Raw genomic sequence first — 110876 nt, forward strand, 5'->3', positions numbered from 1 at the left:
ATACGTCTCGGAACTTGATCATTCGCACACCTTGATTGGCTTCCGACCGGCGCATCCTGACCCCGTTTAAAAGGTCAAGACTTACTGGACAGATCGTGTGCTACCTAAACCGGACATATCGTGTGCTACCGACAGGCAGCCAACTCATACTGCCGGCTTTCAAGATGGTCGAGTATATTCACGTGTTCGCGCAGCGATTGCTGCAACCGGAAGACATCGACGATGTCACGGTTGATGTCGGTCGCTGCTGGTTCTCGGTGCGGCGCAGACGCCAGAACTCGCGGGCAATGATCACCTTCGCAGACTGGTTGAAGACGGCCGGACCGGGAAACCAGCCCAATCATGGCCGGGAAACAGCAATGCCGCCGGGCGAGGCCCGGCGGCATCTTTATTAACTGGCTACCGCCGTTTCGGCGACGATTCGCTACGGCGTCGTTTCCGCTTCAATCGCGGCCGCCGTCTGGTCGATCTTATCGGCAAGGACGCCCTGGGCCCAGGCCGTGACCTCGTCGTCGACCGGCTTGTTGGCCATGTCCGTCAGCGCCGCGTCGAGCGATACATCGTCGGTGCCGACCGCTGCCGCCGTCGCCTCGTCATTGGCGGCGGTGACCTCTGCCTCCTGGGCAGTGATTTCGGCTTGCAGATCCGTTATCTTCCCAGGCAAGGCCGCCTGGTCTTCGGTCGACAGCGCGGCAATCTGCTCGGGCTTCAGCGACGTCAGCGCAGTCAACTGCGCATTCAGCGCATCCAGCTTGGCTTGGGCCGCTTCAGCCGCGGCCTGGGCGACCTTGGCTTTGGCGGACTGCGTCACGAAAGCCTGGATGGCAGCGAACTTCTTGCTCTTGGAGTTCATGTAAGCATTGATGTTACGCTGCAGCGAATTCAGCCGGCCAAGCTTGGCATGGATGTTCTTCTCCTTGGGCACGGACGAGACCTTTGTGGTCGTGTCGAGCGTGGTGTCGTCCGCTTCGGCCTTGGCTACCTGTCCAGGAGCGGACGACTTGCCGTGCGAAGCGCCGCTGTTGCCATGGCCGTTGCCATTGCCGCCACCGTGGCCATTTCCACCCCCATTGCCGCCGCCGTTACCGTGCCCGTTGCCGCCGGCGCCGGCTAGCGCCGGAGACGCCAGGAGCGCCAACGCGGCAAGCGCCGCGAACAGAGTTTTTCGGTTTGTCATGATATCTCCTCGGGGAATCGCCACTCTTCGCCCAACCGCTAGCGACCGTCGTATGAGGAATTCCTAATTGTACAGAGTAAACTTTAGACAAATGCCGTCTCAATACGCGATCTGGAATCGCCGGCATGCGTAACCATCTGATATTTCAAAGGAATGTTCGACCATGGGCCGCCGTGGCACTGAAGTCCCATGCCGATCGGACCATAGTCTTGGCTACCGACCGGCAGCACGGAAAAGTCGTGGGGCAGTCTATCGCAAAGGCGCTGAAACAAAGAGGCTGGCGCCCAAATCATGGTCTCGGCCGATGCTCTCACCGCAAATCGCAGGCCGGCCTGTTCGCACGCTTCGTCGAGATCATCGACGCGCGTATCCGCTAAGTCCGCTATCCCTCGGCTTCCCAGGAACCGGTCTCGGCCATTCGCCTGAGCAACGGGGCCACGCGGAACACGTCCTTGCCAGTCCGCTGATGCCAGTACTCGAGCCGCTCGACGATCCTGGCCGCACCTTCGAGATCGGCCCAGAACATCGGGCCGCCCTTGCCGACGGGAAATCCATAGCCGTTGACCCAGACGACATCGATGTCGGACGCGCGGGCCGCGATCCCTTCCTCCAGGATCTTCGCGCCTTCGTTGATCAGGGGATAGAGCGTGCGCTCAGTGATTTCTTCCGCACTGATCGCGCGCGGAGCGATGCCCTTTTCGTCCGCCGTGGCGCGGATCAGCGCCTCGACTTTCGGGTCCGGAACCGGTGTGCGCGAACCGTTCTCGTAGAGATAGAACCCCTTGCCGGTCTTCTGGCCGAACCGTCCTTGCTCGCAGAGCGTATCGGCGATGACGGCTGTCAGGCCGCGCGCCTTGCGGTTGCGCCAGCCAATGTCGAGTCCGGCGAGATCGCTCATCTGGAAAGGCCCCATCGGCCAGCCGAAATCGGCAAATACCTGGTCGATCTGGCGTGGGGTAGCGCCTTCCAAAAGCAGCGCTTCCGATTCCAAGCCACGCGCCGCCATCATGCGGTTGCCGACGAAGCCATGGCAGACGCCAACGACGACAGCCACCTTGCCGATCCGCCGCGCCAGGTCGACGACGGTCGCCAGCGCATCGGGCGCGGTCCTCTGCGCCCGCACGATCTCCAGCAGCTTCATGACATTGGCCGGCGAGAAGAAGTGCAGGCCGACCACATCCTGCGGGCGCGAGGTCGAGGTGGCGATTTCGTTGATGTCGAGATAGGAGGTGTTGGTGGCGAGGATCGCACCGGGCTTCGCCACCGCTTCGAGCTTGCCGAAGACTTCCTTCTTGACCGCCATGTCTTCGAACACCGCCTCGACGATCAGGTCGCAATCGGCGAGATCGGCATAGTCGGTGGAACCCTTGAACTGGGCGAGCCGCTGCTGCTTGGCGTCGTCGCTTAGCGAACCGCGCGTGACGGACACCGAATAGTTCTTGTCGATGGTTGCCAGCCCGTGCTGCAGGGCTTCCTGGCTGGTTTCCAGGAGGGTGACGGGGTAGCCGCCATTGGCGAAGGCCATGGCGATGCCGCCGCCCATCGTGCCGGCGCCGATGACTCCGACGCGGGCGATCCTGCGCTTGACGATGTCCTTGGCCGAAATCTTTGCCGCCTCGCGTTCGGCGAAGAACAGATGGCGCTGCGCCCGCGACTGATCGCTGCCGACCAGTTTCACGAACAGCGCACGCTCCGCAGCCAGCGCCGCGTCGAAGGGCAGCGTAGCGGCATTGCGCACCGACAGCGCACAGGCGACCGGCGCCTCAAGGCCGCGCGCCTTCCTGGCGAGGTCCGCAGCCTCGGCGTCGAGAGCCGCGAGGTCGGTCTCTTTGAGCTCGTCATCGCGATCGCGCACCGGGGTGAAGGGACCACCCTTTCGGGCTATTTCCCTGGCGAAGTTCACGGCATGCGTGGTCAGATCGCCTTCGAAGACGGCATCGACCAGGCCGGCTTCATGCGCCTCGGCCGCGCCGATCGGCGCGCCGGAAACGATCATCTTCAACGCCTTCATCGCGCCTACCAGGCGCGGCAGCCGCACCGTGCCGCCGCCGCCCGGCAACAGGCCGAGCTTGACCTCGGGCAGGCCGAGCTTTGCGCCGGCGTCGGCAACGCGGAAATGGCAGCCGAGCGCCAATTCCAGTCCGCCGCCGAGCGCAGTGCCATGAATGGCGGCGACGGTCGGCTTGGCGATGGTTTCCAGCGTTTCCACGATGGCGCGCAGATCGGGTTGCTGCATCGGTTTGCCGAATTCGGTGATGTCGGCGCCGGCGACAAAGGTGCGGCCGGCGCATGCTATGACGATGGCGGCGACCGACGCATCATCCCGCAGCTCGACCAGCGCCTGCATCAGCGGTTCGCGGACATGAAAGCTCAGCGCGTTGACTGGCGGGTTGTCGATGGTGACGATAGCGACATCGCCGCCCCGGTTGACCCTGATGAAATCGGACACGCAAAACCTCCCGGCAGTGGTGAGCGGCTTGCGGCCGCGCAATCGGGATTTACAGCGCCACGACGCGGATGGGAACCGGTTGCCTGGCTGGCATAATGATTGCCGGTCGAGGTGCCTGGCCGCCATCATCTCCGAAGTAGCGATCCTTCACACCCCCCCTCTGCCCTGCCGGGCATCTCCCCCGCAAGGGGGGAGATTAGCAGCTTCTGCGTCTGGCTCACTTAGCAATGTTGGATATTGGCGAAAGCCGCGATAATGGCCGATCTCCCTCCTTGCGGGGGAGATGTCCGGCAGGACAGAGGGGGGTGCTGTCCTGCCAGCATCGACATTCTACATTACAAGCGGCGCAGTTACATGGTCAGTTCAGCGCAGCGCCTTCTGTCCGCCCGCCGCAGTGATGACGCCAACGATGATCAGCCCCGTCAGCAGCAATCGCACGCCGGCGCTGACGCCGAACGTGTTGAGCATGGTCAGCAAAAGCACCAGGAACAGCGCTGCGCCCCAGACGCCGGGGACATTGGCCTTACCGCCGGCCACCGACGTGCCGCCGATGACGACGACGGCGATCGAGGCCAGCAGGTATTCATTGCCGATGTCGACATTGGCGCCGCGGAAATAGCCGGCGAGCAGCGCGCCGTCTATGCCGCCAAGCGCGCCCGACAGCATGTAGGTGAGGAAGCGGATGCGGCCGACATTGACGCCGGCGAGCCAGGCGGCGCGGATGTTCTGGCCAATGGCCAGCACCGAGCGGCCATAGACCATACGCTGCAGCGCGATGGCAGCTCCGACGGTGAACAGCACGGTGAGGATCGCCAGCACCGGAATGCCCAGCACCTGCCAGTTGGCGAAATCGGCGAAGCCTGGCGGCGGCTTGATCTGCAGCCCGCGCCCGTAGCTGATGTCGATCGACTGGATGATGAAGCTGGCCGACAGCGTTGCGATGATCGGCGGAATGCGCAGTGCCCAGATCAGCAGATAGTTGGCGGCGCCGATCGCCGCCCCGCAGGCAAGCGCCGCCAGCAGCCCGACCGCGATCATCGAATCGTTGCCGTCCATCACCTTCATGGCGACGGCACTGGCGAGGCCGATATTGGCCGGCAGCGACAGGTCGACATTGCCCGGGCCAAGCGTGATGACGAACATCTGGCCGACACCGACGATGACCGTGAACACCGCCAGCGACAGAGCAGCGGTGACCATGCCGCCGGCGCCGTACCCGCCGGTGAAGACGATCGTCGCCAGCCAGACCAGCAAGGCACCGAGAAACGACCAGATCCATGGTTTGTTGAGCAGCGATTTCACCGATGCCATCGCTTACCTCTCCCTGCGGCTGATCAGCACCCGCGCCGCCAGCACGATGATCAGGATGGCGCCATTGGCGGCCACCTGCCAGTCGGGTGGGATGTGCATGAAGGTGAGCAGCGGCGAGGCAGCCAGCGCCAGCGTCAGCGCGCCGATCACCGCGCCGATCGGCGACACCCGGCCGCCGACGAATTCGCCGCCGCCGAGGATGACACCGGCGATTGCCAGCAGCGTATAGCCATTGCCGATATTGGCATCTGCCGAGGTGGTGATGCCGATCAGCGCCATGCCCGACAGCACGCCGAACAGGCCGGCCAGCGAAAACAGCACGATCTTGGTCTTGAGCAACGACCATCCAGCACGCCCGAGCGCCGCCGGATTGCCGCCAGAGCCGCGCAGGATCACGCCATAGGAGGTGCGCATCAGGCCGAAATGGACGATGAAACCGATCAGCAGCGCGGCAATGATCGGGAACGGCACCAAAGGCGGCTTGAACGCCATCAGCCCAAGCAGCCAGTCCGGCGCCTTGCCGCCTGGTTTGGGCAGAATGAGAATCGCCAGGCCCTGCCAGACGAAGCTCATCCCGAGCGTCACCACGATCGACGGCAGATTGCGCAGATGGATCAGCGCGCCGAGCAGAGAATAGACGCCGATCGATCCGAGCAGGATGACGACGCCGATGAGCGGCGCTTCCTTCAGCCATGTCGCGGTGACACAGCCGACAAAGCCGACGAAGGTGCCGATCGACAAGTCGAGCTCGTTGCCTGATATGACAAACATCTGCGCGATCGTCGCCAGCGCGATCGGGATCGCCAAATTGAGCATCAGGCTGAAGCCGAAATAGCTGATGGCGCGCGGGTTGAGCCAAGCGATGGCAAGCAGCACCAGTGCCAGCGACAGCGCCGGCAGCAGCCCGCGCAACAGGCGGGCGCGGGCCAGCGCGCCACGCTCGGCGGAAGTCCTGGCAGCGGTTTCGAGACTGGCGGCCGTCATCTCAGGCCGCATCGCCGAACGAGGATTGGATGATCTTCTCTTCCGTCAACTCGTCGCGGCGCAGATTGGCGACGATGCGGCTGTTCTTGAAAACATAGACGTGGTCGCAATTGTCGAGCTCTTCGGTTTCCGTGGTGTACCAGAGGAAGGTGCGGCCGCGGCCTGCTTCCTCGCGCACGAGGTCGTAGACCTCCAGCTTGGTGCCGATATCGACGCCGCGCATCGGATCGTCCATCAGCACGATCTCAGCATCGGACCCCAGGGCGCGGGCAAACAGCGCCTTCTGTTGGTTGCCGCCCGAAAGCGAGAAGATGTTGTTGTTCATATCCGGTGTGCGGATGCCGATCTTCTTCTGCCAGAACTGGGCGAGTTCGGCCTCGCGCTGCGGCGAGATGAGCAGCCTATTGCGCAGACGCGCCAGCGAGCGGATGCCTATATTCTGCGCGATCGACCATTGCGGAAAAATGCCATCCGCCTGGCGGTCGCCGGCCACCAGCGCCACCGGCGCCGTCACCTCGATACCAGCCCGGGCGCGCGATGCCGCGGCGAAGATCGCTAGCAACAGATCGGTCTGGCCATGGCCCGCCAGCCCGGCAAGGCCGATGATCTCGCCGGCGCAAGCGACAAGGTCGGTGCCGTCCTTCTGTGCGGCAGGACGCGCCCGGACCCGCAGCGGACTGGCCCCGGGCTTGGCGGCAGCGATTTCAGCGGCGATCTTCTGGCGCGCTTCCGCTCCGCCCATCGCCGTCACCAGGCGGTCGCGGTCGAAGGCGCTGGCGGCATCTGCGACAACCACTTTGCCGTCGCGCATCACCACGATGCGGTCGGCATTGCGCAGCACCTCGCCCAGTACGTGCGAAATCAGGATGCAGCTTTTGCCGCCGGCAACGAAGCGGCGCACGAAAGACAGCAACTGGCCGGCCGTATGGGAGTCGAGCGACGATGTCGGCTCGTCGAGGATGACGAGGTCGAGACGGTCCCGGGTGACCGTGAACGCACGTGCCACCTCCACCATCTGGCGCCGACCGATCGACAGGTCGCCGACAATGTCCGAGGGCGATATGCTGTGACCCGGAAAGATCTCGTCGAGCTTGGCGGCGATCAGATCGGCCGCCTTGCGTCGCCAGCCGAAGCCTCGCAGCGAAGCATGGTTGATGCGCGTATTCTCGGCGACGCTGAGATTGGGGCACAGCGACAGTTCCTGGAACACGCAGCGTATGCCGAGCTGCTGCGCCCGCGACACCGAGTAGTTCGCCTCGATGCCGCCATGCACGCCGATCTGCCCGCTGTCGGGCGTCAACGTGCCCGCCACCATATGCATCAGTGTCGACTTGCCGGCGCCATTGTGGCCGACGAGACCCACGCATTCACCGGGCCCGACATGAAAGTCGACGCCGCCCAGTGCGCGAACGGCGCCGAAATGCTTTTCGGCGCCGTTCAGTCTGATGATGTCAGCGTTCCCTTCAGGCATGCTCAACGATATCCGCTCGGCGATACGGACGGCAACGCTGCCGTGATGCTCACTTGATGTTGGCCTTGATGGCCGCGATCGCATCTTCCTGCGTGTATTCGTGGCTGGCAACGCCACCCTTGGGGATCTTCGGCAACTCGGCCTCGAAATCGTCTTGGGTGAACGCCAGATACGGCACCAGCAGATCGTGCGGAATATCCTTGCGGCCATCGAGCACCTGCTGCGCCACCCAGAAGGCGAGCGACGAGACGCCGGGCGCGATCGATGCCGACCAGGTCTTGTAGCCATCCTTGTCCTTCTGTTCCTTCCACCACTGCAGCTCGTCCTGGCGGTTGCCCATGATGATGGTCGGGCGCGGCTTGCCGGCGGCGGCGAATGCCTGGGCCGCGCCATAGCCGTCACCGCCCTGGTCGACGATGCCGACGATATCGGGCAGCGAAGGCAGGATGGTCGCCACCGCCTTCTGAGCCGTCGTCTGGTCCCAGTCGCCGGTCACCGAGCCGACGATCTTGAACTCGGGATGGGCGGCAACGCCTTCGAGGATGCCGGCATGGATGGCATCGTCGATCGAGGTGCCGGCAAGGCCACGGATTTCCAGCAGGTTGCCGCCCTTGGGCTGGAACTTGGCCATCTGCTCGACTTCCTGCTTGCCCATGTCCTTGAAGTCGACGACGACGCGGTAGGCGCAGGGCTCGGTCACGGTGCCGTCGAAGGAGACGACGACGATGCCGGCATCGCAAGCCTGCTTGATGGCGCCATTGAGCGCATCCGGCGAGGCGGCGTTGATGACGATCGCGTCATAACCCTGCAGGATAAGGTTCTGTACCTGCGCCGCCTGCGTCGGCACTTCCTTGTCGGCGGTGGTGAAGATGTCGGCCGCGCCGACGATCTTGTCGGCGACCGCCTTCTTGGTGACGATGCCATAGCTGTCGAGCATGGCCTGCCGCCAGGAATTGCCGGCATAGTTATTGGAAAAGGCGATCTTCTTGCCACTGGTGTCGGCCAGCGCCGTGCCCGAGGCAAGCATTGCCGCCAGAGCGCCCAGAACGAACAGTTTCTTCATGTCATACTCCTCCCAGATGTGTTGACTGATGCAATTCCCACCGGCTTTGGCCCGGCCTCACTCCCAACTCTGATTTGAGCACGGATTGTCGCGGACTCAAAACAGTCTCAATCCCGGCACGCGCACCCGGAGCCGGTACAATGACGTCGACGCGGTAATGTAGAGGCTTTGCAGGTCGTCGTCGCCGAACGTAAAATTCGCGCAATCCTCGGGCGTCCGGATAACGCCCAGAATGGCGCCCGACGCGTCAAAGACATGGATACCACCGGGGCCGGTGCAGTAAAGATTGCCGCGGCTGTCGATCTTCATGCCGTCGGGCGCTCCCAGGCCTTCGCCCTCGGTCACCGCCCAGACCGCGCCGCCGTTCAGATCGCCGTTCGCTTCGACGCCGAACACCCTGATATGTCCGCGTTCGGTGTCGTTGATGAACAGCCGCGACTCGTCCAGCGAAAAGCAAAGTCCGTTCGGCTGCACGAAATCGTCGGCCAGCAAGGTCAGTCGTGCGCCGTCGCCATCGATGCGGTAGACACCCTGGAACCGCAGCTCCTGAGGACGGGCAACGCCATAGAATTCCACCCTGCCGTAGCCAGGATCGGTGAAGTAGATCGATCCGCCGGTGGCAACAACGATGTCGTTCGGGCTATTGAGCTGCTTGCCCTGATGATGTGTCGCGAGCACGGTCACGCTGCCGTTGGCCTCGGCCCGGATCACGCGGCTCGTCGCGTGCTCACAGGTGATCAGTCGCCCCTGGCGGTCCAGCGTGTTGCCATTGGCCTTATAGCTCGGCTCGCGGAACAGCTCGATCTCGCCCGCCCTACCGCGGCGATACATCCGGCTTTCGGGAATATCCGAGAAGACCAGCCACTTCTCGTAGGGATGCCAGACCGGCCCTTCGAGGAAGCCGAAGCCGCTCGCCAGCGTTTCGATCGCTGCATCGCCAACGACATCGTCGAAGCCGGAATGGCGGGCGCGCGCCGAAACCGACATCACTGGCTCCCGGCGGCGCCGACAGTTGCGCGAACTCGCATGGTAACGAATGACATGAGCGCTCTCCCGATATGGTCTTTTTATGGGTCGAGCGTTGTTGCCGCGCCGGCATGGCGATACGGGTCAACGCGCAGGGCCGACTGTGCGTTTGCACAGTCGGCCGTAGGAGCGGCGATAATCTATAATATTGGCGAACACCCTGTCGCATCGCGGCGTCGGACTAGGGTCGGCGAACACTCAGCAAAAGCATGGTCAATGTCGCACTCGCGCACGCTACCGCTACGAGCGCTATCACGCCGGCAGAGTTGGACTTTTGCCCTGCGCGAAATGAACCGTGCCGCGCAGGCATAGGACTGCGAACCAAGGTCTCCAGATCGGGCCTGCTGCCGTGTCGAATTGAATAGGCGCGCGTGAACTCGGCACCGAGAAGGAAAATTTCCGACGAGTAGTAGACCCAGAGCAATATGACGAGCAGTCCACCGGCGGCGCCATACGAGGACGCAATCGCGCTGGTGCCGATATACCAGCCGATAAGCGATTTTCCCAACGTGAACAGGGCAGCCGTCACGACAGCACCGATCCCGACATCGCGCCATTCCAGGCTTCGGTCGGGCAAAACTTTGTAGATGGCGGCGAACATCAGGGAGATCAGGACAAACGAAACGACGCCGTTGATCACGCTGAGTATGATCGTTCCGAACGGCAGATGGGCGTTGATAAAATCGCCCAGTGCCGAAATCGCAGCGCTTGCAATCAGAGAGACCAGCAGCAGGAAACCGAGCGCGGCCACCAATCCCAGACTGGCGGCTCGTGCCCGCACCAGACGAGACAAGGAGTTGCCCTGCGGTTCGACCTTCCAAATCGTGTTCAACGACTGCTGCATTTCGCCGAAGACGCCAGAGGCGGCCACCAACAAGGTGACGAGCCCAATGATCGCGGCCCAGGTCCCGTACAGCTTGCTGGATACGCTTTCCAGCGCGGTCTGGAGGAGATCAGCACTTTCCGGCCCCATCAGCCCGGAGATCTGGGCAGACAAAGCCAATTGTGCTGCATCATGACCGAAGACGAGACCAGCAACAGCGACCACAATCAGCAAGATCGGCGCCAGCGAGGTGGCGGCATAAAAAGCCATCGCGGCACCATGACTAAGAGCATTATCGTCGATGAAGCCGGCTACGCTTTCACGCACCAAGTGCCATGAATCTGTGATTGAGGGTCGCACTTTGGGTCCGCAGGCAGCAAATTGGAACGCCGTTCATTAGCAATGCGCCAAGCGTTCCGATGTTCCGCCTGGCCGCGCCACTGGTTTCAGGAATTGGATCGGAATCTGCCCAGCCGTGAGGTGAGGCGTGTAGGGGAAGCCTACTCTTGCCCCGCCAGCCAGGCATCGAGCCGGTCCTGTTCGCGGCGCAGCGCATCGATGTTGATCAGGCCGCGCGCCATGGCGAGATTGATCGCCCGCGTCCGTGAGTTGAACACGGAAGCATCGCTGGCGCCGTCCTCCGCCGGCACGATGCCAAGCTTGTCGTAGACATGCTTGATGCGGCTCTGCGCGCCGCGGATCGACAGGCCCCGGCGTGCCGCGATCGCACGGTCGGTCAGGCCGAGCGCAATGTCGATCAGGCTTTCATATTCGCCGTCGGTGATGCCCTCGAATTTGTCTTGGACGCGGTGCTGGATGCCACGTATCTCGCGATCGATGATGCAGTGGCCTTCGCGGAAAACGCCGCGCAAGGCCGAGCGCATGCCTTCCTCCGTCGCCGATTTGAGCACATAGCCATAGACCGAGCCGGGCGGCACGATGCGCGCCACGCCGCGCACATAGGCCTCATCGGCGAAATTCGACCAGAACAGGATGTGCGTGCCGGCGTGGCGGTTCCAGATCGCCCTGGCAACCTCGATCCCTGTCGCCTTCGGCATCTGCAGGTCGAGCACGACATGCGGCGGCTCTCGCTCGGCCGCCAGATTGATGGCGTCCTCGCCATCGCTCGCCTCGATCACCTCGACATCGCCGGGCCATAATTGCTCCACCGTCCGCCGCGCGAAGGTGCGGTGCAGTCCATCGTTCTCGGCGATCATCACAAGCATCACATGGCCTCCGACACGGCGAACTCGCCGGGCGCTGCTGCAGCCGCCGCAATGGGCAATTCCCGAAATGGCTCCCGGTCGACCTCGACGACGACACGCGTGCCGCCGCTCTTGCGACCGGCTTGGCCGATGCGCAGCCGCGCCCCGATAAGGGCGGCCCGTGTGTGCATGTGACCAATGCCGCCATGCGCCGCCGGGTCGACGACGCCGCATCCCTGGCCGTCGTCGGTGATGATCACCCGCAGCACACTCGCCGTCGACGCCAGCAAGACATCGATGTGGTGCGGCGCGGCGTGGCGAACGGCATTGTTGATCGCTTCCTGCACGATCCGGTAGAGCGCGGTGCGGACAGGCTCGGGCAAGCTGTCGGCGCCGCCGTCGCTGGTGTCGGCGATGCGCACGGCGATCGGCGGCTTGGCCCTGGCGACACTGCGGTTGAGGTGCGCCTCGACCGCGTCGCGCAGGCCGAACAGTTCGAGCACGCTCGGCCGCATATCGTCGACGATGTGGCGCAGTTCCGTGAGACAACCGGCAACCTCCTGCTCGAGATCCGCAAGCTGCGCTGCCCGCGCCACGCCCTGGCCACGCAACGCCGAAAGCTGGCGCGCGATGCGGGCGAGGTCGGCGAGCGTCTGGTCGTGCAGGTCCATGGCCATGCGCCGGCGTTCGCGCTCCATGCCTTCTGTCAGCTGCGAGGCGCCGACCCGCAGCAGCTCGACGCGATTGCCTGCCTCGCTCTCGGCCAGCATGGCGCGGCGTGCCTCCTCGGTCTGGATCAGCGCGAAGATATAGGGCGCGATCAGATCCGCGCATTGCTGGGCGACACCGACATCGGCAAGCGTGTAGCAATCAACCTCGTGCCGGCTGATGTTGAGCGCGCCGATGATGCCGCCACGTGCCCTGAGCGGTACGACGATGCGGCTGCGCAGTTGGGCGGCGAAGATCGGCCCATCGATGGCGGTGGCGAAATGGAAGCGCTCGTCGCTCAGTGCGTCGTCGGCGAGCAGATAGGGTACTTCGCCCCACAGCACCGAGCGTATCGGGCTGACTTCGGTTGGCAGCGGATGCTGGGCAAGCTCGCTCCAGCTGGTGTGGAAACCGGCCTCATAACAGGCGTGGCGGCGGCCGTCATGCGACAGCACCGCCAGATCCATGTGGTCGTGCGGAATGAGCGAGCCGATCTCGATGGCTGTCGCGCGGAACGCCGTGCCGGGATCTATATGGCCGGCAAGCGCCCGCGAAATCGCCAGCAGCCGGTCGATCAGGACCAGGGACACCTCCGGCATGGTTTTCACGATCCTCCCGTGCCGGGAAATAGTGGACGCAGGCTGGCACCGCTGTCAACGACGGCTCGGTTGACGGGGCCGATCAACTTGCGGTGCGGTGATTGAAAACGCTTCGCGTCCTGGTCTAGGGAGGCGAGTCAGGAGACCGACGCAGAATGCCAGTGACGCCGACGCCAACCATTGCTCCGGGCGCCCCGGGAATTCCGGCACGATGGACGCCGAGCGCCAAGAGTGTCGAAACGTCGCTTGGCCGGCCACCCGCAGGGAAGCACGCTGATCTTCACTTTTTTCTGGCCCGGGGCCGGCGATTGGGAGAATGTCGGCTTCTCCGTTCTATCGCGCGCCCAGGATAGCCAGGCGATCCTTCCTCGATAAACCCCGCAAATCTCTTCGGAAACAGGGACGAAACCATGCAGATCGGAATGATGGGACTGGGCCGGATGGGCGCCAACATGGTTCGGCGCCTGATGCGTGACGGCCATGAATGCGTCGTCTACGACATCAACCCCGCCAGCGTCGCGGCTCTGGTGACCGACGGGGCGCTAGGGGCGGCTTCAATGGAAGAATTCGTCGGCAAGCTGGCCAAGCCGCGTTGTGTCTGGCTGATGCTGCCGGCGGCCATCACCGGCAGGATCATCGATCAGGTCGCGCCCCTGATGGAGCCGGGCGACATCGTTATCGACGGCGGCAATTCCTACTATCACGACGCCGTCGACCAGGCCGCGAAACTGGCCGCCAAGGGTATCCATCTCGTCGATGTCGGCACCAGTGGCGGTGTCTGGGGGCTGGAGCGTGGCTATTGCCTGATGATCGGCGGGCCCGATGTGGCGGTGCAACACCTCGACTCGATCTTTGCCACGCTGGCGCCGGGCGCCGACGCCGGCTCCAATCTGCTTAGGGATGCCGGAACCGCGCCCTATGGCTATCTGCATTGCGGACCTAGCGGCGCCGGCCACTTCGTCAAGATGGTGCACAACGGCATCGAATATGGCGTCATGGCCGCCTATGCCGAAGGCATGAACATTCTGAAGTCGGCCAATGCCGGCAAGCGCCAACGAACGGCGGACGCCGAGACCAGCCCGTTGGAAAACCCGCAATACTATCAGTTCGACATCGACCTTCCCCAAGTGGCCGAGGTCTGGCGGCATGGCAGCGTCATCGGCTCTTGGCTGCTCGACCTGACGGCCGGCGCATTGAAAGGCGATCCGGGCCTGGCGAATTTCGGCGGCCGCGTCTCGGATTCCGGCGAAGGCCGCTGGACGTTGAAGGCGGCGATCGACACTGGCGTGCCGGCGCCGGTCTTGTCCTCGGCGCTGTTCGACCGCTTCTCCTCGCAAGGCGAATCCGAATTCGCCGACAAGCTGTTGTCCGCCATGCGCTATGCCTTTGGCGGCCATGTCGAAAAGACCGGCAAGTGACGGCGACAGGGGAGACGCGCGCATGAGCCAGGAACGCTCCGACACGCTGGTGCTCTTCGGAGCGACCGGCGACCTCGGCCACAAGAAGATATTTCCAGCGCTTTACCAGATGGTCGCCAAGGGCACGCTCGCCGAACCGGTGATCGGCGTCGCCTTCGACGCCTGGGACATCAAGCAATTGCAGGCCCGCGCCCGCGACGGCATCGTCAATGCGCTGGGCAAGGTCGACGAGAAGGTGTTCGCACAGTTCGCCTCGCAACTGCGCTATGTCAGCGGCGACTACCGCGACGGAGCGACCTTCGAGAAGCTGAAAAGCGCCCTCGGCACGGCACAGCGGCCGATGCATTACATGGCGGTGCCGCCGACCATGTTCGAAACCGTCGTCCAGGGGCTGGAGCAATCGGGCACGGCCCAGGGCGCGCGGCTGATGGTGGAAAAGCCTTTCGGCCACGATCTGCAATCGGCACGCTGGCTAAACCGGGTTCTGCATCTGGTGTTCGACGAACAGTCGATCTTCCGCATCGACCACTATCTCGGCAAGGAAGCGATCCAGAACCTGCTCTATTTCCGCTTCGCCAATTCCCTTCTCGAGCCGATCTGGAACCGCAATTTCGTCGAGAGCGTGCAGATCACCATGGCCGAGGATTTCGGCGTCGAGGGTCGTGGCCGCTTCTATGATGATGTCGGCTGCATCAGGGATGTCATCGAGAACCATCTGCTCAACATCCTGTTGCTGCTTGCCATGGAGCCACCCGTCGGCCGTTCCGCCGACGACCTGATCGACGAGAAGGTGCAGGTGCTGCGCGCCATCCGCACGCTGACCAGGGACGATGTCGTGCGCGGCCAATTCACTGGCTATCTCGCTGAACCGGGCGTGGCCCCGAACTCGCCGGTCGAGACCTTCGCGGCGGTGCGCTTCTTCGTCGACACCTGGCGCTGGCAGGACGTGCCGTTCTTCATCCGCGCCGGCAAGAACATGCCGGTGCATGTCACCGAAGTGGTTGTGCGGCTGAAGCGGCCGCCGCTCGACGTCTTCGATCCGATCAAGCCCGCCGACCAGAACTACGTCCGCTTCCGTATCGACCCGCAGGTAGTGATCGCCATCGGCGCGCAGCGCAAGGCGCCGGGCGACGACATGATCGGCGAACAGGTCGAACTGACGGCGCTCGACGACAGCAAGGGCGACATGCCGCCCTATGAGCGGTTGATCGGCGACGCCATGAACGGCAACGGTCAGCTGTTTACCCGCCAGGATGCCAGCGAGTTGGCCTGGCGCATCGTCGGCCCGGTGCTCGGCGACACCACGCCGCCGCATCTCTACGAGCCGGGGACATGGGGTCCGGCGGACGTTATGGGCGGCTTCGGGCCGCCCAACGGCTGGATCGATCCGGAAAAGTGAAAGGGTGACACAATGGCCAAGGCGGTGAAGCAATCGGTATCGGGCTCCGAGAAATCAGGCACTGAAAAGATCGTGCTTTCGATTGATATTGGCGGCTCGCACGTCAAGATCCTGACCAGCGCCGGCGGTGCGGAACGCAGGGCGGACTCCGGACCGGGCCTGACGCCGCAGCAGATGATCGACGCGGTGAAGAAGCTCGCCGAGGGCCTGTCCTATGATGTCATTTCGATGGGCTATCCCGGCCCGGTCAATCATAACAGACCGCTCACCGACCCCGCCAATCTTGGCAAGGGTTGGGCTGGATTTGACTTCGCGAGTGCGTTCGGCAAACCGGTGAAGGTGGTCAACGACGCACTGATGCAGGCCATTGGCAGTTACGAAGGCGGGCGCATGCTGTTCCTCGGGCTCGGCACCGGTCTGGGCGCGGCGATGATTGCGGACAATGTCGCCCAGCCGATGGAACTCGCCCACCTGCCCTATAAGAACGGCAAGAGCTTCGAGGACTATGTCGGCGAACGCGGCCTGGTAAAGCGCGGCAAGAAGAAATGGCGCAGATATGTCTTCGATGTGGTCGAACGGCTCCGTGCCGCCATGCTGCCTGACTATGTCGTCATTGGCGGCGGCAATGTCGACAAGCTCGATGAATTGCCCGCCGACTCCAGGCGCGGCGACAACACACGCGCCTTCGAAGGCGGATTTCGTTTGTGGCGCGACAAGGCGCTGATAGTCTGATATTGTTATTGTTTAATATAGTTGTTCAAAATAACGTGTGATATGATACAAGTCATTGCAGTGCGCAGATTTGCCGATTAGGAATTCCGCGCCACAACAACGCCGCCCGTCCCGTGGATGCACAAAGGACGCTTTAGCATTTTGATTTTGCGCATGATCCTTCGGGGAATCGAATCCGATTTTCAGGTCATTCGCTTTTAGACGGAGAAATAGAGTGATCGACGATAGCAACAGCGCCCGTAAAGACATCGACCTGCTCGAGCTGACCGCTCACATCGTATCCGCTTACGTCGAGAAGAACCGTTTGCCCGTCTCCGGCCTGCCTGACCTCATCGCCAGCGTCAGCGCCTCGATAAGCGGGCTCGGCAAGCCGGTGGCCCCATTGGCTGCTCCGCTGGTTCCGGCGGTCAACCCCAAGAAGTCGGTGACGCCCGATTACATCATCTGCCTCGAAGACGGCAAGAAGTTCAAATCGCTGAAGCGTCACATCGGCGTGCATTTCGGCCTGACGCCGGACGCCTACCGCGCCAAATGGGGCTTGCCGTCGGATTATCCGATGGTCGCCCCCAACTATGCCGCCTCGCGCTCGCTGCTGGCGAAGTCGATCGGTCTTGGCCGCAAGGCCGCCCCCATCAAGGCACCTAAGGGCAGGAAGGCCAAAGTTTCAGCCTGAGGCATGTCGCTCAAAAGCATTTCCTCGGGCTTGACCGAGGGTGCGCAGTAGTTTGGGATAACGACCTCCTAAGGCAAGGACCTATTTCGGCGCTGAGCCAATAAATTGATTGAAGCCTGCCGGCGAATCCGCCTTGGCAGGCTTCATGTTTTTATGGCTTGGATGGGTCGAACGGGTTCGTTGGGGAGTGAGCCATGAACTACACCAGAATGGTGATCGAGAAAGAGGCGCCGGAAGAGTACGGCTACGACCGTATCCGCCACAATCTCTCCGAAAGCTCGATCGCCGACCAGAAGCTCTCCGACATCGGCCTGTCGCTGCCTGATCTCACGCTTTTCTATGGTGAGCATCGCGGCGACAAGGCTTTGCGCGCGCAGATATCGGCGCAGCATGCCGGCATTTCATCAGATGATGTCCTGGTCACCGCCGGCGCCGCCGGCGCGCTGTTCATCATCTCGACCTCGCTTTTGTCGGCGAACGACCATCTCGTCGTCATCAGGCCCAATTACGCCACCAACATCGAAACCCCACGGGCGATCGGCTGTGCCATCGGCTTTGTCGACCTGGCTTTCGAGGAAGGCTTCGCCATCGATGTCGAGCGCGTCAAGGCGGCGATACAGCCGAACACCAGGCTGATCAGCGTCACCTGCCCGCACAACCCGACCGGCACGATGATGAGCCGAACCGCGCTCGATGCGCTGGTGGCGCTCGCCGAAAGCAGCAACTGCCATCTGCTGGTCGACGAGACCTACCGCGACCTTTCCTATGGCACGCGGCTGCCGTCGGCGGCATCGCTGAGCCCGAAGGCGATCAGCGTCTCGTCGCTGTCAAAGGCCTTCGGCATCCCCGGCATCCGTATCGGTTGGCTGATCACCAAGGATGCGGAGCTTCAGGAAAAATTCCTCGCCGCCAAGGAACAGATCGGCATTTGCGGCAGCGTCATCGACGAAGGCATTGCGCGCGGCATGCTCGAGCGCCGCGATGCCTTCCTGGCGACGCTGCTACCTGAAATGGCGAAGCGCCGCGACATCGTCCAGGCTTGGATCGACCGCGAGCCGCTGGTCGACTGGGTGCGGCCGGAAGGTGGCGTCGTCGGCTTCCCGCGCCTGAATGTCGGTCCCGGTTTCGACCTCGACCGGTTCTATGTGAACCTGCTGGAGAACCACGGCACCTATGTCGGACCCGGCCACTGGTTCGAGATGGAGAAGCGCTTCTTCCGCGTCGGCTTCGGCTGGCCGACGGAAGCCGAATTGAAGGGTGGCCTCGACGCCATCTCCCTCGCGCTGCGGCAGTAAATTTCCCATGCGGCCGATCGACTAGGCCGAAATTTTCTTGATTCGGAACCGTTTTTGGCGCACATGCCGCTGCGAACTGAGCTAAAAGTTCCGCCAGCCGGACCAGCGCCCAACGTGGAAGTGCCCCGCCAGCTGATGCCATCACAACGGGGCCTCTTAAATCCATGACAGCCGAACAGATATCGCCGGACCAGCGCTACGCCGCGTTCCGCCATCGCTCCTTCCTGAGCTATTGGGCGGCGCGTTTCCTCACCACATTCGCCACCATGATCGTGTCTGTGGCGGTCGGCTGGCAGATGTACGATTTGACCCGCGACCCGCTCGACCTCGGCCTAGTCGGCATCGTCCAGTTCCTGCCGTCGCTGCTTCTGGTGCTGGTCACCGGTGTCGTCGCCGACCGCTTCGGGCGTCGGCTGATCATGGCGCTGGCGGTGGTGGTGGAGGCGGGCTGCGCGCTGACGCTGCTGCTTCTGACGTTGCGCGGCATCAGCGGACCACTGCCGATCTTCGCCGTGCTCGCCATGTTCGGCGTCGCCCGCGCCTTCTTCGGCCCGGCCTCCGCCTCGCTGTTCGCCAATCTGGTGCCGCCTGAGGATTTCGCCAACGCCATCGCCTGGAATTCGTCGGCCTGGCAGACGGCGACCATCGTCGGTCCGGTCGCTGGCGGCCTGCTCTACGGCGTGTCGCCGGAAGTGGCCTACGGCACCGCCGCTGTCCTGATGCTTGTGTCCGGGCTGCTGATCTTCACCATCCCGAAACCGTCGCAGCGCACCGAGACGGAAAAGCCGACGATGGAGCATCTGTTCGGCGGGTTCAGCTATATCTGGAGCGAGAAGATCGTGCTGGGCGCCATCTCGCTCGATCTGTTCGCGGTGCTCCTGTCCGGCGCCTCGGCGCTGCTGCCGGTCTACGCGCGCGACATCCTCCAGCTCGGTCCCTGGGGGCTCGGCCTGCTGCGCTCGGCGCCCAGCGTCGGCGCCATTTGCGTCGCTATCTGGCTGGCCGGGCATCCGCTCCGCAACCACGCCGGCATGATCATGCTGGCCTCCGCCGCGTCGTTCGGCGCCTTCACCGTGCTGTTCGGCCTGTCGACCATCACCTGGCTGTCGATCGTCGCCCTTGCCTTCCTTGGCGCCACCGACATGTTCAGCGTCTACATCAGGGAAACCCTGATCCAGCTGTGGACGCCCGACCACGTGCGTGGCCGTGTCAATGCCGTCAACCAGGTCTTCGTCGGCGCCTCCAACGAGGTCGGCGAATTCCGCGCCGGAACGATGGCAGCACTGATCGGCACGGTGCCGGCCGTCGTGGTCGGCGGCGTCGGCGCTATCGCGGTCGCCGGATTGTGGATGGTGCTGTTCCCGCAACTGCGCAAGGTCCGCCACCTCAACGGGCGCAATTGACGCGCTCTATCGAGCGGCCGGCCTGCCGAAGATCAGACGCAGGAACTCGTCCAGCCATCGCTTGAGATGCATGTCCCAGATCAGCCGACCGCCGAGATGATCGCGGCCGGGCTGCGCGCCCGGCAGCTCGAAGCGATGCGCGCCGCGCACCACCCAGCGCTGCATCATCACCCTGGTCAGCTCGCCATGGAACTGGATGCCCCAGGCATTGTCACCATAGCGGAAGGCCTGATTGGGATAGGTCTCGGCCGTCGCCAGCAGCGTTGCGTCCCTGGGTAGCGAAAAGCCCTCGCGGTGGAACTGATAGACCATCTCCGGCCAGTGCATCAGTTGCTTGCCGGCCTCGGTCGCCTTCAGCGGATACCAGCCGATCTCGACCAGCCCGTCGCCGTGGCCCTCTACCTTGCCGCCGAGATGGTTGACCAGCATCTGCGCGCCAAGGCAGATGCCGAGACATGGCCGATTCTCCCTCAGCGGGATTTCCAGCCAGTTGGTCTCGCGGCGGACGAATTCATCCTCGTCATTGGCGCTCATAGGCCCGCCGAACACAACCGTGCCGGCGTGGCCGTCCAGCGTGTCCGGCAAGGTATCACCCAGCGGCGGACGGCGGATGTCGAGATCGAAACCTTCTTCCAGAAGCATGTGGCCGACGCGTCCGGGGCTCGAATTCTCCTGATGCAGCACGATCAGGATCTTTGGCTTCGAACTCGTCCGGCGCGGCATGGGAAGGCGAAAATCCTATTCGTCGCTCGATGTTCCGGTGGCGCCAGGTGCAAGTGCGGCCGCCTTGCGGCGCGCCTCGACACGGTCGCGGCGCTCGACGCCGATCAGCTCGGCGACGCGCCAGACAGTGTTGTCCTCCAGCTCGTGCAACTCGCCATCGGCATAGACGATCTCCCACATCAGGCGGATGAAGGCCTTGCGCGCATCGGCATCGAGATGGCGCTTCAAGACACTGGTGAAGGCATAGAGGTCGATCGCCTCATTGTCGGCCCGCTCGCCGGCGGCGACAAGCGCTTCAAGTTCGGCACCGCTGATCGAATAGCTCTGCGCCAGCACCGCCTTGAACCGCTCCCATTCGACATCCTGGCGCACGCCATCGGCGTTCATCACATGGTAGAGCAGCGCCGAAGCCGCAACGCGGGGATCGTCCGTACTGGAATGCGCGCCAGCGCCGGACGGCAAATCCCTGAGAAATGACAGAACGCGTTCAAACATAGATCCATTCCTCAGAGCATGATGCCGAAAAGTGTGAAGCGGTTTTCTCGGACAAACGGGGCCCGTTTGTCCAGACATCATGCTCTATCTCCTTGGGGCTCGACAGCCGGCCCAATTCAAAACAACCGAAACCGGCGTGGCGATTTTTCCGCTTCCTCGTCCGGATCGACGCCGGGATCGTCCGGCAGCCGCGTATGTTCCTCGGCCGGCTCGACGCCCTCGGCATCCGTCGGCACCGCGGCGAAGGCCGCCGCCGTGATCGGCCTGACATGATCCTCTTGGCTCTCTGTGTCCTTATCCGCGGTCCCGGCCGGACGGATTCCATCGATCACCTCGACCGGCCTCTTCTCGCTCGTCGGCTTTGCCAGTGCTTCAACGACCGGCGCCGCACTGGCCGGTGCATCGTCATGGCTGTCGATCAACTGGCCGAGGCGCTCCATCGGGGCACGCCACTCGAAGGCGTCTAGCCGACCCGTGATCGGCGATACCGGCGCCCAGCGTTCCGACACCACGCCGTCGGCGACCCAGGCCGGATCGCGCGGTGCCCGTACCGCCCTCGACAGCAGCTGCCGCACCTTACCCTGGTCGCCGGTCTCGGCCTCCTCGATGTCGGCGAGCAGCAGATAGGCGCCCTCGCGGCGGTCCATCCGGATCGCGGCCTCCGCCTCGCGGCGGGCGGTCGAGAAATCCTGCGCGTCGAGTGCGGCGCGCGCCACCGTCATCGACGATTCGGCGTGGTTCTTCTTCATCTCCTGCAGCTTCTTCGCCCGGTTGAGGCGGTCGAGCACGGCGTCACCCGGCCTTGCATGTGTATAGAGCTCGGCGACCTCAGGGTGCGGCTCGGCCTTCCACGCCGCCTCGAGGATCTTTGAGCCCTTGCGCACGTCGTTCTGCTTGAACAATGCCGCGGCAGCGGCAACGGCGGCGGGCGCGAAGTCCGGCCGAAGCCGGTTGGCCTCGATCGCCGCGGTTCTGGCGGCAGCGGGATCGCTGTCGGCGAGCGCCTGCGCCTTGGCGGTCAACAGCACGGCGCGGCGGCGATTGGCGGCTTCGCGCTCGATCTGCCGTGTCGCCTTCTGCGCGTCGACCAGTTTCAAGGCACCGTCCCAGTCGCCGCGCGCCGTCAACTCTTCCAGCGTCGATTCGGCAGCCCAGGCCAGCTGCGGCGCCACCGCCGCGGCGCGGCCGGCGTAGTGTCTGGCGGCGTTGCGGTCGCCGAGCCGTTCGGCTTCGAGATAGAGCCCGCGCAGGCCCAACAGCCGCATTTCGGGATCGTCGAGCATGCTCTCGAATTTCTGCCGCGCTCCTTCATGATCGCCTTCGAGCAGCGACGCCTGCGCCTCCAGCAGATGGATCAGCGGTTCCTGGTCGGAACGGATCAGCTTGGCCGCTTCCTTGGTCTTCTTGCGGGCCAGCGCCCCGTCACCGGCGCCGGCGGCGATCATGCCGGTCGAGAGCGCCTGATAGCCGCGATCGCGGCGGCGGACGCGGAAATAGCGCGAGATGGTGTAGGGGCTGTCCCACAGCGACTTGAGCAGCCACCACAGGATCATCACCGCGGCGACGACGGCGACGACAGCCACCGCCGCCACCATCAGACTGACCTGGTATTGATAGCCGCTGAAGGTGACGACCATGTCGCCCGGACGGTCGGCCAGCCAGGCAAAGCCCAGTCCGAGCGCGAAAACGACGATGAGGAAGCCCAGCAGGCGGATCATTCTGTTGCCCTCATGCCTTCATCGCGCCGGAGATCAGTGCGTCGACCTGCGTTTCGACCTCGATGCGTGCCTTCAGTTTGCCGGCAAAGTCGGCGCCGGCAGCCTTGGCGGCTTGCGGCAGCGTGTCGTATTCACTGAGTGCCTTGGCGTAGTCGCCCTGTTTGACCGCCGCCTCCATACGCGCGACGATTTCGGGCGCACCAGCACCTTCGACAGCGCCGATCGGCCTGACCTTCACCAGCGATTCGGCGCTCGACAAAAGGTTCTGCAGGAAGCCGGCATTCTCATCGACAGGGGTTGCCGCGGCGACCATGGCAGTGGCGGCGGCATCTGTCTGCGATGCGATCTCGGTGCGGGTGGGGACGCCCTTTTCGGCATAGGGGCGCAAGGTCGCAAGCTGCGGCGCATCCGGCGAAATCGCGGCGAGGGTTTCGAGTTCGGCCGCAAACGGCCCGCCACGCTCGAGCGCCGCCTTCAACGCCGACGCGGCGATGGCGAGGGCGATCTTCGGCTGTCCGGCCGTCGCTTCTACCTTGCCGGAAAGTTGCGACACCGACTGCTCCAATGCGGTGAGCCTGCCATCTTGCGCCGCCACCGCCGCGCTGGCCGACTTCACCAGTGTATCGAGGCCGGCCAGTTTTTCGTTGAGCGGGCCGAGATCGACCGGCGCCGTGCCGCCTGCCTTGCCAAGGGCTGCGACCTCCGATTCGATCTGCTTGATCCTGTCGCCCAGTGCGGCGAGCCCGGCAGTGTCGCCTGCTCCGCCGGATTCGACCGCCGATTTCAGCGCCGCGACATCGGCCCTGACCTGCTCCAAGCCTGAAGACAGCCCGACCACTTTGGCTGCTGCATCGCTGTTGCCGCTAGCTTCCTTCAAACCGGCGATTTCGCTCTTCAGCGAAGCGATCTCGCCATTGACGCCCTCGAGCGAGACACCGGCATTGGAGCCCGGCGCGCCGAGCAGGCCCGCAAATTGCAGCCCCCCGGCGCCGAGCAGCGCGATGACGCCACCGATGATACCGGCAGCGATGCCGTTGAAGCCGCTACGCCTTGCCGGGGGCGGTACCATTTCCTCGTCCCGTGCCTCGGTTTTGGCTTTGTTGCCGTCGGTCTGCGTGCGCTTCGCCGATGCGTCCTCGAAATTGTAGTCGAAGGCTTTGGTTTTGCCGGCCGGCGCGTCGGACGATCCGGGATAGGGGAGCTCAGCTTCGCTATCGCCCTTGGCCGCCGCTGGCTGTTCCGATTCGGCCTTGGCGTCGGCATGCTCCCAGGGCTCTAGGTCGGTCTGGTCCGCATGCACCGGCTCTTCGGGAACCTCAGCCTGCGAAGCGTTCTCTGCTTCCTCAGCCTTCGCCTCGTCTGTCTGAGCCCTGGCTGCATCCTCGTCGACGACGCGTGAAACGGCGCCTGGCTCCAGATCGATGGTCACCGGCTCGCGGCGGCTTTTCGAGTGTCGCATCTTCGGCGTCTTGACCATGCCTGGCTCCGCACAATTCGCTTCGTCTCAACGCCTTGCGGCGCACGATGGTTCAGAAAGGGGTCTAGCACATCACCAAGCGGTGAAAAGGGGCGGTGTGATGACGCGGCTCAGAGCCGCGCCTGCAAAAGCGCCAGCAGGGCTTCCTCGTCAGGCCGCGCGGCAATGCGGGTTCTTTCGCTGATGGTATCGTCGAGGGCTGCCGCGATGCGCGCGGAAAGTGTGAAAAACCACGCCTTTTCAAACAGCCCTTGCAGAGCGGGCCGGCTGGCCAGCACTTGGATCGCGGCAGCCGCCTTGGCTGAATAAAGCAGCACCGCGTCGACAGGTTGGCCTGTCAACATCGCAACAACGGCCTCGTCCGAATAACCCAATTGCAGGGTGTCATATGTCTCGACGGCGCGGACCCGGACGCCCGCCGTCTGCAGCCTCTGTTCGAATGCCGGAAAGCGCACGCGCCCGCAGAGATAGGCAATCGTCTTGCCTGAGAGATCACTAGCAAGTCTGTCGGCGAGACCTTCGGCATTGCCCGGGCCTTCGCTGACCGACAAAAACCCTGCTTCACGCGCGGCTTGCGCCGTCCTTTCGCCGACGGCATGGCAAGGCAACGCGGCGAGCGCCGCGATGATTTCCTTCGGCGCATGGCGCACGGCATTGGCGCTGGTGACGGCCACGGCGACGGCATCGTCTGGAACCACTCCGCCATCGACCGCCAAAGCCACCGTATCGGTCAAGGGCAGCAGAACCGGCTGGAACCCAGCGGCCCGAAGTTGCCGTGCTGTGCGCGAGGCGCCGGGTTCCGGTCTCGTCACCAGCACGCAAAGCATTTTCAGAGCCAGCCGTCGAAGAACTTTTCACCGGCCTTGGCCCGCACCGTCCGCGCGGCTTCATCGCCAATGCGGGCGGCGTCCTGCGCCGGTCCCTGCAGCTCGACCGTGTGCGACTGCGTCCCGTCGGGCGAGATGATCAGTCCGGCGAACGACAGTTTTCCGGCCTCGATCGTCGCATAACCAGCGATCGGCGTGCGGCAGGAACCGTCGAGTGCCGCCAGGAAGGCGCGTTCGCAGGCCAGCGCCTGCCCGGTCGGCACATCATGGATAGCCGCCAGCATCTTTTCGACATCGCGGTCGCCGATACGCGTTTCGATGCAGATCGCGCCTTGCCCCGGCGCCGGCGGGAAGATGTCGAGCGGTATCAGGTCGGTGACGACATGCTCGAGCCCAAGGCGCTTCAGCCCTGCATAAGCCAGGATGGTGGCGGCGGCGACGCCTTCGTCGAGCTTGCGCAGCCGCGTCTGCACGTTGCCGCGGAACATCACCACGTCGAGATCGGGCCGCATGCGGCGGATCAGCGCCTGCCGCCGCAGCGACGACGAGCCGACTTTCGCTCCCTGCGGCAGTTCGGCGATCGTCTTCGCCGCCTTGCCGACAAAGGCGTCGCGCGCGTCCTCGCGTGGCAGGAAGGCGGACAATTCGAGACCGTCGGGCAGCTGCGTCGGCATGTCCTTCGACGAGTGCACGGCGATGTCGATGCGGCCCGCCAGCAGCGCCTCCTCGATCTCCTTGGTGAACAGGCCCTTGCCGCCGGCTTCCGACAGCGGCCGGTCCTGGATGCGGTCGCCGCTGGTCGAGATGACGACAACCTCGAACGCCTCCGCCGGCATGCCGTGCGCGGCCATCAGCCGCGCCTGCGTTTCATGCGCCTGTGCCAGCGCCAGCGGACTGCCGCGTGTTCCGATTCTCAAGGTTGTTTGCATGGCGCGCGGTCCGTGATACCCCCGGCCTGAGCATTTTGCAGCCAAGTGGAGCCACTTGGCGTCGCAGAAATGCGGCTAAAGTAACCGAGGCCTTTTCCGGCCTTTCTCCTAGCGGGGAAAGGCCTGACAGACAATCTCTTGGGATAGCGACGAATTGATCCGGGTTCTTGGCATAGAGACGAGTTGCGACGAAACCGCAGCCAGCGTCGTGGCGGTAGACGGCGACGCCGCGCCAAAAATCCTGTCCAACATCGTGCTTAGCCAGATCGAGGAACATGCCGCATTCGGCGGCGTGGTGCCGGAGATCGCGGCCCGCGCCCATGTCGAGGCGCTGGACGGCATCATCGAGGCGGCGCTTGCCGATTCGGGCGTCGCGCTCGCCGAAATCGATGCGATCGCCGCGACCGCCGGTCCCGGCCTGGTCGGCGGGCTGATCGTCGGGCTGATGACGGCCAAGGCGATCGCCGCGGCGGCCAACAAGCCGCTGATCGCCATCAACCATCTTGAAGGTCATGCCTTGACGGCACGGCTGACCGACGGGCTCGATTTTCCCTATCTGCTGCTGCTGGTCTCCGGCGGCCATACGCAGATTCTCGCCGTGCGCGGCGTCGGTGACTATCAGCGCTGGGCAACCACCATCGACGACGCGCTTGGCGAGGCCTTCGACAAGACGGCCAAGATGCTCGGCCTGCCCTATCCCGGCGGACCGAATGTCGAGAAGGCGGCACAGGCCGGCAATGCCTCACGCTTTGTCTTTCCGCGTCCGATGAAAGGCTCGGCACAGCCCGACTTCTCCTTCTCCGGATTGAAGACCGCCGTGCGCCAGGCGGCGACGGCGATTGAGCCCTTGAGCGACCAGGATGTCGCCGACATCTGTGCCTCGTTCCAGGCGGCGGTCGCCGATGCGCTGGCGGACCGCGTTTCTCGCGCGCTGGCCCGCTTTCGAGAAACATTTCCCGCCACCGAGACTCCGGCGCTGGTCGTTGCCGGCGGCGTCGCCGCCAACCGCACTATCAAGGCGATGCTTGAGCGGCTCTGCGTCGAATCCGGCTTCACCTTCATTGCGCCGCCGCTAAAGCTTTGCACCGACAATGCGGCGATGATCGCCTGGGCCGGCATCGAGCGGCTGCACCAAGACATGGCGCAGGAGAACGGCTTCGATTTCGTGCCGCGCTCGCGCTGGCCACTGGATAGCATCTCGACACCGATGGTCGGCTCCGGCCGGCGCGGAGCCAAGGCATGACCGAGGGGGCCATGAGCGGCAACTACACCGCGCCAAGCGGCTGGCGCGTTGCCGTGCTCGGCGGCGGGGCCTGGGGCACCGCCTTGGCCTTGGCCATGCTGCGCGCCGGCCATTTCGTCCGCCTTTACGCGCGCGATCCGGAGACCGTCGCCGCGATCGACCGCGGCGAAAATCCACGCTATCTGCCGGGCATTATGCTCCAGGCCGGCATCGTGGCGACGAGCAACATCCAAGCCGCGCTCGACGGCGCCGATTGTGTGCTGGCGGTGACGCCGGCGCAGTCGCTGCGGGCTACGCTGGCGGCAGCGAAGGACCATATGCCGGCCGGCATCCCGCTCGTTCTCTGCGCCAAGGGCATCGAGCGCGATACAGGCGCCTTGCTGTCGGCAATCGTCGAAGAAATCCTGCCGCAAAATCCGGTCGCGGCCCTGTCGGGCCCAAGCTTCGCCACCGATGTCGCCCGCGGCCTGCCGACGGCCGTGGTCGTCGCCGCCCGCAACGAGACTCTCGCCGCCGATCTCGCCGCCCGCTTTTCGGCCGAAAACCTGCGCTGTTATTCGAATGACGACCTGATCGGCGTCGAAATCGGCGGCGCCTTGAAGAACGTCTTTGCCATCGCCGCGGGTGCCGTCACCGGCGCCGGGCTCGGCGCTAGCGCCCAGGCCGCCATGGTGACGCGCGGCTTTGTCGAACTGCGCCGCATCGGCGCCGCCTTCGGCGCCAGGCCCGAGACCTTGATGGGGCTTTCCGGCCTTGGCGACCTACTATTGACCTGCTCGTCGACCCAGTCGCGCAATTTCGCCTATGGGCTGGCGCTCGGGCAAGGCAAGCCTCTTGCCGGATTGCCGCTGGCCGAAGGCGTGCCGACGGCGGCGATCGCTGCCCGCATCGCCATAGAGCACAATATCGACGCGCCGATTATTGCCGCTGTCGCTGCCATACTGGACGGCGCCATCACCATTCGGCAGGCTGTGACGGCCTTGATGACCCGGCCGCTGAAGACCGAGACCAACGATTGATCCCACGACATCGATCCAACGACCAGGAGAGAGACCATGCTGTTTGCTGTGATTTGCAAGGACAAGCCGGGAAGCCTGCAGGTGCGCCTTGACACGCGGCCCGAGCATATCGCCTTCCTGGAAAGCCTGAACGGCGACAAGAAACTGGCTTTCGCCGGTCCGTTCCTTGACGCCGAAGGCAAGCCCAACGGCAGTCTCGTCGTCGTCGAGGCACCCGACATGGCGGGTGCACAGGCCCTGTCGGCCGCCGACCCCTACGCCAAGGCCGGGCTGTTCGAGAGCGTCGAAATCCGCCCGTGGAACTGGACGTTCAACAGGCCGGCGGCTAGTTAATTCCCGGTCGCCGGTGGATCACCCGCAAGGAGGAGCAAAAGACATGAACTACTGGCTGTTCAAATCCGAACCTTCGGTCTTCTCCTTTGAGGCGTTGAAGGCCAAGGGCAAGGCCGGCACGCAATGGGACGGCGTGCGCAACTACGCCGCACGCAACAACATGAAGGCGATGCAGATCGGCGATCTCGGCTTCTTCTATCATTCCAACGAGGGGCTGAACGTGGTCGGCATCGCCGAAGTCTGCGCGTTGGCGCATCCCGACACCACGACCGACGACCCGCGCTGGGAATGCGTCGACATCCGCGCCGTCAGGGATGTGCCGAACCCGCCGACGCTGGAAGAGGTCAAGGCCAATCCGAAGCTTGCCGACATGGCGCTGGTGCGGCTCGGGCGGCTTTCCGTGCAGCCGGTGACGCCGGCCGAATGGAAGGAAGTCTGCCGCATGGGCGGCCTGACGCCGGCTCCGTGACGGCGCTGACGCCGAACAGCGCGAAACAATTCATCCTCGACAACACGGCGCTGATGGCGCCGCCGCACGTGCCGGAAATTTTTCTGCGCCTCGCCGACGAGGCACATGATTTGTGGCAGCGGACCGAGGATGAGCTGATCGAGATCGGCCTGCCGCCGCCCTTCTGGGCCTTTGCCTGGGCCGGCGGCCAAGGCCTTGCCCGCTATATCCTGGACAATCCCGGCGCCGTGCGGGGCAAGCGCGTCCTCGACTTCGCCTCCGGCTCCGGCCTTGTCGCCATCGCCGCCGCCAAGGCCGGCGCTGCCAAGGTGATCGCAGCCGACATCGATCCGTTCTGTGCAACCGCGATTTGTCTCAATGCCGAGGCCAACGACGTCAAAATCGAATTCCTCGGCACGGATTGCATCGGCACTGATGCGGGATGGGACATGATCCTGGCCGGCGACGTTTTCTACGACAGATCCTTCGCCGACCGGCTGATGCCGTGGTTCTCAACCCTAGTGGCGCGCGGCGCCGAGATTCTTGTCGGCGACCCCGGCCGGTCGTATATGCCGAAGTCCGGGCTGGAACCCCTGGCGGTCTATGAAGTGGCCGTCACACGGGCTCTGGAGGATGCGCTGGTCAAGCGCACGACGGTCTGGCGCTTTGCTTGACGCCATCGCCGAACAGGCGTTCCATCATATCCGCATCTGGAGGGGGACTCATGGATTTTTCAGCAGTGAACTGGCTGGCGGTGATCGCCGCCGCAATCGTGGCATGGCTGTTCGGCGCCGCCTGGTACATGGGCCTGAGCAAGCCATGGCTGAAAGCCGCCAAACTTGACCCGGCCACTATGAAAAAATCGCCTCTGCCCTTCGTGATCAGCTTCATCGCCGAACTGGTCATGGCGTACATATTGGCGCTTGTCGTCGGCGCGATAACGGGCGGCGAGCCGACATTGCTCGCCGGGCTGATCTTCGGCTTCGTGCTTTGGCTGGGCTTTGTCGCCACAACGCTCTCGGTCAACCATCGCTACGAGAATTTCGGCTGGGATCTGACCCTCATCGACGGCGGCCATTGGCTCGGCGTGCTGCTGATCATCGGCGCCGTGATCGGCTGGTTCGGCGCCGCGGCAGCCTGACAGCCTGCCGCAATCTCAGGTCCGCGTCTTGGCGACTTCCTCGAGAATCCAATCGCGAAAGGCGACGATACGCGGATCGTCGGCGGTACTCTCGGGATAGACCAGGAAATACGCGAACTCGGGCGCTACCCGCAGGCCGAGTTCAAAAGGTTGCACCAGCCTTCCCTGGGAAAGGTCGTTCGCCACCATGGCGAAATCGGCGAGTGCGACGGCATTGCCGTCGAGCGCCGCCTGGACGGCATCTGTCGAGTTTTTGAACACGACAGTTCGGCTGTCGTCGAAATCGTTGACACCGGCGGCCGCCATCCACATCCGCCAGTTCGGCCATGTCACGCCTTGTCGCGACCACTCGATATGGGCAAGCGTGTGGTTGAAAAGATCGCGCGGCTCGCGCAGCGGCGGACCGGAGGTCAACAGGCTCGGGCTGCACACCGGAATGAGGATGTTGTCGAACAGCCGGTGGGCGCGAAGTCCCGGGTATTTGCCGGCACCAAAGCGGATGCCGACATCGATGTCATCAAGTTCGAAATCCCGCAGTTCATAGGCGATGTCGAATCTCAGCTCGATATGGGGCTGAAGCTTGCGAAAATCGTCGACGCGACGCATCAGCCATTTTGACGCGAACTGTGCGTCGAGCGTCACCTTCAAAAGGGCCGTGCCGCGCGTCAGCTTGTGCGCCCGCGAAACGGCCCGGCCTAGCAGGTCGAGCGCGTCGGTGGAGGCCTCGAACAGCACAGCGCCCGCCTCGGTTAGCCGGATGGTGCGGCTGGTGCGTGTAAAGAGCACCAGTCCGAGCTGATCTTCGATTTCCTTGATCTGGTGGCTGACGGCGGCTGGCGTCAGGCCCAGCTCATCGGCGGCGCGGGTGAAATTAAGGTGCCGGGCCGCTGCTTCCAGCGTCCTCAAGGCGCGAGTTCCGGGCAGCAGGCGGGTCATCTTATCCTCAAAGAAAACTTGATGATCCAGAGAAAACTACTCGTTTCTCACAGTAATTTCAATATGGCATGATCCAGCCATCGAAGCATTATCAAGCCGGACTTGATGTCCGGAGAGAACGGATCACCCCATGTCCATCATCGCTTTGAATTCATCGACACGCCGTCCGGCCTGGCTGACGGAGGCCCTTGACTGGCTGCGCCATGCCCGGGTCGCGATCAATCTCCCGCACCAGAACGTCGAAGACCTGTCGGATCGGCAGCTGCGCGACGTCGGCGCCAGGCGCAAGGACGTTGCACGCGCCATGGACCGCGAAATGGGCCGCCTCGGCCTTCTCGACATCGGCTGGCAAAGGAATAAAGGCAGTAAAGGAATAGGGGGCTAAAGCGCGCCGACGCGCATCCACTCCCAACTCCCTACTCCCTACTCCCTACTCCCTACTCCCTACTCCCTACCTCACCACCCTCACCACCGTCCGATCCGACAGCAGCGGCAAAAGCCGCGCCATGGTTCGCGCCGTCACCGCCACGCAGCCTTGCGTCGGCGTGAAGCCGGGGCGCGCCAGGTGGAAGAAGATAGCGCTGCCGCGGCCGCGCCGGCGTGGCGCCACGTTCCAGTCGAGCACCAGGCAGGCATCGTAGAGCCGGTCGTCGCGCCGCATGCGTTCGTGGCTGGCACCATAGGGGATCTTGACCGGCCTGTTGTAATTGCGGTCGTCAGGCACTTCGCACCAGCCCAGATCAGGCCCGATCGGCGTCATCGTCAGACGGGTCTTGCGGCCGCTGGAGAACTGATCTCCTCGGAAATATCCCGACAGGATCCGCATCGAGGCCAGCGGCGTGGCGCCGTCGCCTTCGCGCTTGTCGGCCGAGATACCGCCGCCCCCCAGCGCGCACGCAAACACCGTTTTGCCAGCCTGCAGCAGGCCCTGGCTTGGATGGCCGGGCCTGGCTCGCACGGTCAGCACGCGCAGCCCTTTTCGCAAAATTGCGCCGGCTGCATTGCGATCGTGTTTTTTCTTGTATGATCGTGCCACGGAACAAATCACTGTGATCGGCTGTTGTGCCGGTCAGCTTCCGCATAAACAGGCAGCGGTCAACTGAATTTTCTTTTCAAAACAACGGATTGATCCATGACTTCACGCACCATTCTAATCGTCGATGACGATGACGACCTGCGCGGCACCCTGGTCGAGCAATTGTCCCTTTACGAGGAATTCGACGTGCTGCAGGAATCGACTGCGGCAAAAGGTGTCGCCACTGCGCGCGGCGGCCTCATCGATCTGCTCATCATGGATGTCGGGCTGCCCGACATGGATGGCCGCGAAGCGGTAAAGATCCTGCGCAAGGGCGGCTACAAGGCGCCCATCATCATGCTCACCGGCCACGACACCGATTCGGATACGATCCTTGGCCTCGAAGCCGGCGCCAACGACTATGTGACGAAGCCGTTCCGTTTCGCTGTGCTGCTCGCGCGCATTCGCGCGCAATTGCGCCAGCATGAGCAGAGCGAGGACGCCACTTTCTCGGTTGGGCCTTACACCTTCAAGCCCAGCCAGAAACTGCTGATCGACCCGCGCGGCGGCAAGGTGCGGCTGACGGAGAAAGAGGCTTCGATCATCAAATATCTCTATCGCGCCGACCAGAAGGTGGTGACGCGCGACGTGCTGCTCGAGGAAGTGTGGGGCTACAATTCCGGCGTCACCACGCACACGCTGGAAACTCATGTCTACCGGCTACGCCAGAAGATCGAGCGCGATCCTTCCAATGCGGAAATTCTTGTGACAGAAAGCGGTGGCTACAAGCTGGTTCCTTAAACATTTCATTATCCAATGAGCGGTCTGGGCGGGACTGCTGTCGGGTGCGATCCTGTCGGAGGGGGATTCAGGATCGACTCGTGAAGGAGGGATTGGACTGACCGTTCGGGGACACAGCTAGATGGCGCTGGATGACGACATCCGCATCCTGTCCGCCGTGAGGCTCTTCGAGGGCTTCACGCAGGAACAATTGCGCCTGCTCGCCTTTGGCGCCGAGAACACCAGGCTGCTTGCCAACCACAAGCTTTACCGCGAGGACGACGAGGCCGATTCGGCCTATATCGTGGTCAGCGGGCGTATCGTCCTCTATCGGGAGCAGGATGGCGAACGCATCCCGATCGGCACCGCCGGCCCCGGCACGATCCTGAGCGAACTGGCGTTGATCGCCGACACCAATCGGCTGACCAGCGCATCGGCCGAAATCGATTCCGAAGTGATCCGGCTCAGCCGCAAGATGTTCCGCCGTATCCTGGAGGAATATCCCGAAGTGGCGGTGCAGTTGCACCAGCGCATCCTGGAGGATTTCCAGGCGATGATCCGCCGCATCGAAGAGCTGGCGCCGCGCTTCTCCGGCTGAGATGGAGGCGCAGATATACGGGCTGACCGTACTGCCGCCCGGACCTGAGGGTTCCGTTGACAGGCAACAGGTGAAATCCTACAGAACCCCTCGAAGGCGGGCGGCCTAACAGGCACCGCCACCACCAGGCTCCTGGGGGAGCGAGGCATGCTGCCAGCTCGGTATGAGACGATCATCCTGTATGCCCGCAACGACGCGTTCGGCGACGGATTGATCCGGATTCCGGCTTTGCGCGCCGCCAGAACCGCGTTCCCCGATAGTTTTATCGTCTACGGAACCACCGGCTCGTCGTCCCTTGAACATGTCCTCGATCGCCATGCCGGCCACTTGGTCGATGCGATCAATGTACGGACGCCTCTGGCGCATCTCGTCGCCAGCCACCGCAAGGGCAAGGGGCGATTGGCCGTTGTCGATTTCCGCATCTCGGCGCGTTGGCTGCTCCAGGCCTCGGCGTCGCTGCTCGGCCGCGGAATCGCCTATGAAGCGAACTTTCCGGGTTTCGCTCTTTCCTGGCGCCCTGGCCAAAGGTCGGAAGCACGACCCGAGCACAATGCATGGCGTTACCACCGCCTCATCGAGCGTCTTGCGGGCAAACGGTTGCCTTTCGACCATCGGCTGGAGCCCACCCCGGCCGCACGGGCAGCGGCCAGGAGCCTGGCGGACGGCAAGCATGCTCCCTTGATCGTTGTCGCGGCGCATGGCGATGGCGGCAAACGCATGACGGCGGATCAGGTTGTCGCTATCTCCGGCAGCATGATCGCCGACGGGGCAAATCTTCTCTATGTGAAAACCCCGGGTGACGGCCCTGATATGGCTGAACTGGCCCAACGCGTGCCGAAGCTGCAGCTTGTCGATTCCAGCACGGTCGAGGGTGTCGATGTCAGCGATGTTCTGCTGGCGCTCGGAGAGTTTGCCGATCTTTACATTGGCGCCGAAGGCGGTATCGCACATCTCATGGCGACCGTGATGACGCCGATGGTTATCGTCAGTGGCGGCGCCAACATGGCCCGTTGGCGGCCGCTTTCCAACTGCGTGGACGTGATCGAGTCCCGGCATGCGAGTCCATCCGGCCTGGTCGCCAATGTCCCGGCGCCGAAAATCATCGAGGCGGCCCAGCGGATGCTGGCGACGCGCCACCGCGACCATCCCTATCTGCTGGATCACGCGGCAGGCCTGTCAACGCAGCAATTTCGGGACAACGACACGCGCAAAGACAAGGACTTGAAGCGCGCCGTTTGAATTTGTTTGGCGGCAGCGTCAGGCCTGCCTCACCTGAGTATCGACATACCTAATCCAGATCGAACCGTGCGATGACGGGTACGTGGTCCGACGGGCGCTCCCAGCCGCGCGCCAGGCGCAGGATCTCGTAGCCGGAAAAGCTGGGCACCAGATTTGGCGACGACCAGACATGGTCGAGCCGCCGGCCGCGGTTAGACGCTTGCCAATCCTGCGCTCGGTAGCTCCACCAGGTGTAGAGCTTCTGCTCAGGCGGCACATTGAGCCGCATCAGGTCGGTCCAGTTGCCGGCGAGGCGCATCGCTTCGAAATTTTCCGTCTCGACCGGCGTGTGGCTGACGACGTTGAGCAGCTGCTTGTGCGACCAGACGTCGTGTTCGAGCGGCGCTATGTTGAGGTCGCCGACCAGTACCGAGCCGGACACCTCGTCATGTTCTGCCCGGATGGCATTCATCTCGGCGACGAAATCGAGTTTGTGCTTGAACTTCCTGTTGATGACGGGATCCGGTTCGTCGCCACCGGCCGGAACGTAGAAATTGTGCAGCAGGATCGCCTTTCCGCCGGCTCGCACCGTCACCGAGAGGTGCCGGCTGTCCTCGATTTCGCAGAAACGCCGCTTCTCGACCACTTCGATCGGCCGCCGCGCCACCGTCGCGACGCCGTGATAGCCCTTCTGGCCATGGAAGGCGATGTGCTCGTAGCCGAGCTTGCGGAAGGCCTTTTCGGGAAACAGCTCGTCCGGAACCTTGGTCTCCTGCAGGCAGAGCACGTCAGGCGCATGCTCGACGAGCAGGCGTTCGACGATCGGCATGCGCAGCCGAACGGAGTTGATGTTCCAGGTGGCGATGGAAAAGGGCATTGGCAATCCAGGACAGCGTACAACCGGCCAGAACCGATTGGTCCCGGCGGGGAAGACGCCTTTTGACGGAGTCAGCCCGGGAAATTGCCAGCCGCGGGCGGCAAAGACAAGCCGGGCAACGCCCGACGAGGCGCGGCCCGGTGCTTTCCACAGCTATAATGACAGGCTTAGCGCGGCCTGTTGGTGTTGAGCTCGCGGTTCGCCGTGTAGTCGATGGCAAAAGTGTCAGGCGCGAAGCTGACGCCTTCCTTGGTGTTGAAGATCATCACCGTCGTATCCTTGCCCTGCGCGTCGGTGATCGTCCATTGTCGCAAATCGAAGGTTTTCGGATCGAACATCATGGTGATCTTCGAATTGCCGAACACCGATTTGTCGGCGAGCTGGATGGTGGTGAGGTCATCCTCCTGCTTGACGCTTTTGACCCGGTCGCCGGAGAGGTCGATCCTGTCGTCGAGCAGCAGCTTCAAAGGCGTCTTCGACAGCGGATAGAGATCTGACGTGTTGAGCTTCTTGTTCAGGATGACCACCGACTTGCCGTCTGAAATCACCCGGAAGTTTGAAGAGCCATCATAGTTGAAGCGGATCTTGCCCGGCCGTTCGAGGAAGAACTTGCCGCCGGTCTGCTCGCCCTTGGGGCCGAACTGCACGAATTCTCCGCTCATCGATTTGACCGAGGAAAAATGGTCGGCGATCTTCTGTGCCGCGGCCGGCACGGCCGCCTGCGCCGAGGCCAGCACCTGGAAGCCGGGCACCGCGTTGAAGGCTGCCGCCCCTGCAATCGCCAGGCCGAGGCCCAGCAACTGACGCCGTGAGGGAGCAACTTTGCCGGGCGCTGAAGGATCATTTTTCATGTCGGTCACTCTCATCTGATTCCTGAGCTGTTCTGTGCTTGGACCGCCAGTTAGGCTGAAATTTGGCGGGTCAGGCGTCCCTCAGTCGCTTCAACGCCTTGAAACGTTCAAGGTTGCCGGACCGGCTGTCACAAGGTCAGGCCCTTCTTGTCAGAACTTGTCGTCTTCGGTCGGCACCAGGATCTCGCGCTTGCCGGCATGGTTGGCCGGGCCGACGATGCCCTCCTTCTCCATCTTCTCGATGATCGAGGCGGCGCGGTTGTAGCCGATGCCCAGCCGGCGCTGGATATAACTGGTCGAGGCCTTGCCGTCGCGCAGCACCACTGAAACCGCCTGATCGTAAGGATCGTCGGAATCCTCGAAATTGCCGTTGCCGCCACCACCGCCTGAACCGCCCTTGCCGGACGGCTCGTCGTCGTCCTCGCCGTCGTCCTCGGTAATGGCATCGAGATATTCCGGCACGCCCTGCCGCTTCAGATGCGCGACGATCTTCTCGACCTCTTCGTCGGCGACGAACGGGCCGTGCACGCGCTGGATACGGCCGCCGCCGGCCATGTAGAGCATGTCGCCCATGCCGAGCAGCTGCTCGGCGCCTTGTTCGCCCAGGATGGTGCGGCTGTCGATCTTCGACGTCACCTGGAAGGAGATGCGGGTCGGGAAATTGGCCTTGATGGTGCCGGTGATGACGTCGACCGACGGCCGCTGCGTGGCCATGATGACATGGATGCCGGCGGCGCGCGCCATCTGCGCCAGGCGCTGCACGGCACCTTCGATGTCCTTGCCGGCAACCATCATCAGGTCCGCCATCTCGTCGATGATGACGACGATATAGGGCATCGGTTCGAGATCGAGATTCTCGGTCTCGTAGATCGCCTCGCCGGTCTGGCGGTCGAAGCCGGTCTGCACGGTGCGCGAAATCTTTTCGCCCTTCTTGTCCGCCTGGCTGACGCGGGCATTGAAACCGTCGATGTTGCGCACGCCGACCTTGGACATCTTGCGGTACCGGTCCTCCATCTCGCGCACGGTCCATTTCAGCGCCACCACAGCCTTCTTCGGATCGGTAACAACCGGCGTGAGCAGGTGCGGGATGCCGTCATAGACCGACAGTTCCAGCATCTTCGGATCGATCATGATCAGCCGGCAATCCTGCGGCGTCAGCCGGTAGAGCAGCGACAGGATCATGGTGTTGATGGCGACCGATTTGCCAGAGCCGGTGGTGCCGGCGACCAGCACGTGCGGCATCTTGGCGATGTCGACGATGACCGCTTCGCCATTGATGGTCTTGCCCAGCGCCAGCGCCAGCTTGGCTTTCGTCGTCTCGAAATCACGGCTGGCCAGAATCTCCCTGAGATAGACGGTCTCGCGCTTGGCGTTCGGCAGTTCGATGCCGATGGCATTGCGGCCGGGCACCACGGCGACGCGGCAGGCGATGGCGCTCATCGAGCGGGCAATGTCGTCGGACAGGCCGATAACCCGCGACGATTTGATGCCAGGCGCCGGTTCGAGTTCATAGAGAGTGACCACCGGACCGGGACGGACGGCGATGATCTCGCCCTTGACGCCGAAATCCTCCAGCACGCCTTCGAGCAGGCGCGCATTCTGCTCCAGCGCGTCCTTGGACAGGCTGGCGTCGCGCACCACGTTCTTCGGTTCCGACAGGAAGTGCAGCGACGGCATTTCGAATTTTTCCGAGCCGATCAGCGATGTCTGCGCCTCCCGCTGGACACGGGCGCCGGGAGCCGGACGCGGTGCCGGTGCCTCGACGCGGGTGGCGGCATCGGAGCGGAACGGCTGGACCTTGGTGGTGCCACGCCTGATGGGCTCCTGTTCCGGCTCGAAATCCAGATCGTCGTCGGCTTCGAAAATATCGGCATCGTCGGGGTCGAGCGAGACGCTGCGGTCATTGACCATGGCGGCGAAGAATTCGGGCTCGACGCGGGCGCGGCCAGCCTGGCTCATCCGCGTTTCAGCGAACTCAGCCGATTCGACCCGTTCGGCGGCGCGCCGCCAGGCGGTGGAGCGCTGTTCCATCTCCGGCTCGTACTCGTCACGCTCCTGCCTTCGGCGCGCGGCGCGGCGGTGCATCCACGCGCGGAACGAGAGCCACCAATGAGTAATTGCCCCGAGCGCCAGGATACCCTCGTCGCCTTCGTCCTCATCATTGTCGAACAAAAGGTCGTCCTCGCGCGGATCTGTAGCGGGCTCGTCCTCCATGACGGCAAATCCGTTCTTGCGTCCGATCAGCGCCGACCCATGGGCAAAGAGCCACAGCGCGGGCGCGGCCAACAGGATGGCGATGATGCTGGCGATAAGCCCGGTCGGATAGCCGCCGATGACGACGCTTGGGATCTTCAGCACCATGTCGCCAAACACGCCGCCGAGGCCGGTAGGGAGCGGCCAGGTCTTGGGCGGTACCACACAACCGGCCATTGCCGCGGCCAACAGCGCGAAGCCGAACCAGGACAGCCCTCGCTTGGGCAGCCTGTCGATGCCGCGCGCGGAAAACAGCAGGAACCCCCAGATCACCGTCGGAACCAGCGCTGCGACGGCGGCGAGGCCGAAGAACTGCATAGCCAGATCGGAGAACACGGCACCCGCATAGCCCATGGCGTTGGTGACGGTGTTGTTCGTCGCGTGGGAGAAGCTCGGATCGGCGACGTTCCAGGTGGCAAGGCTGGCGACCCCGAAGGCGGTGAGCGCGAACAGCCCAGCGCCGACCAGCCGCCCGACCTGACGCCGCGCGAAGGCTTGGATGCCGTGCCCCGTATCGGCCAGCGCGAGCGGTGCTGAAGCCCCTGAACGCATGCTTTTCCCCGTCTGTCATGGACTCGCCAGGTGCGTGGCGCACTCCGGCAGATTCGGGTCTCAGACTATCGGTGGGAAGGTTAAAGGCGCATTAACTATAAGGGGTTGAGGTGATCAAACCTCGTTACCACCGGTTGAGCCGCTTGGAATGCCGGACCTCGGCCTGCGGATCCTGATCGCCGCGGCCCTGACGGTGGCGGCCGTGCTGATTGTCAGGAATTGCCCCATTCCCGGACATGCTGGCAGATAGACCTGCCGTGGAACAAGACAGGAGCGGGCCTGCGTGCCCGCCATTGTCCTTTTGGCAACAAAAGATCGGGCTCGGCGCCCGGCAGGTCAGTTGGCGCCACCGAGCGCCTGCAGGTTTGCGCAGAATTCGGCGTGCGGCTTGCTCATCGCCGCATCCTGCCAAAAAAGAGGCCCGGAAATTATCCGGGCCTCAATGCGTGAACTCCTTTCGAGAGTGTCACGACGGGATGGTTTGGGGGGCCGGCGGGAGGAGGTTCCACCGGCCCCGTGAGGCGGAGCTGGCCTTACGGCACCACTTCGCCATGCTGGGAGATGTCGAGGCCTTCGACCTCTTCCTGGGTCGTCGGACGCAGGCCGACCAGCGCCTTGACGATGTAGAGGATCACGAAGGTTGCAATCCCCGTCCACACGATGGTGACGGCGACGCCGTAGATCTGCTTGCCGAGCGAAGCGCCTGCACCGAGGCTGTTGATCGCCGGATCGGCGAGCACACCGGTGAGCAGAGCGCCGATGACACCGCCGACGCCATGCACGCCGAAGGCATCGAGCGAGTCGTCATAGCCGAACATGTGCTTGACCTTGACCGCCGAGAGGTAGCAGACGACGCCCGCAACGATGCCGACGATGAAGGCGCCCGTCGGGTTGACGAAGCCGGAGGCAGGCGTCACCGCGACCAGGCCGGCGACGGCGCCGGAGATAATGCCGAGCACCGAAGGCTTCTTGGCGACGATCCATTCGGCGAACATCCAGGCGAGTGCCGCGGCTGCGGTCGCAACCTGGGTGTTGAGCATTGCAGCGCCGGCGAGGCCGTCGGCGGCCAGTTCCGAACCGGCGTTGAAGCCGAACCAGCCGACCCACAGCAGCGAAGCGCCGATCACCGAATAGACCAGGTTGTGCGGCGCCATGTTGGTGGCTCCGTAGCCTTCACGCTTGCCGAGAACCAGCGCGCAGACGAGACCCGCGACACCGGCGTTGATGTGGACGACCGTGCCGCCGGCAAAGTCGAGCACGCCGGCCGTGCCGAGGAAGCCGCCGCCCCAGACCCAATGCGCGATCGGCACGTAGATGACCAGCAGCCACAGCGCCATGAAGATCAGCAGCGCCGAGAACTTGAAGCGTTCGGCGAAGGCGCCGGCAATCAGCGCCGGAGTGATGATGGCGAAGGTCATCTGGAACATCGAGAACACGAATTCAGGAATATTCGCGACGCCCGGCAGCCACAGCGAGGCAGTGGTGATGCCGTGATGGAAGAATTTCGAGGTGCCGCCGAGATAGCTGTTCATGCCGCCGCCGTCGGAAAAGGCCAGCGAATAGCCGAACATGAACCACAGCACCGTCACCAGGCAGGTGATGGCAAAGCTCTGCATGATGGTGGCGAGCACGTTCTTCTTGCGCACCATGCCGCCGTAAAACAGCGCCAGACCCGGGATGGTCATCATCAGCACGAGCGCCGTCGAGGTCAGCATCCAGGCGGTGTTGCCGGTGTCGAGCACCGGGGTCGGGGCAGCCGGTGCAGCCGCTGCCGCGGCAGGAGCCGCTTCCTGCGCGAAGGCGGCGACCGTGCCCAATGCTGCGAGAGCGAGCGAACCCAAAAGGGCGGCCCGTCCCGTCGTCTTCAAGGTAGAAGGAATATTCATTGAACTCTCCATTGGAATACGTGATCGCCGCTCAGAGCGCGTCGGTGTCTGTTTCGCCGGTGCGGATGCGCACCGCCTGTTCGATGCCGAAAACGAAGATCTTGCCGTCGCCGATCTGGCCGGTCTTGGCGGCTGAGGTGATGGCTTCGACGGCCTTGTCGACCATGTCGGCACTGACCGCGACTTCGATCTTGATCTTCGGCAGGAAGCTGACCGCGTATTCCGCCCCGCGATAGATTTCCGTGTGCCCTTTCTGACGCCCGTAGCCTTTGACTTCGGTGACGGTCAGGCCCTGGATGCCGACGGCGGTAAGCGCTTCGCGGACCTCGTCGAGCTTGAACGGCTTGATGATTGCCATCACGATTTTCATAAGGTTGCACCCTTTGCTGTTGCGGTCCCCCGCGTTTGCACGACTTCACCGATCCTAAAGAGCCGGAGAGTGCCCACGTGGATTCAAGCTCCGTGCCAAGTGCCGAAGCAGGGTGTTAACCCGTTGTAAACAAAGGGATGAAGGCGGCCAAAGCCGTGAGGTGCCCGCAACAACGGCAAAGCATATGCTTAAAAACTATGCAATTTTCGAAAAATGCCTACTCTATAGGCGGTCGCTTCAGCCGGATCAGCCCTTCTTGCGCAACCGAGGCAATCAACGTGCCGTCGCGGGCAAACAGCGACCCGCGCGTGAAGCCGCGCGAGCCCTGTGTCGACGGACTGTCCTGCGTGTAGAGCATCCAATCGTCGAGCGCATGGCTGCGATGGAACCACATGGCATGGTCGAGGCTCGCCGCCTGGATATCGCGGTCGAAAATGGCGCGGCCATGCGCAAAAGTCGAGGTGTCGAGCAGCGTCATGTCGGAGAGATAGGCGAGCACCGCCGCCTGGATGGCGCGATCCGCCGGAACCGGACCGGTGGTGCGGATCCAGATGTTCTGCTTCGGCTCCAGCTTTTCGCGGCTCGTGTAATGCTTCAGCATCACCGGCTTCATCTCGATCGGCCGGTCGCGCTCCCAATAGCGTTTGATGCCTTCGGGCACGGCCTCGCCGAACTTGCCCAGCAACTCGCGCTGCGACAGCAACGTGTCGGGTCCGGCAACGTCCCGCGGCATCGGCACCTGGTGTTCGAGACCGACCTCATCCTGCTGGAACGAGGCCTCCAGCGAAAAGATCGCCTGGCCGTGCTGGATCGCCACCACGCGCCGCGTGGTGAAGGAGCCGCCGTCGCGGATGCGGTCGACCTCGTACACGATCGGCACCTTGGTGTCGCCGGGCCGCATGAAATAGCCATGCAGCGAATGCACGTGACGATCAGGGTCGACGGTTCGCTGCGCCGCGACCAGTGCCTGGGCGATGGTCTGGCCGCCGAAGACGCGCTGCCAGTCGAGCAAGGGACTGCGACCACGATACAGATTGTGTTCCAGCTTCTCGAGGTCGAGAATGCCGAGAAGCTCGTCCATGGCTGCCGTCATATTTCGTGCCCTCGCCGCAGAAGTGTTATGGCGGTTTCCGACAGGACGGACAGGCAGTCAAGACGCAAGACGCGACCGGCGCGCAAGGAGCGAAGTTGATGCAACGCAAGGTGGACACGAAAACCAAGTCTGGACTCGATGTTCTGGTCGCCGGCGCCGGTTATGTCGGCCTGGCCAGCGCCGTATCGCTGAAGCAGGCCCGTCCGGGCCTTGCCGTCGCTCTCGTCGATGCCGCGCCGGCCGGTGTCTGGCAAAGGGATGGCCGCGCTTCGGCCATTGCCGCCGCCGCCTGCCGCATGCTCGACCAGCTCGGCGTGTGGGCCGAAATGGCGCCGCAGGCCCAGGCGATCACCGAGATGATCATCACCGATTCGCGCACCTCCGATCCGGTGCGTCCGGTCTTCCTGACCTTCGACGGCGAAGTCGCGCCGGGCGAGCCGTTCGCACATATGGTCGCCAACAAAGTGCTGAACGGCGCCTTGCGCGCCCGCGCCGAGAAACTCGGCATCGACATCATCGAAGGCGTGGCGGTGCTGGGTTTCGAGACCAACGGCGGTGGCATCACCGTGCATCTCGCCGACGGTGCGACGCTGAAGGCGCGGCTGCTGGTCGCCGCCGACGGCGTCAACTCCAAGCTGCGCGACATGGCCGGCATCAAGACGGTGAAGTGGGAATATGGCCAGTCCGGCATCGTCTGCACGGTCGCGCATGAACGCCCGCACAATGGCCGAGCCGAAGAGCATTTCCTGCCGGCCGGCCCTTTCGCGACGTTGCCGCTCAAGCCCAGCGAGGACGGCACCAATCGCTCGTCGATCGTCTGGGTCGAGCGCACGCAGGATGCCGAGAAGCTGGTGGCCGGTGACGACCTCGTCTTCGAGCATGAACTCGAACAGCGCTTTAGTCTGAAGCTCGGCGAGATCCGCGTTGCCGACAAGCCGCGCGCCTGGCCGCTCGGCCTCACCATCGCCCGCGCCTTCGTCGCTCCGCGCATCGCGCTCGCCGGCGACGCCGCCCACGGCATCCATCCGATCGCCGGACAGGGCCTCAATCTCGGCTTCAAGGATGTCGCCGCACTTGCCGAGGTGATCGTCGAGGCCGACCGGATCGGCCAGGATATCGGCGCGCTCGACGTGCTCGAACGCTACCAGCAATGGCGCCGCTTCGACACGGTCCAGATGGGCATCACGACGGATGTGCTGAACCGGCTGTTTTCCAACGACATCGGCCCGCTGCGCGCCGTCCGAGACATCGGCCTCGGCTTGGTCGAACGCATGCCGCGCCTGAAGGAGTTCTTCATCCGCCAGGCATCGGGGCTGTCCGCTAGCACGCCGAGGCTGCTGAAGGGTGAGGCGATTTGAGCGCCCAAAATAGGCAGTAGAAAACCACCCCAGCAATCAGGACGCCGGCCCGAAAGTCCCGAGCCGCTGCGCAGCATCGGTCACCTCTATGCCGAGCCGCGCAAGCACATCCTCGCAGCCGGGATGGAGACGGTTCTTCATCATGAACTTTCTCGGCGCTATTGCTGAACGCTCTCCGAGCCCCGGTGGTGGAATAAAATATCTAAAAAACTCAAATTATGGATCGTTTGTATTTCGTGTGGATTTGTTCTGTGGATTTTGGGGTATTTTGTACCAAATCCATATTTCCCGTCATTTTCCCTTGATTTGCTTGCGATTTGCCGGCAACATGAAGGCTCAAAACAAAAACGAAATGAGAGCGAAATGACCAACATCTATGCATCGCCTGAAAAGGTTCAGTACGCCAAGCGGTTGTTTGAAATTGGTATCGAATACCTAGAAGCTCAGGGCTATGAGGTTTCGCGCGTTCCGCGTGCCGGAAAGAAGAGCCTGCGCCGTGTGAAGAAGGGCAAGGAGGAGTTCAACGTCGCTATCCGCACGTCACAGGACCAGTGGTTTGCCTTCCCCCGCGAGGACGCGACCGGCAATTGGTTGGGCATGGATGATGTCGAAGTGCAGCGGGTTATTGTTGTCGCCCTCAATACCCGCGAGGAAGGGAAGGAAAAGATTGGCCTCGTTCACGATTTTTTAGCCTCGGATGTTCGGGATCGCTTGAATAAGAATTTTGAGGCCCGTTACGCGGCAAACCCGAATGTCGATATCTCACATGGCAACTGGATTTCCCTGTACCACAAGGAAGCCAACGAGCCGGTTTCATTTGTCGGCGCTGGTATCGGTTTGAAGTTTCCGCCGAAGGATCGCGTTCCGCTGTTCGGCGCAACCAGCAACCAGGTTGAGGAGGAAGACCTAGTCGAAGCTGATAGGTCGAGTGAACTCCCTGTCGCCGAGATCGTTGTCGAGCCGTTGACTATTCCTGAGGCGAAGCGCCGCCTTGCTTTCACTTTCGGCGTCGATCCTTCGGCTATCAAGATCACTGTTGAGGGCTAATTTCCCTCAACTCCACTGCCTCAATCCACCGGTCCCGTCTGACATAATCTGGGCCTAGTCTCATTTATTGTGGGCCGGCGCTGATCGGGATCTATGGTCGCAATTAACGTTGTCCAAAAATCGCGATGATCTCGGGCCCGGGTACGCCTCTCGTTCTTTCAAAGATGAACTGCGCTGGCTCAATTGACTTCGAAACCCAGCTTCTGCCGCAGCCGCAAAATCCTCTGGTCGGATATCTGGAGGCGTTTCTCGCCGCCTTGGGCGGCGCGGTTGACCATCTGCAGCAGGTCGTTGCGCTCGGCGACATCAAGGCGTTCGCGCAGGAACGGCGCCAGCTTGTCGATGACAACAGTGGTGTCGTCGATCTGTGCTGCCGCCCATTTGGCGTAGATCACCGCTTCGTCCGTCTTCTTCTTGTCGGCGATCTCGGAGATCACCAAGCGAATGACAGCCTCGCGTCGCGGCAGGACCGGCCCTTCCTCGGAGACGATTGCGGTGATCAGCGTCGCGGCGGCCACCACCGGATCGTCGATCGCGGTTAGTGGCGACAGGGCCGCCTGCTTGCGCAGCTTCTTGCGGCGCACCGAACCCTGGACCCGGCCGATGACATCGGCAACGTCACGCGCAGCCTCGTTCATGGCCTTCATCCGGTACCACCAGAACGCCGCCGCGCCCAGCACGCCAAGGACAGCAATCAAGAACGGCATGCCGACACCCCCCAAAATCCCGCCAACGATAGGAGAACTCTTGCGGTGCTTCAACATGCAAGAGTTGCGCCGGGCGAAGAACTCGGCCCCCGTCAGGCGCTTCCGACGAAACCACCGCTCCAGACGACGGGCGACGAAGGAATCGCCTCTACGATCCCGGCACATGGTAGATCGCGCGCACCTCGATAGTGCCGATTTCGGCCAGCGGAATCTCGGCGGCGATCTCCAGCGCCTGGTCAAGATTATCAGCCTCGATCATGACGAAGCCGAGCAATTGCTCCTTGGTTTCGGCGAACGGGCCGTCGGTGATCAGGCTCTTGCCCTTGCGCCTGCGAAGGGTCTTCGACGTTTTCACCGATTGCAGCGCCTGGGCGATGATCAGTATCCCGCGCTGATCCAACGAACGGTCATGAGCCATCGAATCGGCATCGAGCTTGGCCAGACGCTCCGGCGTCATGGCATGGAGGTCCTTTTCCTCACCATAGACCAGACAGACATATTTCATTTCCAGCTCCCTTGCTGCGTCGAACCAGTCGAACCATAGGATGCGGTGACGAGCGTGTCAGCGTTGCCCCTGACCGCCGCCGCATAGTCGAGAAGGCACGCCGCGATGCCGATGATGGCAACCGCCGCCAGAAGCCGGCCAAAGCCGGACGCCGGCGGATGCAACCAGAAGTCTTCTCGTCGCCCGGCCTTGTGGCCTGCGCCTTTCCACAGTGCGAAAAACAGATTGTCCATGCGAACCTCCATCCGGCCACAACCTCATGGCCGCCCGCAGGACGGGCGCGGGAGATCAAAGCCGACATTTTTGCACATGCACTTTTTCGAAAAGAATTTGGCCACCAACTGCGCAGTGGTTCAAAGAGCGCAGTGGCCTTCGCCTTCGCGCGCGCTATAGTTGACCGGACGCCGGGGGCTCCCCCAGGCAACCAGCCGCGGCGACCCCAGCCACGACAACCAAGGAGGAATTCATGGACCGCACCGCAAACGCCGTCTGGAAAGGCGATCTGAAGGGGGGCACGGGCACGCTCGACACCCAGAGCGGAACCCTGAAGGGCACGCCCTATTCGTTCAAGGCACGCTTCGAGGACGAAAGCGGCAAATCCGGCACCAATCCGGAAGAGCTGATCGCGGCGGCGCACGCCGGCTGCTTTGCCATGCAGTTCTCTCATTTCCTGGCCGAGAACGGCACGCCCGCCACCGAACTCGACGCCAAGGCGGTGGTGACGCTGGTTCCCGGCACGGGGATCTCCGGCAGCGCCCTCACGGTGGTCGGCAAGGTGCCCGGCATCGATGCCGCGAAATTTGGGGAGCTGGCCGAAAAGGCCAAGGCCGGATGTCCGGTCTCGAAGGCGCTCGGCGCCATAAATGTATCGCTTGACGCTCGGCTCGGCTGAGCACTCGGGATTCGGCGTGATGACCCGGCGCGAACGCACAGGCGCGCCGGGGTTATGCGCCCAGCGCGTCTAGCCGGGCGCGAAGTGCGGCGACTTCCTGCTCCAGCGCCTCCAACCGCGCCTCCATGTCGGAAGCCGGCAGGGCCGATACATTCCGCTGCGCCGAAAGGGCTGCAACGTCCACCGGGCCGCTGAGGAGATGCACGTAGCGGTCCTCGCGTTGGCCTGGTCCGCGCGGGATTTCCTGGATGAGTGGCGGTCGGCGGCCAATCAGCATATCGAGTTCGGCGCGCAGATCTTCGACCGATGAGAACCGCGCCATACGCTCGCTCCGCGCCAGCAGTTCATGTGCCGTCTGCGGCCCGCGCAGCAACAGCAGGCCGATCAAGGTGGTCTGCGGCGTGGTCAGCGAGAAGCGCTGCGCCATCTGGTGCTCGTAGCGCTCGACGCGCGAACCGAACATCTGCCGCACCAGCCCCTTTTGTTCGAGTAGCTTCAGCCCCCGGTGCACCTCCACCTGTTCCAGCGCCATCACCGGTTCCCGCGCCGTCTTCTGGTTGGCGGCGGCCAGTGCTGCATTGAGCGTCAGCGGATAGACATCCGGCGTCAGCTCCTTCTTCTCGATCAGGCAGCCGAGGATGCGCGCCTCGATGGGGGAAAGAATTGGAAGATCATCGCTCATTGGATTTGCTCGCGCCGGCAACCAACCTGCCGCCTAGACCCTTCTCTCCACCATCATCTTCTTGATCTCGGCGATCGCCTTGGCCGGGTTGAGGCCCTTGGGGCACGTTTGCGCGCAGTTCATGATGGTGTGGCAGCGATAGAGCCGGAACGGATCCTCGAGATCGTCGAGCCGCTCGCCCTTTGCCTCGTCGCGGCTGTCGATCAGCCAGCGATAGGCCTGCAAAAGCGTTGCCGGCCCGAGATAGCGATCCCCGTTCCACCAGTAGCTCGGGCACGAGGTCGAGCAGCAGGCGCACAGGATGCACTCGTAGAGCCCGTCGAGCTTCTCGCGGTCCTCATGGCTCTGCAGCCATTCCTTGGCCGGCTCAGGCGACACCGTCTTCAGCCATGGCTGGATCGAGGCATGCTGGGCGTAGAAATTGGTAAGGTCCGGCACCAAATCCTTGACCACCTGCATATGCGGCAGCGGATAGACCTTGACGGCGCCGGAAATGTCGTCGCATCCCTTGGTGCAGGCCAGCGTGTTGGAGCCGTCGATGTTCATGGCGCAGGAGCCGCAAATGCCCTCGCGGCAGGAGCGGCGCAAGGTCAGCGTCGGATCGATCTTGTTCTTGATCCAGAGCAGCGCGTCGAGCACCATCGGCCCGCAATCGTCCATGTCGACGAAATAGGTGTCGATGCGCGGGTTCTCGTCATCGTCCGGTGACCAGCGGTAAATGCGGTACTCGCGCAGATTGGTTGCGCCTTCCGGCTTCGGCCAGGTTTTCCCCGCCTTGATCTGCGAATTCTTGGGGAGTGTCAGTTCGACCATTACCTCAGGTCCTTTCGGATGACGAGCTTCAGCCCGGACCAGATTTCATTGACGGCGGCCACTTTCACGTCGACGAGATCGCGCTTCAGCGCCTCGGCGCGAACAACGCCCTCGGTGACGTCGGTGGCCACCTTCGAAGCCTTCTTCGGCCAGGAGACCCAGACCATGCCGTCGCGCTTGATCGCTGCCTCGACATCGCCGAGGCGATCCTCGATCTCGGCGCGTTGCCGGGCGAAGGCATGGACGGCGTCGTATTTCAGGATCGTTCCCGAAATATCAGACCAATCGGCCAGCCGATCGACTTGAGCGAAGTCAACGGCCTCAGTGAGATCGCTGAGATCATCGGGGAGCGCGATGAAGGCGGCGGTCATGCCGTCCTTCAGGCCGAGCTTGGCCGGAAGGGGCGTGCCGGAATATCCCGAGGCCGCCAGCGCCATCGTCAATACACCCTGGCCTTCGGTGCGATCTTGACCGGGTTGATACCCCCATCTTGTTCCTTGAGCAGCAGTTCGGTGTGCACTGGCCGATAGCTGAGCGTCACCTTGCCGTCTTCGCTGAGCCTGGCCAGCGTGTGCTTGCGCCAGTTGGCATCATCTCGGGCTGAAAAATCCTCCCGCGCATGCGCGCCACGGCTCTCCTTGCGCGCCGCGGCGCCGTAGACCGTGGTGATGGCGTTGGCCATCAGGTTTTCCAGTTCCAGCGTTTCGACAAGGTCGGAGTTCCAGATCATCGAGCGATCGAACACCTTGACATCCCTGAGCTCGCCCCAGATCTGCGAAATGCGTTCGCAGCCGCTGTCCAGCGATTCCTGGGTACGGAACACCGCCGCGTCTTCCTGCATCGCCTTCTGCATCTTCTCGCGCAGTACCGCCGTCGGCGTCGAGCCGCTGGCGTGGCGCAGCCGATCGAAGCGGTCCATGATCTTTTCGACCGAGGCCTCATTGGGCGAAGGGATCGCCGAATTGCGGTCGATGACTTGGCCCGCCCGGATCGCCGCCGCGCGGCCGAACACCACCAGGTCGATCAGCGAGTTCGAACCGAGCCGGTTGGCGCCATGCACCGAGGCGCAGCCGGCCTCTCCGACCGCCATCAGCCCCGGCGACACCTGGTCGGGATTGAGTGCCGTCGGGTTGAGCACCTCGCCCCAGTAGTTGGTCGGCACGCCGCCCATATTGTAGTGCACCGTCGGCAGCACCGGGATCGGCTCCTTGGTCAGGTCGACGCCGGCAAAGATCTTGGCCGATTCCGAAATGCCCGGCAGCCGCTCATGCAGCACGGCCGGATCGAGGTGGTCGAGGTGCAGGAAGATATGGTCCTTCTTCGGGCCGACGCCGCGGCCTTCGCGGATCTCAAGCGTCATGCAGCGCGAGACGACATCGCGCGAGGCAAGGTCCTTGGCCGATGGCGCGTAGCGCTCCATGAAACGCTCGCCCTCGGAGTTGACGAGATAGCCGCCCTCGCCGCGCGCGCCCTCGGTGATCAGGCAGCCGGCGCCGTAGATTCCGGTCGGGTGGAACTGCACGAACTCCATGTCCTGAAGGGCGAATCCCGCCCGCGCGGCCATGCCGCCGCCGTCGCCGGTGCAGGTGTGCGCCGAGGTGGCCGAGAAATAGGTGCGGCCATAGCCGCCTGTCGCCAGCACCACCATCTTGGCCGAAAAGCGGTGGATGGTACCGTCGTCGAGGTTCCATGCGACGACACCGGTGCAGGTGCCGTCCGGCTCCATGATCAGGTCGAGCGCGAAATACTCGATGAAGAACTGCGCGTTGTGCTTCAGCGATTGGCCGTAAAGCGTATGCAGCATGGCGTGGCCTGTCCGGTCGGCGGCGGCGCATGTGCGCTGCACCGGCGGGCCTTCGCCGAAATTCATCATCATGCCGCCGAACGGCCGCTGATAGATCTTGCCCTCCTCGGTGCGCGAGAACGGCACGCCGTAATGTTCGAGTTCGTAGACGGCGGCGGGCGCCTGCTGGACCATGTACTCCTGCGCATCGATGTCGCCCAGCCAATCCGATCCCTTGACGGTATCGAAAAGGTGCCATTGCCAATTGTCGGGTCCCATATTCGCAAGTGAAGCGGCAATGCCGCCCTGCGCCGCCACCGTGTGCGAGCGGGTCGGGAACACCTTGGTGATGCAGGCGGTGCGCAGGCCCTGTTCGGCCATGCCGAGCGTGGCGCGCAGCCCGGCACCCCCGGCGCCGACGACAACGACGTCGAACTTGTGGTCGACATAAGTATAGCCAGCGCTGTTGGCTCGTTTTGCGTCCTTGGCCAACTCAGCCTCCGAATGTCAGCTTGAGCAGGGCGAAGATCGAGGCGACGCCGACCGCTATGGGGAAAAATGTGTTGAGCGCGATCAGCGCCAGCTTCATGCCCTCGCCATGCACGTAATCCTCGATGATCGCCTGCATGCCGAGGCGCATATGGGTGAGCCCGGAGACCAGCACCAGGGCCATCACCATCGCCACGAACGGATTGGCAAGGGCTGCCCGCACATGCTCATAGTCGGCGCCGTTGAGTGCAATCAGGAAACCGACGAAGAACAGCATCAGCGGGATGTTGGCGATCGCGGTCAGGCGCTGGCGCCAGAAATGTCCGGTACCCTCGCGGGCGGACCCGAGGCCGCGGACCTTCGCCAGCGGCGTGCGCATGTCGGAGTTGTTGTCGCTCATGATCAGGCTCCCCGCGCCATATAGCCGGCGATCCAGATCAGCAGCGTGAGCAGGATGGAGCCGGCCAGCGTCGCCCAGGCGATCTTCGAGGCCGTGTGCTTCTCCAGACCGTTGCCGGTGTCCCAGACCAGATGGCGCACGCCACCCAGCATGTGATGCATCAGCGCCCAGGTGTAGCCGAACAGGATCAACCGGCCGAGCCAGGTGCCGAAGGCCCAGTTGACCCAGTCGAACGTCGCCTGCGAGCTTGCCGCAGCCATCAGCCACAGCGCGACCAGCAGCGTGCCGAAATACAGCGCCCCGCCCGTGATGCGATGGATGATCGACATCGTCATCGTGATCGGCGGCCGGTACACGCTCAGATGTGGCGAAAGCGGCCGTTCACGTCTGGCAAATTCGCGGGTGGCTGGTGATTTGCTCATGGCTCCCCCAGTTCGGCGTCTCCTGCCTCATGTGGAAATGCGGCATTGCCGCTTCCGGTTGCGACTTCGGACAGCCGGTTTCTAATGCTCTTTTTGCACCGCGTCAAAGCCAGAAAACCGTTTCGAAAACGTAATTTAGTCTGACTAAACGGCAGGCTCCCGGCTTCAATCGATTAGCGCTGGGGCCCGAAGCCGGCTCGATATCGCTGCAGTGCAACATGTCTGTCACCGGGGCCCAGTGATATCGAGATTGGCGCTAGCGTTTGCAGGTCTGCGGCGTCGACCCCTTCTTCATCACCAGCGCTTCGCTTCCGTCGATCACGATTGCGTCATGTGTGGCCGCCTGGTAGCGGCTGCTCTGGTTGGCAGGCGACGCCGCAAACTCCTCGGTCGCACCATCAGACCCGACCACACGCAATGACGTGCCGAGATTCTGGATGGCAATCATGCCGTTATTGCCGCATCTGTAGGTGGCCGTGCCTATCCCGGATCGCGGCGCAGTAAGGTCGGTGGTGATCTTGGTTGCAGCTGCCGGGGGCGCCGCGGCTGCGATGGACGGCTGAGCCGGCGCAGACGAATTGATCGCCTTCGGCGCGCCATCCTGCGGCACACAGGCAGCAACGGTAACGAGCAACGGGAAAACGCACACCCAAACCATTCGGCGTACCGCCATTTGCCGTCCTCCCGCGCGGCAAATCAGCCGCGAATGCTTTGCCAAGATTTAGGTCATCCCGACGCAGAGACGAACGCCGGCGCGATGGTGCGGCCAAGCATGGCCGAATGATGGCCGCCGGGTTTTCCATCCAGTCGGATATTAACGGATATTAACCATGTTCACCGAGACATCGCCGCGAAGCGCGTCAGCCTCTTAACAAAGGTTAAGAAAGCGTTAATTTCCGATTCGAGGAGGCTTTCCTCAAGACATGGAGGACGCCATGCGTTCGAATTCGGGCAGATCGCGCCTTGCGGCGCTCACAGTGGCGGCCTCGGTCGTCGGCCTCGTGGCGCCAGCAGTCGCCGGTGCGCGGCATCAGGATCGCGTCTACGCCGATTCCTTCGGCAATCTCGTCATCGACAGCGCCGCCGGCTATAAGCGCATCCTCGTCGGCGAAGGCAGGCTGGCCAAGCAACTGTCCGACTACACCAGCGCCGGCCAGCCCAAGGTGATCTACGAGAACGAAGCCGACGATCTATCAGGCTACAGCGATTGCTACCGGCCACCGGTGCTGGTGAAGGGCCGTTCCTATATGTACGGACTTTCCGACGGTGAGATGCCGGAACTCAGCCCCTGCCGCTAGACTCGTGTTTGGACGCAATTTCCAAGGGAAAGCGCACCGCGCCTTTCTCGGGGAAACGTCTCACATTTCTCCTGGAATTGCTCTGCCGTCCATTCCGGCTGACGACCAGTTGTCGGCTGGCCCGGCCGAGGTGCGCACGCAATCGCGCCCGGCATTCTTCGCCTGATAGAGCGCCTGGTCGGCGCGCCGCATCAGATCGGTAAAATCTTCGCTCGGATGAAGTTCGGCGACGCCGAAACTCGCTGTGCAGCGATTGTCCGCCGGCAGTCCGTTTATGGGAAGCGCACTGAAAGCACTGCGGGTGCCCTCGGCAAACAGCCGGGCGGCGGCAAGATTGGTTCCCGGCAGCATGATGGCGAACTCCTCACCGCCGATGCGGCCGGCGACATGATGGCCAGCGGCGGCCTCACGCAGGAAGCCTGCAAAAGTCTCGATCACCCGGTCGCCGGACGCATGGCCGAAACTGTCGTTGACGCTCTTGAAGTGATCGAGGTCGGCGATGACCAGGGCGACCGGCACGCCTTGCCGCATCGCGCCAAGCACCGCCAACTCCGCATGGCGGGTGAAGCCGCCGCGGTTGAGAAGGTGCGAAAGCGTGTCCGTCTCCGATTTCGAGGTCACTTCGGCAAGCACGTCGCGAACCAGGATGGCCAGCATCAGCAGCGCCAGCGCCAACGCAAAGACCGTGCCGAGCGATTGCGACACCAGCGCGTAGCTGCTTTGCAGATAGGCTTGCGGATTGGCGCCCCAGCCGCCGAGCGCATGCGCAATGAACGGCTTTGAGGCAAACTGCAGGCCGCTCGCTGCCAGAACGGCCATCAATATGCGATCGAGATGGGCGGGCCCTTGCCTCGATGACCAGACGATTGCCAGCCCGACGAACTGCATGACCGCATAGGGAAGCTGGTACGCCATCATGCGGACCAGCGACTGGCGTGGCAGGTCCTGCACGAAATACACGGCCATGGTCGTGGCGACCAGGAACAATAGCATCGGCAGCCAGGGCGGCTCCACGCCATATTTGCGGGCAAGCCCGCCATTGAACGCAATTGTGGCGCCAAGGAAAACCGCGAAGGCGGCAACGACCGGGAGCCGCGCGTCGGTGAAGGCGGGAATGCTGAATTCGATCGCCGAATAGGCCATCCCCAGCAGATAGCCAAAAGCCAGCCAGCGCGCCGCAGCGCGGCCGACATCATGGATGGCAATCGCCATGAAGGACGCCGCCAGCAGGCCTGCAACCGACAAATTGATCAAAAGGATGAAGTTGGCGCCGCTCATGATCTTCCCGCACCCGCGCCGACAGCTAAGCATCGACGGGCGAAGAAGACGTTAATGCTAGTGCATGTCGTCAAAAATGGTTCCGGTTTTTTCGGCCCGGCCGTGCGAGATCAGCCCAGCTTGAGCGGCTCCGGGACGAACGCCGTTTCCGGCCGCTCATAAGACAGACGCACGCTGTCGCGGCCATTCTTTTTGGCTTTGTAGAGCGCGTCGTCGGCACGGCGCATCAGCGGCTCAAGCGCCTCGTCACCGCTTCGGGCTGCCACGCCGAAGCTGGCGGTGACCTTGGTGCCGACAGGAAGCCCGTCGACATGGCCGGCCGAATAGAGCGTCCGCACCGCCTCGGCGAACAGTCGCGCGGCGGCGAGGTCGCTGAGCGGCAGCAGCACGGCGAATTCCTCGCCGCCGATACGCCCGGCAACACCGCGTGCGCCTGCCGCCGAGCGAAGCTTCGCGGCGAAATCAGCGATCACCCGATCGCCCGCCGCATGTCCATGCACGTCGTTGAGCGCCTTGAAATGATCGAGGTCGGCCAGCACCAGCGCGACCGGAAACCGCGCGGTGGCGCAGTGCCGCAAGAGTAGCATGCCTCGCTCCTCGAAACCGCGGCGGTTGAACAGGCCCGACAGCGGATCGGTATGCGTCTCCGTTTTCAGCGCCTTCATCACGTCGAGTGCGGCGGCGCAAAACAGGCACAGCGCAATGAGCAGCGAAAGCAGAGCGTGCGACAGAAGCGCCGTCGTCCAGTAGGACGAGCCGTAGAAGCCGTCATAACTGGTGAAGGGCCCGTGCGCGACGACGACGATAAGGGTGCGCACGAAGAAGTTGACGCCCGACAGCAGCGACAGCACGAACAGGATGTTTTCGGTCGGGCCGTTGCGGCGCACCGGGCGCAGTTCGGCGGCGACCAGAAGGCTGATCCCACCGAAAGCGAAATTCATCGCCAGGATACGCCAGGTGAGATCCGGCGCGACGAACAGGAACCAGCACAACGACGCCAGGCCGCCGCCCGCCAGCACGCCGATCCCTACATAGGGCACCTTGCGGCCATGGCGGTGGACGACGGCGCTGGACAGGCAGCAGCCGGCTATGGTGAAGCAGATGTTCGACGCCAGCTTGGTCAGCGGCATGCCGATCGGCAAGGTGAAATACTGCAGCAGGAAGCCGACCGCCGAGAGACTGTAGCTGATCGCCAGCACGGCGAGATACGGGCGGTGGCGTTGATAGGACCATAGCACGAGGAACGCAGCGCCGAGCGCCAACGCTATCGTCGGATTGAGCAGCGCTATGAGCAGACCCGTGTCCAAACGACTGTGATTTCCCCGCTTACGTGGGGAAAGACTTAGAGCGCAAGCGCAAACAAGCGGTTAAGCGAAAGCGAATATGTAAACGGACCGGATAAAAAAGGCCCCGGAGCCGCAAAGCGGTCCGGGGCCTGGAACGTATTCGAAGCCGGGCGCTCCGGAGTTACTTCCACTCGCGGATGTCGACGAAGTGGCCGGCGATCGCCGCCGCCGCCGCCATCGCCGGCGACACCAGATGGGTGCGGCCCTTGAAGCCTTGCCGGCCCTCGAAATTGCGGTTCGAGGTCGAGGCGCAGCGCTCGTGCGGCTTCAGCCGGTCGTCATTCATGGCAAGGCACATCGAGCAGCCCGGCTCGCGCCAGTCGAAGCCGGCGGCAATGAAGATCTTGTCGAGGCCTTCGGCTTCCGCCTGTTCCTTGACCAGGCCGGAGCCCGGCACGATCATCGCATCGACATGCGGGCTGACCGTCTTGCCTTCGACCACCTTGGCGACGGCGCGCAGATCCTCGATACGGCCATTGGTGCAGGAGCCGATGAAAACGCGGTCGAGCGAGATATCGGTGATCTTGGTGCCCGGCGTCAGGCCCATATAGTCGAGCGCGCGCTGCTTGGAGGTGCGCTTGTTTTCATCGGTGATGTCTTCCGGGTTCGGCACGATGCCTTGCACCGACACGACATCCTCGGGCGACGAGCCCCAGGAGACGATCGGCGGCAGCTTGGCCGCGTCGAGCACGATCACCTTGTCGAAATGCGCGCCCTCGTCGGACCGCAGCGTCTTCCAGTATTCGAGTGCCGCATCCCAGGCCGCGCCCTTCGGGGCGCGCGGCTTGTCCTTGACATAGGCGAAGGTGGTCTCGTCGGCGGCGATCAGGCCGGCGCGCGCACCGCCTTCGATCGACATGTTGCAGATCGTCATGCGGCCTTCCATCGACAGCGCTCGGATCGCCTCGCCGGCATATTCGATGACATAGCCGGTGCCGCCGGCAGTGCCGATCTCGCCGATGATGGCCAAGATGATGTCCTTGGCGGTGACGCCTTCCGGCAGCTGGCCGTCGACGCGCACCAGCATGTTCTTGGCCTTGCGCTGGATCAGCGTCTGCGTCGCCAGCACATGCTCGACCTCGGACGTGCCGATGCCGTGCGCAAGCGCGCCGAAGGCGCCATGCGTCGAGGTGTGGCTGTCGCCGCAGACGATGGTCATGCCGGGCAAGGTGAAACCCTGCTCGGGGCCGATGATATGGACGATGCCCTGACGGATATCGTTCTCGGAATAGTATTCGACGCCGAAATCCTTGGCGTTCTTGGCCAGCGCCTCAACCTGGATGCGGCTTTCCTCGTTCTTGATGCCGAACTTGCGCTCGGGCGAGGTCGAGACGTTGTGATCGACCACGGCCAGGGTCTTTTCCGGATGCCGGACTTTTCTGCCGGTCATGCGCAAGCCCTCGAAGGCCTGCGGGCTGGTCACCTCATGGACGAGGTGGCGGTCGATGTAGAGCAGGCAGGTGCCGTCATCCTGGCGGTCGACGACATGGTCGTCGAAAATCTTGTCGTAGAGGGTGCGCGGTGCGCTCATGTGCGTAAATCCGTCGATATGAGAATGGGAAAGAGCAGACGCCTGACTTCCGGCCCGGCGAAACGACCTGGCCAGGTCGGCCTAGCAAAGTCGGCTGGTCAGCGCCCCGGACACGCGCGCGGAGAAGCGCGACGGCAGGCGTTTCCTGTCCTGCAGCACGAACCCCTTATAGGCCGGATCGCCAAATAGCTCTTCCATGGCGTGGCTCATACCAATGTTTTGGCTTTTCGGCAATTGCGTGCCTTCGCGGAACCTGGTTGCCCGCCCCACGAAATGGGGAGATCACTGTCTGTCCTTCTTGAATTCGAACAGCTCAATGACATTGCCCGATGGATCTTCAAGCAGAATAGCCCGGCCAGCGCCGCCATCGCTGATGTCCCCGCGGAACGTCGCGTCGGCCGCGCGCAACCGGCTGATCAGGGTGTCCAGCCCTTGGGTTATGATCATGAACCTGTTCCATCCGCCTGGCTCCGGTTCACCTCCGGCCTGACCACCGCTTCCCGCACCTGGAGCGCTGAGATACAAGGTAAGATCGTCGCGAAGCAGCGCTGCGAACTTGCCAGGATTGTGCATTTCGACCTTGAATTCGAGATTGTCTCGGTAGAATTCTACCGCCTTGTCTATGTCGGCAACGATATAACGGACGGACGCCATTCAGCCTTCTCCTCTTGTGCCGAGATACTGCGGCGGCGCCATAGTAGCGGTGAGGCGCAGCCCCACGGTTTTGGAACGCACCGACGTGTACATGGTTCCGACCGATGGGGTGCTTGGATGGCGAGGACCAAACTTCATTCCGCTACAGGATTTCGAACACAAACGTCTTCACCAACGCGTCCGGCTCGGCGATCGCATAGCAGCGGAACCATGGGCTTTGCTCGACCGCCCGCCATCTTTTCGTCTGCTCCAGTTGGTCGAACACAGCCTGAAAGCCGCCGCTCTCGAACACCTGGTCGCGCACGGTGAAGATCGCATGTCCGCCCTTCCGGGTGATGCGCACCAGTTCATTCAGGCCAGACGCCGGCGCATGGCTGATGGTGAACACGCCGGCGGACAAGAAGGCACGGAAGTGGCCGTCCGGCCAAGGCAGAGTCCCGCCCAGCATCGCCCGCTTCAGCTCGCTATAGGCATTGCGGCTGCCGGCGATCTTCAGCATGTCGTCGGAAAGGTCGAGCCCGGCAATGTCGCGGTAGCCGAGCGCTTTCAGTGACGGCCCCGAAAGGCCGGTGCCGCAGCCGGCATCGAGCAATGGCCCGTCGCCTGCCGGCACATGGCGCGCCACCCAAGCAGCGATCAGGAAAGGCAGGAGATAGCCGAGCGATGCGGTCTCGCTATCATAGGTCGCGGCCCATGCGGCATAGGCCTCTTCAAGCGCCTCCGGCGTGTCGGCCGTATAGACCGAATCCAGCGCCGCATTGGCTTTGTCGACGATCATGGGACCTCCTCGACGAGAATGCTGAGGGATCGTAGCGCTGTCTTGGCCCGAAAACTATTGCTCGTGTTGGCGACGCAGCCGCCGTTCCAGTGCCCGCAAGGCCAAGGACAGGCCTACGGTCAGGATAAGATAGATATAGGCCACGATCGAATAGGTTTCGAAGAAGCGGAACGAGCCGGCGGCATAGACCTTGCCCATCTGCGTGATGTCGGCGACACCGAGCACCGAGACCAGCGATGAATCCTTGACCAGGGCGACGAAATCATTGCCGAGCGGCGGCAGGATGGTGCGGATCGCTTGCGGGAATACGATCAGCCGAAAGCGTTGCGCCCGGCTCAGCCCGAGTGCCTTCGCCGCTTCGATCTGACCCTTTTCCACCGCCTGGATGCCGGCTCGGAAAACCTCCGAGATGAAGGCCGAATAGCCAATGGTCAGCGCCATGATGGCACGCCACAAGAGTGACACGTCGCGCACCAGCAACTCGCCCAGCAGGCCGGCGCTTTGCAGCGGCGCGGTCAGCGCATTCCAGGCCGTGACGAAAGCCGGTGCACCGACAAAGGCGATCCAGAACAACAGCACCAGGATCGGCACGCCGCGGATGATCTCGACATAGAAGCGGGCCATCTGGCGTAGCCAGCGTGAGCCGGACATTCCCATCAGCGCAATGCCGAGGCCAATGACCGAGGCCAGCACGAAGGCGATCACGGTGACGAAGATGGTGATGCCGATACCCTTGGCAACCGTGGCGAAGACCTGGGCGTAGAGGTTGCTGGTGGCGACGAAGACGGCCACCGCGATCGCTACGGTTACAGCAACGACGAGCCACCAGGGGAAGTCGGCTTTGGAGGCAGATGCAGGCGTCGACATTCAGGCGATGCCGGCCAAGCGCAAAGTCAGCGCGAATTGTCGCGCATAACCATCATGTAATGCGCGTGGCAAGGAGGCCTACTGCCCCATCTTGTAGTCAAGAAACCATTTCTTGTTCAGCGCATCGAGCGTCCCGTCCGCCTTGAGCGCCGCGATGGCCGCGTTGACCGGCTTCACCAAATCCGAACCCTTCGGGAAGATAAAGCCAAAATCCTCGGTGCCGAGCGGCCCGCCGATCAGCTTCAACTTGCCTTCGGAGGCGTCTACATAGCCTTTGCCTGCGGTACCGTCGGTCAGCACGACATCGACGTCCCCGGATTTCAGCGCCTGCACCGTCGCACCAAACGTCTCGAACAGCTTGATGCGCGGGTTCTGCTCGTTGCCGTCGAGCACGCTGTAGACCGCGGTGTAGAAGGGCGTGGTGCCGGCCTGCGCGCCGATCAAGCCGTCCTTGAAGGCGCCGAAGGTCTTGGCGTCGGTGAAGCGGCTTTCATCGCCGCGCACCAGCATGAATTGTTCCGAACGCATATAGGGGTCGGAGAAATCCACCTTCTCCTTGCGGTCGTCCTTGATGGTGATGCCGGTCATGCCGATGTTGTACTGGTTATCGGAAACCGCCTGGATCATCGCGTCCCAAGACGTGTTTTGGTACTCGACCGTGAAATTGAGCCGCTTGGCGATCTCCTTCATCGCGTCATATTCCCAGCCGATCTGCTTGCCGGTCTTGGCGTCGATGAACTGCAGCGGCGGATAGGCGTTTTCGGTGACAACCACCACCTTTTTGCCGCCGAGATCGGGCAGCGCCTGCGCGAAGGCGGCAACGGGCGCCAGGACGAGGGCAAGCAGGCCTGCCAGCAGCAGTTTCGATTTGGTCATGACACACTCCCCGGGAATTGAATGACCCGGGCATGGCCGGGTTTGCAGGAAAATCCGGCGCCGACTTTAGCTTTCCGCAGGCGTCATGCAAGACGCTCCGCTGCGTCAGTGCACGCGAAAGCGGATTCCAATGCTTTCAATCCCGCAATTCGAGAAGGAACCGTGCCGCGGCTGCGATCAGCTCGGGCTCGCGGTGCCGGGATCCGCCTTGCGCAAGCCGGAGACGAACCGCGTCAGGGTGTGGTGCAGGTATTTCAACTCGTCGGCGTCCAGCGGCAGATTGCAAAGCATCGCTGCCGGCACGCTTCTAGCCTGCTCGCGCAGTGCCTGGCCCTTCGCCGTCGGCTCCACCAGAACCCGGCGCTCGTCGGCGGGGTCGCGACGGCGCGTGACCAGGCCGCCGGCCTCCAGCCGCTTGAGCAGCGGCGTCAGTGTCGCCGAATCGAGCCCGAGCGCCTCGCCAAGCTCGCCCACTGTGCTCGGAGAGCGCTCCCACAGCGCCAGCATGGCCAGATATTGCGGATAGGTCAGGCCGAGCGGATCGAGCAGAGGACGATACAGCCGCGTCATCAGCCCACTTGCCGAATAGAGCGCGAAGCAGAGCTGTTGATCGAGTTTTGCCACCCCGGCGAATTGCGCCGGGGTACGCGTGGACGTGATTGTCGTTTCCGCGGTCATGCTGCCTTTGCCGGAAGCGCCTTTGCCGAAAGCGCCACTTCGATGTTGCCCTTGATCGCATTGGAATAGGGGCAAACCAGATGCGCCGCAGATACAAGCGCTTCCGCCGCCGTTTGATCAAGACCTTTCGTTTCCGCCGAGAGCGATACGCCAAGCACAAATCCGCCCTGCGCATTGCTGTGCAGGCGGACATTGGCCGTCACCGAAGCATCTTGCAGCGGCAGTTTCTGCTTGCCTGCGATGAAGCGCATGGCGCTTTCGAAGCAGGCGGCATAACCAGCGGCGAAGAGCTGTTCGGGATTGGTGGCGCCACCCTTGCCACCAAGCTCCTTGGGCATGGCAAGGTCGAGGCTGAGCAGCCCATCATCGCTCTGGACGTGGCCGGCGCGACCGCCGACTGCGCGGGCTTGGGTGGAATACAATGCAGGCATTTCGCTTCTCCATTCAAATCGTGCGCGATCATTTAGTACACGATATAAAGCGAGTCAACCGCGGATTTCCAGCCGAGCCCAACTGTTCTCCGGAAACGAAAAAAGGCGGCCGAAGCCGCCTTTTTGAACATGCTCGTCGAAACCTTATTCGGCGGTGGCTGCTTCGGCAGCCTTGGCGGCTTCAGCCTCGGCCGCGGCCTTCTTCTCGGCGGCATCCTGGGCGGCCTTCTCAGCGGCCAGAGCCTCGGCGGCGGCTACCTTCTCGGCCTCGATGCGGGCCTTCTCGGCATTCAGCGCATCGCGCTCCTCGTCATTCAGCTTGCGGGCGCGCACGCCCGTGTTCTCCGAAATACGGGCCGACTTGCCGCGACGATCGCGCAGGTAGTAGAGCTTGGCGCGACGCACCTTGCCGCGGCGCACGATCTCGACGCCTTCGACCATCGGCGAATAGACCGGGAACACGCGCTCGACGCCCTCGCCGTAGGAAATCTTGCGAACGGTGAAGTTCTCCTGGAAGCCGGCGCCGGCGCGGGCGATGACGACGCCCTCATAGGCCTGGACGCGGGTGCGGGTGCCTTCGGTCACGCGGACCTGCACGCGCACCGTGTCGCCGGGCTGGAATTCGGGAAGCTTGCGCTTGGCTTCGATCTTGGCGGCCTGCTCGGCCTCGAGCTGACGGAGAATATCCATCTCAAAAATCCACTTCTTGTTCTTCCGACAGTCAGAGCGTCCGACACTCACCTTGCAGTTCCATTGACCGCTTGGCTATGCCCTTTGTTCGAGACGTTGTCTTTGAAACATCGGGCAGGGACGACTACACCGTCATTGTTGACGGGTCCGGCAGATTCTTTCTGGCCGGTACGGGCGGGCACATACAGCTATTTTGCAGCTTTGTCACGCCTTGGCCTCGCATTTTCTGGTCGGATGGCACCATCGTAATCTTGCCGTGCCGGGTTGCTCCCGTCCCTCAGGCCCCCTAAGCCTGCAACACCACAGTTTTGAGCACCACCTCCATGTCTGTATTCGATGCCATCCTGCTGTTCCTGGCGGGCTTTCTGTCAGGCGCCGCCAATGCGGTCGCCGGCGGTGGCACCTTCATCACCTTCGGCGCCATGACACTGGTCGGCCTGCCGCCGATCGTCGCCAACGCCACGTCCTCGGTCACGCAATTTCCAGGCTACATCACCTCGACGCTCGCCTACTCGGCCGACATCAGGCATTTCTGGCGCGGCGCGCTTGTGCTGTGCCTGATCTCGGCGTCCGGCGCGCTGGCCGGCGCACTGATCTTGTTGGCGCTGGATAACCCATCGTTTCGCGCCTTGGTGCCATGGCTGCTATTAGGCGCGACGGCGCTGTTCGCCGCAGGGCCGTGGCTAAAGCCCGCGCCAAAACCCGGCCATGAAGCTTCCGTGGGCTCACTCGCCGGCTCGCTGGCGCAGTTCGTCACCGCCGTCTATGGCGGCTTCTTCGGCGCCGGCATGGGCGTGATGATGCTGGCAACGCTCGGCCTCACACAAGCCGGCGACTACCATCGGCTGAACGCACTGAAGAACATGCTGGCCGTGGTCATCGCCGCTGTCGCGATCGCCGTCTTCGTCTCGGGCGGCGTCGTTGCCTGGCCTCAGGCGATCATCATGATCCCGGGTGGCGCGATGGGCGGCTATGCCGGCGTCTGGATCGCCAAGCGCGTGCCGCAGAACGCGGTGCGCGGCTTCGTCGTCGCCGTCGGCCTGTTTCTTGCCTTTTACTACTTCACCAAGGGCTGAGCAGCAGCAAGCAGGTCCGGACGCCTCTCCGCGGTCAGCTTTTCCGATTCCGCCCGCCGCCATGCGGCGATCTTCTTGTGGTTGCCAGAAATCAGCACCTCGGGAATCTCGCGGCCTTCGAATTCCTGCGGTCTTGTATAGTGCGGGTGTTCGAGCAGGCCGTTCTCGAAACTTTCTTCCTCGCCCGATACTGCATTGCCCATGACGCCCGGCAACAACCGCACCACCGCATCGAGCAGCGCCAGTGCGGCGGGCTCGCCGCCAGAGAGGATGAAATCGCCGATCGAAACCTCTTCCAGGCCGCGCGCGTCGATCACCCGCTGGTCTACGCCTTCGAAACGCCCGCACAGGATGACGGCACCAGGACCCGCGGCCAGTTCGCGCACCCGTGCCTGGGTCAGCGGTCTGCCGCGCGGGCTCATCAAAAGCCGTGGCCGTGCATCACTTGGCGGCGAGGTATGGTCTATGGCTTTCGCCAGCACATCGGCACGCATCACCATACCAGCGCCGCCGCCGGCCGGTGTGTCGTCGACGGTGCGGTGGCGGTCGGTGGCGAAGTCGCGGATCTGGATCGCCTCCAGCGACCATGTGCCGGCCTCGAGCGCCCGCCCGGCCAACGACAGGCCGAGCGCGCCCGGAAACATTTCGGGATAGAGCGTCAGCACGGAGGCGAAAAAACTCACCGGTTGCCCCCGGCGTCGCTCGGTCCGCGCGGCCTGCCCTTCGGGTCGAAGTCTTCTTCGCGCGGGCCATCGCCGTCCGCGTCGTCGACCAGCCCGGCCGCCGCCGGGTCGACTCGGACGAAGCCTTCGGCAATCGACACTTGTGGCACCGCAGCCTGCGTGAACGGGATCAGCACGCCCTTGCGCCCGCCCAGCGTCACATCGAGGATATCACCGCCGCCGAAATTATGCACGGCGACGACCTTGCCGAGCACGGCACCCGTGTCGTCCCGGACTTCCAGGCCGACGAGGTCGGCATGATAGAATTCGTCTTCTTCGCCGTCGTCCGGCAGCATCGAGCGATCGACGAACAGCTCCGTGCCGGCCAGCGCCTCGGCGGCGTTGCGATCACTGATACCCTTGAAACGCACCACGACGACGGTGTTGGCGGGCCTGATGTCGATGATCTGGAAAGCGCGGCCGTCCCTGGCATAGAGCGGGCCATAATCGGCCAGCGCCATCGGCTCGCCGGTGAAGGTCTTCACCCTGAGTTCGCCCTTGATGCCATGGGCGGCGCCGATCACGGCCATCTGGACAGGGTTCTGGGGCTTGCTCATGGCGAAATATCCTTTGGCCTGCTCTAGCCCCACGCGGCTGCCATTTCAATGACGGGCTCTTCACCGCTTCCTAACCCGAATACCCGAAAATGCCGCCATGCAAGAATTCCTCATCCCGGCCAAACCCGATCTCCAGGCGGCGCGTGAAAGCTGGCTGAAGATGCTCGCGCGCGAACGCCGACTGTCGCCGGAAACCGTCGAAGCCTATGAGCGTGACGTCAGGCAGTTCCTGCATTTCCTGACCGGCCATTGCGGCGGCTCGCCCGGAATTGCGGACATCGCCAACCTGCGCCCGGCCGATCTGCGCGGCTTTCTCGCCGCGCGGCGCAACGCCGGCGCCGGGGCCCGAACGCTTGGCCGTGGTCTCGCCGGCATCCGCTCGTTGCTGCGTTTCCTCGAACGGCGCGGCCTCGCCAACGCGGCTGGCGCTGCCGCGTTGCGCGCGCCGCGCCAGCCCAAATCGCTGCCCAAGCCGCTGACGGCGAGCGATGCCAAGCATGTCGTTTCCGTCGAGGGTCAATTGGCGGAAGAACCCTGGATCGCTGCCCGCAACGCCGCCGTGCTGACGCTGCTCTACGGCTCCGGCCTGCGTATTTCCGAGGCGCTTGGCCTGGCCGGTGCCGACCTGGGGTCGGCGGCCGACACAGTATTGCGCGTCACCGGCAAGGGCGGCAAGACGCGGCTGGTGCCGGTGCTGCCTGTGGCGCTGCGGGCAATCGCCGAATACCGCCGGCTCTGCCCCTATCATCTCGACCCCAAGGGCCTGCTGTTTCGCGGTGCGCGCGGCGGCCCGCTCAACCCGGCCATAGTCCAGCGCGACATGGCCAAGCTGCGCTCGGCGCTCAACCTGCCCGACACCGCGACGCCGCATGCGCTGCGCCATTCCTTCGCTACGCATCTGCTCGGGCGCGGCGGCGACCTGCGCACCATCCAGGAGCTCTTGGGCCACGCCAGCCTGTCGACGACGCAGATCTACACCGGCGTCGACACCGCAAGACTGCTCGAAATCTACGAATCCGCCCATCCAAGGGCATAAACCCTTCAATTTCGCCGTGCAGGTTAACCGTTTTGCCGCTTTTCGGTCTTAGAAGAGGATCATGAAACGCGTCATCGCCATCGCCGACCGTGCAGCTCACGTATCCCTGAAGCTGCTTGTTGCGCTCAACGTCCTGTTTTTTCTGTCGTTCCTCGCCGTCTTGCTGTTCGCGGCCGGCAGGGCACATGCCGAAATCCCGACCTGCAGCGGCGCCGACATGCTGTCGGCGTTGCAGAAGAATGATCCGGCGACCTACCGCAAGATAGAGGCCGAAGCCGCGGCGACGCCGAACGGCAAGGGCCTGTTGTGGAAGCTGGAAAAGCCGGGCGAAAAACCATCCTTCCTGTTCGGCACCATGCACATGACCGACCCGCGCGTCACCACGCTGCCCGCGGACGCGCAGAAGGCCTATGACGCCGCCGGCACCATCGTCATCGAAACCACCGACGTGCTCGACAAGCAGAAGATGATGGTCGCGATGCTCAAGGAACCGGACCTGATGATGTTCACCGACTCGACGACGCTGTCGTCGCTGTTGTCACCCGACGATGCCGCGGCCATGAACACCGCCCTCGACGCGCGCGGCATCCCGCCGGCGACCGTTGCCAAGATGAAGCCGTGGATGCTGTCGGCCATGATGGCATTGCCGGCCTGCGAGCTCGCCCGCCAGTCCGGCGGCGCACCGGTGCTCGACGTCAAGTTGGCGGAGGGTGCAAAGGCTGCCGGAAAGCCGGTGGAAGGGCTGGAGACGGCTGAAAGCCAGCTGCGCGCCATGGCCTCGCTGCCGCTGGCCTTTCACATGAAGGGCCTCGTCGACACGCTGAAGCTCGGCGACAAGGTCAACGATATCAACGAGACCATGATCGTGCTCTACCAGCGCGGCGACACCGGCATGTTCTGGCCGCTGTTTCGCGCCGCCATGCCGGGAGGGCAGGACGACCCGGCGGGCTATGCGTCGTTCGAGGAGACCATGATCACCAGCCGCAACAAGGTGATGGTCGAACATGCCGAGCCGATCCTTGCCAAGGGCAATGCCTTCATGGCGGTCGGCGCGCTCCACCTTCCCGGCCCCGAAGGCCTGGTCGAGGATTTCCGCAAGGCCGGCTACAGCGTTACACCTGTCGCATTCTAGCTCTATTTGGTCAAAACCTGAGCCAGCATCGCCGGAACGATGATCCGGTGAAACGGCATGACAATCGCCAGATACGCGCGCCCGAGCCAATTGTGCGTCTTGACGATGGTCGTTGCGGCCACCTCCTGACAAGTCATGCCGAGATCCCTGACTTCGACCAGGAGGCGGAAATCGAGATGCCGGTCGTCGAGGCCAAGCACGACCTTGCCGGGAAGCTGGCTGATGAGCGGAATATTCCGATCCGGCCAGCCGGCAACACCGCCGGCTCGTGGCCTGTCTTCAGCCCGAATGGCCTGACAGCAAGGTTGCGCAAGGCCGTGAGCCTGCCGACCCATCGCGGCGTTCGCCCCAGGGCCCGTTCCGCCGCGCCGAGCGCGGTCAACGAAAGACCTTCGGTGACCAGCACATAGCGGTCGGCGAATTGGGCTCCGGCAAGAGCAGCGAAGTGATTCGGAACAACCAGCCCTGTTCGATTCATCATGGCAAATCCTCAGAAACGACCATAGCAGGCGCGAACGTGGCACACTGCGTGGCGAAACGACGCCATTTAGCCTCTAGAGAGGCAGGATTGCCCTTGTTTTTGGCGTTTTCCAACCCTAGCGTGAAACCAGTTAGGTGATTGCGCGTTAATTGGTGTTGATTGATATTTTTCATCCACGGAGGACAGTTTTATGGCGAACGCACCGAATCCAAACGACCCGTTCAATCCATCCACCAACACTCCGAGGCCAAGTGGCGGCGGCGGCGGCAGTGGTTGGCTGATTGCACTGGTCGTCGTTATTCTGGCGGTTGTCGCGTATTATGTTTTCGGAAGAAGTGGTGAGCACCCGGCACCGGCCGAGCCGCCGGCGGCCAGCACACCGGCCCCTGCACCCGCACCGGCGGAACCGATGAAGCCGGCCGAACCTGCGCCAGCCCCGGCACCAGCGCCTGCTCCGGCACCGGCACCAGCGCCCGCGCCCGCGCCTGCTCCGGCCCCTGCGCCGGCCCAATAAATCGGCCCGACATCAAATACAAACGGCCCGCCGGAAGGTGGGCCGTTTTGTTTAGGCTATAGCGCCGGTCGCTCCTCGGCTTGAGCCAAGGATTCATGTCGCGAGGTTAGCCGAGAAATGCGGCTCCCTCTCCGCGCTGGGACCACGAAGCGTTGATCGCCTTTAGCTAAATGTGGAGCGGCTTGAAGAACGTTGCCAGCGCCGCCTCCTTGACCGCTTCCGACATCGTCGGATGTGCGTGGCAGGTGCGGGCGAGATCCTCGGACGAGCCGCCGAACTCCATCAGCACCGCCGCCTCGTGGATCAGCTCGCCGGCGCCGAAGCCGACGATATGCACGCCGAGCACGCGGTCGCTCGTCTTGTCGGCGAGGATCTTCACAAAACCGTCGGTATGCAGCATGGCGCGTGCCCGGCCATTGGCGCTGAAGGGAAACTTTCCCACCTTGTAGTCAATGCCTGCCTTCTTCAGCTCTTCCTCGGTCTTGCCGACCGAGGCGATTTCCGGGCTTGTGTAGACGACGCTCGGAATGACGTCATAGTTCACGTGGCCGGCTTGGCCGGCAATGATTTCCGCCACCGCCACGCCCTCGTCCTCGGCCTTGTGCGCAAGCATCGGTCCGGCGATGACATCGCCGATAGCATAGATGCCGGGAACGTTGGTCCGCAGATGGCCATCGATCTTGACACGGCCGCGTTCGTCGACCTCGACGCCGGCTTCCTTCAGCCCGAGGCTGTCGGAATAGGCGCGGCGCCCCGTCGAAATCAGCACCACGTCGGCTTCGATGGTCTCGGCGGCACCGCCCGTGACCGGCTCAAAAGTCACGGTCGCGCCCTTCTTGGCCTTGGCGACGCCGGTGACCTTGGCGCCGAGCTTGAACTCGAAACCCTGCTTCGACAAAAGCCGCTGGAACTGCTTGGAGACCTCGCCGTCCATCCCGCCCAGGATCGTGTCGAGGAACTCGACCACGGTGACCTTGGCGCCGAGCCGGGCCCACACCGAGCCGAGCTCGAGCCCGATAACCCCGCCTCCGACCACCACCAGATGGCCGGGCACCTTCTCCAGCGACAGCGCCCCGGTCGAAGACACGATCACATTCTCATCAATGTCGACCTTGACGCCGGGAATGCCGGCGACATCGGAGCCGGTGGCGATGACGATGTTCTTCGTCGCGATCTCCTCGACCTTGCCGTCTTCGCCGGTCACCGAGACCTTGCCAGCCGCGATCACCTTGCCGGTGCCGCGAAACGCGTCGATCTTGTTCTTCTTGAACAGGAAGGCGACGCCGTTGACGTTCGAAGACACCGTCGCGTCCTTGTGCGCCATCATCTTCTTCAGGTTCAGCTTCGGCGCCGGTATCTCGACGCCCAGCGTGTCGAAAGAATGCCCGGCCTCGGCGAACATCTCGGAGGCATGGAGCAGCGCCTTGGACGGTATGCAACCGATGTTGAGACAGGTGCCGCCGAAGGTCGCGTTCTTCTCGACCACCGCGACCTTCAGCCCGAGTTGCGCCGCCTTGATGGCGCAGACATAGCCGCCTGGTCCCGATCCGATGATAACGACGTCATAAGCCATGATAATGTCCTTCTTGATTGGGGCTCAGCGGCCGCCGCTGACATTCAGGATCGCGCCTGTCGTATAGGACGCGGCATCGGATAGGAGATAGAGAACCGCACCCGCGACTTCATTCGCGGTGCCCGCTCTTTTCATCGGCAGTAGATCGCGGAACCGTTCTATCCTGTCCGGCTGCCCGCCAGAGGCATGGATCTCGGTGTCGATGAGGCCCGGCCGCACGGCATTGACGCGGATGCCTTCCAGCGCGACCTCACGGGCAAGCCCGATGGTAAAAGTGTCGATGGCACCCTTGGAGGCGGCATAGTCGACAAATTCGCCCGGCGAGCCCAATGTCGCTGCCGCCGAAGAGATGTTGACGATGGATCCGCCCGACCCGCCGTGGCGGGTCGACATGCGCTTGACCGCCTCGCGGGCGCAGAGGAACGAGCCGATGACGTTGATGCGCATCATGCGCTCGAGCCGCGCCACATCCATTTCATCGACGCGCGCCTTGACGTCGACGATGCCGGCATTGTTGACGAAGGCATCGAGCCGGCCATAGGCGCGGTCTACAGCGCCGAACATGGCCACAATATCGGACTCGGCGCCGACATCGCCCTTGACGGCAAAAGCCTCGCCGCCGCCGGCCTTGATCTCGGCGACCAGTGCGTCGGCGGCATTCCGGTTCGAAGCGTAGTTGATTCCCAGCCGGTAGCCGGCCTTCGAGCCGAGCCGGCAGATCGCGGCGCCAATGCCGCGGCTGCCGCCGGTGACCAGCAACACCTTTTGCGTCCCGCTCATTCCTGACATCCCTTCAAGGCAAATACATCCCACGGCACCTTCGAAAACCCGCTGCCGCCATAGGCCGAGGATTGGCGCAGCGACGGCCCGAGATCCGGCAGTATCAGCGTCTTAGGCGCCTCGACGCTTTCAGACGGCAGCAGCCCGATGCTGCCCTCGTCATCCGATGCGTAGATGACGCCATGCCAGGCCGTGCAGGCGGCAAGCTCCTCGCCGGTAACGTCGCCGTCCGGGCATTTGTACATGAGCGCGCCGTTGGGCCGCGACACGCCCTCGTTCCACATGACGATGCCGTTCAGCACGACATTGTTGTCGAGGATCATGCGGAACGTGTTGGTGACGGTCGCCGAGGTGCCGGTTGGCGTAAAATCGATCTCGCTGCCGCTTTGGGCATCGCCATAGACGGCGAGCCCGATCGGACAGGCGGCATGGGCGCCAGCGACGGCCAACGCCATGCCGCCCGCGATCGATACGAACGAAAGCACCCTAGAAAGGCTAAGGGAACAAATCGTCATTCTGCTGCGCAGATCCCTTCCCCCTGCCTACCGTTTAACAGCCGGATCGGCACCAATCCTAGAGATCGAGCACCAGCCGTTCCGGATCCTCCAGGCTTTCCTTGACGCGGACGAGGAAGGTCACCGCTTCCTTGCCATCGACGATGCGGTGATCGTAGCTGAGCGCCAGATACATCATCGGCCGGATCACGATCTGGCCGCCGACCACGACAGGCCGGTCCTGGATCTTGTGCATGCCCAGGATGCCCGACTGCGGCGCGTTGAGGATCGGCGTCGACATCAGCGACCCGTAAACGCCGCCATTGGAGATCGTGAACGTGCCACCTTGCATGTCGGCGACCGACAGCTTGCCGTCGCGCGCGGCGATGCCCAGCCGGCCGATGTCCTTTTCGATCTCGGCGATCGACATCTGGTCGGCATTGCGCACGACCGGCACGACCAAGCCCTTTTCGGTGCCGACGGCGACGCCGATATGGGCGTAGTTCTTGAAGATGATATCGGTGCCGTCGATCTCTGCATTGACCGAAGGGATTTCCTTCAAGGCGTGGGTCACGGCCTTGGTGAAGAAGCCCATGAAGCCGAGCTTCACGCCATGCTTCTTCTCGAACACGTCCTTGTACTTGGCCCTGAGTGCCATCACCGCTGACATGTCGACCTCGTTGAAGGTGGTCAGCATGGCGGCGGTCGACTGCGCTTCCTTGAGACGGCGCGCGATGGTCTGGCGCAGCTTGGTCATGCGCACACGTTCCTCGCGCGATGCGTCGTCGCCAGAGGACGGCGCGCGCATGGCAACCGGTGCCGGTGTGGCCTTGGGTGTCTCGGCCGGCTGCGATGGCGCACCCTTGGAGATGGCGTCGAGCACGTCGCCCTTCAGCACCTGGCCGCGCTTGCCCGAACCCGAGAGCTGGTCGACCGAGAGATTGTGTTCGGCGATCAGTTTCGCCGCCGCCGGCGCCGGCGGCATGCTGCGCGGCTCGACCGGTCCGGCATCGCCGGCAATCTTGGCGGTCTCGGCCGCCGCCTGCTTGCCAGTCGATGCTGCATCCGGCGACGAGGCCTGCGACACCGCCTGCGGCTTGGTCGCAGTCGCTGCGGCCGCGCCATCTGCCGAAATCGAACCCAGCAGTGCGCCGACGCCGACCGTCTCGCCTTCCTTGACGGTGATTTCGCTCAGCGTCCCGGCGGCGGCGGCGGGCACTTCCACCGTCACCTTGTCAGTTTCGAGCTCGACCAAAGGCTCATCGGCGGCAATGGCATCGCCGACCTTCTTGAACCATTTGCCGATGGTCGCTTCGGTGACGGATTCGCCGAGAGTGGGAACGCGGATTTCGGTAGCCATTGTGCCTGTCCGTTTCTGGTCGGTTCTGTTTTGTCAGCCCAATTCTGCTCTATTGGGGCGCTCTGTTCTATTCACCAAGCGCGTCTTCGAGCAAGGCGGCGAGCTGGGCAAGGTGCTTGGACATCAACCCGGTCGCCGGCGAGGCAGCCGCCGGGCGGCCGGTGTAGCGCACCCGCTGATGCTTGGCATCGATATGCGCCAGCACCCATTCCAGATACGGGTCGATGAACGACCAGGCGCCCATGTTCTTGGGCTCCTCCTGGCACCACACCATCTCCGCATTGCGGAAGCGCGACAGTTCCGTGATCAGCGCCTTGGCCGGGAATGGATAGAGCTGTTCGACGCGCAGCAGATAGATGTCGTTGATGCCGCGCTTCTCGCGCTCCTCGTAGAGATCGTAATAGACCTTGCCCGAGCACAGTACGACGCGGCGGATCTTCGAATCCTTGGTGAGCTTGATCGCCTGGTTGGGCAGCAGCTGGGCATCGTCCCAAAGCAGCCGGTGGAACGAGCTTTCGCCCGACATTTCCGGCAGCGTCGACACCGCCCGCTTGTGGCGCAGCAGCGACTTCGGCGTCATCAGGATCAGCGGCTTGCGGAAGTCGCGCTTCAGCTGCCGGCGCAGGATGTGGAAGTAGTTGGCCGGCGTCGTGCAGTTGGCGACTTGCATGTTGTCTTCGGCGCAAAGCTGCAGGAAGCGCTCGAGCCGGGCCGAGGAGTGTTCCGGGCCCTGGCCTTCATAGCCATGCGGCAACAGGCACACGAGGCCCGACATTCGGAGCCACTTGCGCTCTCCTGAGGAGATGAACTGGTCGAACACTACCTGGGCACCGTTGGCGAAGTCGCCGAACTGCGCTTCCCACAACGTCAGCGCCTTCGGCTCGGCCAGGCTGTAGCCATATTCGAAGCCCAGAACCGCCTCTTCCGACAGCATTGAGTTGATGACTTCGTAGCCGGCCTGTGCGGCCGACAGATTGTTGAGCGGGATGTAGCGGGTTTCGTCGCGCTGGTCGTAGAGCACGGAATGGCGCTGCGAGAAGGTGCCGCGTTCGGAATCCTGCCCCGACAGGCGGATCGGATTGCCGTCGAGCAGGATGGCGCCGAAAGCCAGCGCCTCCGCCGTCGACCAGTCGATGCCTTCGCCGGATTCGATCGCCTGGCGGCGGTTTTCGAGGAAGCGGATGATCGTCTTGTGCGCCTCGAAATCCTTCGGCACCTCGGTCAGCTTCTTGCCGATTTCCTTCAGCGTCTTGACCGGCACGGCGGTCTTGCCGCGCCGCTGTTCATCCTGGTTGTCGGCCGTGCGCAGGCCCGACCAGGCTCCGTCGAGCCAATCGGCCTTGTTGGGCTTGTAATGCTGGCCGACTTCCCACTCGGATTCCAGATGCGCGCGCCAGTCGGCCCTCATCCGGTCGAATTCGGCCTGGGTGATGTGGCCTTCGGCAATCAGGCGGTCGGCGTATATCTGTACCGTGGTCTTGTGGGTGCGGATGTTGCGATACATGATCGGCTGGGTGAAGGCCGGCTCGTCGCCTTCATTGTGGCCGAAGCGGCGGTAGCAGAACATGTCCACCACCACGGGCTTGTGGAACTTCATGCGGAATTCGATCGCCACCTTGGTGGCGTGCACCACGGCTTCCGGGTCGTCGCCATTGACGTGGAAGATCGGCGCCTCGATCATCTTGGCCACGTCGGACGGATAGGGCGACGAGCGCGAGAAACGCGGATTGGTGGTGAAGCCGATCTGGTTGTTGATGATGAAATGCAGCGTGCCGGCGACCCGGTGGCCGCGCAGGCCGGACAGGCCCAGAATTTCTGCGATCACGCCCTGGCCGGCGAAGGCGGCGTCGCCGTGCAGCAAGAGTGGCAGCACCTTGGCGCGTTCTTCCAGCGGCACGATTTCCTCGCGGCTGCGGCCGAACAGATAATCCTGCTTGGCGCGCGCCTTGCCCATCACCACCGGGTCGACGATTTCCAGATGCGAGGGGTTGGCGGTCAAGGACAGATGCACCTTGTTGCCGTCGAACTCGCGGTCCGACGAGGCGCCGAGATGGTACTTGACGTCGCCCGAGCCCTCGACCTCGTCGGGCGCGGCCGAGCCGCCCTTGAATTCGTGGAAGATGGCGCGGTGCGGCTTGGCCATCACCTGGGAGAGCACGTTCAGCCGGCCGCGATGCGCCATGCCGAGCACGATTTCCTTCATGCCGAGCTGGCCGCCGCGCTTGATGATCTGCTCCAGCGCCGGGATCAACGCTTCACTGCCGTCGAGGCCGAAACGCTTGGTGCCCTTGTACTTGACGTCGATGAACTGTTCGAAACCTTCGGATTCGACCAGCTTCTGCAGGATCGCCTTCTTGCCGGTGGCGGTGAAGGAGATCTCCTTGTCAGCGCCCTCGATGCGCGCCTGGATCCAGGCCTTTTCCTCGGGATCGGAAATATGCATGAACTCGACGCCCAGCGTCGAGCAATAGGTGCGGGTGAGGATCTCCAGCATCTGCCGGATGCTGCCGAATTCGAGCCCGAGCACATTATCGAGGAAGATCGGCCGGTCGTAATCGGCTTCGGTGAAACCGTAATTTTCCGGCGACAGTTCGTTGTAGTCCTCAAGCGGCTTGGCGATGCCGAGCGGGTCGAGATTGGCATGCAGATGGCCGCGCATGCGGTAGGCGCGGATCATCATGATGGCGCGCACGGAATCGCGCGTCGCCTGGTGCACATCGGCATCGGAAAGGACGACACCGTTGGTGACCGCCTTGTCCTTGACCTTCTTTTCGATGGTCTTCTCGACGATGCCCCAATTGCCGTCTAGCGCCGAGACCAGTTCGCCATTGGCCTGCAGCGGCCAGGACGGCTTCGCCCAGGAGGCGCCCTTGGCGTTCCTGCGCACATCGCCGGCATCATCCTTCAGCCCGGCGAAGAACTCCTGCCATTCAGCATTGACCGAGGCTGGATCGTCCTCATAGGCGGCATAGAGCGCGTCGATGTAATCGGCATTGCCGCCATAGAGGAAAGAGGTGAGCGAAAACTGGTCGTTGGCCTGATCTTGTCTTGCCATTTTTGTCCGCGGAGCCTGGCTCCGTCTCCTGTTTGGAGCGAATAGGGAGTAGCGAATAGCGAGTAGGGATTGCCCCGTGGTCGCGCCGCTACTCTGTTTTCCCTATTCGCTATTCACTACTCGCTACTCGCTTTAACTCTTGATCGCCTCGACCAGCGTCGTGCCCAGCCTTGCCGGCGAGGGCGATACCTTGATGCCGGCCGATTCCATTGCCGCGATCTTGTCCTCGGCGCCGCCCTTGCCGCCGGAGATGACCGCGCCCGCATGACCCATGGTGCGGCCTGCCGGCGCCGTGCGCCCGGCGATGAAGCCGGCCATCGGCTTCTTGCGGCCACGCTTGGCTTCGTCCTTGAGGAACTGCGCGGCGTCTTCCTCTGCCGAACCGCCGATCTCGCCGATCATGATGATCGACTTGGTCTCGTCGTCGGCGAGGAACATCTCGAGCACGTCGATGAACTCGGTGCCCTTGACGGGGTCGCCGCCAATGCCCACGGCGGTGGTCTGGCCGAGGCCGACATTGGTGGTCTGGAACACTGCCTCATAGGTAAGCGTTCCCGAGCGCGAAACAACGCCGACCGAGCCCTTGCGGAAGATGTTTCCGGGCATGATGCCGATCTTGCATTCGTTGGGCGTCAAGACGCCCGGGCAGTTCGGGCCGATCAGCCTCGAGGTCGAGCGGTCGAGCCGCGCCTTGACCCTGATCATGTCCATCACCGGTATGCCTTCGGTGATGCAGATGATCAGCGGGATCTCGGCCTCGATCGCCTCCAGGATGGCTTCGGCGGCGCCCGCCGGCGGCACATAGACGACTGAAGCGTTGGCGCCGGTCTTCTCCTTGCCCTCGGCGACGGTGGCGAAGATCGGCAGGCTCTCGCCCTTGGAACCGGTCCAGGTCTCGCCGCCCTTTTTGGGATGGATGCCGCCGATCATTTTTGTGCCGTGATAGGCCAGCGCCTGTTCGGTGTGGAACGTACCGGTCTTGCCGGTCAGGCCCTGCACCAGCACCTTGGTGTTCTTGTCGACGAGAATGGACATGGGTGATAACGCCTCTGGATTCAGCGATTACAAGAAAGGATTGACGGCTCGTACCGAGCCATAAACCTGGTTGTGGTTGAGATCCTCGGTGTAGAAAATCGGCGCACCGAGATAGACGGCCGCGGCGAGAAGCGCGGCGTCGTAGTAGTGAATTCCGTAACGGCGCGCGAGGTCCAGCCCAGAGCGGACGTAGCTTTCGTCGACGGGCACCAAAGGACAGGTCCCGAGGAGAACCAGCCACTGGTCGAGCAGGTCATCGCCCAGGAGGGATTTCGCTCGCGACACTGCGGCGAATTCGGCCAAAGTTTGCCCCGACACGCCAAAGATGGTGCTCGATACCAGTTCTGCGGCGATCGGCGCGCGGCGTGGATCACGATTCTTCTCCGAAGCCGCGTAGATCAGGACGTTCGTGTCGAGAAAGCAATCGATCCTCCCGGTCGGCATAGGCGTCCCTTCGATCCCACTTGTAGGGGGTGTCGGCGCTGTCGCCCCGTCTCGCGGCCTCGTCCATGAGTCGCTTCATTCCCGCCTTGGCCCAGGCCATCCGGTCTTCCTGCTCGACTTCATGCGCAAGCAGTGAACGAATGAGGGCGTTGAGCGTGGTGTTGCGACGTCCGGCAAGGCCTCGCGCCTTTTCGAGCAGAGCCTCGTCCATGGCTAGGGTGACATTCTTCATCGCTTGTCTCCACATAAATACACAGCCAATATATGTGTGATTATGTGTATTTTTTCAACCGCCATGCCCACGATCTGCATCGCTCAGCCTTCCCCTAACTCGGAAGGCGAGACGCGCCGGTAAACGCCGCTCACCATGTCCTGCCAGGCATCGCTGCCGGCAGGTTTGAATTGCAATCGCATGCGGTAGGCGTCGGCACCGTCGAAAACATACGTCACGCGCGCGACGCCGCGCGGCGACGACCGCTCCAGAATAAGTTCGTTGCCGTTCCACGTGCCCGTGGCCGGCGCCGCCGGCACGAAGCCCATCGAGTCGAACTGATGCATGGTGGCGATGCTGTTTTGCTGGTCGAAGCCAAACACGCTGTGCGCGCCGAACGAGACCGTGCCGTCGCGACGCTGGCGATAGCGCTGCACCACGAACAGCCCGCCGAACTGTGCCTCAGCCAACACTTCGGAAGTCGCTGTGCCGGCATCGGTCCATTGGGTTGCCGCCACCTCTTCCTCACCACGCCACGCGCCGACCAGCGCCTGCAGGCGCTGGTGATCGGCCGAGAGCGAGGAGAAGGCGGCTGCGTTCATGGGTCAGAGCCGCTTCAGGTCGGATACGGTGAGGTCGCTCTTGGCGTTGCCGGTGTTGAGCGTTGTCGCCGGCTCGAACATCAGCACCACGGGCTCCGAAGTCAGCGAGCGCGGCCGGTGCTCGACGCCGCGCGGTACGACGATGAACTCGCCCTCGCCAAGCTCGACCGGACCGTCGCGAAAATCGATGGCAATGCGCCCACGCAGCACGAGGAAAGCCTCGTCCTCATTGTCATGCGCGTGCCAGTCGAAGGTTTCGCCGAACTTGGCGATCTTGACCTGGGCATCGTTGACGTCGCCGGCGATATGCGGATCGAAGACCTTTTTGATCTTTTGATCCGCCACCTCGACCAAGTTTATCTTGAGCGGAGGCATCCTATGACTTCCGCCCTTGAAGTTCTAGCTTCAGATCACGCAGCACGGCTACAATTTCCCGGTTTGTCTCGACGAGTTCCCGAATGGCGGCCGCATTGTCGTGACCGGCTCGTTCCCGGGCCCGCACATATTGTTTGAGTGAGACGAGGCCCCAGATCCAGATCACAAGAAAAATCGCCATCGGCAACCATGCGATGATGTATCCAAGCAAGCTTTGCGTGGCGTCCTGTTCCACAGCGGTATCAGCCCGTCACCGCCGCCACGATCTTCTTGGCCGCGTCGTCGAGATCATCGGCCGACACCACGTTGAGGCCGCTGTCGTTGATGATCTTCTTGCCGAGCTCGGCATTGGTGCCTTCCAGGCGCACCACCAGCGGCACTTGGAGGCCGACTTCCTTGACCGCGGCGATCACGCCCTCGGCAATGATGTCGCACTTCATGATGCCGCCGAAGATGTTGATCAGGATGCCCTTAACCGCCGGATCCTTGGTGATGATCTTGAACGCCGCCGTCACTTTCTCTTTCGACGCGCCGCCGCCGACATCGAGGAAGTTGGCCGGCTCGGCGCCATAGAGCTTGATGATGTCCATCGTCGCCATGGCAAGGCCGGCACCGTTGACCATGCAGCCGATATTGCCGTCCAGCGCGACATAGGCGAGGTCGTATTTCGACGCCTCGATCTCCTTCTCGTCCTCTTCGGTGGTGTCGCGCAGTTCGAGCACATCCGGGTGACGGAACAGCGCGTTGTTGTCGAACGACACTTTTGCGTCGAGCACGCGCAGCCGGCCGCTCTTCATGACGATCAGCGGATTGACCTCGAGCAGGCTCATATCCTTCTCGACAAAGGCCTTGTAGAGGATCGGGAACAGCGTATCGCCGTCCTTGGCGGCGTCGCCATCGAGCTTCAGCGCGCCGTTGAGCGCCTTCAGGTCGGCTGATGTGACGCCCTTTTCCGGATCGATGGCGACGGTGATGATCTTTTCCGGCGTGTCATGCGCGACCGCCTCGATGTCCATGCCGCCTTCCGTCGAGACGACGAAAGCAACGCGGCCGACCGAGCGGTCGACGAGGATCGACAGATAGAGTTCGCGCTCGATGTCGGCGCCGTCCTCGATGTAGAGGCGGTTGACCTGCTTGCCGGCCGGGCCGGTCTGCTTGGTGACCAGAGTATTGCCCAGCATCTCATTGGCGTTGGTGACGACGTCGGCGACCGACTTCGCCAGCCGCACACCGCCCTTGGCATCCGGGCCAAGCTCCTTGAATTTGCCCTTGCCGCGGCCGCCGGCATGGATTTGGCTCTTCACCACATAAAGCGGACCGGGGAGCGCCTTGGCGGCGGCTTCCGCTTCGTTCGCCTTGAACACCGGTACGCCCTCGGCCACCGGCGCGCCGAACGACTTCAGCAGCGCCTTGCCCTGATACTCATGGATGTTCATCTGGATTTTCTCCGGGTTACTTGGCGGCGAGCTGCGGTGCGATCTTGACGCAGGCCTCGGTCAGGCCCTGCACCGTCGCCACCGAACTGTCGAACATCTTCTGCTCGCTCTTGTTCAGGTCGATCTCGATGATGCGCTCGACGCCGCCGGCGCCGATCACCACGGGAACGCCGACATAGGTGTTCTTGACGCCATACTGGCCGGAAAGATACGCGGCGCACGGCAGCACGCGCTTCTTGTCCTTGAGGTAGGCTTCGGCCATCGAGATCGCCGAGGCGGCCGGCGCGTAATAGGCCGAGCCGGTCTTGAGCAGGCCGACGATCTCGGCGCCGCCGTCGCGGGTGCGCTGTACGATCTGGTCGAGCTTTTCCTTCGAGGTCCAACCCATCTTGATAAGGTCGGGCAGCGGAATGCCCGACACCGTCGAATAGCGGATCATCGGCACCATGGAATCGCCGTGGCCGCCGAGCACGAAGGCGGTGACGTCCTCGACCGAGACCTTGAATTCCTCGGCCAGGAAATAGCGGAAACGCGCACTGTCGAGCACACCGGCCATGCCGACGACATGGCTCTTGGGCAGGCCGGAGAACTTCTGCAGCGCCCAGACCATGGCGTCGAGAGGATTGGTGATGCAAATGACGAAGGCCTTCGGTGCGTACTTCTTCAGCCCGGCGCCGACCTGCTCCATGACCTTGAGGTTGATGCCCAGAAGGTCGTCTCGGCTCATGCCGGGCTTGCGCGGCACGCCGGCGGTGACGATGCAGACATCGGCACCCTCGATACCGGCATAGTCGTTGATGCCGGTGAGGCGGCTATCGAAGCCATCGACGGGCGACGACTGCGCGATATCGAGCCCCTTGCCTTGCGGGATACCTTCGGCAATATCGAACAGCACCACGTCGCCGAGGTCCTTGAGGCCGATCATATGGGCGAGCGTGCCGCCGATCATGCCAGAGCCGATGAGCGCTATCTTGTTGCGTGCCATGTCAGGATGTTTTCCCTTTGTCGGTGACGGTGTCTCAAATCTTTTAACGACTTGATGGCACGTCGAAGAAGAGGCTGGAATGCTGTGAGGACCCGCGAGATTTTCGCCGCACCCAATAGCCTCGGAGCGGCATAAATTCAAACGATTATTTTGAGGCGAGCATTTTCAATCGGTTAGAGTGATTGGGATTTACGTAAACGTCAAAGTTTGTAAGCCGACTTGCGGGAATTTACACAATCGCCATGGAAATCAGAAGGCTATATATGCCGGAGATGACGCCCTTGTGATGCGGGCACCAAATCTCTCCCTCGAGGGGAGATGTCGCCAAAGGCGAAGGGGGTCGTCACGCGTGGAGCGCTGGCGCCATCTGTGCCGCGCCCAGTCGAACCAACGCCCTCTGGCCTGCCGGCCATCTCCCCCTCAAGGAAGGTGATCGATCGTCGCGCCGGTTTCGCCAACCGTCAACGATGCAAGAGGGGAACCTACGTCTCTGAGCCTACGCCTGCGCCTGCTGCGCTTCTGGCGCCGCCTTCACCTTCTGCCGCTCCGCCCAATCCTCCAGCCATTCGTGGCTCTGCATCTCGATCAGGCGCGATGCCGTGCGCTCGAATTCGAAGACCTCGACGCCACGCTTTGCGAGATAAAGCTGCGGCGGTGGAGCCTCCGCACTCATCACCAGCCGAACATGATGGTCATAAAGCGTGTCGATCAACAGGATGAAGCGCTTGGCCTCGTTGCGCTTGCCTTCGCCGAGCACCGGGACATGGTCGACGAAGATGGTCGAAAAGCGCCCGGCGATCGCCAGGTAGTCGCGTGCCCCAAGCGGCCTTTCGCAGAGATCTGCGAAGGAAAACCGCGCCGCATCGCCTGCTGCGCGCGGCACGACCACTTGCCGGCCCTTGAGGGTCAGCGAGGTCTCCGTAATCGGCACGCCACGCGTCATGGTTTGCCAGGCCTCGTCGAGTATCTGGTCGGCCGCCGCACCGGCCGGCGTGACATAGACCGGCATGCGGGCGAACTTTTCCAGCCGGTAGTCCTTGTCGGCGTCGAGTGCCAGCACCTGTGCATGCCGCTCCAGAATGCCGATGAAGGGCAGGAAAAGCTGGCGGTTCAGCCCTTCTCTATAAAGATCTTCCGGCGCCACGTTCGAGGTGGCGACCAGCACCACGCCGTTGGCAAACAGCGCCGAAAACAGCCGCGACAGGATCATCGCGTCGGCAATGTCGGTGACCGAGAACTCGTCGAAGCACAGCACCCAGGCCTGCTCGGCAAGCGCCTTGGCGACGGGCGGGATCGGATCGTCTTCCCTGACGTCACCGTTCTTGCGCGCCTGCCGGTGCTTCTGGATGCGGTCCTGGACATCGGCCATGAAGTCGTTGAAGTGGACGCGGCGTTTGCGCCGTACCGGCACAAGCTCGAAGAACATGTCCATCAGCATGGTCTTGCCGCGGCCGACGCCGCCATGGATGTAGAGCCCTTTGACGGCCTCGTGCGTTCCGCGCTTGCGGGCAAACAGCCAGCCCAGCGCGCTGGACTTCTGTGCCAGCCGCTTGGCCGAAATCTCATCGGTCAGCCGGTCAAGCGCAGCTGCGATCCGCTCCTGTAGCGGATCGCGTTCGATCGCCCCCGTTTCCACCAGATGGTCGTAACGCTGCCTGACGGTCGCATGGATCTGGAGGCCGTCACGCAGATGCATCGGTCATGTCGTTCCGGAGCAATTTCCAGGAAAAATATGTCTATCTTGTAAGCGAAATCGGCTGGCCGTTCGAAGTCTGGCCGTCGAATTTCGAGCCGCCCGAGGAATAGAGCCGCGCCAGCGCACCGCCATTCTCGTCATAAAGCGTCAGTTGCTTGCCGGCGACGTTCCACGACTTGATGCCGTCGATCGGTGCCGGGCAATGCAGCGGCCCGGCGCGGAAGCCGGCACCGAACTTGGTCTGCGGCGTCGCCACCTTGCAGCTCTGGCCCGAAACGCTGGCATTCCAGACGCCGGCGACGCTGGCGGCATTGAGATCCGAGGCTCCGGCGGGCGCCGTACCGTCCGGCGGCAGCGAGGCCACCTGCGTATTCGCCGGCGCGGTCGGGAATTCCGACGGGTCCGTGGTGCAGGGCGACGCCGGCGGCGGTAGCTGGTTCGCGGTCACCTTGCCGGCGGGCGCGGCCTCCAGCGGTGCCGGCTGCTGATCGCCCATCGACGAGAAACGTGAGGTCGAACAGCCGCTCGCAACGAGCGCGGCCAGCGATACGGCCACCAGGCCGGTTTTCGAAAAAGTCATTCCAACCTCCGTCGGATCCGGCTGGGGGGAAGCCGTCCGCACAATCTCACCTCCACCAAGATGGAGAAGGTGGCGAAATTTCAACCCGATATGGTTAAAATACGGTTTGCAGCAAGATTTGTTGCAAATTTGTCGCAATCGCGATGGTACGGGCCACTGTCGCGCGTCGCCCTGAGGTCCCGGTTGACACTGGCCGCCCCCTGGCATTCGGCGGTCACACGCTTGCGCAAGCAGGCACAGCGCCTATGTCAGGGAGACGCAACCTGCCGGAGCCGCAAAATTGGCCGCGAGAAAGAGAGCCGCCAATCGCTACTATAGCGGCCCGCCCAGCGATCATTTCGACGGCACCTTGTTCTTCAATCCCGACGGCCAGCTGCCCGGCCGTTTCGCCGACCTGCTGAAATGGCAGTTGAATGGCAAGCGCTCGAAATGGCCGGCGACGAATCCAAGCCCCTTCCCGCAGGCAAAGCCGGCCGCGAGCGTCGAAGGCGCCGCACTTGATGTGACGATGGTGGGCCATTCCAGCTTGCTGATCCAGACGGCCGGTCTGAACATCCTGACCGACCCGGTCTGGTCGCAGCGCGCGTCGCCGCTTTTCTTTGCCGGTCCACGGCGCATCAATCCGCCAGGCATCGCTTTCGCCGACCTGCCGCCGATCGACCTCGTGCTGGTCAGCCACAATCATTACGACCATCTCGACCTCGCCACGCTGAAGCGGCTGAAGGCCGGCCACGACCCGCTGGTGCTCACTCCGCTCGGCAACGATACCCTGATTGGCGATGCGATTCCCGGCATGCGGCTGTCGGCGCACGATTGGGGCGACAGGGTCGAGGTCGGCAATGGCGTCGTCGTCCATGTCGAGCCGGCGCACCACTGGTCGGCGCGGGGCGCCCGCGACCGGCGCATGGCGCTGTGGGCCGGCTTCGTCGTCGGGACGCCGAACGGCAAACTCTATTTCGCCGGCGACACCGGCTTCCACGGCGGCATCAACTATCGGCTGATGGCCGAGAAACATGGCGGCTTCCGCTTCGCCATCCTGCCGATCGGTGCCTATGAGCCGCGCTGGTTCATGGCGCCGCAGCACCAGAATCCGGAGGAGGCGGTGCAAGGCATGACATTGTGCAACGCCGCTTTCGCCGCCGGCTGCCACTGGGGCACTTTCCAGCTCACCGACGAACCGATCGACGAGCCGGCGCGAAAACTGACCGAGGCGCTTGATGACCAAGGCGTCCCACGAGAGCGCTTTCGCGCCTTGCGGCCCGGCGAGGTCTGGAGCGTACCCGAGATCGGGCGCGACTGACGTCTGCATTGGCCATTTACGCCCCGGTCATTTTCGCAGATGGTCAGCCTAACGGGCAAAGGGGAATTCAGATGAAATCGATCGTGGCAGTTCTGATGGCGCTGGCGTTTTCGACGCCATGCGCTTTCGCAGGCGAAATCGGCGACCGCGCCACCGAGGCCGAAAAACTGCTGCAGTCGGGTGACGGCGCCGGCGCGCTGGACAAATTCCGCGGCGCGGAGGAAGCCTTCTGGCAAGCGATGCCGCTGACCGTCCAGAATGTCAAACAGGTCGATTCCGCAAGCGGTTTCGGCATCTACAGCGAGCGTGCCAATCGCATCTACAAACCTGGCGAGAAGATCGTGCTCTATATGGAGCCTGTTGGCTACGGCTATGGCACGGACGGTCTTGGCAACAGCATGATCGCACTTTCCGTCGACATCACCGTCGTTTCAGCGGCCGGCGAGACCCTCGGGACAAGTGAGAAGGTCGGCCGTGTCCAGGTCGCCTCCCGCTCACACAACCGCGAACTGTTCTTCAAGCTGGACCTCTCCCTCGACGGCTTGCCGCCCGGCAAATACCGGTGCGACTTTCTCATGCATGACGAGAATTCGAGCAAGACGGCGCCCTTCACCACCGATATCGAGATCGCCGGCTAGGTCGGTCAACGGGCAGCGGCCTCGCAAGCCGACGGGAACCCAAGCGCGGCAACCGCGTTTTTCATACGGTTTCAAAATCTATCGGTTTGCGAGGCATTCCCATGCTCAAATGGATTGTCATTTTGCTGATCATCGCCGCGGCGGCGAGCCTGCTCGGCATGCCGGCGCTGGCAGGTGCTGCCGCAACCGGTGCGCGCATCCTCATCGGCATCGTTCTGATCATCTTCCTGTTGATGGTACTCGGCATTTTCGCGGTGACGTAAAGTGGCTCCGCACTGGTAATTCCTGCCCGTTTCCGCCATATAGCGCCAATCGGACACGGAATTTTCGGAGCAATGGCCAGCACCGCCCCATTCGCCAAGATGAACGGCATCGGCAACGAGATCATCGTTGCCGACATGCGTAGCCGTGCCGATCGGGTGACGGCGGCCGCGGCAATCGCGCTGAACGCGGATGCCGCGACAAGGTTCGACCAGATCATGGCGATCCACGACGCCAGGACGCCGGGCACCGCCTTTTTCATCGACATATTGAATTCCGACGGAACCGGCGCGCAGGCCTGCGGCAATGGCATGCGCTGCGTTGTCCAGGCGCTCGCCGCCGAGACCGGCCAGAAGACCTTCACTTTCGAGACCGTCGCCGGCATTCTCAACGCGCGCGAACATGCCGACGGCTCGATCTCGGTCGACATGGGCATACCGCGCTTCGGCTGGCAGGACATTCCACTGGCCGAGGAATTCCACGACACCCGCATGATCGAGCTGCAGATCGGCCCGATCGACGCGCCGGTGCTGCATTCACCCTCTGTCGTCTCGATGGGCAATCCGCACGCCATCTTCTGGGTCGATCGCGACGTCTGGTCCTACGAGCTCGACCGTTTCGGCCCGCTGCTCGAGAACCATCCGATGTTTCCCGAACGGGCCAACATCACCATCGCTCAGGTCACCTCACCCGAAACCATGATCATCCGCACATGGGAGCGTGGCGCCGGCCTGACCAAGGCCTGCGGCTCGGCCTCCTGCGCCGCAGTGGTCGCAGCCGCCCGCACCAACCGGACCGGTCGCAGCGTCAGCCTGCTGACCCCCGGCGGCGGCACGCTGCATGTCGAATGGCGCGACGATGACCACGTCATCCTCACCGGCGCCGCCGAATGGGAATTTTCCGGCAACTTCGATCCGTCGGTCGGAACGTGGGCCCGCGACACCGAAAGCGCGGCCTGATGTCCGCTCTGTCCAAGAGCCCGGTGTCCAAGGGCATCGATGTGGTGACTTTCGGCTGCCGGCTGAACACCTATGAGTCCGAGGTGATGCGGCGCGAGGCTGAAACCGCCGGCCTCGGCGCGCTGGAAGGCGGCGCCGTGATCTTCAACACCTGCGCTGTCACCGGCGAAGCGGTGCGCCAGGCCAAGCAGGCGATCCGCAAGGCGCGCCGCGACAACCCGCAAGCCCGCATCATCGTCACCGGCTGCGCCGCGCAGACCGAGCCTGAAAAATTCGCCTCAATGGACGAGGTCGATCTCGTGCTCGGCAACGAGGAGAAGCTGAAGGCGAACTCCTATCGCGCGCTGCCGGATTTCGGCGTCAACGACACCGAGAAGGCGCGCGTCAACGACATTTTTTCGGTGCGCGAAACCGCAGGCCACATGGTCGACGCCATCGAGGGCCGCGCGCGCGCCTTCGTACAGGTGCAGACCGGCTGCGACCACCGCTGCACCTTCTGCATCATCCCTTACGGCCGCGGCAATTCGCGCTCTGTGCCGATGGGCGCCGTGGTCGAGCAGGTCAAACGGCTCGCCGGAAACGGCTATGCCGAGATCGTGCTGACCGGAGTCGACATGACCAGTTTTGGCGCCGACCTACCGGGCGCGCCGAAGCTCGGCAAACTTGTAAGAACCATCCTCAGGCAGGTGCCCGACGTGAAGCGCCTGCGGCTATCCTCGATCGATTCGATCGAGGCCGACGACGATCTGCTCGACGCCATCGCCACCGAGCCCAGGCTGATGCCGCATCTGCATCTGTCGCTGCAATCGGGCGACGACATGATCCTGAAGCGCATGAAGCGCCGGCACAGTCGAGACCAGTCGATCCGCTTCTGCGAGGACGTTCGCAAGCTGCGCTCCGGCATCGTCTTCGGCGCCGACATCATCGCCGGCTTCCCGACCGAGACCGACGAAATGTTCGAGAACTCGGAAAAAATCGTCGAGGAGTGTGGCCTGACCCATCTCCACGTTTTCCCCTTCAGCCCGCGCGACGGCACGCCTGCCGCGCGCATGCCGCAGCTCCGTCGCGAATTGGTCAAGCAGCGCGCTGCCCGGCTGCGCGCCGCGGGTGACGCTGCCTATATCAGGCATCTGTCGTCGCTTTCCGGAACCCGTCAGTCGATCCTGGTCGAGCGCGACGGACTTGGCCGCACCGAAGGGTTTACGCTTGCCGCACTCGGCACCGGCGCACCGGGCGAAATCGTCGAGGCCGATATATCGGGCCACGATGGTACCCGGCTGATCGCGACGCCCCTTTCCGCCCGCGCGGCCTGAGAAACGCAAAGCATGGCTGGTTTTTTCAAGAAGATATTTTCGTTCGGCAAGAAGGAGGTGGTCGAGGAGCGGGTCGACGAAACCGCCCCTTTGCCGCCGATCAAGTGGGAAGCACTCGATGCGCTGAAGCCGGCGGCCGAGCAGGTCGTGCCGGAGTTTTTGAAGCGCGACGAGCTGGAGCCCGAGGCGGAGACTGCGCCGACGCCGACGGTTGAGCCGAAGGTGATCCCTGCGACGGAACCGGCGCCTGTCGAGGAGCCGGCGCCCGAACCGGCACCTTCGATTCCGCCAGCGCCGGAGCCTACCGTTCCGCCCGCGCCGGAACCTCTGCCGAAGCCCGAACCGGGAGAAGAACCCGCGCCTGAGACGCCTGCCGAGCCGCCGGCGCCCGAGGAAATACCAACACCTCCCGCCGTCCCGGAACCTGCCCCCAAACCTCAGCCGCAAGAGGTACCGCCACCCGCGCCGGCCGAGCCGGAGATCGTTCCGTCACGCCCGGAAAAGCAACCGGAACCGGCCCCGGTCGAAGTGCCGGTGCCGCCGGTGGAGGTTCCACCGGCAGAGACAACAACTCCGATCGAGGTGCCGACGCCGGCGCCGGCCCCTCAGCCACCATCAGACTTCGAAGAAGAAGCCTCAACGCTGACGCGCGCCTCGCTCCGTCCTTCACGGGGAGAGGGTAAGGGTGAGCGGCAGCGCGAACCTGCACAAGGCGTGGCAGCGAGTGAACCGGAAGCTCCGCCGGCCGAAATCGCACCTCCCATTCGCCAGCCTGCGCCGATCGAATCGCAGCCGGTCATAGCCGAGATCGCGCCCGAACCGCAGGCCGTCCCCGCGCCAAAATCCGTTCCTGGCAAGGTAACCGTCACCAGGAAGGTCGAGCAGAAGGCAGAGCCGCAGAAGGCACCGGAGCCGGCGCCGAGGCGCTCATGGTTCCAGCGCATGAAGGACGGGCTTGCCCGTTCGTCCAAGGAACTGACCGGCAACATTGCCGGGGTCTTCACCAAGCGCAAGCTGGACGAGGAGACGCTGCAGGATCTGGAGGACGTGCTGATCCGTGCCGATCTCGGCATGGAGACCGCGCTGCGCGTCACAGATGCGCTGGCTACCAGCCGCTACGGCAAGGATGTCTCCGACACCGAGGTTCGCGCCATTATGGCGGCCGAGGTGGAGAAGGTGCTGACGCACGTCGCCATGCCGCTGGAACTCGATCTCTCGCACAAGCCGCATGTTATCCTAGTGGTTGGCGTCAACGGCACCGGCAAGACCACGACCATCGGCAAGCTTGCCGCCAAGCTCACCGATGGCGGCCTGTCGGTGATGTTGGCGGCCGGCGACACGTTCCGCGCCGCGGCGATCGAGCAGTTGAAGATCTGGGGCGAGCGGACGAAATCGCCTGTCATCGCCTCCAAGCTCGGCGCCGATGCCGCGGGCCTCGCCTATGACGCGTTCGAAAAGGCCAAGGACGCCGGCTCAGACGTGCTGATCATCGACACCGCCGGCCGCCTGCAAAACAAGACCGAGTTGATGGCGGAGCTCGAAAAGATCGTCCGCGTGCTCGGCAAGCTTGATCCGGAAGCGCCGCACACCGTGCTGCAAACCGTCGATGCCACCACCGGCCAGAATGCACTCAACCAGGTCGAAATCTTCCGCAATGTCGCCGGCGTCAACGGCCTTGTGATGACCAAGCTGGACGGCACGGCGCGCGGCGGTATTCTGGTGGCGATCGCGGCAAAGCACAAATTGCCGGTCTATTTCATCGGCGTCGGCGAACAGGTCGACGACCTCGAACCGTTCTCGGCAAGCGAATTCGCCAGGGCGATCGCTGGAGTTGCCTAACAAGCATGTCCCAAAAAGTTGCAGCCTTTTTGGATCGGATCCTGCGTAAGAAAGAGCTTCCATGAACCCACCCATTCTCGAACGCGATCCGTCCGATCCGCAAAAACAAAAGAAGGAAGGCGTCAATCCGCTGCTCAAGCTGGTGTTGGAGCTGGGGCCGTTGATGGTGTTCTTCTTCACCAATGCGCGCGGCGCCTGGCTAGTGCAGAAATTCCCTGTCCTGGCCGAGTTCGGCGGCCCGATCTTCGTCGCCACCGGCCTGTTCATGGCCGCCACGGCAATCGCGCTGATCGCCTCATGGCTGCTGATGCGCACGTTGCCGATCATGCCGATGGTGTCGGGCGTCGTCGTCTTCATCTTCGGCGCGCTGACGCTCTATCTGCAAGACGACATCTTCATCAAGATGAAGCCGACCATCGTCAACACGCTGTTCGGCGGCGTGCTGCTCGGCGGCCTCTATTTCGGCAAGTCGCTGCTTGGCTATGTCTTCGATTCGGCCTTCAGCCTCGATGCCGAAGGCTGGCGCAAGCTGACCTTCCGCTGGGGCCTGTTCTTCCTGTTCCTGGCCCTTGCCAATGAGGTGGTGTGGCGGAATTTTTCCACCGACGCCTGGGTTACCTTCAAAGTCTGGGGCATCATGCCGATCACGCTTCTGTTCACCTTCAGCCAAATGCCGCTGATCCTGCGCCATTCGCTTGAGGACAAGACCGGGAAATAGGAGAGGGCCGTGGAATTCGTCACCACGCGCGACGAACTGAGGACGATCTACAAGACGCCGCGACCGACCGACGGCTCGATCCGTAAGGAGATGAAAGCGCTCGACGGCCACTGCCGCTCCTTCATTGGCAAGAGCCCGTTCGTGCTGATCGGCTCGTCCGACGGCGCCGGCAATGCCGACGTGACGCCGAAGGGTGACAAACCGGGCTTTGCCGCCGTGCTCGACGACACCACCATCGCCATTCCGGACCGGCCCGGCAACAACCGGCTCGACACGCTGGAGAACATCCTCCTCCATCCCTCGGTCGGGCTGCTCTTCCTCATTCCCGGTATGAACGAGACGCTGCGCGTCAACGGCGAGGCCCGCATCACCGTCGACGGGGGCCTTCGCGAGCGCCTTGCCATCGACGGCAAGGAACCGCAAAGCGTCGTCGTGGTCACCGTCAAGGCCGCCTACATGCATTGCGCCAAGGCCTTCATGCGCTCGGATTTGTGGAAGCCGGAGACCTGGTACGACCGCGCGACGCTGCCGACGCTCGGCCAGATCCTGCGGGATCAGCTGGCGCTGGCCGATTCGGCCGAGGCGACCGATCGCTGGCTCGATGAGGAATATAAGCAAACGATGTGGTAGGTTTTTCGGACGACGATTCGTCCCGACTGGTTCCCTTTCTTGCTGAACATGCTTGCGATCTCCGGCAGCCTGCGGGCAGCCTCCACCAATTCGGCCCTGGTCTCCGCACTGGCGCGCAACGCGCCGACCGGCTGCCGCATCACCGTCTATGACGGGCTTGGCCGTCTGCCAATCTTCAATCCCGACGATGAAGGCGAGCGGACGCCGCTCGAAGCCTCCGCGCTGATCGATGCCGTTACTCAAGCCGACGGCGTCATCGTCTCCTGCCCCGAATATGCCCATGGCGTGCCGGGCGGGCTGAAGAACGGGCTCGACTGGCTGGTGTCGCGTGACGCCGCTGTCGCCAAGCCCGCCATGCTGGTGCACGCCTCGCCGCGCTCGCTATTCGCCCGCGCCGCCCTGGCCGAGATCATGCGCACCATGTCGTTCACGCTTTGCGAGCATATGCTGCAGATTGCCCTGCTCGGCAAGAAGCCGCCTGAGGTGGAAGCTGTCTTGGCCGAGCCGGCGAGCCGGCTGGCGATGCATGATGCGCTGAATTCCTTCGCGGATTTCATTCGCGCGCGTTGATGCTGAGCGGCCATCACCGCGCTTCGTCATCCTGGGGCGGAGCAAGGAGCGCAGCGACGCGGCGCAGACCCTAGGATGACGAAGGCGTGGGGCTGGGCCTCCACGCCTTCGAACTACTTCTTCCCCCTCAATGTCTCCACATCCGTCTTCCCGACATACCAGTCACGCGCATTGACCTCCTCGAAGACCACCCAGACATCGTCATTGCCAAGGCCCGTGGCGTCCATGATGGCCGCCGTGACCTTCTTGGCGATATCCGCCTTCTTGCCCGCCGGATCGGCGGCGATCACTTCCTTGACGATGCGGATATTGACGAATGGCATGACGTCCTCCCCTTCGATTTGTTGACTGTCGGTATGAGACTGTTTCGAAATTCGCTCTGGCGAGTCATATTGTGGTGGTTTCGAGAACCGGAGCGCAGCGGACATTTGGGTCCGTGAACTCAGTTCTACTGCGCTGACGCAGTAGAACGGGGAACCGCAGAAAACGCCATCAGATGGCCGCCAGAGTAGAATTTCCAAACAGTCTCAATAGGTCTTGGCGCCGTTGACCATGAGCCGGACCATGTAGAGCGAGGTGGTGCCGGCGATGTAGAGGCAATTCAGCTTGTTGCCGCCGAACACGCAATTGGCGGTGACTTCGGGCACTTTGATCCTGCCGATCTGCGTGCCGTCCGGATCGTAGCAATGGATGCCGTCGGCAGCACTTGTCCAGATGCGTCCGTCCTCGTCGAGGCGGAAGCCGTCGAACAGGCCGGCGGTGCAGTCGGCGAAGATCTTTTCGCCCGACACCTTCTTGCCGCCCTTGCCGACATTGAACACCCGCAAATGCGCCGGGTTCTGCGCGCCATGCGTGCGGCCGGTGTCGGCGACATAGAGCTTGCTCTCGTCAAGCGAGAAAGCCAGCCCGTTGGGCCTGACCATGTCGGTGATAACGGCTTCGACGTCGCCGGTGCCGGGATCGACCCGGTAGACATGGCAGGCGCCGATTTCGCTGTCGGCCTTGTCGCCTTCATAGTCGGTGTCGATGCCGTAGCTCGGATCCGTGAACCAGATCGAGCCGTCCGACTTCACCACCGCGTCGTTGGGCGAGTTCAGCCGTTTGCCCTTCCATTCGGCGGCGATGGTGGTGACCGAGCCGTCGAACTCGGTGCGGCTGACGCGGCGGCCCGAATGCTCGCAAGTCACCAGCCGGCCCTGCCGGTCGACTGTATTGCCGTTGGAGTTGCCGGATGGTTGCCGGAAGACGCTGACATTGCCGTCGGTCTCGTCATAGCGCAGCATGCGGTTGTTGGGGATGTCGGACCAGACGACATAGCGGCCGGCGGCGAACCAGGCCGGTCCTTCCGCCCACTGGCATCCGGTGAACAGCTTCTCGACCTGCGCGTTGCCGTTGAACAGGCGTGCGAAGCGTGGATCGAGAACTTCATAATAGTCTGCGGCCGCCATACTTTTCCTCCCGGCATCACGTGAGATCGGATCAAGCCAGCCGGCGATCGATATGGCAAGATCGATCCGTGAAATCGTCCGCAGTCTCCTTCAGACGTGATTGAGGGAATGCGGGTTGATCGCGGTTAACTTGGGTTAAGTCGGCTTAACTCGGGTAAATGTGGCTTTAACCGGCTATGCGCTGGACGCAATGGTGCATTGCAACATCTTCTTTTTGCAATGCACCATTACTATGTCATGCTTCGCATCGATCAAGGGAGGAATAACGGCCGCGCAAATGCGGCACCATAAGGAACCTTGCTATGATCCTCGACAGTCTCATGACCCGCGCGCGCAACAGCATTGCCAAGCGCAAACACTACAACCGCCTTGTCGCCGAAATCGACAGCTTTTCCAGCCGCGATCTGGCCGACATGCGCGCCGACCGCTCGGAAATGCTCTACCAGATCCACAAGCAGATCTACGGCTGATCTCAGGTCTCTCGTGATACGCGCCGCCAAGGCGCGTTGAGATTCAGGTCAGGCCGAGCCGAGAATGGTGGGTTCCGAGACCCGGCGCGGAGCGTACTTTTGGGTACGTGAGCACAGGAAGCGCAGGAAGCCGCCGTTCGTAGGCCGGCATCACCTGAATATCAACGTGCCGCCAGCGCCTTTTCAATCTGTGGCAGCAAAAGATCCCTCGCCGTCTCGGGCGTCAGCGGACCGACATGCTTGTAGGCGATCTTGCCGTCCTTGCCGATGACGAAGGTTTCCGGCACGCCGTAGACACCCCAGTCGATCGCCGCGCGGCCGGCTTCGTCGACCCCGATCGCCTGGAACGGATTGCCGAGATCGCCGAGGAACCGGCGGGCGTTTTCCGGCTGGTCCTTATAGTTCAGCGCCGCCAGGACAAAACGCTTGTCCTGCGACAGCGCCAAAAGCACCGGATGCTCTTCGCGGCACGGCGCGCACCACGATGCAAAGACGTTGACCAATGTGACCTTGCCGGCGAAGGCTTTCGAATCGAGCCCCGGCAGGTTGCTGCCTTCGAGCGCCGGCAGGCTGGTCTGCGGCGCCGGCAGGCCGATCAGCGCCGACGGCACCTCCGAAACGTCGCGCCCCGATAACAGTTGCGACAGGAACAGTCCGGCCAGACCGAGGAAAATCAGCAGCGGCAAGAGCACGAACAGGCGGCGACGGGGTGTCGGCGTTTCCGTTTCTGTGCTCATGATTTGGCCACCTTGTCGGAGCGACGCCGCACGCCGGCCGCCTCCAGTTCGGCGAGCTCGCGTTTTCGGGCCCGCTGGTCGAGCAGGATCCAGCCGATCAGCCCGATCAGCACCACGGCGGTGATGCCATAGGCTGCGGTCACATAAAGTGCGTGCGCGCTCATGACTGCCGCTCCATCGACGACATCCTTCCTTGCAACCGCATCCTTCCGTCTCGCCCGATCATACCTTCCCATAACGGCGTGCTGGCAGCTTCGCAATCGGCTGCCGCACCGCCGCCTCCGAACTTATAGGATCGCTGCGCCGCGACCCCTTGATGTCGCGCAAACCATCACTAATGTCACTCAATCCGTGCCGTGGCGTAGCGCCAGCGCCGCCGAGACTGGACCCAGCACTGCAAGAAACAGTGTCAGCGCGGCAAGAATGAGGAAGGGTTGCAGAAACGGGTCGGGATTGGCCGTCGCGCCATAGCTCGCCGAAACGCCGAAGATCAGCACCGGAATGGTCAGCGGCAGCACCAGAACGGAGATCAGCAGCCCGCCACGCGGCAGCGCCACCGCCACCGCCGCGCCGGCGGCGCCGATGAAGGTGATTGCCGGGGTGCCGACCAATAGGGTCAGCGCCGTGGCGCCGATGCCGAGCGGCTCCATGTTCATGAACAGGCCGAGCAAGGGAGCGGCAATGACCAGCGGCAAGACGCTGCCCGCCCAATGCGCCAGGCATTTGGTCAGCACCGTCAAGGCCAGCATGTTGCGATCATTGCCGAGCACCAGCAGATCGAGCGAGCCATCCTCGCGGTCGGCCTGGAACAGCCGGTCGAGGCCGAGCAGGCAAGACAGCAGCGCGCCGATCCACAGGATCGCCGGGCCGATACGGGCAAGCAGCTTGAGATCCGGTCCGACCCCGAACGGGATGGTGGCGATGACGGCGAGGAAGAAGATGACGCCGGTCAACGCGCCGCCGCCGGCACGGATGTTGAGGCGGATGTCGCGCAGGAAGAGCGCTAGCATGACTTGAGAAGCCTTCGCCCAGGCGCCCCGCCGCAGAGCGCCGACATCAACCGGCTTCCCCCATCACCAACGCCTTCGCCCCATCCAATCCGAGCGGCAAATGCGTCGCCGCAACAATCATCCCGCCCTCTTCACAATGCCTCGTCATCAACCCCGAAAACCGCGCCTCAGAAGCCTTGTCCAACCCGGCCGTCGGCTCGTCCAGCAGCCACAGCGGCCGATGACTGACCAACAGCTTGGCGATAGCCGCGCGGCGCCGCTGCCCGGTCGACAGATAGCCGAACGGCAGATGGCCGATGCCACCAAGCCCGACCGATTCAAGCGCCTCTTCGACGTCCAGTTGCCCATCGCCGTTGAAATCGCGCCAGAAGCGCAGGTTCTCCGCCACGCTCAGTGCCGTCTTCATTGCGTTCTGGTGGCCAAGGTAATGGCAGGCCGAGGCGACAGACGGAAACGCCTCGCCCCCATCTTCGATCTTCATGACACCTTCGATCTTCACGCTGCCCTCCGCCACCGGAAGCAGTCCGGCGATGACCCTCAGCAAGGTCGATTTGCCCGATCCGTTCGGCCCTGTGACGACAAGCGCCTGGCCGTCCTCCAAGGCAAAGCCGATGCCCGAAAACACCGTGTCGCCGCCGCGTTCGCCGCCTAGATTTTCGGCGATCAGCCGCATTCGTCGCCTGCCTTGAAAACCATGTCTCGCGACAGTTGCCGCATCGCACAAATTTGCTCTCCAACTGTCTAGAACTATTCCAGAAAATTCTCTATATGCGGTGCATCCGTGCCAGCGGTCGGCGCGGGAACAGAATTAGCGCCGAACCAGCGCACGCGCCGCCTTGAACGGCTCGGGTTGCTTGGGAACGGACAGCGGAAATGGCCGTACCCGCACCTTTGCGCGTGATTGCATGCCATCGGCGTCCGTTCCCTTTCAGGCTGAACAGACAAGGACGGATCGCACGTGTCAAAATCCCTCGACAGTTTCAATTGCCGCCGCACGTTGACCGCGGGCGGCGCGGAATATGCCTATTTCGACCTCATCGAGGCCGAGAAGAACGGCCTCACCGGCATCTCCCAGCTGCCCTATTCGATGAAGGTGCTGCTGGAGAACCTGCTGCGCAACGAGGACGGCCGCTCCGTAACCAAGGAGAGCATCCAGGCAGTTGCCGGCTGGCTGACCGACAAGGGCACTGCCGGTGTCGAGATCGCCTATCGCCCGGCCCGCGTGCTGATGCAGGATTTCACCGGCGTTCCGGCCGTGGTCGACCTTGCCGCCATGCGCGACGCCATGGCCTCGCTCGGCGGCGATCCGCAGAAGATCAACCCGCTGGTGCCGGTCGACCTCGTCATCGACCATTCCGTCATCGTCGACGAATTCGGCACGCCGCTGGCCTTCGCCCGCAATGTCGAGCTCGAATATGAGCGCAACGAGGAACGCTACAAGTTCCTGAAATGGGGCCAGCAGGCGTTCCGCAACTTCCGCGTCGTGCCGCCTGGCACCGGCATCTGCCACCAGGTCAACCTCGAATATCTCGGCCAGGTGGTGTGGACCAACACCGAGGACGGCGAAACCACCGCCTATCCCGACACCTGCGTCGGCACCGATTCGCACACCACCATGATCAACGGCCTTGGCGTGCTCGGCTGGGGCGTCGGCGGCATCGAGGCCGAGGCGGCCATGCTCGGCCAGCCGGTCTCCATGCTTTTGCCCGAAGTCATCGGCTTCCGTCTGACCGGCAAGCTCAAGGAAGGCGTCACCGCCACCGACCTCGTGCTCACTGTCACGCAGATGCTGCGCAAGAAGGGCGTCGTCGGCAAGTTCGTCGAGTTCTTCGGCCCGGGCCTGTCCAACATGACACTGGCCGACCGCGCCACCATCGGGAACATGGCGCCCGAATACGGCGCCACCTGCGGCTTCTTCCCGGTCGATTCGGAAACCATCCGCTACCTCACAATGTCCGGCCGCAGCGAGGACCGCATCGCGCTGGTCGAGGCCTATGCAAAGGCACAAGGGCTGTGGCGCGAGACCGGCTCGACCGATCCGGTGTTCACCGACCTGCTCGAGCTGGAGCTCGGCTCCGTCGTGCCGTCGATGGCCGGCCCCAAGCGGCCCGAAGGCCGCGTTGCCCTGGAAGATATCCCGGCAGGCTTCGCCAAGGCGATGGAGACCGAATACAGGAAGGCGGCCGAGCTATCCAAACGCTATGCCGTCGAAGGCACCGACCATGATCTCGGCCATGGCGATGTCGTCATCGCCGCCATCACCTCCTGCACCAACACCTCGAACCCAAGCGTGCTGATCGGCGCCGGCCTCCTGGCCCGCAACGCCAACCGCCTCGGGCTGAAGCAGAAGCCATGGGTGAAGACCTCGCTGGCCCCCGGCAGCCAGGTGGTTGCCGAATATCTGGAGAAGTCCGGCCTGCAGAAGGAGCTCGACCAGATCGGCTTCAACCTGGTCGGCTTCGGCTGCACCACCTGCATCGGCAATTCCGGCCCGCTGCCGGCGCCGATCTCCAAGACCATCAACGACAAGGGCCTGATTGCTGCCGCGGTCTTGTCCGGCAACCGCAACTTCGAAGGCCGCGTCTCGCCCGACGTGCAGGCGAACTATCTGGCGTCGCCGCCGCTGGTCGTCGCGCACGCGCTGGCCGGAACCGTCACCAAGGACCTCACGACAGAGCCGCTCGGCGAGGACAAGAACGGCAACCCGGTCTACCTCAAGGATATCTGGCCGAGTTCGGCCGAGATCCAGGAGTTCATCGAAAAGAACGTCACCCGCGAGCTGTTCGCCCGCAAATATGCCGACGTCTTCAAGGGCGATGAATACTGGCAGAACGTCAAGGCGCCGGAAGGCCAGACCTATGCCTGGGACGACAACTCGACCTATGTGCAGAACCCACCCTACTTCGCCGGCATGACATCAGGTTTCGGCAAGATCGGCGACATCAAGGGCGCTCGAGTGCTCGGCCTGTTCGGCGACAAGATAACCACCGACCACATCTCGCCGGCGGGTTCGATCAAGGCGGCGTCGCCGGCCGGCAAATACCTGACTGATCACGGCGTCGGCGTCGCCGACTTCAACCAGTACGGCACAAGGCGCGGCAATCACGAGGTGATGATGCGCGGCACCTTCGCCAACATCCGCATCCGCAACCACATGCTGGGCGAGAACGGCCGTGAGGGCGGCTACACCATCCACTACCCGTCGAAGGAAGAAGAATCGATCTACGACGCGGCGATGGAATACAAGAAGGAAGGCGTGCCGCTGGTCATCTTCGCCGGCGTCGAATACGGCAACGGCTCGTCGCGCGACTGGGCGGCCAAGGGAACCAATCTGCTTGGTGTCCGCGCGGTCATCGCCCAGTCCTTCGAGCGTATCCATCGCTCGAACCTGGTCGGCATGGGCGTCATTCCCTTCGTCTTCGAGGACGGCACCTCGTGGGCCTCGCTCAATCTCAGGGGCGACGAGCTGGTCGAGATCGATGGCTTGAGCACCATCAAGCCGCGCCAGACGATGATCGCCAAGGTCACCTATGGCGACGGCACGGTGAAGAACGTGCCGATCATCTGCCGCATCGATACTCTGGACGAGCTCGACTACTTCAAGAACGGTGGCATCCTGCAATACGTGCTGCGCGATCTGGCTGCTTAGGGAAAAGGGACTAGGCAGTAGGGAATAGAGGCCCCTACTGCCTACTGCCTACTGCCTACTGCCTACTGCCTACTGCCTACTGCCTACTGCCTAGCCTTCGGCGCCCCAAAACGCGCCGCTGCTGCCAGAAGCACGCCGAGCATCAGCCCGTTGAGGATGTGCCAGAGGAAGTGCGTGCCGAGCGGAAAGCTGCCGCAGACCAGCGGGTCGATCATCCGGCAGATGACCGACATCACGAAGATCGTCGAGCCAGCCAGATTGTACCAGCCGGCGCGATTGCCGGCCGCCGCCACAAGCATGCCGAAGAAGGCGAGCGCCAGGAACGGCGGCAGATAGCCAGTCGTGCCGTTGGAGGCCTGGCGCAGCCAGTCCGGCACGGCCACGGTTATCGCCCCGGCAACGACATAGAAGGCTATGAAGATGGCGATAGCCTTGCCCCATTGCATGCCGAGAAAGCGTCGCAGGTTGAACAACGTATAGGCCAGCGTGAAGCCGGCGATCGGCAGCACGTCGGCCCAGACCGTGCCCTTGGTGGCAAAGGTGTGGAAGATCGTCGAGCCGATGCCGATCGCCACCACCCACCAGGCCAGCACTTCGGCGAAGGTCCCTGTGCCCAGCCTTCGTACCTCGCGCAGGCCCCACAGGCCTGCAGCGATGAAGGCTAGGTTTGTCAGCGCATTGATCGGCTCGGACCAGAATTCCGGCCCGGTCCGCTCGCAATAGAGATCGACCGGCTTCAAAAAAGTTTGCCACATCGTGATTGCCGCCCGAATCGCTTTCCATCCTGAAGCGCAGAGCTTCTCCTATTGTGCCGTTGCGGTCGGCTGCAACGGCAATATTTCACCGCAACGTGACTTCCCGTTGACTTCCGCTTCTGCCACATATTTCAGCAATCAAGATAAAGCCGGCACCACCGGCGGGAATCGGAATGGCCATGGCCTCGCGAAAATCATTGTGGCTGGCAGCCCTTGCGCTGGCCTTCTCGGCGTTTGCCGGCGCCGGGCGTGCCGACGAGTCCGAAAGGCCCCAGATCGAAAGACCACTGGGCGTGGTCGAGCTGTTCACCAGCCAGGGCTGCACTTCCTGCCCGCCGGCCGATGTGTTGTTCGCCGAGTTCGCCGCCAGGGAAGACATCGTCGCGCTCGCCTACCACGTCGACTACTGGGACTATCTCGGTTGGCAGGACACGCTGAGCCGCAAGGAGAACACCGAGCGGCAATATGACTATATGCGCGCCTTCGGCAGCCGCTCCGTCTATACGCCGCAGGCCGTCGTCAACGGCCGCGTCCACGTCAACGGCGCCAGCCGCGGCGAGGTCGATGGCGCGCTCGCCCGCATGGCCAGGAGCGGCGAGGGCATGCGCGTCGCCATCAAGGTCAGCCGCACCAGCGACCGCGTCATGATCGACACCGGCGATGCCGGCAGCGGTCCCAGCGATGCCCATGTCGTCATCGTCTATTTCGACCCGCCGCAGACGATCAAGATCGGCGAGGGCGAGAACACCGGCCGTAAGATGACCTACTGGAACTCGGTCACCGGCATCCAGACCGCCGGCATGTGGCACGGCAAGGCGCAGCGCTACGAACTGCCGATGAGCGAGATCACCAAGAAGGGCGGCTGCGCCGTGCTGCTGCAGTCGGTCGGCAAGGATGGCCTGCCCGGTCCCATTCTCGGTGCTGCGTTTATTCACAAGCCTTAGAGGCCACTTCCCTTCTCCTACAAGGGGAGAAGGAAATTGCCCCAGACATGAAAAAACCGACGCCAGCTTGCTTCTGACGTCGGTCATTTAGGTTTTGGGATCGTCGCACCCGGTTCTTCCTAAGAAGAACCGAGGTTGGTTCGATCCGACGCAGACCCGTGGGCGGGGGGCTTGGGGTTTACGAGCCGGTGCCGGACCGAACCGTCTCAGGCAACGCCGGTAAATTCGTCGGACATTGGGGCATGAGCGCGGATAAAAAAAGGCAGAAATGTGGCGAAGCATCACCAATTCCAACAAGGCGTTTCATAAAAGTGACTGGACGTTGCGAAAACAGCGCAGTGCCGCCCTGCTTCGCCGGGCCTTGCAATTCAACCGCGAACACGCCAACTTTGGTTGGCAAAGATTCATTTTGAAGGATCGAGGCATGACCGATGACAGCGGCGGGACTGGGGATGGGGACGCATCCGCAATATTGATCCCGCTGCACGAGGCGCGACACGCGCGCCTCGATCAGCCGGTGCGGTTCGACCGGCGTGAGCTGGACCAGATCCTCAGGCTCTACGGACGCATGGTCGCTGCCAACGAATGGCGCGACTATGCCATCGATCATCTCACCGACCGTGCTGTGTTTTCCGTATTTCGCCGTACCAGCGAAGTACCGCTGTTCCAGATCGTCAAGGATCCGAAACTGGCCCGCAAACAGGGCGCCTTTGCCGTCATTGCCGCCGGCGGCCGCATCTTGAAACGCGGCCAGGAACTCGGCCGCGTGCTTGGGATATTCGACAGCAAGCTGAAGCTGGTCGAGGCCTGAACTGGAGGCAGGGGAATTGAAGAACTGGAGAATTGATGAATTGATGAACTGATGAGAAGCCCGCAGCGCGATTCATTAGCCGCTGTTTCTCTAATTCATCAATTCATCAATTCACCAATTCTTCAGTTCAATTCCTCAGTTCATTTCCCTCCAAGCCCCTCGCGGAACTTCCGCTCCGGCAGTGATTCGGGATCGGGCGGCGCCGATGCCCCGCCATTCAGCGACAATTGCATGAACACCGTGTCCAGCCAGCGCCCGTGCTTGTAGCCGGAACCTTCAAGGCGTCCCGAATGGCGAAAGCCGAGCTTCTCGTGCAGCCGTACCGAGGCGCTGGCGGCATGGCCATCGCCGATCACCGCGATGATCTGGCGAAAGCCCGCTGCTTCCACCGCCTCGATCAGGCTTTGCATCAGCCTGAGCCCGACGCCCTGGCCCTTGGCCTCCGGCGCGATATAGACCGAGTCCTCGACGATGAAGCGGTAGGCGCGGCGCGGCCGAAAGGCCCCGGCATAGGCATAGCCGAGCACGGCACCGTTCTTTTCCGCCACCAGATAGGGAAAACCGCCGGCCATCAAACTGTCGAATCGGAAGCCCATCTCGGCGCGGCTGGGCGCCTCCAGCTCATAGCTCGCCGTGCCTTCAGTCACCGCGTCGGCATAGATTTCCGTGATCCGATCGAGGTCGGCCGCTGTCGCGAGCCGAATCGTGACATTGCTCATTCTTTATGCGCACCCCTTTGTCTGCCTTCGATAACAGCAAAGGCCGGTGCAAAAGAAAAGGGCGGCCGTTGGGCCGCCCTTTGGAACTCGATGGTCCAGCCTGACGTCTAGCGGCGATCGCCCATGAACTGCAGCAGGAACATGAACAGGTTGATGAAATCGAGGTAGAGCCTCAACGCGCCCATGATGGCTTTGCGGCCGGCGACATCCGAAGCATCGCCCTCGAAATACATCTCCTTGATGTTTTGCGTGTCATAGGCGGTGAGGCCGGCGAAGATCAGCACGCCGGCAGCCGACACGGCGAAGGACAGCGCCGACGAGTGCAGGAAGATGTTGATCACCGACGCGATGATGATGCCGAACACGCCCATGATCAGGAACGAACCCATCGCCGTCAGGTCACGCTTGGTGGTGTAGCCGAACAGCGACAGCGCGCCGAAGGCCGCGGCCGTGGCGAAGAAGGTCTGAGAAATGCTGGCCGTGGTGTAGACCAGGAAGATCGACGACAGCGACAGGCCGACAAGGCCCGCATAGACCCAGAAGGTAGTCTGCGCCGCCGAAACGCTCATCGACTGAACGCGGAACGACAGGAACATCACCGCAGCCAGCGGGGCAAAGATCACGACCCATTTCAGCGGCGAGCCGAAGATCGCATAGCCGAAGGAGGTCAGCATTTCGCCGCTTGACAGCGTCGCGACAGCCGAAGCCGGATCGGTGGTGGTGGCCAACATGATCGTGCCGACAGCGGCAAGACCGGTGATGAGGAGGCCAAGCCCCATCAGATTGTAGACCTTGATCATGTAAGCGCGCAGGCCCTGATCGATGTCAGCACCGACACCGACGCCGGGCACGGCGCGCGTCTGGTAGTTGCGAATGGGATCAGCCATTGAAGTCCTCTATTGCTTCTGCCCCGTCCGGTGTCAGGCCCTTTCAGACCCAGGCGCCGCTGGCAGGGCTCCAGCATGCCTGTGGCGAAATATGATGGTTATTCGCGTCAAGAACAAGACCGTAACCGGATGTAACGGTTCGTGAGACAACGAAGCGTCGATTTTCCGGCTTCCCAGACGGAATTCTTACCAAGATTTAATCCGGGATGGCCGTTCCGTGCCCGAGATCACAGGTTGCGCAGCACCGGTGCTGCCTTGTGGCCGAGCACCCGCCAGGTGCCGGCGAGACCAATGCCGACCGTGATCACCAGCGAGAACAGAATAGTTGCCACCGCCACCTCGGGCATGAAATGCGACGGCAATGTCATGATGCGCGCGACGACGAACCAGGCCGCGGCACTGCCCGCGGCCAAGGCGAAGATCGCCGTGGCGAGCCCGATCAGCATGTATTCGAGCGAGAAGGCCGATATCAGAGTCCTGCGTGTCGCGCCAAGCGTCTTCAGCACCACCGCGTCATGGATGCGCGCCCGGTTGCCGGCGGCAAGCGCGCCCGCCAGCACCAGCACCGACGCGATCAGCGCCACGCCGGCGGCCGCCCGGATCGCCGTGCCGAGCTGCCCGACCAGCCGGTTGACGACATCGAGCGCATCCTTGACCCGCACCGTCGTCACCGCCGGGAAGGCGCGGGTGACGGCATTGAGGATGCGGGCGTCGTCGGCCGCGGAGGCATTCTTTTCGGTCAGCGTCGCAATCCAGCCATGCGGCGCGCCCGCGAATGTGTTTGGCGAGAACACCATGACGAAATTGATGCCCATCGTTTCCCACTCGACCTCGCGGAAATTTGCGATCCTGGCCGTGACATTGCGGCCGAGCACATTGACGGTGATGGCGTCGCCGAGCTTCAGCCCGATCTCCTTGCCTTCCTGCGCCGAAAACGAGACCAGCGGCTCGCCGCTATAATTGTCCGGCCACCAGCTGCCTTCGGTCAGCGTCGCGTTTTGCGGCTGCCTGGCGTCGTAGGTCAGGCCACGATCTCCCCTCAGCACCCAGGCGCCTTGCGCCGGCACCTTCACCTTGTCGACATCGACGCCGTTCAGCGCCATCACCCGGCCGCGCAGCATCGGCACCTTGGCCAACGTTCCCTGCGGCGCCTCCCCGCCGATCAGCGCCGAGAAGGAAGCGACATCGCTGCCCTGGATGTCGACGAAGAAGAAATTCGGCGCCCGTTCCGGCATACTGCCGGAGATCTGCCGCCTGAGATTGCCGTCGATCAGCGCCAGCGTCACCAGCAGCGTCAGCCCAAGTCCCAGCGACAGCACAACCGATGGCGTTAAGGCGCCAGGCCGATGGATGTTGCCGATGGCGAGCCGCAGCGCCACGAACCGCACACGCGGGCTCTTCCTGGCCGCCCATTGCACCAGCGCGCCGACAAGGCGCAGCACCAGGAAAGCGAAGATGGTGGCGCCGACGAAGATCGAGGCGATACGCTGGTCGTCCGAGGATAAAATTGCCAACGCCGCCAACAGCAGCGCAATGCCGAGTGCCGCCACGACATAGACAGGTCGGGGAGAACCTCGGCCTTCAAGCCCCATCTCGCGAAACAGCGCAGTGGCCGGCACGTCGCGGGCGCGGCCGAGCGGCAGCAACGCGAAGGCCAGCGTCACCAGCAGACCGAACAGCGCCGCCATGCCGAGCGCGCCGGGATAGAAGCCGCCCTCCGCCGGCACCGGGATGACCTTATGAAGGGCAGCGCCGGCCACGAACGGCATTAGCGCGCCAAGCACCAGGCCGAGCACGATGCCGAGCGTGGCGATAATCAGGATCTGCACCAGGTAGACGGCAAAGACAAAGCCACCCGAAGCGCCCAGGCTCTTGAAGGTGGCGATGACGCCGCGTTTGCCGTCGAGATAGGCGCGCACCGCATTGGCGACGCCGACGCCACCGACCACCAGCGCCGTCAGCCCAACCAGCGTCAGGAACTGCGAGAAGCGCTCGATGTTGGACGACAGCGCGGGAGCGGCGTTGCTGCGCGTGCGGATCGACCAGCCGGCCTCCGGAAAATCCCTGGCCGCCTGGTCCTGTATGGCCTTGAGCCGCGCCTCGTCGGCGTCCGCCGACAGGCGGACCTTGTAGGCATTTTCGACCAGGCTGCCGGGCTGGATCAAACCGGTGGCCGCCAGCCCTTCGGTCGAGATCATCAGCCGCGGCGCAAAGCCGAAGCCATCGGATACGGCATCCGGTTCGTTGACCAGCCTGGCGCGCAGTTCGAAAGTGGCGATGCCGAGCTTCAGCCGGTCGCCGATCCTGAGATGCAGGCGCTCGAACAAGACGTCAGGGGCCGCGGCGCCGAAGACGCCGAACTCTTCGCCGAACAGTTCCTGCTTCGACAATTCCGGTTCGGTGTCCAGCGCGCCGTAGAGCGGGTAGGCATCGTCGACAGCCTTGGCCTCGACAAGCGCCTGGTCGGACCCGTCGGCGAGACGCGCCATTGAACGCATGCCGGCAGTTCTGGAAATCGCGCCGAGCCCGTCAAGAAAATTGCGTTCGGCCTTGCTGGCGTCACGCTGGTTGATCTGGAAGCGTAGATCGCCGCCAAGCAGCGTCTGACCCTGATTGGCGACACCGGCGGTGATCGAACGCGCCACCGAGTTGACGCCGCCGATGGCCGCGACGCCGAGCGCGATGCAGGCGAGGAAGATGAGGAAGCCGGACAGGCCGCCTCGCATCTCGCGCAGCGAGAAGCGAACCGCGAGCCTCAGCGTCTGCGACAACGGCATCAGGCTGTCACCTTGGCGAGTGCCGGCGCTTCGATCCTGCCCGACCGCATCGAAACCTGGCGTGAACAACGCGCCGCAAGCGCCGGATCATGGGTGACCAGCACCAGCGTCATGCCGCGCTCGGCCGTCTTGGCAAACAATAGATCGGCAACTTGCCGCCCCGTCGCCTGGTCGAGATTGCCGGTCGGCTCGTCAGCAATGAGAATGCGCGGCGACGGCGCCAGTGCGCGGGCTATCGCCACGCGCTGCTGCTCGCCGCCCGACAATTCGCCGGGATAGTGGGTGATGCGTTCACAGAGGCCAACCGCCGCCAGCTCGCGTGCCGCAACCGAGAACGGATCGGCATGGCCGGCCAGCTCCAGCGGCACCGCGACATTTTCGAGCGCCGTCATGTTGGGAATGAGATGAAAGGATTGGAACACGATGCCAATGTTTCGGCCACGAAACGAAGCAATCTGATCCTCGCTTTTGCCGTTGAGCAGCTCACCGGCAATTCGGACCGTACCCGAATCGACCCTTTCCAGGCCTGCCAGAACCATCAGCAATGTCGACTTGCCGGAGCCCGAGGGCCCGATGATGCCGGTCGCCTCGCCGGGCGCCACGTCGAGGCTGACGTCCTTCAGCACATGGACCAATGAGGCCCCCTCGCCAAGGGTCAGCGATACGTTTTTTAGCCCAATGACGGCTTCTGTCAAAATGAAAGCGTCCTATATGCGAGGATGAGGGTTCTGCTTGCCGGAAGCCGTCGCCGGAAAAATTCCTTGCTCATATGGGGCCTACCGCATGTCTTTCAAACGCAGGATTGCCGCAGGCCTCGTCGTTTTCCTCGCCATTTGCGGCGCCATGTCGTCGGCGCGTGCCGAGCCGTTCAAGATCGTCGGCTTCGGTGACAGCTTGATGGCGGGCTTCGGCCTTGGGCCAGGCCAGGGCTTTACCGACAGGCTGCAGGCAGCGCTTGGCGCCAAAGGCCATGATGTGATCGTCGCCAACGCCGGCGTCTCCGGCGACACGACGAGCGGCGGCCTGGCGCGGCTCGACTGGTCGGTGCCGGATGGCACGCAATTGGTAATCCTCGAACTCGGCGCCAACGACATGCTGCGCGGCGTTTCGCCCGACATCACCAGGAAGAACCTGGACGAGATGCTGGGCAGGCTGAAAGAACGCAAGATCGCCGTGCTTCTGGCCGGCATGCGCGCCGCGCCCAATCTCGGCGCGGACTACCAGAACGCCTTCGACGCCATATTTCCGGACCTGGCCGGCAAATACGACGTTACGCTCTACCCGTTCTTTCTCGACGGCGTTGCCGGCCAGCCCGGCATGCAGCTCGAGGACGGCCTGCATCCGAGCGCGCAAGGCGTCGACCAGATGGTAGAACGCATCCTGCCGGCGGTCGAGAAGGCCATCGCGGCGGTGCCGGGCAGTTCTTAAGGGTGGGACTGGAGCTCTTTCCGTTAGGGAAGCTTTTTAACAGGGACTGTGACCAACAAACCTCTTGCCCCGTTTGACTATCGATGATTCGCTAGAGGTGACAGTTCGATTCGAGGAAGGGAGGCTCTTCATGCCGCGTCTTTTCACCGCCCTCGAAATACCGCGTGACGCTGCCCTTTCGCTGTCCCTGCTGCGGGGCGGCCTGCCCGGCGCCCGCTGGATCGATGTCGAGAACTACCATCTGACACTGCGCTTCATCGGCGATGTACCTGGTCACGTCGCCGACGAGATCGCCAACGCACTCGACCGCGTCCACCGCCCTTCCTTTTCGCTGGCCCTGTCCGGCGTTGGTGCCTTCGGCCAGAAAAAGCCGCATGCCGTTTGGGCCGGCGTTTCCACCTCGCCCGATCTTGCCGCCCTTCAGGGCGAAATCGACCGCATCTGCCAGCGGCTCGGCATCCCAGCCGACCCCCGCAAGTTCATGCCGCATGTCACACTTGCAAGGCTGCGCAATTCGACCCCGCTGGACGTCGCCCAATATCTGTCGGCGCGCGGCAATTTCTTGACGCTGCCGTTTCGTATCGGTCGCTTCGTATTGATGTCGTCGCGCGATTCGGTCGGCGGCGGCCCCTATATCGTCGAGGAAGCTTGGCCGCTGTCGGGCACGGATGCCCGCGCCTCCAGCCTTGTCGCCAGCGCTTCCGATGCCTCGCGGATCATGCGGTAGACCGAAGCGAAAGCTTCCGCCCCGTCATAATAGGGATCCGGCACATCGCGTGCCTTGCGGTCTGCGAATTCAAGGAACAGTTGCACCCGGTCGCGCATGGCTGCTGGCGCCAGCGCTTTCAGGTCGGCGACATTCGACCGGTCCATGCCGAGGATCAGGTCGAAGCGGGAGAAGTCCTCCGGCGTAACCTTGCGCGCCCTCTGACAGGAAATGTCGACACCGTGATGCGCCGCAACCGCGATCGAGCGTGGATCGGGTGCTGCGCCGGCTTCCCAGCTGCTGGTGGCGGCTGAATCGAGCAGGATATTCCTGCCCAACCCACGCTCCGCCAGCACGGCACGAAAGACGCCCTCCGCCAGTGGCGACCGGCAGATGTTGCCGAGGCAGACGAAAAGAATGGAATTTATGGGCTTTGCGCTCATCGATCGGACACTATGGTAAGGACTCCAGAGACGGTTTCTAAACTCGCCAGGGTTCCAAACAGTCTTTCAGCCGAAATAACACGGGAAACTGACATGACGAGAGAAAAACTGGGCAAGGACGCAATCGCCGCCGCGTTGGCCGGGCTCGAAGGCTGGGCACCGGCTGCGGATGGTGCCTCCATCAAGCGCACGTTCACCTTCGCGAATTTCTCCGAGGCTTTCGCCTTCATGACCCGCGTTGCGCTCGCCGCCGAGAAAATGGACCATCATCCCGACTGGTCGAATGTCTACAAGACCGTCGAGGTGACGCTCAACACCCACGATGCCGGCGGTGTGACCGCGCTCGATATCGATCTGGCCAAGAAGATGAACCGCTTTGCCGGTTAAGGAGATCCAAAGGTGCGCAACCCCAGCTTCGTCATCCACGGGCGGAGGGGGAGCGAAGCGGACGCGCAGACCCTAGAATGACGACGGGAGGGGCGTTTCCGCAAATCTCCAAAGAGGCGATTGCCAGCCTGACGAGCGCCTTTGTAGGCCGGCATCCCCTGAACCGTTGGTCCGCGCGGCAAACACCGATTCCGATTTTCGGGTCGAGGAATGGGCCGGTATCTTGCAGTAGGGGTCGCCTTTCACCACATTTCGCCTCGCCGACATGTGCCGGGTTGCGCATGAGTCCTGCTAGGAGACACTGATGGCGCGACAATCCGGTTTTGATTTCTTCGGCTTTGGCGGCAAGCTCGCCGACGAGAATGAAGTGCGCGAGAAATTCCGGCGGACAGCCAAGAAGGCGGCGCGGCAGATCCCCTTCATGGAAGAGGTCGTCGCCTCCTATTACTGCGCCATGGACAAGAACACGCCGCTGCGCGCCAAGGGCATTCTGCTGGCCGCGCTCGGCTATTTCGTGCTGCCGGTGGATGTCATCCCCGACTTCATCCTCGGGCTTGGTTTCACCGATGACATCGCCGTGCTCACCGCCGCGATCACCGCTGTCAGCGCCCACATCACCCCTGCGCACCGGCAGGCTGCCAAGGACGCCATCGCCGACAAGGGCTGAACAGGCGCACGAAAGCGCCATTTAGGCCGGTTTCGGCGGCGGCATGAAAGTCAAACTCTTGCCGCTTTCGTGGCCTCCAAGTCGCCAAAGGGACGTCGCGCCACTCGCTCGCAAGGCGGCGGCGCGGGAATGGCGGCGGTTTCCTCGGGGTGGGATTCCTTTCTCAAAGGAAATTCACTGTTTGGTAACCCAGATTAAATCAAAATGAAGCGACGGGCAGGACGCCGAGCCGGCCTGCCGCCGCACCTTTGGAATACGGGAAAAACGATGCGCGGATTGATTGCTATAGTTTCGAGCCTGGTCCTGGTCGCCGCGGCAGCGCCGGCACTGGCTCAGTCGGCGACCAAGATCGGCCAGCACAATGCCTGGGGCACCTACAGCTACCAGGCATCGGGCGGCAAGGTCTGCTATGTGCTGACCGTGCCGACCGACAAGCAGCCGCCGACGCTCGACCATGGCGACATGTTCTTCTTCGTCAGCCAGCGGCCCGGCCAGCAAGTGTCCTACGAGCCGCAATTCATCGCCGGCTACAATTTCCAGGAAGGCTCCAAGGCCACCGTCACCATCGACAAGAAGTCGTTCTCGATGTTCACGCGCGGCAAGTCGGCCTGGGTCGAGAACGCCGCCGAGGAGCCGGTGCTGATCGCCGCCATGAAGACCGGCACCGATATGAAGGTGACGGCGAAGTCCGGCCGCGGCAACCCGACCTCCTATGTCTTCTCGCTGAAGGGCATTTCGGCTGCGCTGACGTCGATCGCCAAGTGCAAATAGGCTGGCGCCCACCCCGATAGCCTATGGCGCAATAGCGAAGACCGGCTCCCCGAGGCCGGACATCAGCGCTTTAGATCAAAGGCCCGGCGGGGGATTTGGACCCCGCATCGGAATGACCCGCCGGCGTGTGCCGGCGGGTCTCGATCTTGACGGGTTCAGTCTTACATGGCCATTTTTTCACATTCGGCCTGAGCCTTTTTGGTCGACGTATCGATCATATACGCTTTGCCCTTGGCATCGGTCATCATCATCATGCAGTGCTTGATCGGCTTTGCCATCTTCATCATCTCGGCCGCCATCTTCGCATCCGGCTTCATGGTGCCCATGTGCCCATCCGGCATGATCGCCGTCACCTCTCCGCTCTTCATCATGGTCATTGTGCCCATCGCGTCTTCGGCAAATGCCTGCGAGGCGGAAAGGCCGACGAGGCCGGCAATGAGGGCTAGCTTGATAGAGTTCATTCTGCGTACTCCCATTTTGTAGAGGCAAAGTTGCCCCATTCAGATTTCGAAGGCGCGATGGGAATCGTTACGCAAACACGATCATGTGATCGTTTCCTTGCAGCGGGAGGACAGGGCAAGGTTGCCAGATAGCCGCAGCGGGCCTTCGACCTGCATCCATGGGTTTGGACTCCCACCGCATGACTCTGCCCCCAACCTGTGCTATGCGCCGCGCTTCATGCCGGCACGATAAGTGAAATCGGCCGCAAACCGCTTATATCTGTGCAACCATGACCCTTTCATTCGATCTCACCACCGAAGGCGCCCGTGACGCGTTGCGTGCCCGTGCGGCGCTGCCCGAAAAGCAGTCGCTGATCGGCCTGACGCGCACTGAGCTCGGCGAGGCCCTTGTCGCTTCGGGAACCGTGCCGGAGCGCCAGGCGAAAATGCGGGCCCAGCAGCTCTGGCACTGGATGTATGTGCGCGGTGTCTCCGACTTTGCCGGCATGTTCAACATCTCCAAGGATTTGCGCGCCGAACTCGACAAGCATTTCACCGTCGCCAGGCCCGAGATCGTCGAGGAGCAGATCTCCGCCGACGGCACGCGCAAATGGCTGTTCCGCTTTCCGCCGCGCGGCGCCGGCCGGCCGGTCGAGATCGAGACCGTCTATATTCCCGAGGAAGGCCGCGGCACGCTGTGCATCTCCTCTCAGGTTGGCTGCACGCTGACCTGCTCGTTCTGCCACACCGGCACGCAGAAGCTGGTGCGCAACCTGACATCAGAGGAAATCCTCGCCCAGTTGCTCACAGCCCGCGACCGGCTCGGCGATTTTCCCGACCGCGACACGCCCGACGGCGCCATCGTGCCTGCCGAGGGCCGCAAAGTCTCCAACGTCGTGATGATGGGCATGGGCGAGCCGCTCTACAATTTCGAGGCGGTGAAGAAGGCCCTGCTGATCGCCTCCGACGGCGATGGCCTGTCGCTGTCCAAACGGCGCATCACGCTGTCGACTTCCGGCGTCGTGCCGGAAATTTTCCGCACCGGCGAGGAGATCGGCGTCATGCTGGCGATCTCGCTGCACGCCACCAATGACGATCTGCGCGACCTGCTGGTGCCGATCAACAAGAAGTATCCGCTGAAGGACCTGATCGCCGCCTGCCGCGCCTATCCCGGCCTTTCCAACGCCAAGCGCATCACCTTCGAATATGTGATGCTGAAGGACGTCAACGATTCCATCGAGGACGCAAAAGGCCTGATCAAGCTGCTCAAGGGCATTCCGGCCAAGATCAACCTGATCCCGTTCAACCCGTGGCCGGGCACCAACTACCAGTGCTCGGACTGGGAGACGATCGAGAAATTCGCCGACTACATCAACAATGCCGGCTACGCCTCGCCGATCCGCACGCCGCGC

The 110876-nt window shown here is 63.1% G+C and carries 121 protein-coding genes (1 of these 121 running past the window's edge); 45 read left to right on the top strand and 76 right to left on the bottom strand.

The window, feature by feature from the left end:
• Positions 1-164: 164 nt before the first annotated feature.
• Positions 165-395: a hypothetical protein gene (locus NKH57_RS02305; protein WP_352941362.1), complete on the top strand. Its 231-nt coding sequence runs from the start codon at positions 165-167 to the stop codon at positions 393-395.
• 29 nt (positions 396-424) lie between these two features.
• On the opposite strand, the gene NKH57_RS02310 is transcribed toward NKH57_RS02305, so the two are convergent.
• Positions 425-1177, bottom strand: coding sequence for a hypothetical protein (locus NKH57_RS02310; protein ID WP_352941365.1), 753 nt, complete (start codon positions 1175-1177; stop codon positions 425-427).
• A 125-nt stretch (positions 1178-1302) separates the two neighbouring features.
• Between NKH57_RS02310 and NKH57_RS02315 the strand changes: the two genes are divergently transcribed.
• Entirely contained in the window at positions 1303-1554 is a 252-nt protein-coding gene (locus NKH57_RS02315; RefSeq protein ID WP_352606893.1) for a hypothetical protein, read from the top strand.
• Between the two features lie 5 nt (positions 1555-1559).
• On the opposite strand, the gene NKH57_RS02320 is transcribed toward NKH57_RS02315, so the two are convergent.
• From NKH57_RS02320 to NKH57_RS02360, 9 genes are all read right to left on the bottom strand, one after another.
• Positions 1560-3626: a 3-hydroxyacyl-CoA dehydrogenase NAD-binding domain-containing protein gene (locus NKH57_RS02320; RefSeq protein WP_352941367.1), complete on the bottom strand. Its 2067-nt coding sequence runs from the start codon at positions 3624-3626 to the stop codon at positions 1560-1562.
• Positions 3627-3989: 363 nt separating this feature from the next.
• The gene (locus tag NKH57_RS02325) at positions 3990-4937 is read right to left on the bottom strand and encodes an ABC transporter permease (RefSeq protein WP_352941369.1); all 948 of its coding nucleotides are present in this window, start codon (positions 4935-4937) and stop codon (positions 3990-3992) included.
• A 3-nt stretch (positions 4938-4940) separates the two neighbouring features.
• A complete protein-coding gene (locus NKH57_RS02330) occupies positions 4941-5921 on the bottom strand; it encodes an ABC transporter permease (protein WP_352941372.1) in 981 nt (326 codons plus the stop codon).
• 1 nt (position 5922) lies between these two features.
• Positions 5923-7392, bottom strand: a complete 1470-nt coding sequence (locus tag NKH57_RS02335; RefSeq protein ID WP_352941375.1) for a sugar ABC transporter ATP-binding protein — start codon at positions 7390-7392, stop codon at positions 5923-5925.
• 49 nt (positions 7393-7441) lie between these two features.
• Entirely contained in the window at positions 7442-8455 is a 1014-nt protein-coding gene (locus tag NKH57_RS02340; RefSeq protein ID WP_352941377.1) for an ABC transporter substrate-binding protein, read from the bottom strand.
• A gap of 96 nt (positions 8456-8551) precedes the next feature.
• Positions 8552-9442, bottom strand: coding sequence for an SMP-30/gluconolactonase/LRE family protein (locus NKH57_RS02345; protein WP_352941380.1), 891 nt, complete (start codon positions 9440-9442; stop codon positions 8552-8554).
• 220 nt (positions 9443-9662) lie between these two features.
• Positions 9663-10631 carry a YihY/virulence factor BrkB family protein gene (locus NKH57_RS02350; protein WP_352606944.1) on the bottom strand — a complete coding sequence of 323 codons (969 nt, stop codon included), beginning with the start codon at positions 10629-10631 and terminating at the stop codon, positions 9663-9665.
• Positions 10632-10804: 173 nt separating this feature from the next.
• Positions 10805-11530 carry a response regulator gene (locus tag NKH57_RS02355; RefSeq protein ID WP_352836420.1) on the bottom strand — a complete coding sequence of 242 codons (726 nt, stop codon included), beginning with the start codon at positions 11528-11530 and terminating at the stop codon, positions 10805-10807.
• Positions 11530-12816, bottom strand: a complete 1287-nt coding sequence (locus NKH57_RS02360) for a sensor histidine kinase (protein ID WP_352941382.1) — start codon at positions 12814-12816, stop codon at positions 11530-11532. The genes NKH57_RS02355 and NKH57_RS02360 overlap by 1 nt, the downstream gene beginning before the upstream one ends.
• Positions 12817-13226: 410 nt before the next feature.
• Between NKH57_RS02360 and gnd the strand changes: the two genes are divergently transcribed.
• The 6 genes from gnd (at position 13227) to NKH57_RS02390 (ending at position 19736) form a co-directional block, all read left to right on the top strand.
• The gene (gnd, locus tag NKH57_RS02365; RefSeq protein WP_352941385.1) at positions 13227-14234 is read left to right on the top strand and encodes a phosphogluconate dehydrogenase (NAD(+)-dependent, decarboxylating); all 1008 of its coding nucleotides are present in this window, start codon (positions 13227-13229) and stop codon (positions 14232-14234) included.
• A 22-nt stretch (positions 14235-14256) separates the two neighbouring features.
• Positions 14257-15633, top strand: coding sequence for a glucose-6-phosphate dehydrogenase (gene zwf, locus NKH57_RS02370; protein ID WP_352941387.1), 1377 nt, complete (start codon positions 14257-14259; stop codon positions 15631-15633).
• Between the two features lie 12 nt (positions 15634-15645).
• On the top strand, positions 15646-16365 hold the full coding sequence (locus tag NKH57_RS02375; RefSeq protein WP_352606872.1) for an ROK family protein: 720 nt from the start codon (positions 15646-15648) through the stop codon (positions 16363-16365).
• Between the two features lie 214 nt (positions 16366-16579).
• Positions 16580-17038, top strand: a complete 459-nt coding sequence (locus NKH57_RS02380) for a Ros/MucR family transcriptional regulator (RefSeq protein WP_023760920.1) — start codon at positions 16580-16582, stop codon at positions 17036-17038.
• Between the two features lie 194 nt (positions 17039-17232).
• A complete protein-coding gene (locus tag NKH57_RS02385; RefSeq protein ID WP_352941389.1) occupies positions 17233-18333 on the top strand; it encodes an aminotransferase class I/II-fold pyridoxal phosphate-dependent enzyme in 1101 nt (366 codons plus the stop codon).
• A gap of 164 nt (positions 18334-18497) precedes the next feature.
• The gene (locus tag NKH57_RS02390; RefSeq protein ID WP_352941391.1) at positions 18498-19736 is read left to right on the top strand and encodes an MFS transporter; all 1239 of its coding nucleotides are present in this window, start codon (positions 18498-18500) and stop codon (positions 19734-19736) included.
• Between the two features lie 6 nt (positions 19737-19742).
• Here the strand turns inward: NKH57_RS02390 and NKH57_RS02395 are convergent, their stop codons facing one another.
• The 6 genes from NKH57_RS02395 to hemC form a co-directional block, all read right to left on the bottom strand.
• Positions 19743-20459: a glutamine amidotransferase gene (locus NKH57_RS02395; RefSeq protein ID WP_352941393.1), complete on the bottom strand. Its 717-nt coding sequence runs from the start codon at positions 20457-20459 to the stop codon at positions 19743-19745.
• A 15-nt stretch (positions 20460-20474) separates the two neighbouring features.
• Positions 20475-20954 (bottom strand): tellurite resistance TerB family protein, encoded by a 480-nt coding sequence (locus NKH57_RS02400; protein ID WP_352941395.1) that lies wholly within the window; start codon positions 20952-20954, stop codon positions 20475-20477.
• Positions 20955-21070: 116 nt separating this feature from the next.
• Positions 21071-22672: a heme biosynthesis protein HemY gene (locus tag NKH57_RS02405; protein ID WP_352941397.1), complete on the bottom strand. Its 1602-nt coding sequence runs from the start codon at positions 22670-22672 to the stop codon at positions 21071-21073.
• 10 nt (positions 22673-22682) lie between these two features.
• A complete protein-coding gene (locus NKH57_RS02410) occupies positions 22683-24149 on the bottom strand; it encodes a COG4223 family protein (RefSeq protein ID WP_352941400.1) in 1467 nt (488 codons plus the stop codon).
• 110 nt (positions 24150-24259) lie between these two features.
• Positions 24260-24976, bottom strand: a complete 717-nt coding sequence (locus NKH57_RS02415) for a uroporphyrinogen-III synthase (protein ID WP_352941402.1) — start codon at positions 24974-24976, stop codon at positions 24260-24262.
• 2 nt (positions 24977-24978) lie between these two features.
• Complete coding sequence (gene hemC, locus NKH57_RS02420) at positions 24979-25905, bottom strand: hydroxymethylbilane synthase (RefSeq protein WP_352941404.1); 927 nt, start codon at positions 25903-25905, stop codon at positions 24979-24981.
• Positions 25906-26062: 157 nt separating this feature from the next.
• Here hemC and tsaD point away from each other — a divergent pair, with 157 nt between their 5' ends.
• From tsaD to NKH57_RS02450, 6 genes are read left to right on the top strand one after another with little or no spacing between them, the layout of a single operon-like run.
• Positions 26063-27148: a tRNA (adenosine(37)-N6)-threonylcarbamoyltransferase complex transferase subunit TsaD gene (gene tsaD, locus NKH57_RS02425; protein WP_352941685.1), complete on the top strand. Its 1086-nt coding sequence runs from the start codon at positions 26063-26065 to the stop codon at positions 27146-27148.
• A complete protein-coding gene (locus NKH57_RS02430; RefSeq protein WP_352941407.1) occupies positions 27145-28167 on the top strand; it encodes an NAD(P)H-dependent glycerol-3-phosphate dehydrogenase in 1023 nt (340 codons plus the stop codon). The genes tsaD and NKH57_RS02430 overlap by 4 nt, the downstream gene beginning before the upstream one ends.
• 36 nt (positions 28168-28203) lie before the next feature.
• Entirely contained in the window at positions 28204-28500 is a 297-nt protein-coding gene (locus NKH57_RS02435; RefSeq protein WP_352941409.1) for a YciI-like protein, read from the top strand.
• A 43-nt stretch (positions 28501-28543) separates the two neighbouring features.
• Positions 28544-28969, top strand: coding sequence for an EVE domain-containing protein (locus NKH57_RS02440; RefSeq protein WP_352630861.1), 426 nt, complete (start codon positions 28544-28546; stop codon positions 28967-28969).
• Positions 28970-29022: 53 nt separating this feature from the next.
• Complete coding sequence (locus NKH57_RS02445) at positions 29023-29622, top strand: class I SAM-dependent methyltransferase (RefSeq protein ID WP_352941688.1); 600 nt, start codon at positions 29023-29025, stop codon at positions 29620-29622.
• A gap of 50 nt (positions 29623-29672) precedes the next feature.
• Entirely contained in the window at positions 29673-30089 is a 417-nt protein-coding gene (locus NKH57_RS02450) for a DUF1761 domain-containing protein (RefSeq protein WP_352728694.1), read from the top strand.
• 15 nt (positions 30090-30104) lie between these two features.
• Here NKH57_RS02450 and gcvA read toward each other — a convergent pair whose 3' ends face one another.
• Positions 30105-31025 carry a transcriptional regulator GcvA gene (gcvA, locus tag NKH57_RS02455; protein ID WP_352941413.1) on the bottom strand — a complete coding sequence of 307 codons (921 nt, stop codon included), beginning with the start codon at positions 31023-31025 and terminating at the stop codon, positions 30105-30107.
• A 130-nt stretch (positions 31026-31155) separates the two neighbouring features.
• On the opposite strand from gcvA, the gene NKH57_RS02460 reads away from it, so the two are divergent.
• Positions 31156-31410: a hypothetical protein gene (locus NKH57_RS02460; protein WP_352941416.1), complete on the top strand. Its 255-nt coding sequence runs from the start codon at positions 31156-31158 to the stop codon at positions 31408-31410.
• Positions 31411-31476: 66 nt separating this feature from the next.
• On the opposite strand, the gene NKH57_RS02465 is transcribed toward NKH57_RS02460, so the two are convergent.
• A complete protein-coding gene (locus NKH57_RS02465) occupies positions 31477-31992 on the bottom strand; it encodes a L,D-transpeptidase family protein (protein WP_032907833.1) in 516 nt (171 codons plus the stop codon).
• A gap of 165 nt (positions 31993-32157) precedes the next feature.
• Here NKH57_RS02465 and NKH57_RS02470 point away from each other — a divergent pair, with 165 nt between their 5' ends.
• From NKH57_RS02470 to NKH57_RS02480, 3 genes are all read left to right on the top strand, one after another.
• Entirely contained in the window at positions 32158-32841 is a 684-nt protein-coding gene (locus NKH57_RS02470; RefSeq protein ID WP_023760937.1) for a response regulator transcription factor, read from the top strand.
• A 121-nt stretch (positions 32842-32962) separates the two neighbouring features.
• Positions 32963-33418 carry a cyclic nucleotide-binding domain-containing protein gene (locus NKH57_RS02475; protein ID WP_023760938.1) on the top strand — a complete coding sequence of 152 codons (456 nt, stop codon included), beginning with the start codon at positions 32963-32965 and terminating at the stop codon, positions 33416-33418.
• Positions 33419-33565: 147 nt separating this feature from the next.
• Positions 33566-34657: a glycosyltransferase family 9 protein gene (locus NKH57_RS02480; protein ID WP_352941420.1), complete on the top strand. Its 1092-nt coding sequence runs from the start codon at positions 33566-33568 to the stop codon at positions 34655-34657.
• A gap of 49 nt (positions 34658-34706) precedes the next feature.
• On the opposite strand, the gene NKH57_RS02485 is transcribed toward NKH57_RS02480, so the two are convergent.
• The 6 genes from NKH57_RS02485 to tesB form a co-directional block, all read right to left on the bottom strand.
• The gene (locus NKH57_RS02485) at positions 34707-35513 is read right to left on the bottom strand and encodes an exodeoxyribonuclease III (RefSeq protein WP_352941422.1); all 807 of its coding nucleotides are present in this window, start codon (positions 35511-35513) and stop codon (positions 34707-34709) included.
• A 167-nt stretch (positions 35514-35680) separates the two neighbouring features.
• Positions 35681-36364, bottom strand: a complete 684-nt coding sequence (locus NKH57_RS02490; protein WP_352941691.1) for an outer-membrane lipoprotein carrier protein LolA — start codon at positions 36362-36364, stop codon at positions 35681-35683.
• Positions 36365-36514: 150 nt separating this feature from the next.
• Positions 36515-39169: a DNA translocase FtsK gene (locus tag NKH57_RS02495; RefSeq protein ID WP_352941424.1), complete on the bottom strand. Its 2655-nt coding sequence runs from the start codon at positions 39167-39169 to the stop codon at positions 36515-36517.
• Between the two features lie 533 nt (positions 39170-39702).
• Positions 39703-41055, bottom strand: coding sequence for an ammonium transporter (locus NKH57_RS02500; RefSeq protein ID WP_023760943.1), 1353 nt, complete (start codon positions 41053-41055; stop codon positions 39703-39705).
• Positions 41056-41086: 31 nt separating this feature from the next.
• The gene (locus NKH57_RS02505) at positions 41087-41425 is read right to left on the bottom strand and encodes a P-II family nitrogen regulator (protein ID WP_352941426.1); all 339 of its coding nucleotides are present in this window, start codon (positions 41423-41425) and stop codon (positions 41087-41089) included.
• A 217-nt stretch (positions 41426-41642) separates the two neighbouring features.
• Positions 41643-42518: an acyl-CoA thioesterase II gene (gene tesB, locus NKH57_RS02510; RefSeq protein WP_352941429.1), complete on the bottom strand. Its 876-nt coding sequence runs from the start codon at positions 42516-42518 to the stop codon at positions 41643-41645.
• A 98-nt stretch (positions 42519-42616) separates the two neighbouring features.
• On the opposite strand from tesB, the gene NKH57_RS02515 reads away from it, so the two are divergent.
• The 3 genes from NKH57_RS02515 to NKH57_RS02525 all read left to right on the top strand — a co-directional run bounded on the left by NKH57_RS02515 (position 42617) and on the right by NKH57_RS02525 (position 44923).
• Positions 42617-43876: a ubiquinone biosynthesis hydroxylase gene (locus NKH57_RS02515; protein ID WP_352941431.1), complete on the top strand. Its 1260-nt coding sequence runs from the start codon at positions 42617-42619 to the stop codon at positions 43874-43876.
• A gap of 142 nt (positions 43877-44018) precedes the next feature.
• Complete coding sequence (locus tag NKH57_RS02520; RefSeq protein WP_352941434.1) at positions 44019-44243, top strand: hypothetical protein; 225 nt, start codon at positions 44019-44021, stop codon at positions 44241-44243.
• Entirely contained in the window at positions 44240-44923 is a 684-nt protein-coding gene (locus tag NKH57_RS02525; RefSeq protein WP_352941436.1) for a hypothetical protein, read from the top strand. Before NKH57_RS02520 ends, NKH57_RS02525 begins: the two co-directional genes overlap by 4 nt.
• Positions 44924-45102: 179 nt before the next feature.
• Here the strand turns inward: NKH57_RS02525 and NKH57_RS02530 are convergent, their stop codons facing one another.
• The 3 genes from NKH57_RS02530 to NKH57_RS02540 form a co-directional block, all read right to left on the bottom strand.
• Positions 45103-45630 (bottom strand): hypothetical protein, encoded by a 528-nt coding sequence (locus tag NKH57_RS02530; protein ID WP_352941438.1) that lies wholly within the window; start codon positions 45628-45630, stop codon positions 45103-45105.
• Positions 45631-45778: 148 nt separating this feature from the next.
• Entirely contained in the window at positions 45779-46135 is a 357-nt protein-coding gene (locus NKH57_RS02535; RefSeq protein WP_352941441.1) for a YciI family protein, read from the bottom strand.
• Positions 46132-46368, bottom strand: a complete 237-nt coding sequence (locus tag NKH57_RS02540) for a hypothetical protein (RefSeq protein ID WP_352941444.1) — start codon at positions 46366-46368, stop codon at positions 46132-46134. Before NKH57_RS02540 ends, NKH57_RS02535 begins: the two co-directional genes overlap by 4 nt.
• Positions 46369-46601: 233 nt before the next feature.
• Between NKH57_RS02540 and NKH57_RS02545 the strand changes: the two genes are divergently transcribed.
• A complete protein-coding gene (locus NKH57_RS02545; RefSeq protein ID WP_352941446.1) occupies positions 46602-47027 on the top strand; it encodes an OsmC family protein in 426 nt (141 codons plus the stop codon).
• A 52-nt stretch (positions 47028-47079) separates the two neighbouring features.
• On the opposite strand, the gene NKH57_RS02550 is transcribed toward NKH57_RS02545, so the two are convergent.
• The 7 genes from NKH57_RS02550 to NKH57_RS02580 all read right to left on the bottom strand — a co-directional run bounded on the left by NKH57_RS02550 (position 47080) and on the right by NKH57_RS02580 (position 52289).
• Positions 47080-47709: a YceH family protein gene (locus NKH57_RS02550; RefSeq protein ID WP_352941449.1), complete on the bottom strand. Its 630-nt coding sequence runs from the start codon at positions 47707-47709 to the stop codon at positions 47080-47082.
• A gap of 33 nt (positions 47710-47742) precedes the next feature.
• Positions 47743-48522 carry a succinate dehydrogenase iron-sulfur subunit gene (locus tag NKH57_RS02555; protein ID WP_023760952.1) on the bottom strand — a complete coding sequence of 260 codons (780 nt, stop codon included), beginning with the start codon at positions 48520-48522 and terminating at the stop codon, positions 47743-47745.
• Positions 48522-48959, bottom strand: coding sequence for a DUF3052 family protein (locus NKH57_RS02560; RefSeq protein WP_352941451.1), 438 nt, complete (start codon positions 48957-48959; stop codon positions 48522-48524). The genes NKH57_RS02555 and NKH57_RS02560 overlap by 1 nt, the downstream gene beginning before the upstream one ends.
• Positions 48960-48961: 2 nt before the next feature.
• Positions 48962-50797, bottom strand: coding sequence for a succinate dehydrogenase flavoprotein subunit (sdhA, locus tag NKH57_RS02565; RefSeq protein WP_352728723.1), 1836 nt, complete (start codon positions 50795-50797; stop codon positions 48962-48964).
• 1 nt (position 50798) lies between these two features.
• A complete protein-coding gene (sdhD, locus tag NKH57_RS02570) occupies positions 50799-51194 on the bottom strand; it encodes a succinate dehydrogenase, hydrophobic membrane anchor protein (RefSeq protein WP_023760955.1) in 396 nt (131 codons plus the stop codon).
• 2 nt (positions 51195-51196) lie between these two features.
• Complete coding sequence (sdhC, locus tag NKH57_RS02575) at positions 51197-51616, bottom strand: succinate dehydrogenase, cytochrome b556 subunit (RefSeq protein ID WP_352486155.1); 420 nt, start codon at positions 51614-51616, stop codon at positions 51197-51199.
• A gap of 256 nt (positions 51617-51872) precedes the next feature.
• Complete coding sequence (locus NKH57_RS02580; protein WP_352941454.1) at positions 51873-52289, bottom strand: hypothetical protein; 417 nt, start codon at positions 52287-52289, stop codon at positions 51873-51875.
• Positions 52290-52551: 262 nt separating this feature from the next.
• Between NKH57_RS02580 and NKH57_RS02585 the strand changes: the two genes are divergently transcribed.
• Positions 52552-52914: a hypothetical protein gene (locus NKH57_RS02585; RefSeq protein WP_023760958.1), complete on the top strand. Its 363-nt coding sequence runs from the start codon at positions 52552-52554 to the stop codon at positions 52912-52914.
• 60 nt (positions 52915-52974) lie between these two features.
• Here NKH57_RS02585 and NKH57_RS02590 read toward each other — a convergent pair whose 3' ends face one another.
• The 10 genes from NKH57_RS02590 to rplS all read right to left on the bottom strand — a co-directional run bounded on the left by NKH57_RS02590 (position 52975) and on the right by rplS (position 62043).
• The gene (locus tag NKH57_RS02590; RefSeq protein WP_352941457.1) at positions 52975-54192 is read right to left on the bottom strand and encodes a GGDEF domain-containing protein; all 1218 of its coding nucleotides are present in this window, start codon (positions 54190-54192) and stop codon (positions 52975-52977) included.
• A gap of 110 nt (positions 54193-54302) precedes the next feature.
• Positions 54303-55499 (bottom strand): GGDEF domain-containing protein, encoded by a 1197-nt coding sequence (locus NKH57_RS02595; protein WP_352728731.1) that lies wholly within the window; start codon positions 55497-55499, stop codon positions 54303-54305.
• A 160-nt stretch (positions 55500-55659) separates the two neighbouring features.
• Positions 55660-57069, bottom strand: coding sequence for a 3-isopropylmalate dehydratase large subunit (gene leuC, locus NKH57_RS02600; protein ID WP_352728733.1), 1410 nt, complete (start codon positions 57067-57069; stop codon positions 55660-55662).
• A 282-nt stretch (positions 57070-57351) separates the two neighbouring features.
• On the bottom strand, positions 57352-57723 hold the full coding sequence (locus tag NKH57_RS02605; protein WP_352728735.1) for a VOC family protein: 372 nt from the start codon (positions 57721-57723) through the stop codon (positions 57352-57354).
• Positions 57724-57865: 142 nt separating this feature from the next.
• Positions 57866-58501 carry a class I SAM-dependent DNA methyltransferase gene (locus NKH57_RS02610; RefSeq protein WP_352728737.1) on the bottom strand — a complete coding sequence of 212 codons (636 nt, stop codon included), beginning with the start codon at positions 58499-58501 and terminating at the stop codon, positions 57866-57868.
• 54 nt (positions 58502-58555) lie between these two features.
• Complete coding sequence (locus tag NKH57_RS02615; RefSeq protein WP_352941462.1) at positions 58556-59368, bottom strand: amino acid ABC transporter permease; 813 nt, start codon at positions 59366-59368, stop codon at positions 58556-58558.
• A 78-nt stretch (positions 59369-59446) separates the two neighbouring features.
• On the bottom strand, positions 59447-60244 hold the full coding sequence (locus tag NKH57_RS02620; protein ID WP_352941465.1) for a transporter substrate-binding domain-containing protein: 798 nt from the start codon (positions 60242-60244) through the stop codon (positions 59447-59449).
• A 177-nt stretch (positions 60245-60421) separates the two neighbouring features.
• Entirely contained in the window at positions 60422-60922 is a 501-nt protein-coding gene (locus NKH57_RS02625) for a MarR family winged helix-turn-helix transcriptional regulator (protein ID WP_352941467.1), read from the bottom strand.
• Positions 60919-61353, bottom strand: a complete 435-nt coding sequence (locus tag NKH57_RS02630; protein ID WP_352941470.1) for an organic hydroperoxide resistance protein — start codon at positions 61351-61353, stop codon at positions 60919-60921. Before NKH57_RS02630 ends, NKH57_RS02625 begins: the two co-directional genes overlap by 4 nt.
• 144 nt (positions 61354-61497) lie before the next feature.
• Complete coding sequence (gene rplS / locus NKH57_RS02635) at positions 61498-62043, bottom strand: 50S ribosomal protein L19 (RefSeq protein WP_352941473.1); 546 nt, start codon at positions 62041-62043, stop codon at positions 61498-61500.
• A 323-nt stretch (positions 62044-62366) separates the two neighbouring features.
• On the opposite strand from rplS, the gene NKH57_RS02640 reads away from it, so the two are divergent.
• Positions 62367-63119 carry a sulfite exporter TauE/SafE family protein gene (locus NKH57_RS02640; protein ID WP_352941475.1) on the top strand — a complete coding sequence of 251 codons (753 nt, stop codon included), beginning with the start codon at positions 62367-62369 and terminating at the stop codon, positions 63117-63119.
• Here the strand turns inward: NKH57_RS02640 and trmD are convergent.
• Both trmD and rimM read right to left on the bottom strand, forming a co-directional pair.
• Positions 63101-63802: a tRNA (guanosine(37)-N1)-methyltransferase TrmD gene (trmD, locus tag NKH57_RS02645; RefSeq protein WP_352728743.1), complete on the bottom strand. Its 702-nt coding sequence runs from the start codon at positions 63800-63802 to the stop codon at positions 63101-63103. The two genes, NKH57_RS02640 and trmD, sit on opposite strands and share 19 nt — an antisense overlap.
• The gene (rimM, locus tag NKH57_RS02650; RefSeq protein ID WP_023760970.1) at positions 63799-64398 is read right to left on the bottom strand and encodes a ribosome maturation factor RimM; all 600 of its coding nucleotides are present in this window, start codon (positions 64396-64398) and stop codon (positions 63799-63801) included. The genes trmD and rimM overlap by 4 nt, the downstream gene beginning before the upstream one ends.
• 97 nt (positions 64399-64495) lie before the next feature.
• Between rimM and NKH57_RS02655 the strand changes: the two genes are divergently transcribed.
• Both NKH57_RS02655 and NKH57_RS02660 read left to right on the top strand, forming a co-directional pair.
• A complete protein-coding gene (locus NKH57_RS02655; RefSeq protein ID WP_023760971.1) occupies positions 64496-65434 on the top strand; it encodes a tyrosine recombinase XerC in 939 nt (312 codons plus the stop codon).
• A gap of 61 nt (positions 65435-65495) precedes the next feature.
• Positions 65496-66566, top strand: a complete 1071-nt coding sequence (locus NKH57_RS02660) for a TraB/GumN family protein (RefSeq protein ID WP_023760972.1) — start codon at positions 65496-65498, stop codon at positions 66564-66566.
• Positions 66567-66568: 2 nt separating this feature from the next.
• On the opposite strand, the gene NKH57_RS02665 is transcribed toward NKH57_RS02660, so the two are convergent.
• The 17 genes from NKH57_RS02665 to NKH57_RS02745 form a co-directional block, all read right to left on the bottom strand.
• Entirely contained in the window at positions 66569-66766 is a 198-nt protein-coding gene (locus tag NKH57_RS02665; RefSeq protein ID WP_348626172.1) for a DUF2867 domain-containing protein, read from the bottom strand.
• Positions 66700-67047, bottom strand: a complete 348-nt coding sequence (locus tag NKH57_RS02670) for a DUF2867 domain-containing protein (RefSeq protein WP_352941479.1) — start codon at positions 67045-67047, stop codon at positions 66700-66702. Before NKH57_RS02670 ends, NKH57_RS02665 begins: the two co-directional genes overlap by 67 nt.
• 680 nt (positions 67048-67727) lie before the next feature.
• Positions 67728-69134 (bottom strand): dihydrolipoyl dehydrogenase, encoded by a 1407-nt coding sequence (lpdA, locus tag NKH57_RS02675; protein WP_352941482.1) that lies wholly within the window; start codon positions 69132-69134, stop codon positions 67728-67730.
• A 24-nt stretch (positions 69135-69158) separates the two neighbouring features.
• Entirely contained in the window at positions 69159-69914 is a 756-nt protein-coding gene (locus NKH57_RS02680; protein ID WP_352941484.1) for an SDR family oxidoreductase, read from the bottom strand.
• Positions 69911-70369 (bottom strand): hypothetical protein, encoded by a 459-nt coding sequence (locus NKH57_RS02685; protein WP_352486150.1) that lies wholly within the window; start codon positions 70367-70369, stop codon positions 69911-69913. Before NKH57_RS02685 ends, NKH57_RS02680 begins: the two co-directional genes overlap by 4 nt.
• 118 nt (positions 70370-70487) lie before the next feature.
• Positions 70488-71768: a 2-oxoglutarate dehydrogenase complex dihydrolipoyllysine-residue succinyltransferase gene (odhB, locus tag NKH57_RS02690; RefSeq protein WP_023758899.1), complete on the bottom strand. Its 1281-nt coding sequence runs from the start codon at positions 71766-71768 to the stop codon at positions 70488-70490.
• A 67-nt stretch (positions 71769-71835) separates the two neighbouring features.
• Positions 71836-74823: a 2-oxoglutarate dehydrogenase E1 component gene (locus tag NKH57_RS02695; RefSeq protein WP_352606033.1), complete on the bottom strand. Its 2988-nt coding sequence runs from the start codon at positions 74821-74823 to the stop codon at positions 71836-71838.
• A 132-nt stretch (positions 74824-74955) separates the two neighbouring features.
• On the bottom strand, positions 74956-75858 hold the full coding sequence (gene sucD / locus NKH57_RS02700) for a succinate--CoA ligase subunit alpha (RefSeq protein WP_023758901.1): 903 nt from the start codon (positions 75856-75858) through the stop codon (positions 74956-74958).
• A 27-nt stretch (positions 75859-75885) separates the two neighbouring features.
• The gene (locus tag NKH57_RS02705; RefSeq protein WP_352941489.1) at positions 75886-76302 is read right to left on the bottom strand and encodes a PIN domain-containing protein; all 417 of its coding nucleotides are present in this window, start codon (positions 76300-76302) and stop codon (positions 75886-75888) included.
• Positions 76229-76534, bottom strand: coding sequence for a hypothetical protein (locus NKH57_RS02710; protein ID WP_023758903.1), 306 nt, complete (start codon positions 76532-76534; stop codon positions 76229-76231). Before NKH57_RS02710 ends, NKH57_RS02705 begins: the two co-directional genes overlap by 74 nt.
• A gap of 83 nt (positions 76535-76617) precedes the next feature.
• Positions 76618-77115, bottom strand: coding sequence for a DUF1579 family protein (locus NKH57_RS02715; protein ID WP_352941491.1), 498 nt, complete (start codon positions 77113-77115; stop codon positions 76618-76620).
• A 3-nt stretch (positions 77116-77118) separates the two neighbouring features.
• Positions 77119-77490, bottom strand: coding sequence for a cupin domain-containing protein (locus NKH57_RS02720; protein WP_352941493.1), 372 nt, complete (start codon positions 77488-77490; stop codon positions 77119-77121).
• 1 nt (position 77491) lies between these two features.
• Positions 77492-77725, bottom strand: a complete 234-nt coding sequence (locus NKH57_RS02725; protein WP_352941495.1) for a hypothetical protein — start codon at positions 77723-77725, stop codon at positions 77492-77494.
• A gap of 7 nt (positions 77726-77732) precedes the next feature.
• On the bottom strand, positions 77733-78926 hold the full coding sequence (gene sucC / locus NKH57_RS02730; RefSeq protein WP_352941497.1) for an ADP-forming succinate--CoA ligase subunit beta: 1194 nt from the start codon (positions 78924-78926) through the stop codon (positions 77733-77735).
• Between the two features lie 16 nt (positions 78927-78942).
• Positions 78943-79911: a malate dehydrogenase gene (gene mdh / locus NKH57_RS02735; RefSeq protein WP_352606045.1), complete on the bottom strand. Its 969-nt coding sequence runs from the start codon at positions 79909-79911 to the stop codon at positions 78943-78945.
• Between the two features lie 496 nt (positions 79912-80407).
• Positions 80408-81607, bottom strand: coding sequence for a cell division protein ZapE (gene zapE, locus NKH57_RS02740; RefSeq protein WP_352606047.1), 1200 nt, complete (start codon positions 81605-81607; stop codon positions 80408-80410).
• A gap of 40 nt (positions 81608-81647) precedes the next feature.
• On the bottom strand, positions 81648-82187 hold the full coding sequence (locus tag NKH57_RS02745; protein ID WP_352941501.1) for a protease inhibitor Inh/omp19 family protein: 540 nt from the start codon (positions 82185-82187) through the stop codon (positions 81648-81650).
• Positions 82188-82467: 280 nt separating this feature from the next.
• Between NKH57_RS02745 and NKH57_RS02750 the strand changes: the two genes are divergently transcribed.
• The 9 genes from NKH57_RS02750 (at position 82468) to NKH57_RS02790 (ending at position 90415) form a co-directional block, all read left to right on the top strand.
• Positions 82468-83487: an MBL fold metallo-hydrolase gene (locus tag NKH57_RS02750; RefSeq protein ID WP_352606049.1), complete on the top strand. Its 1020-nt coding sequence runs from the start codon at positions 82468-82470 to the stop codon at positions 83485-83487.
• Positions 83488-83558: 71 nt separating this feature from the next.
• Positions 83559-84125 (top strand): hypothetical protein, encoded by a 567-nt coding sequence (locus NKH57_RS02755; RefSeq protein WP_352836727.1) that lies wholly within the window; start codon positions 83559-83561, stop codon positions 84123-84125.
• A 101-nt stretch (positions 84126-84226) separates the two neighbouring features.
• Positions 84227-84388: a DUF1328 family protein gene (locus NKH57_RS02760; protein WP_023758912.1), complete on the top strand. Its 162-nt coding sequence runs from the start codon at positions 84227-84229 to the stop codon at positions 84386-84388.
• Positions 84389-84460: 72 nt separating this feature from the next.
• A complete protein-coding gene (gene dapF, locus NKH57_RS02765; protein ID WP_352941505.1) occupies positions 84461-85345 on the top strand; it encodes a diaminopimelate epimerase in 885 nt (294 codons plus the stop codon).
• A complete protein-coding gene (gene mtaB, locus NKH57_RS02770) occupies positions 85345-86658 on the top strand; it encodes a tRNA (N(6)-L-threonylcarbamoyladenosine(37)-C(2))-methylthiotransferase MtaB (protein WP_352941508.1) in 1314 nt (437 codons plus the stop codon). Before dapF ends, mtaB begins: the two co-directional genes overlap by 1 nt.
• Before the next feature lie 12 nt (positions 86659-86670).
• On the top strand, positions 86671-88497 hold the full coding sequence (gene ftsY / locus NKH57_RS02775) for a signal recognition particle-docking protein FtsY (RefSeq protein WP_352941510.1): 1827 nt from the start codon (positions 86671-86673) through the stop codon (positions 88495-88497).
• 61 nt (positions 88498-88558) lie between these two features.
• Positions 88559-89215, top strand: a complete 657-nt coding sequence (locus tag NKH57_RS02780; protein ID WP_352606058.1) for a septation protein A — start codon at positions 88559-88561, stop codon at positions 89213-89215.
• 9 nt (positions 89216-89224) lie between these two features.
• A complete protein-coding gene (locus NKH57_RS02785; protein WP_352728781.1) occupies positions 89225-89845 on the top strand; it encodes a pyridoxamine 5'-phosphate oxidase family protein in 621 nt (206 codons plus the stop codon).
• Between the two features lie 39 nt (positions 89846-89884).
• Positions 89885-90415: an NADPH-dependent FMN reductase gene (locus NKH57_RS02790; protein WP_502905880.1), complete on the top strand. Its 531-nt coding sequence runs from the start codon at positions 89885-89887 to the stop codon at positions 90413-90415.
• 113 nt (positions 90416-90528) lie between these two features.
• On the opposite strand, the gene NKH57_RS02795 is transcribed toward NKH57_RS02790, so the two are convergent.
• The gene (locus NKH57_RS02795; RefSeq protein ID WP_023758919.1) at positions 90529-90738 is read right to left on the bottom strand and encodes a tautomerase family protein; all 210 of its coding nucleotides are present in this window, start codon (positions 90736-90738) and stop codon (positions 90529-90531) included.
• Positions 90739-90942: 204 nt separating this feature from the next.
• Positions 90943-91863 carry an SMP-30/gluconolactonase/LRE family protein gene (locus NKH57_RS02800; RefSeq protein WP_352941513.1) on the bottom strand — a complete coding sequence of 307 codons (921 nt, stop codon included), beginning with the start codon at positions 91861-91863 and terminating at the stop codon, positions 90943-90945.
• A gap of 302 nt (positions 91864-92165) precedes the next feature.
• Between NKH57_RS02800 and NKH57_RS02805 the strand changes: the two genes are divergently transcribed.
• Positions 92166-92333 carry a hypothetical protein gene (locus NKH57_RS02805; RefSeq protein WP_013528833.1) on the top strand — a complete coding sequence of 56 codons (168 nt, stop codon included), beginning with the start codon at positions 92166-92168 and terminating at the stop codon, positions 92331-92333.
• 161 nt (positions 92334-92494) lie between these two features.
• On the opposite strand, the gene NKH57_RS02810 is transcribed toward NKH57_RS02805, so the two are convergent.
• The 4 genes from NKH57_RS02810 to ccmA all read right to left on the bottom strand — a co-directional run bounded on the left by NKH57_RS02810 (position 92495) and on the right by ccmA (position 94753).
• Positions 92495-93070: a DsbE family thiol:disulfide interchange protein gene (locus NKH57_RS02810; protein WP_023758921.1), complete on the bottom strand. Its 576-nt coding sequence runs from the start codon at positions 93068-93070 to the stop codon at positions 92495-92497.
• Positions 93067-93234 (bottom strand): heme exporter protein CcmD, encoded by a 168-nt coding sequence (gene ccmD / locus NKH57_RS02815; RefSeq protein WP_023758922.1) that lies wholly within the window; start codon positions 93232-93234, stop codon positions 93067-93069. Before ccmD ends, NKH57_RS02810 begins: the two co-directional genes overlap by 4 nt.
• Positions 93235-93414: 180 nt before the next feature.
• The gene (ccmB, locus tag NKH57_RS02820) at positions 93415-94080 is read right to left on the bottom strand and encodes a heme exporter protein CcmB (RefSeq protein ID WP_023758923.1); all 666 of its coding nucleotides are present in this window, start codon (positions 94078-94080) and stop codon (positions 93415-93417) included.
• Between the two features lie 46 nt (positions 94081-94126).
• Positions 94127-94753: a heme ABC exporter ATP-binding protein CcmA gene (ccmA, locus tag NKH57_RS02825; RefSeq protein ID WP_023758924.1), complete on the bottom strand. Its 627-nt coding sequence runs from the start codon at positions 94751-94753 to the stop codon at positions 94127-94129.
• A 285-nt stretch (positions 94754-95038) separates the two neighbouring features.
• On the opposite strand from ccmA, the gene acnA reads away from it, so the two are divergent.
• Complete coding sequence (gene acnA / locus NKH57_RS02830) at positions 95039-97729, top strand: aconitate hydratase AcnA (protein ID WP_352836903.1); 2691 nt, start codon at positions 95039-95041, stop codon at positions 97727-97729.
• 83 nt (positions 97730-97812) lie between these two features.
• Here the strand turns inward: acnA and NKH57_RS02835 are convergent, their stop codons facing one another.
• On the bottom strand, positions 97813-98484 hold the full coding sequence (locus NKH57_RS02835; protein WP_352941517.1) for a ceramidase domain-containing protein: 672 nt from the start codon (positions 98482-98484) through the stop codon (positions 97813-97815).
• Positions 98485-98657: 173 nt separating this feature from the next.
• On the opposite strand from NKH57_RS02835, the gene NKH57_RS02840 reads away from it, so the two are divergent.
• Positions 98658-99428, top strand: a complete 771-nt coding sequence (locus NKH57_RS02840; protein ID WP_352941519.1) for a DUF1223 domain-containing protein — start codon at positions 98658-98660, stop codon at positions 99426-99428.
• A gap of 424 nt (positions 99429-99852) precedes the next feature.
• Positions 99853-100239, top strand: coding sequence for a DUF2794 domain-containing protein (locus NKH57_RS02845; RefSeq protein ID WP_023758928.1), 387 nt, complete (start codon positions 99853-99855; stop codon positions 100237-100239).
• A gap of 140 nt (positions 100240-100379) precedes the next feature.
• On the opposite strand, the gene NKH57_RS02850 is transcribed toward NKH57_RS02845, so the two are convergent.
• The 4 genes from NKH57_RS02850 to NKH57_RS02865 form a co-directional block, all read right to left on the bottom strand.
• Positions 100380-100958, bottom strand: coding sequence for a GNAT family N-acetyltransferase (locus tag NKH57_RS02850; protein WP_352941522.1), 579 nt, complete (start codon positions 100956-100958; stop codon positions 100380-100382).
• Between the two features lie 107 nt (positions 100959-101065).
• A complete protein-coding gene (locus tag NKH57_RS02855) occupies positions 101066-101845 on the bottom strand; it encodes a Bax inhibitor-1/YccA family protein (RefSeq protein ID WP_023758930.1) in 780 nt (259 codons plus the stop codon).
• A 227-nt stretch (positions 101846-102072) separates the two neighbouring features.
• Positions 102073-104622, bottom strand: a complete 2550-nt coding sequence (locus NKH57_RS02860) for an ABC transporter permease (RefSeq protein ID WP_352941524.1) — start codon at positions 104620-104622, stop codon at positions 102073-102075.
• Positions 104622-105317 carry an ABC transporter ATP-binding protein gene (locus NKH57_RS02865; protein WP_352941527.1) on the bottom strand — a complete coding sequence of 232 codons (696 nt, stop codon included), beginning with the start codon at positions 105315-105317 and terminating at the stop codon, positions 104622-104624. Before NKH57_RS02865 ends, NKH57_RS02860 begins: the two co-directional genes overlap by 1 nt.
• 88 nt (positions 105318-105405) lie before the next feature.
• On the opposite strand from NKH57_RS02865, the gene NKH57_RS02870 reads away from it, so the two are divergent.
• Together NKH57_RS02870 and thpR are read left to right on the top strand one after the other, a co-directional pair.
• The gene (locus tag NKH57_RS02870; protein ID WP_352941529.1) at positions 105406-106050 is read left to right on the top strand and encodes an arylesterase; all 645 of its coding nucleotides are present in this window, start codon (positions 105406-105408) and stop codon (positions 106048-106050) included.
• 130 nt (positions 106051-106180) lie between these two features.
• Positions 106181-106777: an RNA 2',3'-cyclic phosphodiesterase gene (thpR, locus tag NKH57_RS02875; RefSeq protein WP_352606082.1), complete on the top strand. Its 597-nt coding sequence runs from the start codon at positions 106181-106183 to the stop codon at positions 106775-106777.
• On the opposite strand, the gene NKH57_RS02880 is transcribed toward thpR, so the two are convergent.
• Complete coding sequence (locus NKH57_RS02880) at positions 106681-107199, bottom strand: low molecular weight protein-tyrosine-phosphatase (RefSeq protein ID WP_352941531.1); 519 nt, start codon at positions 107197-107199, stop codon at positions 106681-106683. The two genes, thpR and NKH57_RS02880, sit on opposite strands and share 97 nt — an antisense overlap.
• A 93-nt stretch (positions 107200-107292) precedes the next feature.
• On the opposite strand from NKH57_RS02880, the gene NKH57_RS02885 reads away from it, so the two are divergent.
• The 3 genes from NKH57_RS02885 to NKH57_RS02895 all read left to right on the top strand — a co-directional run bounded on the left by NKH57_RS02885 (position 107293) and on the right by NKH57_RS02895 (position 109024).
• The gene (locus tag NKH57_RS02885; protein ID WP_352941533.1) at positions 107293-107586 is read left to right on the top strand and encodes a 4a-hydroxytetrahydrobiopterin dehydratase; all 294 of its coding nucleotides are present in this window, start codon (positions 107293-107295) and stop codon (positions 107584-107586) included.
• Between the two features lie 304 nt (positions 107587-107890).
• Positions 107891-108253 (top strand): YkvA family protein, encoded by a 363-nt coding sequence (locus tag NKH57_RS02890; RefSeq protein WP_352941536.1) that lies wholly within the window; start codon positions 107891-107893, stop codon positions 108251-108253.
• Positions 108254-108520: 267 nt separating this feature from the next.
• On the top strand, positions 108521-109024 hold the full coding sequence (locus tag NKH57_RS02895; protein ID WP_023758938.1) for an invasion associated locus B family protein: 504 nt from the start codon (positions 108521-108523) through the stop codon (positions 109022-109024).
• A 161-nt stretch (positions 109025-109185) separates the two neighbouring features.
• On the opposite strand, the gene NKH57_RS02900 is transcribed toward NKH57_RS02895, so the two are convergent.
• Complete coding sequence (locus NKH57_RS02900; RefSeq protein ID WP_023758939.1) at positions 109186-109485, bottom strand: hypothetical protein; 300 nt, start codon at positions 109483-109485, stop codon at positions 109186-109188.
• Between the two features lie 269 nt (positions 109486-109754).
• Between NKH57_RS02900 and rlmN the strand changes: the two genes are divergently transcribed.
• Positions 109755-110876, top strand: partial view of a dual-specificity RNA methyltransferase RlmN gene (gene rlmN, locus NKH57_RS02905; protein WP_352836929.1) — the 5' portion only. 114 nt of this gene lie beyond the right edge of the window; only the first 1122 of its 1236 coding nucleotides appear in the window; it begins with the start codon at positions 109755-109757; the stop codon falls past the right edge of the window.

This window comes from Mesorhizobium sp. M1050, from assembly GCF_040318715.1.
In the GTDB taxonomy this organism is placed as follows: Bacteria; Pseudomonadota; Alphaproteobacteria; order Rhizobiales; family Rhizobiaceae; genus Mesorhizobium.

Bases quoted from the DNA above. Each gene is read 5' to 3' on its own strand.
- NKH57_RS02355 (WP_352836420.1), bottom strand. From the start codon at position 11,530: ATGCTTGTGATGATCGCCGAGAACGATGGACTGCACCGCACCTTCGCG.
- NKH57_RS02895 (WP_023758938.1), top strand. From the start codon at position 108,521: ATGCGCGGATTGATTGCTATAGTTTCGAGCCTGGTCCTGGTCGCCGCG.
- sdhC (WP_352486155.1), bottom strand. From the start codon at position 51,616: ATGAGCAAATCACCAGCCACCCGCGAATTTGCCAGACGTGAACGGCCG.
- NKH57_RS02585 (WP_023760958.1), top strand. From the start codon at position 52,552: ATGCGTTCGAATTCGGGCAGATCGCGCCTTGCGGCGCTCACAGTGGCG.
- ftsY (WP_352941510.1), top strand. From the start codon at position 86,671: ATGGCTGGTTTTTTCAAGAAGATATTTTCGTTCGGCAAGAAGGAGGTG.
- NKH57_RS02450 (WP_352728694.1), top strand. From the start codon at position 29,673: ATGGATTTTTCAGCAGTGAACTGGCTGGCGGTGATCGCCGCCGCAATC.
- NKH57_RS02590 (WP_352941457.1), bottom strand. From the start codon at position 54,192: ATGAGCGGCGCCAACTTCATCCTTTTGATCAATTTGTCGGTTGCAGGC.
- NKH57_RS02780 (WP_352606058.1), top strand. From the start codon at position 88,559: ATGAACCCACCCATTCTCGAACGCGATCCGTCCGATCCGCAAAAACAA.
- leuC (WP_352728733.1), bottom strand. From the start codon at position 57,069: ATGAGCGCACCGCGCACCCTCTACGACAAGATTTTCGACGACCATGTC.
- NKH57_RS02490 (WP_352941691.1), bottom strand. From the start codon at position 36,364: ATGAAAAATGATCCTTCAGCGCCCGGCAAAGTTGCTCCCTCACGGCGT.
- NKH57_RS02460 (WP_352941416.1), top strand. From the start codon at position 31,156: ATGTCCATCATCGCTTTGAATTCATCGACACGCCGTCCGGCCTGGCTG.
- gcvA (WP_352941413.1), bottom strand. From the start codon at position 31,025: ATGACCCGCCTGCTGCCCGGAACTCGCGCCTTGAGGACGCTGGAAGCA.
- NKH57_RS02345 (WP_352941380.1), bottom strand. From the start codon at position 9,442: ATGTCGGTTTCGGCGCGCGCCCGCCATTCCGGCTTCGACGATGTCGTT.
- NKH57_RS02500 (WP_023760943.1), bottom strand. From the start codon at position 41,055: ATGAATATTCCTTCTACCTTGAAGACGACGGGACGGGCCGCCCTTTTG.
- NKH57_RS02400 (WP_352941395.1), bottom strand. From the start codon at position 20,954: ATGTTTGAACGCGTTCTGTCATTTCTCAGGGATTTGCCGTCCGGCGCT.
- NKH57_RS02545 (WP_352941446.1), top strand. From the start codon at position 46,602: ATGGACCGCACCGCAAACGCCGTCTGGAAAGGCGATCTGAAGGGGGGC.
- NKH57_RS02305 (WP_352941362.1), top strand. From the start codon at position 165: ATGGTCGAGTATATTCACGTGTTCGCGCAGCGATTGCTGCAACCGGAA.
- NKH57_RS02375 (WP_352606872.1), top strand. From the start codon at position 15,646: ATGGCCAAGGCGGTGAAGCAATCGGTATCGGGCTCCGAGAAATCAGGC.
- NKH57_RS02710 (WP_023758903.1), bottom strand. From the start codon at position 76,534: ATGAAGAATGTCACCCTAGCCATGGACGAGGCTCTGCTCGAAAAGGCG.
- NKH57_RS02470 (WP_023760937.1), top strand. From the start codon at position 32,158: ATGACTTCACGCACCATTCTAATCGTCGATGACGATGACGACCTGCGC.
- NKH57_RS02760 (WP_023758912.1), top strand. From the start codon at position 84,227: ATGCTCAAATGGATTGTCATTTTGCTGATCATCGCCGCGGCGGCGAGC.
- NKH57_RS02475 (WP_023760938.1), top strand. From the start codon at position 32,963: ATGGCGCTGGATGACGACATCCGCATCCTGTCCGCCGTGAGGCTCTTC.
- NKH57_RS02435 (WP_352941409.1), top strand. From the start codon at position 28,204: ATGCTGTTTGCTGTGATTTGCAAGGACAAGCCGGGAAGCCTGCAGGTG.
- NKH57_RS02535 (WP_352941441.1), bottom strand. From the start codon at position 46,135: ATGAAATATGTCTGTCTGGTCTATGGTGAGGAAAAGGACCTCCATGCC.
- NKH57_RS02550 (WP_352941449.1), bottom strand. From the start codon at position 47,709: ATGAGCGATGATCTTCCAATTCTTTCCCCCATCGAGGCGCGCATCCTC.
- NKH57_RS02415 (WP_352941402.1), bottom strand. From the start codon at position 24,976: ATGCTTTGCGTGCTGGTGACGAGACCGGAACCCGGCGCCTCGCGCACA.
- NKH57_RS02540 (WP_352941444.1), bottom strand. From the start codon at position 46,368: ATGGACAATCTGTTTTTCGCACTGTGGAAAGGCGCAGGCCACAAGGCC.
- NKH57_RS02860 (WP_352941524.1), bottom strand. From the start codon at position 104,622: ATGCCGTTGTCGCAGACGCTGAGGCTCGCGGTTCGCTTCTCGCTGCGC.
- sdhD (WP_023760955.1), bottom strand. From the start codon at position 51,194: ATGAGCGACAACAACTCCGACATGCGCACGCCGCTGGCGAAGGTCCGC.
- NKH57_RS02325 (WP_352941369.1), bottom strand. From the start codon at position 4,937: ATGGCATCGGTGAAATCGCTGCTCAACAAACCATGGATCTGGTCGTTT.
- ccmD (WP_023758922.1), bottom strand. From the start codon at position 93,234: ATGAGCGCGCACGCACTTTATGTGACCGCAGCCTATGGCATCACCGCC.
- mdh (WP_352606045.1), bottom strand. From the start codon at position 79,911: ATGGCACGCAACAAGATAGCGCTCATCGGCTCTGGCATGATCGGCGGC.
- NKH57_RS02430 (WP_352941407.1), top strand. From the start codon at position 27,145: ATGACCGAGGGGGCCATGAGCGGCAACTACACCGCGCCAAGCGGCTGG.
- thpR (WP_352606082.1), top strand. From the start codon at position 106,181: ATGCCGCGTCTTTTCACCGCCCTCGAAATACCGCGTGACGCTGCCCTT.
- NKH57_RS02315 (WP_352606893.1), top strand. From the start codon at position 1,303: ATGCGTAACCATCTGATATTTCAAAGGAATGTTCGACCATGGGCCGCC.
- NKH57_RS02705 (WP_352941489.1), bottom strand. From the start codon at position 76,302: ATGCCGACCGGGAGGATCGATTGCTTTCTCGACACGAACGTCCTGATC.
- zapE (WP_352606047.1), bottom strand. From the start codon at position 81,607: ATGCATCTGCGTGACGGCCTCCAGATCCATGCGACCGTCAGGCAGCGT.
- NKH57_RS02360 (WP_352941382.1), bottom strand. From the start codon at position 12,816: ATGCCGGAGGTGTCCCTGGTCCTGATCGACCGGCTGCTGGCGATTTCG.
- NKH57_RS02340 (WP_352941377.1), bottom strand. From the start codon at position 8,455: ATGAAGAAACTGTTCGTTCTGGGCGCTCTGGCGGCAATGCTTGCCTCG.
- NKH57_RS02845 (WP_023758928.1), top strand. From the start codon at position 99,853: ATGACCGATGACAGCGGCGGGACTGGGGATGGGGACGCATCCGCAATA.
- NKH57_RS02385 (WP_352941389.1), top strand. From the start codon at position 17,233: ATGAACTACACCAGAATGGTGATCGAGAAAGAGGCGCCGGAAGAGTAC.
- NKH57_RS02835 (WP_352941517.1), bottom strand. From the start codon at position 98,484: ATGTGGCAAACTTTTTTGAAGCCGGTCGATCTCTATTGCGAGCGGACC.
- NKH57_RS02745 (WP_352941501.1), bottom strand. From the start codon at position 82,187: ATGACTTTTTCGAAAACCGGCCTGGTGGCCGTATCGCTGGCCGCGCTC.
- NKH57_RS02720 (WP_352941493.1), bottom strand. From the start codon at position 77,490: ATGCCTCCGCTCAAGATAAACTTGGTCGAGGTGGCGGATCAAAAGATC.
- NKH57_RS02630 (WP_352941470.1), bottom strand. From the start codon at position 61,353: ATGCCTGCATTGTATTCCACCCAAGCCCGCGCAGTCGGCGGTCGCGCC.
- NKH57_RS02520 (WP_352941434.1), top strand. From the start codon at position 44,019: ATGAACTTTCTCGGCGCTATTGCTGAACGCTCTCCGAGCCCCGGTGGT.
- ccmA (WP_023758924.1), bottom strand. From the start codon at position 94,753: ATGCGGCTGATCGCCGAAAATCTAGGCGGCGAACGCGGCGGCGACACG.
- NKH57_RS02695 (WP_352606033.1), bottom strand. From the start codon at position 74,823: ATGGCAAGACAAGATCAGGCCAACGACCAGTTTTCGCTCACCTCTTTC.
- NKH57_RS02335 (WP_352941375.1), bottom strand. From the start codon at position 7,392: ATGCCTGAAGGGAACGCTGACATCATCAGACTGAACGGCGCCGAAAAG.
- NKH57_RS02755 (WP_352836727.1), top strand. From the start codon at position 83,559: ATGAAATCGATCGTGGCAGTTCTGATGGCGCTGGCGTTTTCGACGCCA.
- NKH57_RS02715 (WP_352941491.1), bottom strand. From the start codon at position 77,115: ATGAACGCAGCCGCCTTCTCCTCGCTCTCGGCCGATCACCAGCGCCTG.
- NKH57_RS02840 (WP_352941519.1), top strand. From the start codon at position 98,658: ATGGCCATGGCCTCGCGAAAATCATTGTGGCTGGCAGCCCTTGCGCTG.
- NKH57_RS02870 (WP_352941529.1), top strand. From the start codon at position 105,406: ATGTCTTTCAAACGCAGGATTGCCGCAGGCCTCGTCGTTTTCCTCGCC.
- NKH57_RS02495 (WP_352941424.1), bottom strand. From the start codon at position 39,169: ATGCGTTCAGGGGCTTCAGCACCGCTCGCGCTGGCCGATACGGGGCAC.
- NKH57_RS02855 (WP_023758930.1), bottom strand. From the start codon at position 101,845: ATGGCTGATCCCATTCGCAACTACCAGACGCGCGCCGTGCCCGGCGTC.
- NKH57_RS02810 (WP_023758921.1), bottom strand. From the start codon at position 93,070: ATGAGCACAGAAACGGAAACGCCGACACCCCGTCGCCGCCTGTTCGTG.
- NKH57_RS02800 (WP_352941513.1), bottom strand. From the start codon at position 91,863: ATGGCGGCCGCAGACTATTATGAAGTTCTCGATCCACGCTTCGCACGC.
- NKH57_RS02890 (WP_352941536.1), top strand. From the start codon at position 107,891: ATGGCGCGACAATCCGGTTTTGATTTCTTCGGCTTTGGCGGCAAGCTC.
- hemC (WP_352941404.1), bottom strand. From the start codon at position 25,905: ATGCAAACAACCTTGAGAATCGGAACACGCGGCAGTCCGCTGGCGCTG.
- NKH57_RS02655 (WP_023760971.1), top strand. From the start codon at position 64,496: ATGCAAGAATTCCTCATCCCGGCCAAACCCGATCTCCAGGCGGCGCGT.
- NKH57_RS02685 (WP_352486150.1), bottom strand. From the start codon at position 70,369: ATGGCGTTGGCCGTCGCTGGCGCCCATGCCGCCTGTCCGATCGGGCTC.
- tesB (WP_352941429.1), bottom strand. From the start codon at position 42,518: ATGACGGCAGCCATGGACGAGCTTCTCGGCATTCTCGACCTCGAGAAG.
- NKH57_RS02505 (WP_352941426.1), bottom strand. From the start codon at position 41,425: ATGAAAATCGTGATGGCAATCATCAAGCCGTTCAAGCTCGACGAGGTC.
- NKH57_RS02795 (WP_023758919.1), bottom strand. From the start codon at position 90,738: ATGCCATTCGTCAATATCCGCATCGTCAAGGAAGTGATCGCCGCCGAT.
- NKH57_RS02610 (WP_352728737.1), bottom strand. From the start codon at position 58,501: ATGATCGTCGACAAAGCCAATGCGGCGCTGGATTCGGTCTATACGGCC.
- NKH57_RS02480 (WP_352941420.1), top strand. From the start codon at position 33,566: ATGCTGCCAGCTCGGTATGAGACGATCATCCTGTATGCCCGCAACGAC.
- NKH57_RS02885 (WP_352941533.1), top strand. From the start codon at position 107,293: ATGACGAGAGAAAAACTGGGCAAGGACGCAATCGCCGCCGCGTTGGCC.
- zwf (WP_352941387.1), top strand. From the start codon at position 14,257: ATGAGCCAGGAACGCTCCGACACGCTGGTGCTCTTCGGAGCGACCGGC.
- gnd (WP_352941385.1), top strand. From the start codon at position 13,227: ATGCAGATCGGAATGATGGGACTGGGCCGGATGGGCGCCAACATGGTT.
- NKH57_RS02445 (WP_352941688.1), top strand. From the start codon at position 29,023: ATGGCGCCGCCGCACGTGCCGGAAATTTTTCTGCGCCTCGCCGACGAG.
- NKH57_RS02330 (WP_352941372.1), bottom strand. From the start codon at position 5,921: ATGACGGCCGCCAGTCTCGAAACCGCTGCCAGGACTTCCGCCGAGCGT.
- NKH57_RS02680 (WP_352941484.1), bottom strand. From the start codon at position 69,914: ATGAGCGGGACGCAAAAGGTGTTGCTGGTCACCGGCGGCAGCCGCGGC.
- NKH57_RS02395 (WP_352941393.1), bottom strand. From the start codon at position 20,459: ATGCCGCGCCGGACGAGTTCGAAGCCAAAGATCCTGATCGTGCTGCAT.
- rplS (WP_352941473.1), bottom strand. From the start codon at position 62,043: ATGGATATTCTCCGTCAGCTCGAGGCCGAGCAGGCCGCCAAGATCGAA.
- odhB (WP_023758899.1), bottom strand. From the start codon at position 71,768: ATGGCTACCGAAATCCGCGTTCCCACTCTCGGCGAATCCGTCACCGAA.
- sucD (WP_023758901.1), bottom strand. From the start codon at position 75,858: ATGTCCATTCTCGTCGACAAGAACACCAAGGTGCTGGTGCAGGGCCTG.
- NKH57_RS02390 (WP_352941391.1), top strand. From the start codon at position 18,498: ATGACAGCCGAACAGATATCGCCGGACCAGCGCTACGCCGCGTTCCGC.
- NKH57_RS02605 (WP_352728735.1), bottom strand. From the start codon at position 57,723: ATGGCGTCCGTCCGTTATATCGTTGCCGACATAGACAAGGCGGTAGAA.
- NKH57_RS02310 (WP_352941365.1), bottom strand. From the start codon at position 1,177: ATGACAAACCGAAAAACTCTGTTCGCGGCGCTTGCCGCGTTGGCGCTC.
- NKH57_RS02640 (WP_352941475.1), top strand. From the start codon at position 62,367: ATGTCTGTATTCGATGCCATCCTGCTGTTCCTGGCGGGCTTTCTGTCA.
- NKH57_RS02580 (WP_352941454.1), bottom strand. From the start codon at position 52,289: ATGGCGGTACGCCGAATGGTTTGGGTGTGCGTTTTCCCGTTGCTCGTT.
- ccmB (WP_023758923.1), bottom strand. From the start codon at position 94,080: ATGCTAGCGCTCTTCCTGCGCGACATCCGCCTCAACATCCGTGCCGGC.
- NKH57_RS02440 (WP_352630861.1), top strand. From the start codon at position 28,544: ATGAACTACTGGCTGTTCAAATCCGAACCTTCGGTCTTCTCCTTTGAG.
- NKH57_RS02555 (WP_023760952.1), bottom strand. From the start codon at position 48,522: ATGGTCGAACTGACACTCCCCAAGAATTCGCAGATCAAGGCGGGGAAA.
- NKH57_RS02485 (WP_352941422.1), bottom strand. From the start codon at position 35,513: ATGCCCTTTTCCATCGCCACCTGGAACATCAACTCCGTTCGGCTGCGC.
- NKH57_RS02620 (WP_352941465.1), bottom strand. From the start codon at position 60,244: ATGACCAAATCGAAACTGCTGCTGGCAGGCCTGCTTGCCCTCGTCCTG.
- NKH57_RS02410 (WP_352941400.1), bottom strand. From the start codon at position 24,149: ATGGTCAAGACGCCGAAGATGCGACACTCGAAAAGCCGCCGCGAGCCG.
- NKH57_RS02670 (WP_352941479.1), bottom strand. From the start codon at position 67,047: ATGATGAATCGAACAGGGCTGGTTGTTCCGAATCACTTCGCTGCTCTT.
- NKH57_RS02625 (WP_352941467.1), bottom strand. From the start codon at position 60,922: ATGACCGCGGAAACGACAATCACGTCCACGCGTACCCCGGCGCAATTC.
- NKH57_RS02660 (WP_023760972.1), top strand. From the start codon at position 65,496: ATGAAACGCGTCATCGCCATCGCCGACCGTGCAGCTCACGTATCCCTG.
- rimM (WP_023760970.1), bottom strand. From the start codon at position 64,398: ATGAGCAAGCCCCAGAACCCTGTCCAGATGGCCGTGATCGGCGCCGCC.
- NKH57_RS02615 (WP_352941462.1), bottom strand. From the start codon at position 59,368: ATGTCGACGCCTGCATCTGCCTCCAAAGCCGACTTCCCCTGGTGGCTC.
- NKH57_RS02900 (WP_023758939.1), bottom strand. From the start codon at position 109,485: ATGAACTCTATCAAGCTAGCCCTCATTGCCGGCCTCGTCGGCCTTTCC.
- lpdA (WP_352941482.1), bottom strand. From the start codon at position 69,134: ATGGCTTATGACGTCGTTATCATCGGATCGGGACCAGGCGGCTATGTC.
- NKH57_RS02805 (WP_013528833.1), top strand. From the start codon at position 92,166: ATGATCCTCGACAGTCTCATGACCCGCGCGCGCAACAGCATTGCCAAG.
- sucC (WP_352941497.1), bottom strand. From the start codon at position 78,926: ATGAACATCCATGAGTATCAGGGCAAGGCGCTGCTGAAGTCGTTCGGC.
- NKH57_RS02515 (WP_352941431.1), top strand. From the start codon at position 42,617: ATGCAACGCAAGGTGGACACGAAAACCAAGTCTGGACTCGATGTTCTG.
- NKH57_RS02850 (WP_352941522.1), bottom strand. From the start codon at position 100,958: ATGAGCAATGTCACGATTCGGCTCGCGACAGCGGCCGACCTCGATCGG.
- NKH57_RS02525 (WP_352941436.1), top strand. From the start codon at position 44,240: ATGACCAACATCTATGCATCGCCTGAAAAGGTTCAGTACGCCAAGCGG.
- mtaB (WP_352941508.1), top strand. From the start codon at position 85,345: ATGTCCGCTCTGTCCAAGAGCCCGGTGTCCAAGGGCATCGATGTGGTG.
- NKH57_RS02530 (WP_352941438.1), bottom strand. From the start codon at position 45,630: ATGCCGTTCTTGATTGCTGTCCTTGGCGTGCTGGGCGCGGCGGCGTTC.
- NKH57_RS02405 (WP_352941397.1), bottom strand. From the start codon at position 22,672: ATGATCCGCCTGCTGGGCTTCCTCATCGTCGTTTTCGCGCTCGGACTG.
- NKH57_RS02560 (WP_352941451.1), bottom strand. From the start codon at position 48,959: ATGGCGCTGGCGGCCTCGGGATATTCCGGCACGCCCCTTCCGGCCAAG.
- NKH57_RS02880 (WP_352941531.1), bottom strand. From the start codon at position 107,199: ATGAGCGCAAAGCCCATAAATTCCATTCTTTTCGTCTGCCTCGGCAAC.
- dapF (WP_352941505.1), top strand. From the start codon at position 84,461: ATGGCCAGCACCGCCCCATTCGCCAAGATGAACGGCATCGGCAACGAG.